The 85,421-nt window shown below is 53.9% G+C and carries 87 protein-coding genes and 2 riboswitches (1 of these 89 only partly in view); of the genes, 33 read left to right on the top strand and 54 right to left on the bottom strand.

The features are described from left to right. The 8 genes from EJE49_RS06510 to EJE49_RS06545 all read right to left on the bottom strand — a co-directional run. Positions 1-1,443, bottom strand: the 5' portion of a protein-coding gene (locus EJE49_RS06510) for an efflux transporter outer membrane subunit (protein WP_124949592.1). It extends 36 nt beyond the left edge of the window; the window shows 1,443 of its 1,479 coding nt (coding positions 1-1,443); it begins with the start codon at positions 1,441-1,443; the stop codon falls past the left edge of the window. Then, positions 1,440-1,916, bottom strand: a complete 477-nt coding sequence (locus EJE49_RS06515; protein ID WP_124949593.1) for a MarR family winged helix-turn-helix transcriptional regulator — start codon at positions 1,914-1,916, stop codon at positions 1,440-1,442. The genes EJE49_RS06510 and EJE49_RS06515 overlap by 4 nt, the downstream gene beginning before the upstream one ends. A 221-nt stretch (positions 1,917-2,137) precedes the next feature. Beyond that, positions 2,138-2,359 (bottom strand): DUF1289 domain-containing protein, encoded by a 222-nt coding sequence (locus EJE49_RS06520; protein WP_124949594.1) that lies wholly within the window; start codon positions 2,357-2,359, stop codon positions 2,138-2,140. Positions 2,360-2,373: 14 nt separating this feature from the next. After that, positions 2,374-3,837, bottom strand: a complete 1,464-nt coding sequence (gene ubiD, locus EJE49_RS06525) for a 4-hydroxy-3-polyprenylbenzoate decarboxylase (protein ID WP_124949595.1) — start codon at positions 3,835-3,837, stop codon at positions 2,374-2,376. Then, complete coding sequence (gene rfaE2, locus EJE49_RS06530; protein WP_124949596.1) at positions 3,834-4,328, bottom strand: D-glycero-beta-D-manno-heptose 1-phosphate adenylyltransferase; 495 nt, start codon at positions 4,326-4,328, stop codon at positions 3,834-3,836. The genes ubiD and rfaE2 overlap by 4 nt, the downstream gene beginning before the upstream one ends. A gap of 12 nt (positions 4,329-4,340) precedes the next feature. Next, on the bottom strand, positions 4,341-4,934 hold the full coding sequence (locus tag EJE49_RS06535; RefSeq protein ID WP_189941739.1) for a BON domain-containing protein: 594 nt from the start codon (positions 4,932-4,934) through the stop codon (positions 4,341-4,343). Further along, on the bottom strand, positions 4,934-5,524 hold the full coding sequence (locus EJE49_RS06540) for a phosphoheptose isomerase (protein ID WP_124949598.1): 591 nt from the start codon (positions 5,522-5,524) through the stop codon (positions 4,934-4,936). The genes EJE49_RS06535 and EJE49_RS06540 overlap by 1 nt, the downstream gene beginning before the upstream one ends. A gap of 51 nt (positions 5,525-5,575) precedes the next feature. Continuing rightward, positions 5,576-5,914 carry a YraN family protein gene (locus EJE49_RS06545; RefSeq protein WP_370685817.1) on the bottom strand — a complete coding sequence of 113 codons (339 nt, stop codon included), beginning with the start codon at positions 5,912-5,914 and terminating at the stop codon, positions 5,576-5,578. Positions 5,915-5,938: 24 nt separating this feature from the next. Here EJE49_RS06545 and rsmI point away from each other — a divergent pair, with 24 nt between their 5' ends. From rsmI to EJE49_RS06560, 3 genes are read left to right on the top strand one after another with little or no spacing between them, the layout of a single operon-like run. Further along, positions 5,939-6,808, top strand: a complete 870-nt coding sequence (gene rsmI, locus EJE49_RS06550; protein WP_124949599.1) for a 16S rRNA (cytidine(1402)-2'-O)-methyltransferase — start codon at positions 5,939-5,941, stop codon at positions 6,806-6,808. After that, entirely contained in the window at positions 6,805-7,836 is a 1,032-nt protein-coding gene (pyrC, locus tag EJE49_RS06555) for a dihydroorotase (protein WP_124949600.1), read from the top strand. The genes rsmI and pyrC overlap by 4 nt, the downstream gene beginning before the upstream one ends. Before the next feature lie 28 nt (positions 7,837-7,864). Continuing rightward, positions 7,865-8,728 carry an NAD(P)H-hydrate dehydratase gene (locus tag EJE49_RS06560; protein WP_124949601.1) on the top strand — a complete coding sequence of 288 codons (864 nt, stop codon included), beginning with the start codon at positions 7,865-7,867 and terminating at the stop codon, positions 8,726-8,728. On the opposite strand, the gene EJE49_RS06565 is transcribed toward EJE49_RS06560, so the two are convergent. Further along, positions 8,710-9,330 carry a hypothetical protein gene (locus EJE49_RS06565; RefSeq protein ID WP_124949602.1) on the bottom strand — a complete coding sequence of 207 codons (621 nt, stop codon included), beginning with the start codon at positions 9,328-9,330 and terminating at the stop codon, positions 8,710-8,712. The genes EJE49_RS06560 and EJE49_RS06565 overlap by 19 nt on opposite strands. A 337-nt stretch (positions 9,331-9,667) precedes the next feature. Between EJE49_RS06565 and EJE49_RS06570 the strand changes: the two genes are divergently transcribed. Beyond that, the gene (locus tag EJE49_RS06570) at positions 9,668-10,423 is read left to right on the top strand and encodes a GNAT family N-acetyltransferase (protein WP_124949603.1); all 756 of its coding nucleotides are present in this window, start codon (positions 9,668-9,670) and stop codon (positions 10,421-10,423) included. A 144-nt stretch (positions 10,424-10,567) separates the two neighbouring features. Further along, a complete protein-coding gene (locus EJE49_RS06575; protein WP_124949604.1) occupies positions 10,568-11,404 on the top strand; it encodes a lysophospholipid acyltransferase family protein in 837 nt (278 codons plus the stop codon). On the opposite strand, the gene EJE49_RS06580 is transcribed toward EJE49_RS06575, so the two are convergent. Continuing rightward, complete coding sequence (locus EJE49_RS06580) at positions 11,325-12,146, bottom strand: symmetrical bis(5'-nucleosyl)-tetraphosphatase (RefSeq protein ID WP_124949605.1); 822 nt, start codon at positions 12,144-12,146, stop codon at positions 11,325-11,327. The two genes, EJE49_RS06575 and EJE49_RS06580, sit on opposite strands and share 80 nt — an antisense overlap. A gap of 36 nt (positions 12,147-12,182) precedes the next feature. On the opposite strand from EJE49_RS06580, the gene EJE49_RS06585 reads away from it, so the two are divergent. After that, complete coding sequence (locus tag EJE49_RS06585) at positions 12,183-14,171, top strand: UvrD-helicase domain-containing protein (protein WP_124949606.1); 1,989 nt, start codon at positions 12,183-12,185, stop codon at positions 14,169-14,171. Positions 14,172-14,230: 59 nt separating this feature from the next. Here EJE49_RS06585 and EJE49_RS06590 read toward each other — a convergent pair whose 3' ends face one another. The 4 genes from EJE49_RS06590 to hemC are packed head-to-tail and all read right to left on the bottom strand — an operon-like array spanning position 14,231 to position 17,319. After that, the gene (locus EJE49_RS06590) at positions 14,231-14,656 is read right to left on the bottom strand and encodes a heme biosynthesis HemY N-terminal domain-containing protein (RefSeq protein WP_124949607.1); all 426 of its coding nucleotides are present in this window, start codon (positions 14,654-14,656) and stop codon (positions 14,231-14,233) included. After that, positions 14,656-15,675 carry a uroporphyrinogen-III C-methyltransferase gene (locus EJE49_RS06595; protein WP_124949608.1) on the bottom strand — a complete coding sequence of 340 codons (1,020 nt, stop codon included), beginning with the start codon at positions 15,673-15,675 and terminating at the stop codon, positions 14,656-14,658. The genes EJE49_RS06590 and EJE49_RS06595 overlap by 1 nt, the downstream gene beginning before the upstream one ends. Further along, complete coding sequence (locus EJE49_RS06600; protein ID WP_124949609.1) at positions 15,668-16,444, bottom strand: uroporphyrinogen-III synthase; 777 nt, start codon at positions 16,442-16,444, stop codon at positions 15,668-15,670. Before EJE49_RS06600 ends, EJE49_RS06595 begins: the two co-directional genes overlap by 8 nt. After that, positions 16,441-17,319, bottom strand: a complete 879-nt coding sequence (gene hemC, locus EJE49_RS06605) for a hydroxymethylbilane synthase (RefSeq protein ID WP_370685818.1) — start codon at positions 17,317-17,319, stop codon at positions 16,441-16,443. The genes EJE49_RS06600 and hemC overlap by 4 nt, the downstream gene beginning before the upstream one ends. A gap of 157 nt (positions 17,320-17,476) precedes the next feature. On the opposite strand from hemC, the gene EJE49_RS06610 reads away from it, so the two are divergent. From EJE49_RS06610 to EJE49_RS06620, 3 genes are all read left to right on the top strand, one after another. Continuing rightward, the gene (locus EJE49_RS06610; RefSeq protein WP_124949611.1) at positions 17,477-17,965 is read left to right on the top strand and encodes a thioredoxin family protein; all 489 of its coding nucleotides are present in this window, start codon (positions 17,477-17,479) and stop codon (positions 17,963-17,965) included. 499 nt (positions 17,966-18,464) lie between these two features. Then, positions 18,465-18,902, top strand: a complete 438-nt coding sequence (locus tag EJE49_RS06615; protein WP_124949612.1) for a hypothetical protein — start codon at positions 18,465-18,467, stop codon at positions 18,900-18,902. A 154-nt stretch (positions 18,903-19,056) separates the two neighbouring features. After that, positions 19,057-19,839: a transporter gene (locus tag EJE49_RS06620; protein ID WP_124949613.1), complete on the top strand. Its 783-nt coding sequence runs from the start codon at positions 19,057-19,059 to the stop codon at positions 19,837-19,839. Between the two features lie 113 nt (positions 19,840-19,952). On the opposite strand, the gene EJE49_RS06625 is transcribed toward EJE49_RS06620, so the two are convergent. From EJE49_RS06625 to EJE49_RS06645, 5 genes are all read right to left on the bottom strand, one after another. Beyond that, complete coding sequence (locus EJE49_RS06625) at positions 19,953-20,141, bottom strand: rubredoxin (protein WP_306308186.1); 189 nt, start codon at positions 20,139-20,141, stop codon at positions 19,953-19,955. After that, a complete protein-coding gene (locus EJE49_RS06630) occupies positions 20,138-20,530 on the bottom strand; it encodes a DUF302 domain-containing protein (protein ID WP_124949614.1) in 393 nt (130 codons plus the stop codon). Before EJE49_RS06630 ends, EJE49_RS06625 begins: the two co-directional genes overlap by 4 nt. Positions 20,531-20,546: 16 nt before the next feature. Beyond that, positions 20,547-21,698, bottom strand: a complete 1,152-nt coding sequence (locus EJE49_RS06635) for an acyl-CoA dehydrogenase family protein (protein ID WP_124949615.1) — start codon at positions 21,696-21,698, stop codon at positions 20,547-20,549. 51 nt (positions 21,699-21,749) lie between these two features. Further along, on the bottom strand, positions 21,750-22,292 hold the full coding sequence (locus EJE49_RS06640; RefSeq protein WP_124949616.1) for an OsmC family protein: 543 nt from the start codon (positions 22,290-22,292) through the stop codon (positions 21,750-21,752). A 197-nt stretch (positions 22,293-22,489) separates the two neighbouring features. After that, positions 22,490-24,076 (bottom strand): sigma-54-dependent Fis family transcriptional regulator, encoded by a 1,587-nt coding sequence (locus tag EJE49_RS06645; protein ID WP_124949617.1) that lies wholly within the window; start codon positions 24,074-24,076, stop codon positions 22,490-22,492. A gap of 163 nt (positions 24,077-24,239) precedes the next feature. Here EJE49_RS06645 and EJE49_RS06650 point away from each other — a divergent pair, with 163 nt between their 5' ends. Genes EJE49_RS06650 through cynS form a run of 5 tightly spaced genes read left to right on the top strand, consistent with a single transcriptional unit; the run spans position 24,240 to position 28,739 of the window. Beyond that, positions 24,240-25,097: a sulfurtransferase gene (locus tag EJE49_RS06650; protein ID WP_124949618.1), complete on the top strand. Its 858-nt coding sequence runs from the start codon at positions 24,240-24,242 to the stop codon at positions 25,095-25,097. Positions 25,098-25,154: 57 nt separating this feature from the next. Next, positions 25,155-26,504 carry a CmpA/NrtA family ABC transporter substrate-binding protein gene (locus tag EJE49_RS06655; RefSeq protein WP_124949619.1) on the top strand — a complete coding sequence of 450 codons (1,350 nt, stop codon included), beginning with the start codon at positions 25,155-25,157 and terminating at the stop codon, positions 26,502-26,504. A gap of 2 nt (positions 26,505-26,506) precedes the next feature. After that, positions 26,507-27,349, top strand: coding sequence for a nitrate ABC transporter permease (gene ntrB, locus EJE49_RS06660; protein WP_223246777.1), 843 nt, complete (start codon positions 26,507-26,509; stop codon positions 27,347-27,349). 10 nt (positions 27,350-27,359) lie between these two features. Beyond that, positions 27,360-28,262: an ABC transporter ATP-binding protein gene (locus tag EJE49_RS06665; RefSeq protein WP_124949621.1), complete on the top strand. Its 903-nt coding sequence runs from the start codon at positions 27,360-27,362 to the stop codon at positions 28,260-28,262. 33 nt (positions 28,263-28,295) lie between these two features. Further along, positions 28,296-28,739 (top strand): cyanase, encoded by a 444-nt coding sequence (cynS, locus tag EJE49_RS06670; RefSeq protein ID WP_124949622.1) that lies wholly within the window; start codon positions 28,296-28,298, stop codon positions 28,737-28,739. Positions 28,740-28,744: 5 nt separating this feature from the next. Here cynS and EJE49_RS06675 read toward each other — a convergent pair whose 3' ends face one another. Both EJE49_RS06675 and EJE49_RS06680 read right to left on the bottom strand, forming a co-directional pair. Beyond that, positions 28,745-29,494, bottom strand: a complete 750-nt coding sequence (locus EJE49_RS06675; protein ID WP_124949623.1) for a LytR/AlgR family response regulator transcription factor — start codon at positions 29,492-29,494, stop codon at positions 28,745-28,747. Beyond that, entirely contained in the window at positions 29,491-30,507 is a 1,017-nt protein-coding gene (locus tag EJE49_RS06680) for a sensor histidine kinase (protein WP_124949624.1), read from the bottom strand. The genes EJE49_RS06675 and EJE49_RS06680 overlap by 4 nt, the downstream gene beginning before the upstream one ends. A gap of 49 nt (positions 30,508-30,556) precedes the next feature. On the opposite strand from EJE49_RS06680, the gene argH reads away from it, so the two are divergent. The 5 genes from argH (at position 30,557) to EJE49_RS06705 (ending at position 34,280) form a co-directional block, all read left to right on the top strand. Continuing rightward, positions 30,557-31,948, top strand: a complete 1,392-nt coding sequence (gene argH / locus EJE49_RS06685; protein ID WP_124949625.1) for an argininosuccinate lyase — start codon at positions 30,557-30,559, stop codon at positions 31,946-31,948. A 6-nt stretch (positions 31,949-31,954) separates the two neighbouring features. After that, positions 31,955-32,452 (top strand): M48 family metallopeptidase, encoded by a 498-nt coding sequence (locus EJE49_RS06690; protein ID WP_124949626.1) that lies wholly within the window; start codon positions 31,955-31,957, stop codon positions 32,450-32,452. A 126-nt stretch (positions 32,453-32,578) separates the two neighbouring features. Then, the gene (locus EJE49_RS06695) at positions 32,579-32,992 is read left to right on the top strand and encodes a putative toxin-antitoxin system toxin component, PIN family (RefSeq protein WP_262981952.1); all 414 of its coding nucleotides are present in this window, start codon (positions 32,579-32,581) and stop codon (positions 32,990-32,992) included. Then, positions 32,989-33,210: a toxin-antitoxin system HicB family antitoxin gene (locus EJE49_RS06700; RefSeq protein WP_124949628.1), complete on the top strand. Its 222-nt coding sequence runs from the start codon at positions 32,989-32,991 to the stop codon at positions 33,208-33,210. The genes EJE49_RS06695 and EJE49_RS06700 overlap by 4 nt, the downstream gene beginning before the upstream one ends. Before the next feature lie 146 nt (positions 33,211-33,356). Continuing rightward, positions 33,357-34,280, top strand: a complete 924-nt coding sequence (locus EJE49_RS06705) for a cupin domain-containing protein (protein WP_124949629.1) — start codon at positions 33,357-33,359, stop codon at positions 34,278-34,280. A gap of 2 nt (positions 34,281-34,282) precedes the next feature. Here the strand turns inward: EJE49_RS06705 and EJE49_RS06710 are convergent, their stop codons facing one another. From EJE49_RS06710 to EJE49_RS06745, 8 genes are all read right to left on the bottom strand, one after another. Further along, complete coding sequence (locus EJE49_RS06710) at positions 34,283-35,881, bottom strand: NAD(P)/FAD-dependent oxidoreductase (protein ID WP_124949630.1); 1,599 nt, start codon at positions 35,879-35,881, stop codon at positions 34,283-34,285. A gap of 74 nt (positions 35,882-35,955) precedes the next feature. Beyond that, positions 35,956-39,168 (bottom strand): type I restriction endonuclease subunit R, encoded by a 3,213-nt coding sequence (locus EJE49_RS06715; RefSeq protein ID WP_124949631.1) that lies wholly within the window; start codon positions 39,166-39,168, stop codon positions 35,956-35,958. Positions 39,169-39,383: 215 nt separating this feature from the next. Next, positions 39,384-39,929 (bottom strand): type II toxin-antitoxin system VapC family toxin, encoded by a 546-nt coding sequence (locus EJE49_RS06720; protein WP_124949632.1) that lies wholly within the window; start codon positions 39,927-39,929, stop codon positions 39,384-39,386. Continuing rightward, entirely contained in the window at positions 39,926-40,279 is a 354-nt protein-coding gene (locus tag EJE49_RS06725; RefSeq protein WP_124949633.1) for an STAS-like domain-containing protein, read from the bottom strand. Before EJE49_RS06725 ends, EJE49_RS06720 begins: the two co-directional genes overlap by 4 nt. A 12-nt stretch (positions 40,280-40,291) precedes the next feature. Beyond that, on the bottom strand, positions 40,292-41,149 hold the full coding sequence (locus EJE49_RS06730) for a histidine kinase (protein WP_124949634.1): 858 nt from the start codon (positions 41,147-41,149) through the stop codon (positions 40,292-40,294). A 76-nt stretch (positions 41,150-41,225) separates the two neighbouring features. Further along, a complete protein-coding gene (locus EJE49_RS06735; RefSeq protein WP_124949635.1) occupies positions 41,226-42,047 on the bottom strand; it encodes a hypothetical protein in 822 nt (273 codons plus the stop codon). A gap of 3 nt (positions 42,048-42,050) precedes the next feature. Next, positions 42,051-43,166, bottom strand: coding sequence for a restriction endonuclease subunit S (locus tag EJE49_RS06740; protein WP_124949636.1), 1,116 nt, complete (start codon positions 43,164-43,166; stop codon positions 42,051-42,053). Then, positions 43,163-44,692, bottom strand: coding sequence for a type I restriction-modification system subunit M (locus tag EJE49_RS06745; protein ID WP_124949637.1), 1,530 nt, complete (start codon positions 44,690-44,692; stop codon positions 43,163-43,165). The genes EJE49_RS06740 and EJE49_RS06745 overlap by 4 nt, the downstream gene beginning before the upstream one ends. Before the next feature lie 137 nt (positions 44,693-44,829). On the opposite strand from EJE49_RS06745, the gene ylqF reads away from it, so the two are divergent. Beyond that, positions 44,830-45,756, top strand: a complete 927-nt coding sequence (gene ylqF, locus EJE49_RS06750) for a ribosome biogenesis GTPase YlqF (protein ID WP_124949638.1) — start codon at positions 44,830-44,832, stop codon at positions 45,754-45,756. A gap of 2 nt (positions 45,757-45,758) precedes the next feature. On the opposite strand, the gene metF is transcribed toward ylqF, so the two are convergent. The 16 genes from metF to metK form a co-directional block, all read right to left on the bottom strand. Beyond that, positions 45,759-46,589 carry a methylenetetrahydrofolate reductase [NAD(P)H] gene (metF, locus tag EJE49_RS06755; RefSeq protein ID WP_124949639.1) on the bottom strand — a complete coding sequence of 277 codons (831 nt, stop codon included), beginning with the start codon at positions 46,587-46,589 and terminating at the stop codon, positions 45,759-45,761. 26 nt (positions 46,590-46,615) lie between these two features. After that, on the bottom strand, positions 46,616-48,031 hold the full coding sequence (gene ahcY, locus EJE49_RS06760; RefSeq protein WP_124949640.1) for an adenosylhomocysteinase: 1,416 nt from the start codon (positions 48,029-48,031) through the stop codon (positions 46,616-46,618). A 35-nt stretch (positions 48,032-48,066) separates the two neighbouring features. Then, a riboswitch (S-adenosyl-L-homocysteine riboswitch) is annotated at positions 48,067-48,140 on the bottom strand. A gap of 84 nt (positions 48,141-48,224) precedes the next feature. Beyond that, positions 48,225-49,874: a GGDEF domain-containing response regulator gene (locus tag EJE49_RS06765; RefSeq protein ID WP_124949641.1), complete on the bottom strand. Its 1,650-nt coding sequence runs from the start codon at positions 49,872-49,874 to the stop codon at positions 48,225-48,227. Next, positions 49,871-50,257, bottom strand: a complete 387-nt coding sequence (locus tag EJE49_RS06770) for a response regulator (RefSeq protein ID WP_124949642.1) — start codon at positions 50,255-50,257, stop codon at positions 49,871-49,873. The genes EJE49_RS06765 and EJE49_RS06770 overlap by 4 nt, the downstream gene beginning before the upstream one ends. 81 nt (positions 50,258-50,338) lie before the next feature. Continuing rightward, positions 50,339-51,544: a response regulator gene (locus tag EJE49_RS06775; RefSeq protein WP_124949643.1), complete on the bottom strand. Its 1,206-nt coding sequence runs from the start codon at positions 51,542-51,544 to the stop codon at positions 50,339-50,341. Next, positions 51,522-51,917, bottom strand: coding sequence for a response regulator (locus tag EJE49_RS06780; protein WP_223246778.1), 396 nt, complete (start codon positions 51,915-51,917; stop codon positions 51,522-51,524). Before EJE49_RS06780 ends, EJE49_RS06775 begins: the two co-directional genes overlap by 23 nt. A 152-nt stretch (positions 51,918-52,069) precedes the next feature. Further along, positions 52,070-53,116, bottom strand: a complete 1,047-nt coding sequence (cheB, locus tag EJE49_RS06785) for a chemotaxis-specific protein-glutamate methyltransferase CheB (protein ID WP_124949645.1) — start codon at positions 53,114-53,116, stop codon at positions 52,070-52,072. Positions 53,117-53,163: 47 nt separating this feature from the next. Beyond that, positions 53,164-55,464, bottom strand: coding sequence for a hybrid sensor histidine kinase/response regulator (locus tag EJE49_RS06790; protein WP_124949646.1), 2,301 nt, complete (start codon positions 55,462-55,464; stop codon positions 53,164-53,166). A gap of 55 nt (positions 55,465-55,519) precedes the next feature. After that, complete coding sequence (locus EJE49_RS06795; RefSeq protein ID WP_189941743.1) at positions 55,520-57,727, bottom strand: methyl-accepting chemotaxis protein; 2,208 nt, start codon at positions 57,725-57,727, stop codon at positions 55,520-55,522. 61 nt (positions 57,728-57,788) lie between these two features. Next, the gene (locus EJE49_RS06800; RefSeq protein WP_124949648.1) at positions 57,789-59,333 is read right to left on the bottom strand and encodes a methyl-accepting chemotaxis protein; all 1,545 of its coding nucleotides are present in this window, start codon (positions 59,331-59,333) and stop codon (positions 57,789-57,791) included. A gap of 44 nt (positions 59,334-59,377) precedes the next feature. Continuing rightward, positions 59,378-60,094, bottom strand: a complete 717-nt coding sequence (locus EJE49_RS06805) for a chemotaxis protein CheW (protein WP_124949649.1) — start codon at positions 60,092-60,094, stop codon at positions 59,378-59,380. Positions 60,095-60,097: 3 nt separating this feature from the next. Continuing rightward, complete coding sequence (locus EJE49_RS06810) at positions 60,098-60,754, bottom strand: nucleotide-binding protein (RefSeq protein WP_189941744.1); 657 nt, start codon at positions 60,752-60,754, stop codon at positions 60,098-60,100. Between the two features lie 56 nt (positions 60,755-60,810). Further along, on the bottom strand, positions 60,811-62,376 hold the full coding sequence (locus EJE49_RS06815; RefSeq protein ID WP_124949651.1) for a CheR family methyltransferase: 1,566 nt from the start codon (positions 62,374-62,376) through the stop codon (positions 60,811-60,813). Further along, positions 62,373-62,894 carry a chemotaxis protein CheW gene (locus tag EJE49_RS06820; protein WP_223246779.1) on the bottom strand — a complete coding sequence of 174 codons (522 nt, stop codon included), beginning with the start codon at positions 62,892-62,894 and terminating at the stop codon, positions 62,373-62,375. Before EJE49_RS06820 ends, EJE49_RS06815 begins: the two co-directional genes overlap by 4 nt. Positions 62,895-63,027: 133 nt before the next feature. Then, on the bottom strand, positions 63,028-63,798 hold the full coding sequence (locus EJE49_RS06825) for a response regulator (RefSeq protein WP_189941746.1): 771 nt from the start codon (positions 63,796-63,798) through the stop codon (positions 63,028-63,030). 209 nt (positions 63,799-64,007) lie between these two features. Then, the gene (gene metK / locus EJE49_RS06830; RefSeq protein WP_124949654.1) at positions 64,008-65,171 is read right to left on the bottom strand and encodes a methionine adenosyltransferase; all 1,164 of its coding nucleotides are present in this window, start codon (positions 65,169-65,171) and stop codon (positions 64,008-64,010) included. Positions 65,172-65,205: 34 nt separating this feature from the next. Then, a riboswitch (S-adenosyl-L-homocysteine riboswitch) is annotated at positions 65,206-65,279 on the bottom strand. 228 nt (positions 65,280-65,507) lie between these two features. Between metK and EJE49_RS06835 the strand changes: the two genes are divergently transcribed. The 5 genes from EJE49_RS06835 to xerC are packed head-to-tail and all read left to right on the top strand — an operon-like array spanning position 65,508 to position 69,614. Beyond that, a complete protein-coding gene (locus EJE49_RS06835; RefSeq protein ID WP_124949655.1) occupies positions 65,508-66,377 on the top strand; it encodes a lysophospholipid acyltransferase family protein in 870 nt (289 codons plus the stop codon). Beyond that, positions 66,374-67,252 (top strand): LpxL/LpxP family acyltransferase, encoded by an 879-nt coding sequence (locus EJE49_RS06840; RefSeq protein WP_124949656.1) that lies wholly within the window; start codon positions 66,374-66,376, stop codon positions 67,250-67,252. The genes EJE49_RS06835 and EJE49_RS06840 overlap by 4 nt, the downstream gene beginning before the upstream one ends. A gap of 10 nt (positions 67,253-67,262) precedes the next feature. Beyond that, positions 67,263-68,096 carry a diaminopimelate epimerase gene (gene dapF, locus EJE49_RS06845; protein WP_124949657.1) on the top strand — a complete coding sequence of 278 codons (834 nt, stop codon included), beginning with the start codon at positions 67,263-67,265 and terminating at the stop codon, positions 68,094-68,096. A 10-nt stretch (positions 68,097-68,106) separates the two neighbouring features. Continuing rightward, entirely contained in the window at positions 68,107-68,745 is a 639-nt protein-coding gene (locus EJE49_RS06850; protein ID WP_124949658.1) for a DUF484 family protein, read from the top strand. Beyond that, complete coding sequence (gene xerC / locus EJE49_RS06855) at positions 68,742-69,614, top strand: tyrosine recombinase XerC (RefSeq protein ID WP_189941748.1); 873 nt, start codon at positions 68,742-68,744, stop codon at positions 69,612-69,614. The genes EJE49_RS06850 and xerC overlap by 4 nt, the downstream gene beginning before the upstream one ends. A gap of 127 nt (positions 69,615-69,741) precedes the next feature. Here the strand turns inward: xerC and rplI are convergent, their stop codons facing one another. The 7 genes from rplI to EJE49_RS06890 all read right to left on the bottom strand — a co-directional run bounded on the left by rplI (position 69,742) and on the right by EJE49_RS06890 (position 73,955). After that, positions 69,742-70,191 (bottom strand): 50S ribosomal protein L9, encoded by a 450-nt coding sequence (gene rplI, locus EJE49_RS06860; RefSeq protein ID WP_124949660.1) that lies wholly within the window; start codon positions 70,189-70,191, stop codon positions 69,742-69,744. 10 nt (positions 70,192-70,201) lie between these two features. Next, positions 70,202-70,471 carry a 30S ribosomal protein S18 gene (gene rpsR, locus EJE49_RS06865; RefSeq protein ID WP_087445861.1) on the bottom strand — a complete coding sequence of 90 codons (270 nt, stop codon included), beginning with the start codon at positions 70,469-70,471 and terminating at the stop codon, positions 70,202-70,204. A 13-nt stretch (positions 70,472-70,484) separates the two neighbouring features. After that, positions 70,485-70,781, bottom strand: a complete 297-nt coding sequence (gene priB, locus EJE49_RS06870) for a primosomal replication protein N (protein ID WP_124949661.1) — start codon at positions 70,779-70,781, stop codon at positions 70,485-70,487. 5 nt (positions 70,782-70,786) lie between these two features. After that, the gene (gene rpsF, locus EJE49_RS06875) at positions 70,787-71,167 is read right to left on the bottom strand and encodes a 30S ribosomal protein S6 (RefSeq protein ID WP_124949662.1); all 381 of its coding nucleotides are present in this window, start codon (positions 71,165-71,167) and stop codon (positions 70,787-70,789) included. A 164-nt stretch (positions 71,168-71,331) separates the two neighbouring features. Beyond that, positions 71,332-72,138, bottom strand: coding sequence for a ferritin-like domain-containing protein (locus EJE49_RS06880; RefSeq protein ID WP_124949663.1), 807 nt, complete (start codon positions 72,136-72,138; stop codon positions 71,332-71,334). A gap of 103 nt (positions 72,139-72,241) precedes the next feature. After that, entirely contained in the window at positions 72,242-72,769 is a 528-nt protein-coding gene (locus tag EJE49_RS06885; RefSeq protein ID WP_124949664.1) for a phosphatase PAP2 family protein, read from the bottom strand. Further along, entirely contained in the window at positions 72,738-73,955 is a 1,218-nt protein-coding gene (locus EJE49_RS06890) for a glycosyltransferase family 4 protein (RefSeq protein WP_124949665.1), read from the bottom strand. Before EJE49_RS06890 ends, EJE49_RS06885 begins: the two co-directional genes overlap by 32 nt. A gap of 95 nt (positions 73,956-74,050) precedes the next feature. Here EJE49_RS06890 and EJE49_RS06895 point away from each other — a divergent pair, with 95 nt between their 5' ends. From EJE49_RS06895 to EJE49_RS06920, 6 genes are all read left to right on the top strand, one after another. Beyond that, positions 74,051-76,240 carry a primosomal protein N' gene (locus EJE49_RS06895; RefSeq protein WP_124949666.1) on the top strand — a complete coding sequence of 730 codons (2,190 nt, stop codon included), beginning with the start codon at positions 74,051-74,053 and terminating at the stop codon, positions 76,238-76,240. Positions 76,241-76,301: 61 nt separating this feature from the next. Continuing rightward, positions 76,302-78,044, top strand: a complete 1,743-nt coding sequence (gene argS / locus EJE49_RS06900) for an arginine--tRNA ligase (RefSeq protein WP_124949667.1) — start codon at positions 76,302-76,304, stop codon at positions 78,042-78,044. A 9-nt stretch (positions 78,045-78,053) separates the two neighbouring features. Then, positions 78,054-78,656, top strand: a complete 603-nt coding sequence (locus EJE49_RS06905) for an SPOR domain-containing protein (protein ID WP_124949668.1) — start codon at positions 78,054-78,056, stop codon at positions 78,654-78,656. A gap of 18 nt (positions 78,657-78,674) precedes the next feature. Next, on the top strand, positions 78,675-79,328 hold the full coding sequence (locus EJE49_RS06910; RefSeq protein WP_124949669.1) for a thiol:disulfide interchange protein DsbA/DsbL: 654 nt from the start codon (positions 78,675-78,677) through the stop codon (positions 79,326-79,328). Beyond that, a complete protein-coding gene (locus tag EJE49_RS06915) occupies positions 79,279-80,097 on the top strand; it encodes an SDR family oxidoreductase (RefSeq protein ID WP_124949670.1) in 819 nt (272 codons plus the stop codon). The genes EJE49_RS06910 and EJE49_RS06915 overlap by 50 nt, the downstream gene beginning before the upstream one ends. 245 nt (positions 80,098-80,342) lie before the next feature. Then, positions 80,343-80,960: a LuxR C-terminal-related transcriptional regulator gene (locus EJE49_RS06920; RefSeq protein WP_223246780.1), complete on the top strand. Its 618-nt coding sequence runs from the start codon at positions 80,343-80,345 to the stop codon at positions 80,958-80,960. A 25-nt stretch (positions 80,961-80,985) separates the two neighbouring features. Here the strand turns inward: EJE49_RS06920 and EJE49_RS06925 are convergent, their stop codons facing one another. Together EJE49_RS06925 and EJE49_RS06930 are read right to left on the bottom strand one after the other, a co-directional pair. Further along, the gene (locus EJE49_RS06925; RefSeq protein WP_124949671.1) at positions 80,986-81,885 is read right to left on the bottom strand and encodes a LysR family transcriptional regulator; all 900 of its coding nucleotides are present in this window, start codon (positions 81,883-81,885) and stop codon (positions 80,986-80,988) included. A 79-nt stretch (positions 81,886-81,964) separates the two neighbouring features. Further along, on the bottom strand, positions 81,965-83,266 hold the full coding sequence (locus tag EJE49_RS06930) for a chloride channel protein (RefSeq protein ID WP_223246781.1): 1,302 nt from the start codon (positions 83,264-83,266) through the stop codon (positions 81,965-81,967). Between the two features lie 157 nt (positions 83,267-83,423). On the opposite strand from EJE49_RS06930, the gene EJE49_RS06935 reads away from it, so the two are divergent. Both EJE49_RS06935 and EJE49_RS06940 read left to right on the top strand, forming a co-directional pair. Then, positions 83,424-84,605, top strand: coding sequence for a glycosyltransferase (locus EJE49_RS06935; protein WP_124949673.1), 1,182 nt, complete (start codon positions 83,424-83,426; stop codon positions 84,603-84,605). A gap of 232 nt (positions 84,606-84,837) precedes the next feature. Next, positions 84,838-85,380 (top strand): hypothetical protein, encoded by a 543-nt coding sequence (locus EJE49_RS06940; protein WP_124949674.1) that lies wholly within the window; start codon positions 84,838-84,840, stop codon positions 85,378-85,380. Positions 85,381-85,421: the final 41 nt, after the last annotated feature.

Genomic DNA, 85,421 nt, shown 5'->3' on the forward strand with positions numbered 1-85,421 from the left:
ATTGTTTGATAACTGCATACCCGGTTCCGGTGCAACATAGCCACCGCCCAGCGCTTGCATTAGCCCTACATCAACATCCCAGGCACGCGCTTGCAGATCCAGCAAGGCGCTGTGTTGCTGCATCAGCGCATTACCCGCTACCAGCACATTTAGATAATTACTCAGCCCGCCCTGATACCGTGCCTGAGTCAGTTCATAAGCGCTATTAAGTTGGGTCACGGCGTTCATTTGTTGCTGCAATTGCGCCTGTAGCATGTGCCATGAGGATAATTTATCCGCTACCTCGCGCATGGCATTCAGCACCGTCGCGTTGTAGTTTTCTATCGCCGCATCCGCCTGCGCACTGCGTCCCTGCAACTGCGCGCGCAAATGCCCTGCATCAAAAATTGGCAGGCTGATTGCAGGCCCTGCCCCCAGCGCCCGGCTATCTGCACGCAGCCATTGCGACAGGCCGATAGACTCAAAACCAATAAATGCGGTCAGGTTGATATTGGGATAAAAGGCCGCCCTGGTTTCGCGCACACTTTGCAGCTCACTCTCTACCCGCCAGCGCGCTGCCACTACATCAGCGCGATGACCGAGCAATTCGGCAGGAATCTGCGCGGGCACGTTCATCTGCATATCAGGAGGAAAATGTGCCGACACCGTATCGGTCGCACCAGGCTCCGCCCCGATCAACACCGCCAGTGCATGTCTGGCAATGGCAATCTGTTCATCCAGCATAGCCAGGTCGCGACGGATTTGCGGCGCTTCCGCCTGTGTCTGGCGCTGTGCCAGTGCTGTATCCAGCCCCGCCGCGACACGCTGATTAATTAATTGGGCGGTGTGCTCGCTATTCTGCAGCAATTGACGTTTGATACCCTGCTGAGATTGCAACCGTGCCAGACTGAAATACTGCTGTGCCACATTCGCTGCCAGCGTCACCTGAGCCGCCTGGCTCTCTGCCTGCGCCGCACGTGCCTGACCCAGTGCCGCAGCCAGTGCAGCATGCTGCTTGCCGAACCAGTCGAGCTGCCACTGCGCCGATACCAGCGCGGAATTCATCGACACCGTGCTGCCGCCCAATGGCGGCGGATAAATACTGTTTGCGCTCAAGCGTTCGCGCGTCGACTGCGCCGTCGCATTTACCTGCGGGTAACGCGTGCTGTCCGCGTTAGCAACAGCTGCCTGAGCTTCACGCAAGCGGCTTTGTGCTACTTGCAGATTTGGGTTATGCGCGATGGCCTGCGCGATCAATGCATTCAATTGCGCATCGCCAAACGCCTGCCACCATTGTTGCTGCGGAAATACCGTTTGCACTGCATCTGTCTGGCTACTATGCAAAGATTGCGGTGTCAGTAATGACGCTTGCGGTGCAATCCCGGAGAAATCTGCACAACCCGCCATCGTTAATAACGACACACTAGCAAACACCAATTTGAATTTGCTATTTAACTTACTCATGCTGCACTTTCGGACGCATTACCGTTCTCGGTAAAACGCCGCAGCATGTTTTTGAACAACTCGAATTCGGCCTCGCTGAAACCCTGTAAATGCTGGTTCAGCACCTTCACCAGACGTTCCGGAATCTGTTGAGTGACATCCTGCCCGGCTTCACTCAGCGCCACATTCACCACGCGCCGATCAGACACACTGCGCACCCTGCACACCAGCCCCTTGGCTTCGAGCCTATCCAGCATGCGCGTCATCGCCCCGCTATCACTGTAGTTTGCACGTGCGCATGTAGCCACGGTATCGCAACAACCGTTGGCGATCAGCAACAACGGACCCCACTGCATGCCAGTGAGATCCAGCGGCTGCATCGCGGCATCAATATTTTTCAGCAGCGCCTGCGCAGCACCGCGCATCAGGTAACCCACCGATTCCCCGGGGGTATAGTTTTCCACACTATAAAAATCATGCCGCTTATCAGTCATGGTATCCGTTGCATCTCGAATAAGTTGTTGTGAACATATTAATGCCTAGGCAGTAATTGTCAAGGCACTATTTATTACGCTATGTTACCAAACATAAAAACGCATAAGCTGATGGCGATATTAGCCCTCGGCCATTACCATGCCGTGACTAAAATAGCATTCGAAGAAAATTAGATGGTTATGCTAAATGATGCAACCGAGCGGTGCATCAGGTTGAATTGCTAACGAGTAAGCTTATTTTTCCAGGTTACTGCATGAAGTTCGCGACGCTGCGCTGCATTGCCTAGAAACTGCTGCCGCAACGCATCACTCGCTTCACTCCACTGCGTAATTTCACCAATAGAGCGGAAGCAGCCCAGGCAAACATCGTCTTCATTCAGACAGCAGTCACGCACACAAGGTGATGCGACGCGGGTGGAAGGTGGTTGCGGGTGTTTGTTCATATACCCGCCGCCAATTACAGCCCCAGGTCCTGCCACATTGCATCGACGCGTTGTTTCACAGCATCGCTCATGACAATAGGGGTACCCCATTCGCGTGTGGTTTCACCCGGCCATTTATTGGTTGCGTCCATACCCATCTTGCCGCCCAGACCGGATACCGGACTGGCGAAATCGAGGTAATCAATCGGGGTGTTTTCCACTAGCAAGGTGTCGCGCACCGGGTCCATGCGCGTGGTGATCGCCCAGATCACTTCTTTCCAGTCGCGAATATTAATGTCCTCATCCACCACTACGATGAATTTGGTGTACATGAACTGGCGCAAAAAGCTCCAGATGCCGAACATCACCCGTTTGGCGTGACCAGGATAGGATTTCTTGATGCTGACCACCGCCAGCCGGTACGAGCAGCCTTCCGGCGGCAGGTAGAAATCAACAATTTCGGTGAACTGTTTTTGCAGCAGCGGCACGAACACTTCGTTCAGCGCTACGCCGAGTACAGCCGGCTCATCAGGCGGCTTGCCGGTATAGGTGCTGTGATATATCGGATCGCGACGCATGGTGATGCGTTCAATAGTGAACACCGGAAAACTGTCGACTTCGTTGTAGTAACCGGTATGGTCGCCAAACGGGCCTTCCGGCGCCATTTCACCCGGGTGAATCACACCTTCCAGCACGATCTCGGCACTGGCCGGTACTTGCAGATCACTGCCCAGGCACTTTACTACCTCGGTCTTGGCACCGCGCAACAGCCCGGCAAACTGGTATTCGGACAGCGAATCCGGTACCGGTGTCACTGCGCCCAGTATCGTTGCGGGATCTGCACCCAGCGCCACCGCTACCGGATAAGGCTTACCCGGATTCTGCTGCTGGAATTCACGGAAATCCAGCGCGCCGCCGCGATGTGCCAGCCAGCGCATGATGACTTTGTTCGGAGCAATAACCTGCTGGCGGTAAATGCCCAGATTCTGACGCTTTTTATGCGGCCCGCGGGTAATTACCAGACCCCAGGTAATCAGTGGCCCGGCATCACCCGGCCAGCAAGTCTGGATAGGCAGACGTGAGAGATCGACATCTTTGCCTTCCCACACGATATCCTGACAAGCCGCATGACTGACTTCTTTCGGCGCCATATTCAGCACCTGCTTGAATATCGGCAGCTTGTCCCATGCGTCTTTCAAGCCTTTAGGCGGTTCCGGTTCTTTCAGAAAAGCCAGCAGTTTGCCCACTTCGCGCAGCGCTTCGACGTTATCCTCGCCCATGCCCAGCGCCACACGGCGCGGCGTACCGAACAGGTTCGCCAATACCGGCATGTTGTGACCGACCGGATTTTCAAACAGCAATGCAGGGCCTTCGGCTTTGAGCACCCGGTCGCAGATTTCCGTCATTTCCAGTACCGGATCAACCGGGGTTTTAATGCGTTTTAGTTCGCCGATTTTTTCCAGTTGCGCAATGAAATCGCGGAGGTCGTTATACTTCAATCTGTTTTCCTTATTTTTGTCAGCATTGCCGTGGTCGACGTGGTGTGCAGAAACGGAATGGAATACACCTGCCCACCCCAGCCCAACACCTCATCGCTACCGACCATCGCGCTTACCGCCCAATCGCCGCCTTTGACCAGCACATCAGGATGCACCAGGCGGATCAAATTGAAAGGCGTGTCTTCTTCGAATGCCACCACCATATCCACAGCAGCCAATCCCGCCAGCACCGCCATGCGATTTGCCAACGAATTAATCGGCCTGTCTTTGCCCTTGCCCTGACGTCGCACCGACGCATCGGAATTCACCCCGACCACCAGCGCTGCGCCCAACGCCCGTGCCTGCGCCAGATAAGTCACATGACCGCGATGCAATATATCGAAACAGCCATTGGTAAACACCAGCGGTCGCGCCAACACTGCCAGCTGTTGCGCCAGGCTGGCGGGCGTGGCGATCTTGGCTTCAAAATCGGGAAAAGGATATTCAGACATCCAGAAGGTCAATCAATTACCGTTCTTGGGCACGAGCACAACATACTCGAACATCTTCACGACTTTGGCCACGCCTGCGGTAGTGCTGGCGATCTGCGCTGCATCAGTACCTTCCTGATCAGTCACCAGACCCATTAAATACACCACTTTATTTTCCGTGACCACTTTCACCGCGGTAACCGGGAAACGCTTGGCATCAATAAAACGGGTTTTCACTTTGGTTGTTACATAAGCATCATTGGTACGCGCCGACAACAACGCCGGTGGCGCGATCACCAGTTCATTGGTCACATTTTTAACATTGCCCACGGCTTTGGCAATATCGTAAATCTTTTGCTTAGTCGCCTCGTCTGGCACTTCGCCAGTCAGCAGCACCGCACGGTTATAACTGGTGACATTTACATGTACATAGTCGGAAGGGAAAGCATCGCCTACCCGGTTGGAGGTGCGCAATTCGATTTCCTGGTCTTCGACATAAGCACCGGAACTGCGTCTGTCATTTGCCATCAACACACCCGCACCCGCACCTGTCGCCACTAGCGGCACACAACCCTGTAGCTGTAACAACGCCAAACCTAAAACCGCTACCATTACTAATTTACGCATTATTCCACTCCTAGAATGATTCTATCGATGCCATCACATAAACAATGAATGGCAAGTAAATGCACTTCCTGTATGCGCGCGGTACTCGTGGAGGGCACGCAAATATGCACATCATCATCACCCAGCAATTCGCTGAGCAAGCCGCCGCCATCGCCCGTTAACGCCACCACCCGCATATCACGGCCATGCGCCGCTGCGACGGCTTCGACCACATTGCGCGAATTACCGCTGGTGGAAATCGCCAGCAACACATCACCCTCATGACCCAGTGCAGTGACCTGTTTGGAAAAAATAACACTGAAATCATAGTCATTGGCAATCGAGGTCAATGCCGAGCTGTCCGTGGTCAGCGCGATTGCCGCCAGCCCCGGGCGCTCCATCTCGAAGCGGTTAATCAGTTCGGAAGCAAAATGCTGTGCATCCGCCGCCGAACCACCATTACCACAAGCGAGTATCTTGCCGTCTGCCAACAGACTCTGGCTGATTAATTCCACCGCCGCTGCGATCTGCGGTGCAAGGCTGGTGGCCGCCTCCATTTTTAGACGTGCACTGTCGTTGAATAGTTCGGTAATGTGGGAAGTTAAATCCATGACGACCAACTGTTAAGTAAAGATAGCGGCAATTATGCCATAAGGGGATGACTATGCACCGAAAGCATCACGTATCCATTCCATGCTCTGGCCTTGCAACAACAGCGCATCAAAGCGGCACGGTGGAGTTTTACCCAGCCGCGCCAGATACTGCTGCGCCGTCGCAATCAGTTTTTGCTGTTTACGGCCATCGATACTGCCCGCGGCACCACCGAATTGCTGACTGGCGCGCTGACGCACTTCTATGAACACCAGCGTTTGCCCATCCCGCATGATCAGGTCGATCTCGCCCAGACGGCAGCGGAAATTACGCTCCACCAGCACCAGGCCTTGCTGCGTCAAATAATCTGCGGCCGTCTGTTCGGCAGCTGCACCACGAGAAACCATCATATCTTCCTATGCTAAAATGAAGCCATGCATACTCCACCCGGCTCATTATATGTCGTCGCCACACCCATCGGGAATTTAGGCGATATTACCCAACGCGCGCTGGAAGTGCTCAAATCTGTCGACCTGGTTGCTGCAGAAGACACCCGTCACAGCGGGCAATTGCTGTCGCGTCTGGGCATTTCTGCCAAATTCGTGGCACTGCACGAGCACAATGAACAGCAGGCAACACCACGTCTGATTGCTGACATGCAAGCGGGCAAAAATGTTGCGATCATCACCGATGCCGGCACCCCTGCAATCAGCGATCCCGGCACGCTGCTGGTTGCCGCCGCTCACGCTGCCGACATCCGTGTAGTACCTGTCCCCGGTGCCAGTGCCGTAGTGTGCGCGTTATCGGCTGCGGGCATCGTCGCACCGCACTGGCTGTTTTACGGCTTCCTTCCCGCTAAATCCAGCCATCGCCGTGTTGCATTACAGACCTTGGTAACGCTGCCGTATGCGTTGATATTCTATGAAGCACCGCACCGCATCACCGAGTGCATCGCCGACCTCGCCACCATTTTCGAAGCCGAGCGTCGCGTCACCTTTGCCCGCGAACTGACGAAACTATTCGAGACCATCCACAGTCTGCCTTTAGGCGAAGCCAGCGCCTGGCTGGCTGCCGACCCAAACCGGCAAAAGGGTGAATTCGTCCTCATCGTCGAAGGCGCCAAACCAGTAGAGAGCGATGAAGACCAACGCCAACTACGCGACACCCTGGCTATATTGCTAGAAGAATTGCCGCTGAAACAGGCCGCACATATCGCCGCCAAACTCACTGGCGTCAAGAAAAACACCTGTTATCAACTCGCGCTGGACATGCGCGACGATACTGAAGCAAAGGATACCCCATGACCCAACTCACCCTTACCCGCCCAGATGACTGGCATTTGCATCTGCGTGACGGCGAAGTGTTAAAAACCATCCTGCCCGACACTGCCCGTCGTTTTGGACGCGCCATCGTCATGCCTAACCTACGGCCGCCTGTACGTACCACCGAAGATGCCCGCGCTTATCGTGAGCGTATTCTTGCTGTATTGCCCGCCAGCATGCAGTTCGAGCCATTGATGACGCTGTATCTCACCAACAACACTGACCCGGCGGAAATCGCCCGCGCCAAGGCCAGCGGCATCGTGCATGCGGTGAAATATTATCCGGCTGGCGCCACCACCAATTCGGACATGGGGCTGACCGAGCTTACCAATGGCTACGCCGTCATCGCCGAGATGGAAAAGCACGGTATGCCGTTGCTGGTACACGGCGAAGTCACCGACCCCAGCGTCGACATCTTTGACCGTGAAGCGGTATTCATCGAGCGCCACCTGATCCCGCTTACCAAAGCTTTTCCTGCACTGAAAATCGTGCTGGAGCACATCACCACCCAACAAGGTGCTGATTTCGTCAATGCTACGCCAGACAACATTGCCGCCACCATCACCGCGCATCACCTGCTGTACAACCGCAATGCCATGTTCCAGGGCGGCATCCGCCCACACTATTACTGCCTGCCCATCCTCAAACGCGAACAGCACAGGTTAGCGCTGGTACAGGCTGCCACCAGCGGCAGCTCGAAATTCTTCCTCGGCACCGACAGCGCACCCCATGCGCGCAGCGCCAAAGAAGCCACTTGTGGCTGCGCCGGCATGTATACCGCCCACGCCGCCATCGAATTTTATGCCGAAGCATTTGAAGCCGCCAACGCCCTCGACAAGCTGGAAGGCTTCGCCAGTCATTTTGGTGCTGATTTCTACGGTCTGCCGCGCAATACGGACACCATCACCCTGGTTAAGGAAAGCTGGAATGTACCCGCCCACATTGACATCGGCAGCGAGCAACTGATTCCACTGCGCGCCCATGACCAAGTGACCTGGCGTTTAAGCTAACCGAACTGCCAACGCAAGGAGCGTTGCCATGGAGCCCACAGAACATATACTGAACCAGGCATTCGTCACCGCGCCACTGAAACCGCGACCGGCAGACTGTCATAAAGGTATGCTCGGCAGTGTAGGTATAATCGGCGGTGCGACGAGCATGACCGGCGCCGCGCTGCTCGCAGGGCGTGCGGCACTGAAATGCGGCGCAGGCCGTGTCTATGTCGCTTTGCTGGCTGACAATGCACCAGCCGTTGACCTGCTGCAACCTGAGCTGATGTTGCGCACACCTGCACAATTATTTGAACTCGACCACCTGTCCGCGCTGGTAATCGGCCCCGGACTCAGCCAAAGCAGTGACGCCATGAACTGGCTGCAGCGTGCGCTGGCGAGTGACCTGCCGCTGATAATCGACGCCGATGCCCTCAACCTGCTCGCCGCTCATCATGATCTGCGCCTGCAATTACGCCAACGCACTGCCCCCGCCATCCTCACGCCGCATCCAGGTGAAGCCGCCCGGCTCATGGGCTACGACCTCAAAGCAATCCAGCATGACAGGATGGACACGGCGCAATTGCTGGCCAAAAATTTCCACAGCATTATTGTACTCAAAGGCGCCGGCACTATCTGTGCGCTACCGGATCGACACTGGTTCATTAACCCTACCGGTAACCCTGGCTTAAGTAGCGCCGGCATGGGTGACGTACTATCAGGCATGATCGCTGCGTTTATCGCCCAGCAACTGAGTCCACAACAGGCTACATTGCTGGCAGTTTACCTGCATGGTGCTGCTGCTGACATACTGCTAAAACAGGGAACAGGTCCGATCGGACTGACCGCCTCGGAAGTGATTGATGCGGCGCGGCAACAATTGAATATCTGGATTTATTCTAGACAGTCCTGACGCCTGATCTCTGTTTGCATATTTCCTGCACTCACCGAGGCCAGGCGGCTGACCAAGCGCGGTTTCATCAGCAAAATAGAGGTTGCAATGCCCGCCGCTAGCAGTGCCAAATACAACGCCATGAAACCTGCATAACCCAGGAGAGGCGCAACCGGTTTGGCCAGCCCGAGGAAGGTGGCATATAACCAGGTTACAACGCTGATTGCCCCCAATATAACAAGCAATTTTGTGTTTTGAGCAGGGTGATTTTGCACTGCCTGCAAACGATTAAATGCTAAATGATGTAGCGCAACACCATTGAGCGAGAGCAGGCTCACCACCGTCAGTTTAGCCATTAGCTTGGGCTGGCCGATCAGCAACGACCATTCGAACCTTGTTTCGAGCCAAATGACAATGAGGCCAGTCAACCACAGCATGCCCAAGGCAGCAATTACCACACGCCCCGCCTGGTGTAGAAGACGAGTATTGATACACCGTCCGCCAAATATAGCGTAATCCCCAAAGGCTATAGCGGCTCCTGCTGCTATCACCGCAAATATGTGTGCCAGTATCACGACCATGCGTGCTACCGCCATGATGTCCAGGAGTTGCGGTTCCATCATGACTCAACTCCCAAGGCAAACAGTAAGCGGGGCTTGCATTGGCAGAGGTGGGGCGTGGATGGCGGATTGATAGTGAGCTTATTTTCCGCTTTTGGAAGGTAAGTTTTGGGCAGCATGATATTTCCTGTTAAATGCTGGCTGGCGGTTGCTGGCTGCAAGGTTGATATGGGTGACTAAATTTATCATTATAATGATAATGATTCTTATTTACAATATTATTAAGTTCATGGCTACTTGTAAATCGTTGATTGTCGCCAATTTGTAACGCATTTTTCATCGTCGCGTCACCTTGATTGATTACTGTAACGATTCAGACATCAAATCAATGGAGCACAACATGCTTGAACAACAAGCCCTAGCCCAGCCACGAGCACGTGCAAGTCTGGCGGTCACACTGGCCCACGACAACACCGAAGTGCGTGAGGCGCAACGTTTACGTTACAAAGTTTTTGCTGAAGAAATGGGCGCGCAACTGGTGTCCGCCGCCAGCGGTCTGGATCAGGACGAATTCGACTCGGTATGCGATCACCTTATCGTACGCGACACAGGGACTGGCGAAGTAGTAGGCACTTACCGCATCCTGCCCCCAGAGCGCGCAGCGCAAATCGGTGGCTATTATTCCGAACAGGAATTCGACCTTACCCGCCTCACTTATCTACGCCAGGGCATGGTGGAAATCGGCCGCTCCTGCGTGCACCCGGATTATCGCGGCGGTGCGGTCATTACCTTGCTATGGTCCGGCCTGGCCGATTATCTGCGTCAGCGTGATTACGATTACCTGATTGGTTGCGCCAGCGTCAGCATGAGCGATGGCGGCCACATTGCTGCCAGCCTGTACCATAAATTGCATAATGAAGTATTGAGCCCAGTCGAATGGCGCGTGTTTCCGCGTACGCCGTTGCCGCTGGAACGCCTGCAGGACGATATCAAAGTAACGACCCCTTCACTGATCAAAGGCTACTTGCGAGTGGGTGCTTACATCTGCGGCGAACCAGCCTGGGATGCCGAATTCAACTGCGCCGATTTCATGATGCTGCTGTCGGTGAAACAGATGAATGAACACTATGCCCGCCATTTCATGAACAAGACGTAAACATTTTGTCCACGAAAGACACGAAAGGCACGAAAAAAGCCCTTCTCTTGCCGAAAGGAAGTAGGGAACTTGATTCTGTTTGAATTCTTTTCGTGTTTTTCGTGCTTTTAGTGGACCAAAAAACTCTCCCCGGCTCTTAACCACATGCACGATATTGCCGCATCTGCACCGCAATCCGGTAAAATCCGGCACATGCTATTTACCCGCTATTTCACTGCTTATTGTGTACGTCCATTGCGCGCGCTAGGGTTTACCACCTTGATCATCGGTGGACTCGTGACGCTGGCACTCGCGTTTCCGTGGCTGGGGCAACGGCAGCGCGGCAGCATTATCCAATCCTGGTCAGGGCTGATGTTACGTTCGGTAGGAATACGCCTGCACGTCACCGGCACCCCACCCAGCGCTGCAGCCCTGATGGTGGCCAATCACGTCTCGTGGGCCGACCCGTTTTTATTGATTGCCTGCTATCCGGTGCATTTTGTCGCTAAAGCCGAGATTCGGCGCTGGCCGGTATTTGGCTGGCTGGCGGCAATGGCCGGGACGATTTTTATCCAGCGCGAGCGCCAGCGCGATCTGAGCAATGTGGCGCAGGCCTTTGTATCGCATCTCACTGACGGCAGTGCGGTGGGTATGTTTCCGGAATCCACCACCAGCGACGGCACGCAATTATTGCCGTTCAAATCTGCGCTGTTTCAGGTGGCGGTGAGTGCGGGTGCAGATTGCTACCCGGTAGCATTAAGTTACGATCATCGCGCTGCGATCTGGATTGACGACATGGGTTTCCTGTCCTCGATCTGGCGCGTCATGGCACAGCCACGCATCACCGCCCATGTACATTTCTGCCCCGCCATTCCCTATCAGGGCCAGCATCGCCGTGATCTCGCCGTGGCCAGTGAAGCGGCTATTGCCATTGCTTTGTCCCTGCCTGCCCCGCGCATTCCACCTGAAACACCTGACGATCTTCCAGGCGCAACGCAGTAAGCTGCCCGCCCCACAGGCAGCCGGTATCCAGCGCAATGCAATCGCTTTCCACCCGCAAACCCAATGCCGACCAATGCCCAAACACGATAGGCGAACCCGCACTTTGCCGGTCTGGCACCTGAAACCAGGGCAGACAGCCTGCCGGTGGATGCGCCGGATCACCTTTGGTTTTAAATTCCATCTCCCCTTCCGGTGTGCAGAAACGCAACCGGGTCATGGCGTTGGTGATAATGCGCAAGCGCTCCACGCCTTTTAATTCATCATGCCAACTCGCCGGTTTATTGCCGTACATCTCGCGCAGGAAATCCCGGTAATCCGGCCCGCGCAACACAGCTTCCACTTCTGCCGCCAGCGCCAGCGCCTTGTCCGGCGACCATTGCGGCAACAGTCCGGCATGCACTAGCAGAAACCCCGCCGCACTGGTCGCTAACGGCAAATGCCGCAGCCAGTTCAGCAGTTCTACCCGATCCGGCGCAGTGAGTATGCCTTGCAAAGTGTCACCTACATGTGGTGTCGCATAACCCTCTGACACTGCCAGCAAATGCAGGTCATGGTTACCGAGTATCGCCTTGATGTCATGTTCACGCGCCCAGCGCAACACCGCCAGCGAATCCGCGCCGCGATTGACCAGATCACCGAGCAGATAAATCTGATCGACTGCCGGATCAAAGGCGATACGCACCAGCATCTGCTGCAATGCGTCGAAACATCCCTGTAAATCTCCGATGGCATAAGTGCTCATGTTAAAATGTATGTCCTGATTAGTTGTCGCCTATTTATGCTGTCTCATCTTAACGCCCCGCAACGCGAAGCTGTCAAATATCTCGATGGCCCTCTACTGGTTCTGGCAGGCGCAGGATCGGGCAAGACACGTGTCATCACGCAGAAAATCACCTACCTCATCGAGGAATGTGGTTATGCGCCCAATCATATTGCCGCCATCACCTTTACCAATAAAGCTGCGCGCGAGATGCAGGAACGCGTCAACAAACTGATGCAGGGCAAACCGGCCAAAGGTCTGACCGTGTGTACCTTCCACGCACTCGGCGTACAGATTATGCGCCAGGAAGCCCATCGCCTGGCTTACAAACCACAGTTTTCCATCCTCGATTCTGCCGATGCCATGCAGATTGTCAACGAGATATTGAAATCCACCGACAAACAGGAGATCCGCCGCGTGCAATGGCGCATCTCGGCGTGGAAAAACGCACTTGTCTCACCGGATGTCGCCATCAGCACCGCAGAAACCGATATCGATGCCACTTACGCCAAAATTTACCAGCGCTATCAGGACACCCTGAAAGCCTATCAGGCACTGGATTTCGACGACCTGATCCGCCTGCCTGCTGAATTATTTGCCAGTGACGCCGAGATGCTGGAAAAATGGCGCAAAAAACTGCGCTACCTGCTCATCGACGAATACCAGGACACCAATGCCTGCCAGTACCAGATCGTCAAACAGCTGTGCGGTATTTCCGGCGCGTTTACCGCGGTGGGTGACGACGATCAGGCCATTTACGGCTGGCGCGGCGCGGATGTGAAGAATCTACACCAGTTACATGACGATTACCCGCGTCTCAAAGTTATCCAGCTCACCCAGAATTATCGCTCAACTGTGCGTATTTTACGCGCGGCCAACAGCGTCATCGCCAACAACACCCGGCTTTACGACAAGCAACTGTGGAGCGAGCACGGCAATGGTGATCCATTGCAGATACTGGCGGCCAAAGACGAAAACGAGGAGGCGCAAAACGTAGTGATGCGTCTGCTGGCGCACAAATTCGAGCACCGTACCCGCTTCGGTGATTACGCCATCCTCTATCGCGGCAATCATCAGGCGCGTGTGTTCGAGCAAATGCTGCGCAACGAAAAAGCGCCGTACGTGATGTCAGGTGGGCAGTCCTTCTTCGACAAGGCCGAAATCAAGGACCTGATCTCCTACATGCGCCTGCTCACCAACAGCGACGACGATCCGGCGTTCATCCGTGCCGCCACTACACCCAAACGCGGCATCGGCCCGACCACGCTGGAAAAGCTCGGCGAATACGCCGGCCAGCGCAAGATCAGCCTGTTTGAAGCCGCCTTCGAAGCCGGTTTTAAAACCCGTGTCAGCGAACGTCAGCTCGAACCGCTGCTGACGTTCTGCCAGTATATCAATGCACTGGAGGCCAGAGTACGCAACACACCGGTCAGCGAAATCATGGCCGACCTGCTCAAGGCCATCGATTATGAAGTGTATATTTTCGATAACGATGAAACGCGCGCGGCACAGACCAAGTGGAACAACGTGCAGGAATTCGTCGGCTGGCTGGGCAAGAAGGGCGAAGCCGACGACAAGAATCTGATTGAACTGACACAGACCATCGCGCTGATCACACTGCTGGAAAATCGCAGCGAGGACGAAATCGACGCCGTGCGCCTGTCCACCATTCATGCCGCGAAAGGGCTGGAATTCGGCCATGTATTTCTGGTCGGCGCAGAAGAGGATATTCTGCCGCACCGCGAATCGGTGGAAAACGGTACGCTGGAAGAAGAACGTCGGCTGATGTACGTTGCCATCACCCGCGCACAGCGTTCACTCACTATCAGCTACTGCAAACGCCGCAAACGCGCCGGCGAACTGCAAAGCTGCGAACCATCGCGTTTCATCGCTGAAATTTCCAATGAGGATATTCGCCTGTCAGGTCAGGATGCGGACCCGGTGGAACAGCGCGAACAGGGCAATGCCCGCCTGGCCAACATCAAAGCGATGCTGGCGCAGAAATAAAACAGGGCGGGAAAATGCTAACGCACTCTGCCGGGATGCACCCCTCGGCATGACTGAGGTTATTTTTTGGTAACTGCTGGAGTATGTGCTTGCAACGCCTCTGCTGCCCGCGCTGCGATACTGGCGGCTAATTCTGGGGACACTTCCAGTGCGATAGCCCGTTGCGCTGATGTTTCCGCCTCACGGTAGCGTTGCGCCAGATAATGCTCCATCGCTGCCAGCAAGGCTGCCTGCCCCTGCTGTTGCCGCTGTTGCTGGCGATAAGTGCGCACTTTCTTCGGCAAATGTAACGTCACGTCAGCGATGCGGGCAAACATATCTCCCAGCACCACCAGCGCCAGAAACAACACGACCAGCAATGTCAGCGACATTTCGATACGATAAGGCGGGTACACCAGCACAGCGTAACCGGGGTCAAATTTCCCCGCCAGGGTGAAGCCCACCGCCAGCGCGAAAATCAGCAATATCCAGAGTAAGACACGCATTACGGCTTATGCCCCAGACGACTGCTTTGCAAAGCAGTCAGGCTGTCCGCCAAAGCGGGCAACTCGATGCTCACCGTGCTGTTAATCAGCTTATCGGTCTGCTTGATGGCGTTGGTGGTACGACTATCGCGTACGTTGAAATACCGGGTCAGCCAGACCTTCGCCGCTTCCAGATCGGATTTGTAACTGGTTTCGTCATGCGCCAGCAAAGCAATGCGTGCCGTAAGCAGGCGCAATTTCAAATTTTGCCGTAAAAAGTAACTCTGCTCCGGCGCCAGCAATGCTGCATCCGGGGTATCCAGACGGCGTACCTGCACCAGCCCTTTCAGATCCTGCCACATTTCCTGAGTAAACCGGCCCGCCATATCGACCGGCGCCTGCTTGGGCGGAGTAACAGGCTTGACCGGGATTTCATGATCGCTGGATAACGGCAACTGGTCGACCTGAGCAATCAGCCTGTCCAATTGCAGAGTGAGGCCGACCGTGTCCACTTGTGGCAAAGTCTGCAAACGCTGGATATCGTTATTGAGCGCACGGCGCAAATTGGTAAACTGCGGCTTGTTGATCGCCTGTAACCGCGCATCCGCGTTCTGTAATGCAATAATGGCCGCCTTGACGTTACCGGCAAGCTGCAACTGCTGATTGGCGGTCAGGATCACCTGCTCGATGTCGGCCAGCGTCCACTCATCACGGCTCTTGGACATATCGCGATACAGCGCCTCCAGCGCCATCTGCTGGTTCTGCGAATCGGTCAGCTTGGCCTGAATCTCGCCCAGATGCACCGCCAGATCACGATTATTGTCGGCAGTTTGCTGACTGAGCACGCGACTGGCCTGCGCCGCATCGTTGGCACTGGTCAGGCGCTGACTGAGTTCCTGACGCATGGCATTGAGCTCGGTGCGCGTCTGCCACCATTGCCAGCCCGCAAACACAAAGGCGAGCACGGCAAAAATCAGCGCCGGATTCAGGTAATCGCCGAGCTTGTCGAGCAGATCAGGTTTGTCGTCTTGTTCAGCCATTATGTTCCGCAAACCATGCTGTCATGCCGTCAATCAGCCCCTCATCACCCGATTCGGTGAGTATGCCATGTTCCAGACCGAGCTCATGCACCACGCTGAGGATGCGCTCGTGGGGCACGAACACCGGCGTGGTTTTCAGCCACTGGCGGCCAAGTTTGCCCAGCATGTCATACAGGTTACGCAACCCTTCGGAGCTGGTAATCGTTACCGCGTTGATTTCATTGCGCGACCACTGCCGCATCAGATTGCCCGCATTCACATCGGGGCGGCTGCGGCGGTAACATTCCGCATATTCGATTTTAGCACCCCGCTCGGTGAGGGTATCGCCCAGCATCTCGCGACCACCATCACCACGGAAGATCACGATATGCTTGCCCGCCACGTCTTGCAGCTCAGGCATTTCCAGCAAATTCTCGCTATCAAAGCGGGCCGTCGGCGCGATGATTTTGTCGATACCGAAATGCTTGAGTTCGCGGCTGCTGCCGCGACCAATAGCAGCAATCTGCAAATTCGCCGGCAATTCGCGGCGCGACTTGATCAGGTTCATCGCCTTGTTTACCGCGTTAGGGCTGATGAAAATCGCCATATCCACTGCATCCAGCCGGTCTATCAATTCATACAGCGGCGCCAGATCAGCCGTATCCAGTATTTCCAGCACCGGAAATAATACCGGCTTGCCGTTCGCGGCAACAATGCGCTCTGCCAGCTCAACTGCCTGCTGCGCCGGGCGCGTTACCAGTATGCCCTTGCCGTTCAATCCGTTACTCATAATGATAGTTCCGCGAGTATCTTGCCCGCACCTTGTGCAATAAGTTGTTCGGCAAGTGCCGCGCCCAAGGCTTCCGCCTGATCGCGCGTACCACTGACACTGCCGCTGATGATACGACTACCGTCGACTTCAGCGACGAAACCGCGCAAATTCAAGCCGCCTTCTACAATTTCAGCATAGCCGCCCAGCGGTACCTGACAACTGCCGCCCAGCGTGCGGCTCATGCCACGCTCGGCACGTACGCAATCGGCGGTATCCGCATCATTCAGCGGCGCCAGCAGCGCAATCAGGTCGGCACGGTCGGCCAGGCACTCGATACCCAGCGCGCCCTGCCCCACTGCAGGCAGGCTTTGCTCAGGCGGCAATTCGGCACGGATACGCGCGCCCAGACCCAGACGTTTCAGGCCGGCCGCCGCCAGAATGATCGCATCGTACTGGCCCTCATCGAGCTTGCGCAAACGGGTCTGCACATTGCCACGCAAGGCACCAATAACCAGATGCGGGAAACGGGCACGCAACTGACTTTCGCGGCGCAGACTGGAGGTGCCGACACGCGCACCATGCGGCAATGCATCCAGACTGTCATAGTGATTGGATACCAGCGCATCGCGCGGATCTTCGCGCTCACCGATGGCCGCCAAGGTGAAACCCTCTGGCAAATTCATCGGCACGTCTTTCATCGAGTGCACCGCAATATCGGCGCGCCCTTCCAGCATGGCGGTTTCCAGCTCCTTGACGAACAGCCCCTTGCCACCAATCTTGCTCAGCGACACATCCAGAATCTGGTCGCCTTGCGTGGTCATGCCCAGTATCTGCACGACCATCTGGGGATAAAGCTCACGCAAACGCGCAGCAATGAACTCCGCTTGCCACATCGCTAATGCGCTTTCACGGGACGCAATGACCAATTGGGAGGGTAGAGGGAGATTTGGACTATTTTGCAAAATATAACCTGTCGGTAGAATAAGTACTTAGATCGTATTTTAACCTAAAATACGCATTTCACCGCTAAGCATTCAACGCTCTGGAGTAATGATGAAATATATTCGATCAGGTTTATTTGCGCTGTGCGTCTGGATGCTGTCCGGCATGGCGCTGGCGAACCCGAATAACATTGTCATGGCCAGGAACCTGCATAACGACGCTCAACTCGCAGAGCGAGCCAGCATACCGGTATTAATCATTTTCACCAGCCCCGGCTGCGCCTATTGCGAACGCGTCATGCATAACTACCTCATCCCCATGCAACGCAATCGCGACTACGCCCGCAAAGTCCTGATCCGCCGTGTCGATATCAGCAGCGATAGCGCACTGACCGACTTTAACGGCAAAGTCACCACCGGCCAGCACTATGCCACAGCATTAAAAGTCAGACTAACCCCGACCATTATCGTCTTTACCCCGAATGGCGTGCCTGCAGCAGACCCGCTGGTCGGCCTTGGCCCGGAAGACTACTATGGCGGCTATCTGGATGCCGCGATTGATGCAGGCCTGGCGAAGATGCACCCTGCCGCGCATTGACGGCTTCAGCATAACGCAAATATTAGAAAGCGCCTTGATTGCAAAATCAAGGCGCTTTCTAATATCAACGGCTTTCAACATGCCGCCATTTGGTAAACAAACATCTAACGCCATACCCGACTTACAGCCCATTCCGATTCGGTAACGAATGTGTAACAAATGCTTACACATTGACACCACGCATACCCACTTACTGCATGTATATTTGAATCATGCCTTATCCAGTCAAAATCTGATCTGGCATGCATCAACCAGCAAACCTCAGGTCAGATTTAGTATTTGATATAGCACAATGTGTGCTGGCGTACGGACGAGACACGAGCGACAGACGACTATGCATCTTCTTGAGATCATAAGTATTTGCAGATTCACTTCATCGGTCAACATCCGAACTAACCACATACTGTTTGTCTGAAAAGTATCTTAAGTTGCACAAGCTGCCAAACGTCTTTGACGCATGGGTTTTGAAATAACAATTGATTAATATGATAGGGCTATTATGAACAAGATTAAAATTACTGTTGCAGTTACTACGATTTTTCTAGGTTTTTCCGGATTAAGCCATGGCGCTGACACAACCACGGAAAAAACGCCACTTAGCCAATCCACCATTAGCGTAGATAAAAACCTGATTCGCGATTCCGACAGCAAGGGATTGACTAACGCCAGTACTCGCCTTGAAACGAATCAGGATCGTATAGAAGCGCAGCAAACAGTACGCTCAGCAAAGCGTTTAGACAAAGCAAAACGCACGGACAAAACTGCTTACAAAGCTGAATTAAAAGCGGAAAAAGCTGCGCGTGCAGACAAAGTTGTTCACATTGATAAAGCTGTTCGTGTTGAGAAAGCAGAGCGTATCGAAAAAACTGAACGTCCAGACAAAGTTGAACGCCCGGAAAAAATCGAGCGTCCAGAAAGATCCGCTCCTGGTCGTTAATTAAGTCCATCTGCAAAGTGCCCATCCGAGGCACTTTGCAAGCTGCCATGAAGGCGACGATCTTGTACTTAAATGAACGTAACCTGAGCCAATTAGGCCGCTATGCAATTATTTTAGCAAATGCCGAAAAATATCTAAACGAGAGACTCTCACCATGCAAAAAAAAGTACAGAACATAGCTATTATCTCAATAGGTTTAATCAGCCTATGCGCACAGACAGTGTGGGCCGATGAACCAGGAAAATTCAGCGTAGCCACAGGGTTTGACTATAGCTCCGGAAAATACGGTACCAGCAGCAATACAGACATTTTATCTATACCGGTGATTGCCAAATATGAAGCTGATCGCTGGTCGCTCAAACTAACCGTTCCGTATGTGAGCGTCACGGGCGATGGCAGCGTGGTACCTGGTATTGGCAAAGCAAAAAACAGCACTTCCACCCAACGCACCACCGAATCCGGTCTTGGCGATATTGTGGCTGGCGCTACCTACAATCTTTATCAAAATAGTGCTGATGCGCTAGTGGTCGATTTTACCGGCAAGGTAAAATTTGGCACCGCAGATAAAAATAAAGGATTAGGCACCGGTGAGAACGATTATTCTGGCGAATTTAATGTCTACAAAGACATTGGCAAAATTACCGCCTTGGGAACAGTGGGTTACAAAGTTTACGGTGACACGAGTACGACACCACTAAACAATGTCTTTTTTGGCTCGGTCGGCGGTGTTTACAAACTGACATCGAACACGAGTGCCGGGGTAATTTACGATTTCCGACCTAAAATTTCGGATAGCGGCTCAAACCTGAGTGAAATGACTGCGTTTGTAAATCACAAAATTAGTCAGACTTTGAAAGCTCAAGGCTATCTGGTCAAAGGCTTTGCCAATGGAAGTCCCGACTACGGCATTGGCGGACTGGTAAGTTACGCATTCTAATAAACAGTGGTCAGTCTAAACGGGCATGGCTTGTTCACAAGCCCCCCGTTTAGTTAGCCTCCTTGGCAGTACATAGGCTTCACCCACTAAGAGCCGCAAGCAACCAAAAGTGATCACTCCGCTAGCAGCTCAAAGTCACTTTTGGTGACGCCGCAATCGGTACATACCCAGCTATCGGGGATGTCTTCAAAACGCGTTCCCGGCGCGATGCCTTCATCGGGGATGCCGAGCGCTTCGTCATAAACAAAATCGCAGATCATGCAGATCCATTTCTGCATTACAACTTCGGTACAGGTATTCATGATGCCTCCTGGTACGGCGTGAGCGACGCAAAAATGTTATCGAAAACGGCTGCCAGCTCGGTTGCCAGCTTATCCAGCTCGGCGTTGCCATAGGGTGCAAACACCTCGACCGGGCTGCGCATGGCGACATAAGTCTTGCCTTCGGCTTCGTACACGTGGATGCGCAGCGGGATGTCGATCCCGGCACGCTTGTCGGCCTGCCACACACGAATCGCGAAATCGGGGCGGAATACTTCCAGGATCTGGTCGGCGGGGACTGTCAGCCCGCGCCTGGCGGCATTGGCCTGACCGTTGATATGCGCGACCAGCCCCATCGGTACGGCCTGTATAGCCTCGCTGAGTTTGGCGACTGTGTTGTCCACATCCAGATTAACAGTAAACGTGAGCATTACTTTCCCTTCCTGTTCAGGCACTGCATGCGCAAGTGCCGGTGTCGATATCGTGCAATTCCTTGCGCAGGTGTTTGATCGCCGGCGTCACAATCGCAATGAAATAAGCTTCGCGTACCCGGCGCTGGGCGGCATTGCCGACCAGATACCCTTTGGCACCCAGATGCAACATCGCAGAATTAGCTGCCTTCAAAGACAGTTCGCTGCCAGCCAGGCGTATGGCGAGCGTTTCGCGTTCGTGATTGGCTGCGGGCATGGTATCGATTTTGTCTGCCAGACGGTAACACGCTGCCCGCGCTGCCAACAATGCGGATTCAACACTCTCGGCCTGATCATCAAGAAACCGGTTAACGTGGCCGTGAGTTTTATTGGAGCGCTTCATCATGCTCACGCACGCATCGACCAGACCCAGCCCCATGCCCATCTGCATCAGGATAAACGCCGCTTTGGTGCGTGAGCGGAACTGCACAAACTCACTAGGGTGCGACACCACCATTTCATTAGCAACAAACACATCCTTGAAATGACAGGCGAAAGTATTGGTGCCTTCCATCGCAATAAAGTGCGCGTTCTGGTTGAGCGTTAATCCGGGATGGTTACCCTTGACCAAAGCAATCATCAAGCCGGATTCATTGGCGACGTCAATGCCGACATGAAAATAGTGATCGATGCCGATATTGGATACCCAGGGCAGGGTGCCATTCACCAGATAGCCGCCTTCAACCCGCTTGGCCGTTAGCCGGTTGTCTTCGATGGCAACACAGGACTTCATCGCATTGGATTGCCCGGTACCGCCAAGCGCGGTGCCTTTGGCAATTAGCGGCAACACGTCGCGGCGGATGGCGAGATTGCTGCTGTTCTGCAGATACCAGGCGCAGGCTTGTTGCGCCCACACCAGAAAGCCGGTGGAGACACATTCTCGCGACACATCCTCGATCACCCGGATCGCATTCTTGAGGCCATAACCGGTACCGCCGGATTGCGGCGCAACCATCGCGCCAAAACCCCCGATCGCGCCCAGCCGGTGCAGGAATTCGCCGGGGTATTCGCCCTTGAGATCGATGTTCACCACATGCGGGCACAAATGGGTACGGATCAGCTCGCTGATACCGGGTAGCGATTCTGTGCTGTCTGTTTGCGGCTCTGACGTTAATATTTCGACTTGCATAATTACTCCTTGTGCACTGCCAGGCTGCCGCAAGCGGACAGCCGTCCTCAATCAAGCCAAAGCGACTGTGACACCGACCGGATTACGCATGGTATTGGCAACAGGCGACCAGTGGTTGGCATGCGCGACCAGATCTTCCAGCTCGCTGCGAGTGGCATCGCCTTCCAGATGAATCTTGACGCGGATATCGGTAAAGCCAAGCACTTTGCTGTCGGACAGATCGCCGACACCCCATACCGCGGTCACGTTGATGTCGCCTTCCAGTTCCAGCTCGATTTTGCTCAGAGTAATGCCGCGCGCTACGGCGTTGGCATGCAGGCCGACCGACAGACAGGAGCCGAGCGTTGCCAATACCGCTTCGGAAGGATTAGGCGCGGTGTCATCACCCAACAGATGTGGCGGCTCGTCGATAACGTGCGCTGGCAAATTGCGCACGTAGCTCAGATTACGGAATTTGCCTTCGCATACGGTTCTGGTTTTCAGGGTAACGACATTTTGCGGGTTGGCTTTGCCTTTTTCGGCGAGCGCTTCCAGCCCCACTTTATCGATCGGGGTTAATACGGTATTCATTTTCAGTACGGCGGCTTCCGGCATGATTAGCTCCTTATGCGGTGACAATAAATGTAAGTGACCAATTGGACACGTTGACACTATTGCAAGCACCATGCCAGGACCATAATAATTACATATCAATATGATTATTAATCATTTATTATAAAATTTGCAATTTTACTCATACCTGGCAAGCAAACAGATTGTTAACAATTTGTATAACAAGCCATGACTTGCACTCAAGTTATCCCTAACCGCTGGATACGATAATTCAGTTGGCGCAGAGTCATACCCAACTGCTGGGCTGCGCGTGATTTATTGCCGCTGCACATTGCCAGAGCCTGAATAATACCGGCGCGGTCGCTGCTTTGCACTGGCTGATAAGCCCGCAAACCGCCTGGCAAGGCGTCTTCCATTTCAGTAGCCGGATACCCGGCTGAATCATTCACTGTTTCACTGGCAATCACCGCTGCGGCTTCAGCTGCGCTGATTAGCCTGTTCTCCGACAGCAAAGCCAGACGCTCCAGCACATTACGCAACTGTCGCACATTGCCCGGCCAGCTGTAGGCGGCCAGCTGTTCCAGCGCATCGGGCGCAATATTGACGTTGCGCTGATAACTCTGATTGATCTGGTTCAGGTAATAGCGCACCAGATGGCGCACATCCTCGGGCCGTTCCTGTAAGGTAGGCAGCCGCACCGGTATCACGTTGATGCGGTAGAACAGATCGAGACGGAATTTGCCGCGACTGACCAGCTGCTGCAAATCCTGATTGGTGGCAGTGACGATACGCACATTGATCGCGCTCTCGCGGCGCGCACCGACGCGCTGTATGGTATTTTCCTGCAATACCCGCAACAATTTGACCTGCATCGCCAGCGGCATGTCGCCGATTTCATCCAGGAACAGGGTGCCGTTATTCGCCTGCTCGAAATAACCGGGGCGGCTGGTGGTTGCGCCGGTAAAAGCGCCTTTTTCATAACCAAACAACTCGGATTCGAACAGGTTTTCCGGAATTGCACCGCAGTTGACCTTGATAAAAGGAAAGTCGCGCCGCGCACTGGAAAGATGCAAGGCGCGTGCAAACAGCTCCTTTCCGGTGCCGGATTCGCCTAACAACAGCACCGTGGCATCGGTTTGCGCTACCTGCTCGATTTGTTTGAGCGCGCGCCGCAATGGCATCGATTCGCCAACGATACCGAAAGAACCCAGGCTCGATGGATTCTTGTTCAGAGCCCACTTCAGCTCCCTGTTTTCCGATTCCAGCCGTGCGGTACGCTCCTGTATATAACGGTTGAGCATAATCACCTGAGCAATCAGAGTGGCGGCAATTTTGAGCATCTGCAGATCCCGCGCCAAAGGCCGTGGCCGGTCGCGCAGGCGATGGACGCCAAGCACCCCCAGCACCTTGCCGCCCTGCTCGATGGGCAGCGCAATATACGATACAGTTTCATGCGGCAGCTGCTCCCGGGCTACGGTGCGGAATAGAAAAACCGGCTCGCTGTCGATGTCCTGAATGATCATCATTTGCCCGCTTTGCATCACTCTGCCAGTAATGCCTTCCCCTGGCAAAAATTGACCCCGCTTGATTTCCGTCTGCGACAAGCCGTAAGCATGAGCAATACGCAACACGCCACTTTCCGGATCCGGCAACACCACACGCCCGCGATTAAGCCCGAGCAATTCAGACAGCAAATGCAGAATCTCGCGGATGACATAGTGCTGATCCGGACTCTTGCCCATCAGCGCAGAAGCTTCACGAATTACCAGCAACTCTTCATCCACCAGCGTTTCAGGCTCGGTACGGTTAATAACGGCATCCAACATTACATTCCCCTGAACAAATTGTTTACACAATGTAAGCAAAAATCAGGCGAGCTGATAACCGCAAAACACATTCCAGCCTCGCAATTGGTATGGAATCAGCTAGTTGTAAGCTTGGCACGATTGCTGCTAATTGAACAATACCAACTTGACCAAAGGAAAAATTGTGAACAGCCATGTACTGATAGAGCCCGCACAACTGCAACACGATATGGCCACCGAACCTGTCGTGGTCATTGATACCCGCGACCCTGCCGTATATGCCCAGGGGCATATACCCGGTGCAATTAATCTGCGCGAGATATTTACCTACCTCTCCACCAGCGATCATGAAGGCCTGGAAACCATGCAGCACAAATTCGCCGAGGCGTTTGGTGCGGCAGGCTTATCCGGCAACGAGACGGCTGTTGTGTATGAAGACACCATGAATACCGGCTTCGGCCAATCCTGCCGCGGCTATTTCCTGCTCAAGTATCTGGGCTACCCTAAAGCCAAAGTGCTGCACGGCGGCTATCAGGCCTGGGTAGGCGCGGGACTGCCCACCACAACCGAACCCACCATGCCCACGTCCGCCCAATTTCCGCTTGCCGACGAACCGGGCGCAGTCATGGTCGATAAAGACCAGATGCTGGCCGCAGTCAACGACCCTGCCATCATTAAGCTGGATGTACGCGATGTGGATGAATGGATCGCAACCAGCTCTTCACCATACGGCCCGGATTTCTGCCCGCGCAAGGGGCGTATCCCCGGCGCCAAATGGCTGGAATGGTACCGGCTGATGAAACCGGCGGCAGATGGCAGCGTATTCAAGGCGCGCGATGAAGTGCTTGCGGAATGTCAGACTGTCGGCATCCAGCCGCATTCCAAAGTTTACATTTACTGCTTCAAGGGTGCGCGGGCGTCCAATACCTTCCTGGCATTAAAAGATGCAGGCATCCACGACGTGAAAATCTACTTCGGCTCATGGAACGAGTGGTCACGCGACCCAGCCCTGCCCATCGAAGAAGGTTTTCCGCTGGGTTGACGCCGCTACCGGCGTTAACCAGATATACACAACATTAATTAACTCAGGGAGTACACGATGTCCGCTTTTGATGATCCATTTGACCCAAAAACCAAGCTTGCCAGCCAGGGCTGCAGTTGCGGCCGCCACAGCAACCAGGCCGAACATCAGCTTGATGAAGATGCCCGCATCGGCCGCGTGGTCGAAACCACGGTGATGCGTGCACTGTTTCCGCATGATGAAACCCGCCGCAACTTCATCCGCGCCGTCGGCGCCAGCACCGCATTCGCCGCCATTTCCACCCTGTTCCCGATGTCGGCAGCCAAAGCGCTGGCTGCCGACCGTGCACCGCTGGAAAAACCGGACCTGAAAATCGGCTTCGTTCCCATCACCTGCGCCACGCCGATCATCATGGCAGGCCCCATGGGATTCTATTCGCGCGAAGGGCTAAATGTCTCACTGCTGAAAACCGCAGGCTGGGCCATCGTGCGCGACAAGGTGATGAACAAGGAATACGATGCTTCGCACATGCTCTCGCCGATGCCGCTCGCTATCAGCCTGGGACTGGGCTCGCAAGCGCAACCGGTAGACGTGGCCGCCATCGAGAACATCAACGGCCAGGCCATTACCATGCACATCAAGCACAAGGACAAGCTGGATCCGAAACAATGGAAAGGCCTGAAATTCGGCATCCCGTTCGACTACTCCATCCACAACTTCCTGTTGCGCTACTTCCTCGCCGAAAACGGCATCGACCCGGACAAAGACGTGGAACTGCGCATCATGGCACCACCCGATATGGTTGCCAACCTACGCGCCGGCAACATCGACGGCTTCCTCGGACCCGAGCCATTTAACCAGCGCGCTGTATATGAAGAAGTCGGTTATATCCACACGCTGTCGCGCGATATCTGGGACGGCCACCCCTGCTGCGCATTCGGCGTTTCGGAAGGCTTTGCCAAAACCTACCCGAACACGTTTGCCGCGCTGTTCCGCGCCATAGCCAGCGCTACCGAATACGCCCACAAACCCGAGAATCGCAGCGATATCATCAAGGCTATCGCACCGGCCAACTATCTCAACCAGCCGATCCCGGTGCTGGAGCAGGTGATGACCGGACACTTTGCCGACGGCCTGGGCAAAGTACGCAACGTGCCGGATCGCGTCGATTTCGATCCATTCCCGTGGCAGTCGATGGCGGTATGGATGCTGACGCAGTTAAAACGATGGGGCTACCTGAAAGGCGAAATCAATTACAAACAAATTGCGGAAGAAGTGTTCCTCGCGACCGATGCGCGTAAACGACTGAAAGAGATGGGCTTGCCGGCTCCCGCCAGCAACTACAGCAAGCACACCATCATGGGCAAAGAATTTGACCCGGCCAAGCCCGAGCAATATCTCAAATCCTTCAAGATCAGCAGGGCATGATCATGGCCAAATCGCTGACTTTTCGTGCTTACCTGCTCTCCGTGCTGATTTTCGGCATGGTGTTGCTGGGCTGGTATCTGGCGACGTTGCCACAAAAAACCGTGGCAACAACGCAGGCCGATGCCGAATATGCTGCACTGATGGGAGGTGGTGCCGTCAAAAAGTCTGGCATGCCAACACCCGCAGAAGTGGGGCATACGTTACGGGAAAAACTCTCAGACCCGTTTTACGATCACGGCCCTAACGACAAGGGTATCGGCATCCAGCTCGGTTATTCACTGGCGCGGGTACTGGCTGGATTCAGCCTGGCCGCACTGGTGGCGATACCGCTGGGGTTTCTGGTAGGGATGTCGCCCATCATGCACCGGGCGCTTGATCCATACATCCAGTTGCTCAAACCTATCTCGCCGTTAGCGTGGATGCCGCTGGCGCTATACACCATCAAGGACTCTTCGGCTTCGGCGATCTTTGTCATCTTCATTTGCTCATTGTGGCCGATGCTGATTAATACCGCTTACGGCGTAGCCGCGGTCAAGCGCGACTGGCTGAACGTTGCCAAGACGCTGGAAGTCAGCCCGCTGCGCAAGGCCTTTCTGGTGGTATTGCCTGCCGCGGCCCCCACCATCCTGACCGGCATGCGCATCTCCATGGGCATCGCCTGGCTGGTGATCGTGGCGGCTGAAATGCTGGTAGGCGGCACCGGTATCGGCTACTTCGTATGGAACGAATGGAATAACCTGAGCCTCACCAATGTCATCTTCGCGGTGCTCATGATCGGCGTGGTGGGCATGATGCTGGATATGGCATTCGGCTGGTTGTCGCGATTAGTGGCATATAACGATTAAGAGGCTGGCTATGCAAACTGATTTTCTGAAAGTTGAAGCACTCAGCCGGATTTATCCGGCCAGCCGCGGACAGACAGCAGTCCCGGTATTTGAAAACGTCCATTTCAGCATCGCCAAAGGCGAATTCGTCTGCATCATCGGCCACTCCGGCTGTGGCAAATCCACCATTCTCAATGTGCTGGCCGGGCTCGACGAACCCAGTTCCGGCGTGGTGATCATGGACGGTCGCGAAGTGTCCGGCCCCAGCCTGGATCGCGGCGTGGTATTTCAGGGTCATGCACTGATGCCGTGGCTGACGGTAATGAAAAATATCGAATTTGCTGTCAAATCGCGCTGGCCTGACTGGACTAAAGAAAAAGTTACTCAGCACTGCCAGCAATTTATCGATCTGGTGGGCCTGACCGGTGCCGAGCACAAAAAACCGTCCGAGCTGTCCGGGGGCATGAAACAGCGTGTCGGCATCGCCCGCGCGTTCTCGATCCAGCCCAAAATGCTGCTGCTCGACGAACCGTTCGGCGCACTGGACGCCCTGACCCGCGGCGTGATCCAGGACGAACTGCTGAAAATCTGCGCGGCGACCCAGCAGACCGTGTTCATGATTACCCACGATGTGGATGAGGCCATCCTGCTCTCCGACAAAATTATCCTCATGACCAACGGCCCGCGTGCGCGCATTGCAGAAATCGTCATCAACACACTGCCGCGTAACCGCACCCGTAACGACATTCACAAGGATCCGCAGTATTACCGCATCCGCAATCATCTGGTGGACTTCCTGGTCAGTCGTTCACGCGAACTGGCAGCTGTGCAAGAGGCAAGCTACGACCCGCGCTACCCGCCGCAAGTCAGGCCGGGCGAAACCGACGACATCCCGCCGCGCATGCTAAAACAGGCGGCTATTCACCTCGTATAATTAATTCACCACCCTGACTGAAAAGGAAGCACCATGAAACGTAGCAATGTAACCGACTTGATACTAGTAGCCAAACTTGCCAAAGGCCTGAAATGGAATGATCTGGCGCAAGCCATCGGCCTGAGCAAGGAGTGGACGACCGCCGCTCTGCTCGGGCAAATGACGCTGGATGCGGCGCAGGCAACTACCATAGGCAAGCTGCTGGATTTGCCGGCAGAGGCGATTGCGGCCCTGCAAGTCGTGCCTTACAAAGGGTCGTTGCCAACGGCTGTTCCGACCGATCCGCTAATTTACCGGTTCTATGAGCTGATTAATGTGTATGGCACTTCGATCAAGGAGCTAATCCATGAAGAATTCGGTGACGGCATCATGAGCGCGATTGATTTCAGCATGGATATTTCACGCGTGGCCGATCCAAAAGGCGATCGCGTCAAAATCGTACTGAACGGCAAGTTCCTGCCATATAAGACGTATTAAGCCGTTCAGGCTTCACCCTGCTTAAACTGTTTCACCACCGCATACTGGCGGCGACTCACTGGCAGAGCTTCGTCCGAGCCTTTGAGCAGCACTACCCAGCCGCTGTGTTCGCCGTCCTCGCCGCCTTGTTCCTTGAGGACAAAGCCCGCAATGGCGGTACGCGCGACCAGGGTATTGCGGTGGATACGGATAAATTGCTGCGGGAATTCCTGTTCCAGGCTGGCCAGGCTGTCTTCCAGCAGATAGGTGTGGGTGGCGGTACGCGCTGCCACGTATTTATGCTCGGCACGCAGCGTGATAATGTCATCAATGGGTACCAGCAATACCCGCCCCCGTTCGTTTGCACTCAGGTACTGGCGGGCAGCAGTTCGTGTTGGCGCGGCGCTTTGCACTTTGCGTAATGCTGCCAGCAGGCGCTCGGCCCGCACCGGTTTCAATAAATAATCGCGCGCATTCAAATCAAACGCCTGTAACGCATGCGCATCATAGGCGGTAGTAAAGATTACCGCTGCCGGATGCTGGCGCTGCGCCAGATGTTGCGCTACCGCCATGCCGTCCATGCCGGGCATGTGAATATCCAGCAGCACCACATCGGCATCCGTTTGCGCCAGCAATTGCAGCGCCTGTATGCCATTCTCGGCCTCGCCGACGATGAGCAGCGGTATCTGTTCAGCGCAGTCCTGCAACAGATCACGCAAGCGGTTGCGCGCCGGCGCTTCATCATCCACGATCAGGACGCGTAAAGGAGTCGTCATGGCGGAGTCGTCCGATAAGGCATGATGATATGCACCTGGTAATAGTTGTCGTGTATCTGCGTGCGCAAACTGGCTTCCACATCGAAATGCAGCATCAGCCGGCTGCGGATATTGCCTAGTGCCATTTTGTTACCAGTGTGGCGCTGTCCGTCATGCTGGTAGGGATTGCGAATAATCAGATGCAACTGACCATCGTTGCGATAAATATTGACGGTAATTTCACCCGGCTGGGTAGCTGGCTCGATGCCGTGATACACCGCGTTCTCCAGCAAGGGCTGCAACAACAGCGGTGGCACCAGCGCATTACCGGGAGCCTTGTCGATATGCCATACCACACGCAAGCGCTCGCCCAGACGCAGGCCTTCCAGCTCCAGATACTGGCGGCTGATCTCCACTTCACGCTTGAGCGGGCTGAGCTGGCGATTATCTGCCATCACCACGCGAAACAGGTCTGCCAGATTCTCCAGCGCGCGTTCGGCGCGGCGCGGCTCACTGCGTACCAGACTGAGCACCGCATTCAGGCTGTTAAACAGGAAATGCGGACGGATGCGCGCCTGCAGTGCCTGTAGCCGCGCCTCCGTCAATGCCGGCGACAGCGCCCGCCCACGCAGGCGAAAATAGCCCAGTAACAATGCGCTGACGGCCAGCACATTGATCGCTTCGCGCCAGGTCATCAGCAAATGGCTGTCAGCAAACAGATGACTCATGCCATCCATGACTAGCGCGGTGGTCAGGAGCGCCAGCAACATGCTGCCGACCACCCCCCAGCCATAAGGCAAGCGCTGCAACATTCGGCGTGACAGGCATAAAAACACCAGCGTCAGCAGTAGGCTGGCCTGTACCACAACAGAGTAACCCACAAACAAATGCCACATTTCCGCCAGATAAGCTGTTTGCAACCATGCAGTTGTCCACACCAAACCTTCTACACCGAGTAAAATACGCAGCATGACACCCAGATTACAGAAATCCGGTAAGCGATCAGGATAGTCGGCAACTTCAGGCTTTGGCATAATTCGGCTATTCTACCAATCTCAACTCAAATATCATCAGGTTATATTCATGTCTAATTCCACTACACCGCAACTTTGGTCGGGTCGCTTTAATGAGCCGGTCTCCGAGCGCGTCAAACGCTATACCGCATCGATCAGCTTCGATTATCGGTTAGCTGAATTCGACATACAAGGCTCACTCGCGCACGCCAAAATGCTTGCACAGCAAGCCATCATCAGCCAGCAGGATCTGGCCGATATCGAACGCGGCATGAGCGAGATACTCGCCGACATCCGCGCCGATAAATTCGAGTGGTTGCTTGATCTGGAAGACGTCCACCTCAATATCGAAAAAGCCCTCACCGCTAAAGTTGGCGATGCCGGTAAGCGCTTACACACCGGCCGCTCCCGCAACGATCAGGTAGCGACCGATATCCGTCTGTACCTGCGCCACAACATCGACGGCATTCTGCAACTGATCCGCGCTGCCCAGACCGCACTGCTCAACCTTGCCGAAGCCAACGCCGATGTAGTCATGCCCGGCTTTACCCATTTGCAAGTTGCTCAGCCGGTTTCCTTCGGTCACCACCTGCTCGCCTATTTCGAAATGCTCAAACGCGACGCCGAGCGTCTTGCTGACTGCCGTCGCCGCGTCAATCGCCTGCCGCTGGGCGCCGCCGCACTGGCCGGGACCAGCTACCCGATTGATCGCGAAATGGTTGCGCGCGAACTGGGCTTTGACGGCGTCTGCGAGAACTCGCTGGATGCCGTATCCGATCGCGATTTCGCCATCGAATTCACTGCCTGCGCCAGCCTGATCATGACCCACTTTTCGCGCATGTCCGAAGAGCTGATTTTATGGATGAACCCGCGCTTCGGTTTCATCGACCTGGCTGATCGTTTCTGCACCGGTTCGTCGATCATGCCACAAAAGAAAAACCCTGACGTACCCGAACTGATACGCGGTAAAACCGGACGGATAAACGGTCATCTGGTCGGCTTGCTCACTCTGATGAAAGGTCAGCCGCTGGCCTACAACAAAGATAATCAGGAAGACAAGGAACCGCTATTTGATACCGTCGACACCCTGATCGACACCCTCGCCATCGTTGCCGAAATGCTCCCCGGCATCCGCGTCAAGCCGGAAGCCATGCGTCGCGCCGCGCTGCAAGGCTACGCCACCGCGACCGACCTGGCTGATTATCTGGTGAAAAAAGGCCTGCCGTTCCGCGATGCGCATGAAGCTGTTGCCCTCGCCGTGCGCCATGCCGAAGGCAAAGGCTGCGACCTGGCTGATCTGCCATTAGCCGACTTGCAGCAATTCTCCAGCCTGGTTGCTGCCGACATTTACGACGTGCTGTCACTGGAAGGCTCAATGAACAGCCGCAACCATATCGGCGGCACTGCCCCGGTTCAAGTCCGTGCCGCCATTGCACGCGGCCGCGCCAGCCTGGGCAGCTAGTTTGTCGTGACGCCAACTACTGAGCTCAAATACCTGCAGCACTATCCGCCAGCGCTGCAGGATCAGGTACGTAACCTGATCACGCAGGGCAGGCTGGCCGAGTATCTGGCGCAAAAGTACCCTGCACAGCATGAGGTGCAGAATGACAAGACGCTGTACCAGTACACACAGGAGTTGAAACAGGCTTATCTGCGCAATGCGCCACTACCGGACAAGGTGCACTACTACAGCAAGCTGGATGTGGTGCATCACGCACTGGGCCTGAATACTGCAATCTCGCGGGTACAGGGCAGCAAGCTCAAAGCCAAAAAAGAAATTCGCATTGCCGCACTGTTCAAAACCGCGCCAGCCGAGTTTTTGCGCATGATCGTGGTACATGAACTGGCGCATCTGAAAGAACGTAACCACGACAAAAATTTTTACAAGCTGTGCGTCCATATGCAGCCCGACTACCATCAGGTTGAGTTCGATTTACGGGTATATTTAACTCAATTGAGCCTTTAAGCGCACCCGTGCATAATTAGCTGCATATCATTTACGCAAAACACGCGCCTAAATAGTCACCTTTTAATCCACTCTATAGTTGCGAAATGGTAGCGTGAGTGCTACCATTTTTAACATATGCTAGTCGTGCTTGATACCAATATCTTTGTGAGTGCGTGTTTAGGCACCGGTGCTGCAAATGCTGTCGTAATGGCTTGCCTGCGTGGCGAATGTACGCCGCTCATGGGTACCGCGCTATTGACTGAATATGAAGATGTGCTTGGTCGCGAGCAATTGTTCGAGAAATGCCGATTATCAGGAGCCGAACGTGAAGAATTACTCGACATTTTCCTTGCGACCTGTTGCTGGACACGCATTTACTATGGATGGCGCCCTAATTTACCGGATGAAGGCGACAATCATTTAATAGAACTCGCCGTGGCTGGAGGCGCACAGCGTATTATTACGCAAAATTTGCGCGATCTGCAAAGCAAGGAATTGCAGTTCCCTGGACTTAAAGCAGTTACACCCGAGCACCTTCTGAAGGAGATAAACTTATGAGCGCATTAACCATACGCTTGCCTGATGATAAATACCGGCGCCTGAAAGAACTTTCAATCCGCCGTCATACCAGTGTCAACCGGTTGATCGACGAAATGACCACGCTGATGTTGGCGGAATATGATGCCGAAACCCGTTTTTTGTTGCGTGTCGAACGTGGACAAAATCAGGTACAGCGCGGAATTGAATTACTGGAAAAAGCCAAGGGCAATCGATAATCGATAGCCCACTCCCGACCTTTAAAGCAACCGGGCAGACATCTCCGCACCTGCCTATTTTCCGGTTTTACATCAGGACATTATCGCGTAAAATAGCGGACTTTCTGCGCGGGTTTATTCACCGCGCCAACCAGTTCGAGGAAGTTATGTCTGCAGTTGCCAAATCCGTGTTCGATCAGCCCCAGCTATGGGAAGCCCAGGCAGAATTCAAGGAATATATGTCCGCCGTCAATCCGGCTATGCCTAAAATCGATGTGGTCGCTTTTCCCAACACCATGCATGCCGAAGGTGCCACGCGGCTGATGCCATTTGATCTGTCGGAAAGCCTGCAAACCAGCTATGCGGCAACCACCCCGAATCTGTATGCGGGCTATCTGCGCATTTCTGCGCACGAGCAGCTACAAACTGACTTTGTTGCGGCGTCACAGATGTTTTTTGTGATCAGCGGCAGCGGCAGCACCACCATGGATAACGGCACCATTGCCTGGAAAACTGGCGACCTGTTCACCCTGCCTGCGATCAAATCGGCACTGCATGAAGCCACGGCTGACTCCGTCTTGTTCTGGGTAAATGATGCGCCACTGCTGCGCTATCTGGGCGTTACGCCGAATGAACAACGTTTCCAGCCGGTGCTGTACACGCAACAACGCATTACCCAGGAGCTCAACAAGGTACGCGCCATGGGCGAAGAGCGCAATCGCGTTGGCGTATTGCTGTCCAACCCGCATTTCCCCACCACCATGACGCTGACCCACACGCTGTGGTCGCTGTACAACATTCTGCCTAAAGGCGTGATCCAGCAGGCGCACCGCCACAACTCCATTGCCATCGATCATTGCGTGTCTGCCGGGCCCGACACCTACACCCTGATCGGCAAGGAAGTTGATGCTGATGGCAATATCATCGACCCGATCAAGGCCATGTGGACACCAGGCTCAACCTTCATCACCCCGCCGGGCTGGTGGCATTCACACCACAATCATTCTGACCAGGATGCGATTGTATTACCGATCCAGGATGCCGGACTGGTGATGAACATGCAGGTGCTGGATTTCCAGCTGGTTAAGTAAACTTACTTAACCATATCCAGCGCCAGCGCTTCTGCCACCTTGATGCCGTCGATTGCGGCTGACAGGATGCCACCCGCGTAACCGGCGCCTTCGCCGGTCGGATACAGACCGCGGGTATTCAAACTCTGATACGAGTCATCACGCTTAATACGAATTGGCGACGAGGTACGCGTTTCCACCCCGGTCAGCACGGCATCATGCATCGCAAAACCCTTGATCTGCTTGTCGAATTCGGGCAATGCTTCGCGCATCGCGGTGATCACATATTCCGGCAGGGCCGTGGACAAATCGCCCAGCGTCACCCCCGGCGTGTACGACGGTTGCACTGACCCCAGTTGCGTCGACGGGCGCTGCGCCAGGAAATCGCCCACCAGTTGCCCCGGCGCATTGTAATTACTGCCGCCCAGCTCAAACGCGCGCGATTCCCAGTGACGCTGGAACGCGATACCGGCCAGCGGGCCACCGGGGAAATCTTCCGGATTCACATTAACCACCATACCGCTGTTGGCATTGCGTTCGTTGCGCGAATACTGGCTCATGCCGTTGGTAACGACACGCCCGATTTCTGAAGTTGCCGCTACCACCGTACCACCCGGACACATGCAGAAGCTGTATACCGCACGACCATTGCTGGCATGGTGCACCAGTTTGTAATCCGCCGCACCCAACTCAGGGTGCCCGGCAGTCTCGCCAAAGCGGCACTGGTCGATCAGATGCTGCGGATGCTCGATACGAAAACCGATAGAAAACGGCTTGGCTTCGATATACACACCACGTTCATACAGCATCTCGAAGGTATCGCGCGCGCTATGACCCACTGCCAGCACCACATGCTTACTGGCCAGATGTTCACCATTCGCCAAAGTGACACCGGTGATGGCATCGTGCTCGCGGGTGATATCCACCACCCGGCTCTGGAAACGGATTTCACCGCCCAGTGACTCAATCGTGGCGCGGATTTTCTCCACCATGCCCACCAGCCGGAACGTGCCAATATGTGGCTTGCTGACATAGGCTATTTCAGGAGGAGCACCCGCCGTGATGAATTCGGCAATGACTTTGCGCCCGTAATGCTTGGGATCCTTGATCTGGCTGTAGAGCTTACCGTCGGAAAACGTCCCCGCGCCGCCTTCACCAAACTGCACGTTGGATTCCGGATCGAGCTTGCGCTTGCGCCACAGCCCCCAGGTATCCTGCGTACGCTCGCGTACCGCCTTGCCGCGCTCCAGGATGATAGGACGAAAGCCCATTTGTGCGAGAATCAACCCGGCGAAAATGCCGGCAGGCCCGAGACCGATGACAACAGGCCGCTGCGCCAGATCAGTCGGCGCCTTGGCGACGAAGTGGTATTCGGTATCCGGGGCGATAACTATGTGTTTGTCATGCTTGAGTTTGGCGAGCACCGCCTGTTCGTTTTTGACCGCGACATCTATGGTATACACAAACAGGATATGCGGACGTTTGCGCGCATCCTGGCCGCGACGAAATACGCTGAAACTGATCAGCGCATCCGGGGTGATATTCAGCCGTTTATAAATGGCAGCCAGCAGGTCAGCCTGAGGGTGATCCAGCGGCAACTTGATTTCAGTAATACGCAGCATAGTAAAAACAGGAGTAACAGCAAAGCGCTATTTTACCGCCGCTTGTGGACGTAACCAAATGATTTTCTTGGCAGTCAGCCAGCAACCAGCTCTTCTGCAATCATCTCCGCCTGCTTCAGCACTGTTTCTGTAGCGAGTAATTGCATATCGGGCGGATAACCGAATTGACGCAGGGTACGCTTCACGATCACCTTCAATTTAGCCCTGACATTTTCCTTGATCGTCCAATCAATGGAGGCATTTTCGCGCACGCGCTGCGTCAGTACCACGGCCAGCTCGCGCAGTTTGTCTTGCTGCATCAACTGTTTTGCGCTGTCGTTGTTCGCCACTGCCGTGTAGAACGCATACTCGAAATCGCTCAATCCCATATGCTTAGCCTCGTCATCCGAAGAGACGATCTCTTTGCTGATCTTGATCAGCTCCTCCATCACCTCGGCGGCGGTCAGCACTTTGTTGTGATATTTCTTGATGGCGTTTTCCAGCATCTCCATCAGACTTTTGCTCTGCACCAGATTTTTTTTGGCGCGCACTCTCAACTCGTCGTTGAGCAATTTTTTCAGCACCTCCAGCGCCACGTTCTTGTGCTGGTAACCTTTCAGTTCCGCCAGAAATTCATCGGACAAGATCGAAATGTCCGGCTTCTTGATGCCAGCCGCATCGAATATGTCAATCACCTGCTCCGACACCAGCGCCTGATCAATCACTTGACGGATGGTGGTTTCGATTTCCTCACTGCTGCGCCCCTCTCCCATTCCATCGAACTTGGCCAGCCGCGCTTTCACCGCCTGAAAGAAACCGACCTCATCCTTGGCATCCATCGCTTGGTCGTGCGGAATGGCAATAGCGAATGCCTGCGACAGCAACGTCACCTCATTGATATAGCGCTTGCGCCCATCATCCAGACCGAGGATATGTTCCTCCGCCTCCAGTATCAGCGACAGCTTGCGCGAAGTCTCCGCCGCGAAATAATTCTCATAGGCAAAACCGTTGTACATCGCCGCAACCACTTCCAGCTTTTCCAGCATCAGGCTTACTGCCTGCTCCTGTGCCAGTGTAGGGTCGCCCTTGCCGCCCGCGTCAGAATAAAACGATAGCGCTTCTTTCAAGTCGGCAGCGATACCCAAATAGTCTACCACCAGACCACCAGGCTTATCCTTGTATACCCGGTTCACCCGCGCAATCGCCTGCATCAGGTTATGCCCTTTCATTGGCTTGTCGATGTAGAGCGTGTGCATGCTGGGCGCGTCAAAGCCAGTCAGCCACATGTCACGCACGATCACCAGCTTGAGCGGATCATCATCGTTCTTCATACGCTCGGCTAATGCGCGGCGCTGCTCCTTGGTCGTGTGGTGTTTGGCCAGCAAAGGGCCGTCACTGGAAGAGGCCGTCATCACCACCTTGATCGCACCCTTGTTCAGGTTATCGTCATGCCATTCCGGTTTCAGCTTCACAATCTCCGCATACAACTCGGCAGCGATACGTCGCGACATACTCACTATCATGCCCTTGCCTGCAAACACCTGCTGCCGGGCCTCGAAATGCGTCACGATATCGCGGGCGATATTCCTGATGCGCTGCTCGCTACCGATCAGCGCTTCCATGCGGGTCCATTTAGCCTTGGCTTTCTGCGTTTCAGTCAGCTCATCCTGGTCGAGGTCCTCATCCAGCTCGGCGACCAGCTTCTTGCCTTCGTCGCTCAAGCCCACCTTGGCCAGCCGGCTTTCATAATAGATACGCACCGTCGCGCCATCCTCCACCGCCTGGGCGATGTCGTAGATGTCAACATAGTTGCCGAACACCGCAGGGGTATTCACATCGGTCTTTTCAATAGGCGTACCGGTAAAGCCCAGATAGGTCGCATTCGGCAATGCATCGCGCAGGTACTTGGCAAAACCGTACACCACTTTCTTGCCGATCACCTCGCCGCTGGCGTCCTTGTCGTCCACTGTCTTGGCACTGAAGCCATACTGTGTACGGTGCGCCTCGTCGGCGATGACGACAATATTTTTGCGGTCGGACAACTGCTCGTACACATTACCTTCTTCTGGCTGGAATTTCTGAATAGTGGAAAAAATCACCCCGCCCGAAGCTACCTTGAGCAAATCCTTCAACCGCTCGCGGCTCTCAGCCTGCACCGGCTCCTGCCGCAGCAATTGCCTGGATGCCGCGAAGGTATCAAACAACTGGTCGTCCAGATCGTTGCGGTCAGTAATAACCAGTATCGTCGGATTATCCAGCGCCAACACGATCTTGCCGGTGTAGAACACCATCGACAGCGACTTGCCCGAGCCCTGCGTATGCCACACCACCCCGGCTTTCTTGTCGCCCTTGGGCTGTTGCGCCACACCGGGCAAGCCGTAACTGGCTGGGGTCTGCTCAATACGCAATCCCGCCCCCATATCCGCCGCGCGCAGCGTAGAAGCCACCGCAGCATTCACCGCGTAATACTGGTGATACGCCGCCAGCTTCTTCACCGTGCTAATCGTAATCACGCCAGTCTTCGGGTCTTCCTTTCTGGATTTCTCAAACACGATGAAATGGCGCACAAGATCCAGCAGTGTCGCCTTGTTCAGCATACCGTTAATCAACACTTCCAACTGACTCACCAGATGCGACGCTTCGGCCTTGCCGTCTGCGCTCTTCCAGCTCATAAAGCGCGAGTAACCCGCCGAGAGCGAACCCGCCTTGGCTTCCAGCCCGTCGGAAATCACAACAAATGCGTTAGAGGTGAACAGACTGGGGATGGCCTGCTTATAAGTTTCCAACTGCTGGTACGCTGCCTTGATCGTGGCATTTTCATCAGCAGCATTTTTCAGCTCTATCACCACCAGCGGGATGCCATTCACGAACAGCACCAAGTCGGGGCGCTTGTTCTGGTGGTTCTCGATCACCGTGAACTGGTTGGCGACGACGAACTCGTTGTTCTCCGGGTGGGCAAAATCGATCAGCCATACCCGCTCGCCGCGCTCGTCACCATCCTTATGGACGGATACCGGTACGCCCTCGGTCAGCGGGCGGTGGAAAGCCTCGTTGTTCGCCAGCAGCTCAGGAGAGCTGATGCGCTGGACGATTTTGACAGCTTCGTCCAAGGCCAAAGGTGGAACGGTGGGATTGATGTATTTAACGGCTTTTTTAAGCCGCTCGATTAATAACACATCAGCAAAACTGCTACGTTCTGGGTTATCCGCATCAGGTGCAATATCGGGAGCGTAGAGATAATAATAGCCCAACGCTTGCAAACAACTAATCGTTAAGGCTTCAATGACATTTTCGTTGAGATTAGACACTAACTACCCTAACTTAATCACCGTTATTTTACTTTTAAGCCTAAAAGTAAAATACTGAAAAATAAATGTTACTTTTGTATCATAACATTAGCATTCAGTATCATTTTTACGGTTTTTAACCGTTAGGCCACTTGATTTTGCCAAGTTGTTCAAATACACCTTGGCGTACCCACAAAGAATCCTAGTGAATCGCCTCGACTAAATCGTAAAGTCTTTTAACGCAACCTGGAATTTGCTGTAACGATATCGATGTTTGCCCCATTAAAATCAGCATCATGCGTCACAAGCACACAGGAATTTTCCTGACAAATCTGAATCAGTAATGCGTCATTAAAGTCCGTATTGGCAAAACTAATAGCAGCAATATCAGCAGTATCAAATTGCTTGCCAACAACTTGAAATTGTTTAAGAATCCGGTCTTTCACTACAGCCTCGATGTCATGAGCAGCTTGCATTCCTTCTGCTGAAGAACGAAACTGCTTGAAAGCTAAAGATTTTTTATCCAGCCTGGCATTAGTTAAGTGATTGTCATATTGAATACGAAGAAAACGATTAATGAATTCAGACAACACCAGCACATCAACACATAACCGACTTCCCATCTTCAGACACATGCCAAACATGGCTGAATAGGTTTGAATTATCGATTGATTCGAGTTGGTGTTAGCAGAACCAAACAAATACAACAAAATATTGGTATCAAACAACAAAGGACGATCTTTCACAGACGCGACATCAACTGCATTAAGTCTGAGCATCATGCATCCTCTCCCATAATCTGCTTAACGGATGCATCGAGGCGTGCAGGATCTTGATAATAAGACTTTGCAGTTTCGATTACCCTACGCAACAATGCTTGGTCAACTTTGTCCATATCTGCCACTTTAACCAAAGCACGAATCTTCTCTTCTGAAAAAATTCCGTACAACTGGCCAATCGCAGTATTCAAAAAAGCCGAGGTTAACATCTCAACATTTTGAAACGAAAGCTCAACCGCTTGATCTTGATGCAACGCCTTGCTGATAGCAGCAAAAACGCTGTCACCATCATTCGCTTCAACACAAAAACTGTTGCCGACCAAATTAAACACAGATATGGTTGTGGGGGTCATCTCGCTAACCTCTTAAAATAAATCTGATACATCATCTTCACCCAAAAGCGAATAATTACGCCTGTCATTCGTGCGAAACAATACACTGACAATGGAACCTGGGAAAGGCTTATTCAATGTATGAACTTTCTCACCTGTACGATCATATTGATAAAAACCATCATGGCTAACAATTTGCAGCAAACCATTATTCAAACTCACAAACTCACGCAACAGCGCCAAACCTATACCGCCAGGGATATTTAACTTTGTGGTGTGCCTGTCTTCCACTGCCCAACGGATGGCATCCACCGCTGAAATTTTCTTACTAAAACGACGTCTAAACTGCTCCGCAAATCCGATCCCTATATCAACAATACTAAATACAATCGTATGTCGCGCAGGGAAAAACTGACCACAAGTGTAAATATGTTTAGTTTCGCTATGAATTTGTGCGTTAACGAACAATTCCAACATAGCTTCAGTCATTTTCTTGCGCAAACCGTCACTCATATTGGGTAATTCATGTCTATGCAAAAACTGTGCAGCTACATATTCACGAAAATAGCGACCATCAGTAGGCTTCATTTTCTGATATTGAATAGTCGTGCCATGTACATCCACCTGTTGAGCGAAGCCAAAATGGCTTAAAAAGCCATTTTTCTGAAGTATGCTCTTAATGCTACTATCGATGTGATTGAAAACAATATCATTTAAGTTGCCTTCCAACAAATCCAGCACCGCTCCCAAGGGGGCGGCCATGTTCGCATCAAACCATTGTGACAACGACAAAGGAATATCATCAAATAGTGCGTCTTTATGCTCATCATAAAACTGGGCTATTTGTTCATAGTCAGTATATGTCGAATGAATATTACGGAGAGTAGTCATAGCACGTCCAGTACTTCATTGATTACGATCTTAATGATGACACCACCTTCGGAGAGTTCAGTAAAATTGGTCATAATTATTTTTGCCTTTGCCCACTCAAATCCGCGATGGCGGCCTGCAATACTTGCCAGCTAATCTTCGCAGTATGTTGATCCGGCTTGAAACCCTGTGACGCCTGTTGACGCGGATGAATGTAATTTCTGAAATCCTTCAAAGCATGCCCATATTTCATCACATCCAGAGATAACAGACCAACCTCATGGGCTACGTTGATCAGGCTTTCGAGCGACCATGAATGCAGCTGTAATACCTTGTCTTCTCTATCCTTCGGGGCCGATTTGGCAGAATTAAACTGCTGCGGCTGTTTGGTTGCCGCATCAAGCAGAAGCCCTTCCAAGGTGCTGCCACACAAAAAGATCGCCGCCAGTGCTGATCCAGATTTCAATGACTTGTGAATTTCATCAATTCGCTGCTCAATTACAGTCTGCAACTGCGCATCAATGCTTAGTCTCGCAAGCTTGAGGTCGGAAAACACATGCCTGAGAAAATCTTCCTGCGTTTGAGCAGGCTGTTCCGTACTCGGCATTTTGCCTGATAGGCGACTGAGAATTGAAACCGCTTTCACTCGATCAGCACTATCGACTTTCTCGACCGCACACGCATACTCAAGCATCGCCGCCAGAACTTTTGCAACAATCGCATCCGATTCAATTTCCCAAAATGCGCGCAGCCGCCTCATCTTCGACGGTCCGTTAACCCGGTACTTCTCTGCATCGATATTAATACCGTGTTCCCGAAAGAACTCGGCATAGGTGCGATCATTAAAATTCAGCACATAACCACCACGATCAAACAACTTCTCAAAGGTGACTTTTTCGTGGGCTTTTAATGTGGACATGATTTAGACCGCAACTCGTACTTCGCCACTCATCAGCTTGGGCAGCAGGGTGTCGCGAAGTTTTTCGAGGGTGCGGATTTGGGAAGTATTTGTTTTCAGCTTTCCAAAAATTGGGGCACAACGTTCATTGAAGATTTGAATTCTCTCTTTGGGCGCCAACTTTATTTCTTCAGAAAGAGCAATGTCACGATTCAGACCTGGTACTGCCGAATCCGAGTTTTCATAACTCAAAGTTTTCAACAGGCAATATTCATAGAACAATCCAACAGAGCCTATCTTTGACTTGATGTAGTAGGTGGTATCAATCGGAAAAAAATTCTGAAATAAATACGTCACCTTTCCTAGCGTTCCCTTTCGACCAATGACTATTCCAGGCCCTTCAACCAAGTATTCCGAATGGTAGCCGACAACGCCACTCGAACCCACTACAGGAAAACCTATTCCGGTTCTCGTTTCTTCTTTTAATGCTTTCCCATAAACAAGGTCCAATACATCCCCCAGAACCCCATCCTCCCAACCCTCCTGCGCCTCTTCCACGAACCACTGGCGGAACAGGGTTTCGGCCATGGCTTCGAGGGTTTTGTTCTGGCGGTGCAACAGGTCGATTTTGTCGTCGAGGCTGCTGAGGACGGCGGCGATTGCTTGTTGTTCGGGGAGAGGCGGCAATTCGATCTCGAGGTTTTCCAGCATGCCTTTAGTAAGCGCACGACGCGTAGCCCCAATCTCCGACTTCATTAGCAGCTCTTCTTTCATCTGCTGGAGCAGATAAAAGATAAAAAGGTGGTTTGCTTTTTCTGGAATAGGCCGAATGATTGCAACATGCTGATTAACCCGTGCTGGCGTTAACGCTTTTGGGACAACACAACATCTAGCCACGCTGTCGCCAGTTATATTCAAAAGAACATCATTTTCTTCGACAGTAACATTTCGCAGCTCAAAAGCCTGGTCGTCATTAATAAACGCCAAGCCGTCTTCAGAAAAGGAAAAGTCCAGAACGTTTTGACTTCTGATTAAAGGAATACCGGCCTCTTGATAGGCGCTACTTCCGCCTGTTGGCGTAGCACCACTGCCGATTTTCCTGCAAATTCCGCCGAGAGTAGCTGACGAGTGACCAGTCATGCCTTCACCTTCGCCAAGTTCTCGGCAATGGCCTTGTTCAGCTTCGCCTCCTCCTGTAACTGCGCTCCGAACTCAGCCTTCAGTGTAGCGAAACGTTCGGCAAAGTTGAAGTCATCCTCTTCGTCCGGCAGACCGACATAGCGACCCGGCGTGAGCACGTAGTCCAGTTCTGCGACGCGCGAAAGCGGCACGGATGCACAGTAGCCTTTTTCGTCTGCATATACACCTTCGCCTGTGCGCCATGCATGGTACGTGGCAGTAATCTGCTGGATGTCCTCGTGCGAAAGCTCCTTGGTGCGGCGGTTGATGAGGTGGCCGAGGTTGCGCGCATCGACGAAGAGAATTTCGCCCTTGCGCGGGTGACCGTTGGTTCTCGCTCTATTCATGAACCATAGCGCCGCCGGTATTTGCGTATTCAAAAACAGTTTGGCGGGCAGATTGACGATGCAGTCGATGAGGTTGCCGTCACGAATAAGCGCCTTGCGGATGTCGCCTTCGCCGCTGGTTTTGCTGGTGAGCGCGCCTTTGGCGAGCACCACGCCGGCGCGGCCTGCGGGGGCGAGGTGGTAGATGAAGTGCTGCAGCCAGGCGAAGTTGGCGTTGCCTGCGGGCGGTGCGCCGAATTGCCAGCGGCCATCGTTGCGCAGCAGTTCGCCGCTCCAGTCGCTGACGTTGAATGGCGGGTTGGCGATGATGTAATCGGCCTTGAGGTCTTTGTGCGCGTCGTTGAGGAAGGAGCCTTCGTTGTTCCACTTCACCTGCGAGGCGTCGATGCCGCGGATGGCGAGATTCATTTTGGCCAGCCGCCAGGTGGTCTGGTTGCTTTCCTGCCCGTAGATGGAGATGTCGTTGACGCGGCCCTGGTGTTCTTCGACGAACTTTTCCGATTGCACGAACATGCCGCCCGAGCCGCAGCAGGGGTCGAAGACGCGGCCCTTGTAGGGCTCGAGCATGGCGACCAGCAATTCGACAATGCTGCGCGGCGTATAGAACTGCCCGCCCTGCTTGCCTTCGGCCAGCGCGAATTCGCCGAGGAAATATTCGAACACATGGCCCAGCACGTCGGCACTGCGTGCCTTGGCATCACCCAGCGCGATATTACCCACCAGGTCGATCAGGCCGCCGAGGCTGGCGGGATCGAGATTTTGCCGCGCGAACACCTTGGGCAGCACGCCCTTGAGGATGGGGTTTTCTTTTTCGATGGCATCCATCGCCGCATCGACATGGCCGCCGATGTTGGGTTGCTTGGCTTTAGCCAGAAGAAACGACCAGCGCGACTCCGGTGGCACGAAGAAAATGTTCTCGGCTTTGTATTCGTCCTTGTCTTCGGGATCGGCTCCGGCCATTTCACCTTCGCCTTTCTGCAGCGTGGCGTACATCTCCTCGAACGAGTCGGAGATGTATTTCAGGAAGATGAGGCCTAACACGACGTGCTTGTATTCTGCGGCATCGATGTTCTTGCGCAGCTTGTCGGCGGCTTTCCAGAGCTGCTTTTCCAGCGGCTCTGCTTTCAATTCTTTTGCCATGCAAATTTCCAAATCAGATAAATTTCTCGTGCTGACAGTTTAACTGCTAATACCTGACATTTACCATCTCGATTCAGCATCATGCAGCTTACCGCTTTAATGTAAAATACGTCTTTGAATTAAAAGCAGATAACAACATGGCCATCCAGTGGTACCCCGGACACATGACCTCGGCGCGCAAGAAAGCCGCCGAAACCATGGCATTAACCGATATCGTCATCGAAGTGCTGGACGCGCGCCTGCCCGAAGCCAGCAGCAACCCGATGATTGAGGAATTACGCGTATTCCGTCAGCGCCCCTGCCTGAAAATCCTGAACAAGGCTGACCTGGCTGACCCAGCGGCAACCAAAGCCTGGCTGGCATATTACAACAGCCAGAAAGGCGTCAAAGCCGTCGCCTTATCGTGCAAGAAAGCCAGCGACGTTGCCAAGATTCCGGCCATGTGTCTGGCACTGGCACCGCATCGCGGCACTAATCTCAAGCCCTTGCGCATGATGATCATGGGCATCCCCAACGTCGGCAAATCCACGTTGATGAACGCATTGCTCAAGCGCCGTGTGGCGAAAGTCGGCGACGAACCGGCTGTCACCAAAAGCCAGCAACGGCTGGACCTGAATGACCAGATGACGCTGATTGATACCCCGGGGATGTTATGGCCGCGCATCGCCCATCCTAGCGATGGCCTGATGCTGGCCGCCAGCCATGCGATTGGCCGCAATGCAGTGATCGATGAAGAAGTGGCGACATTCCTTGCCGACAGCCTGCTGGCGAATTACCCGCAACTACTGGTGGAGCGTTACGGCTTCCCGGTCGAGGATAAAGATGGCGTAGCGATAATCGAGGCGATTGCCTTGCGCCGTGGCTTTCGCCTCAAAGGCGGCGCAGCGGATTTCGAAAAAGCTTGTTTGATGTTATTGCAGGATTACCGTAGCGGCGCATTAGGCCGCATCAGCCTGGAAACTCCGACCAGCCGCGAAGCGATGCTGGCCGAAGCGGCTGACGTGGTAACGACTTTAGGTACGACAGAAAACGGGATTGATCACATGGATCAATCGTCCTCCTAGGTTTACAAACCCAGCCGCTTCCATATCTCCATGGTCGCGGTCGACTGGTTCATGGTGTAGAAATGCAGGCCTGGTGCATCGTTATCGAGCAGGCGTTGGCATAAGTCAGTCACCACATCCAGTCCATAGGCTCGGATAGAATCGATGTCGTCGTTGTAGCCTTCCAGCTTCTTGCGCATCCAGCGCGGAATTTCCGCACCACAGGCATCAGAAAACCTTGCCAGCTGGGAGAAATTGCCGATAGGCATGATCCCCGGCACCACCGGCACCGTTATCCCCAGCTTGGTGCAGTCATCGACAAAAGCAAAATAGGCATCGGCGTTAAAAAAATACTGAGTAATTGCCGCATTGGCACCCGCATCGACTTTACGCTTGAAGTTCATCAGGTCGTCATGCGCGCTTTTGGCTTGCGGATGCACTTCCGGATAAGCGGCAACTTCGATGTTGAACCAGTCACCCGTCTCACTACGGATGAATTCAACCAGTTCATTGGCATAACGGAATTCGCCTGCACTCGCCATGCCCGAAGGCAGATCGCCACGTAATGCAACGATATGACGGATATTGTGGCTTTTATACTCGTCCAGAATCGCGCGAATATTGTCGCGGGTAGAACCGATACAGGACAGGTGTGGCGCCGCTTCCAGCCCGGCGTGCTGGATGTCGAGTACCGCAGCCAGCGAGTGGTCGCGGGTTGACCCGCCTGCACCGAACGTAACCGAGAAAAACTTGGGGTGCAGTTCGGCGAGCTGACTGCGCACCATGCGCAGCTTGTCCATGCCGTCAGGTGTTTTAGGCGGAAAAAACTCAAAACTGTAGGTACGTGTCGTCATCGAAATACTCCCCAGGAATTTACAGCTTAATAGCGGTAGTGGTTGGCTTTGTAAGGGCCGCTTTTATCCACGCCGATATAGGCAGCCTGCTGATCCGATAATTCGGTCAACACCGCATTCAGCGTTCTTAACTGCAAGCGCGCCACTTTTTCATCCAGATGCTTAGGCAGGGTATACACGCCAACAGGATAATCTGCTGTACGGGTAAACAACTCGATCTGCGCGATAGTCTGGTTAGCAAATGAAGAACTCATGACATACGATGGATGACCTGTACCACAACCCAGGTTTACCAAACGTCCTTTAGCCAGCATGATGATACGCTTGCCGTCCGGGAAGATGATGTGGTCAACTTGCGGCTTGATTTCTTCCCACTGGTATTTTTCCACACCGGCAACGTCGATTTCATTATCGAAGTGACCGATATTGCAAACGATGGCCTGGTTCTTCATTTTTGCCATGTGGTCATGGGTAATGACGTGGTAGTTGCCTGTCGCGGTAACGAAGATATCCGCTTTATCGCAAGCGTAATCCATAGTCACAACACGGTAGCCTTCCATCGCCGCTTGCAGTGCGCAGATAGGATCGATTTCAGTAATCCACACTTGTGCAGACAATGCACGCAATGCCTGAGCAGAACCTTTACCCACGTCACCGTAACCGGCAACCACGGCGATTTTGCCCGCTACCATCACGTCGGTGGCGCGCTTGATACCGTCCACCAGGGATTCACGGCAGCCATACAGGTTATCGAATTTGGATTTGGTTACCGAGTCATTGACGTTAATCGCAGGGAATTTCAATTCGCCGCGTTCGTGCATTTGATATAAACGATGTACGCCAGTGGTGGTTTCTTCGGTTACGCCTTTGATGTGTGCCAGACGTACTGAATACCAGGTAGGGGCAACAGCCAATTTGGCTTTAATCGCAGCGTAAAGCACGCGCTCTTCTTCGCTGGTTGGGTGTGACAGCACGCTGATATCAGTTTCGGCACGCGCGCCCAGATGCAGCAACAAGGTCGCATCGCCGCCGTCATCCAGGATCATGTTGGAATAGCCGCCATCCGCCCATTCAAAAATGCGATGAGTGTAATCCCAGTAATCAACCAGTGACTCGCCTTTGACCGCAAACACCGGGGTACCGGTAGCCGCGATGGCTGCAGCAGCATGATCCTGAGTAGAAAATATATTGCACGATGCCCAGCGCACTTCAGCGCCGAGAGCCTGTAAGGTCTCGATCAGCACGCCGGTCTGGATGGTCATGTGCAGACTGCCGGTGATGCGAGCGCCTTTAAGTGGCTTGGTAGCAGCAAATTCTTCACGAATTGCCATCAGGCCTGGCATTTCGATTTCAGCGATGTTGAGTTCTTTGCGACCCCAGTCGGCCAGCGACAGATCAGCAATGACGTAATCAGGGGTAGAGCTAGCGGTGACGGCGTTCATCACGCCCTCCTTTCTGTAAGTTATGACAAAAAAGTAAGACGTGAGCGCCGTTGCATAATGACAGGTTCGAGCCTGGCAGGTTTTACCCGTCGCAGCGCTCCTCAAACCAAGCCGACATTCTAACGGAGTCGCCAGTATGTGTACAGATTAACGCTTAAATTATTGGCGGCCCATGCGGACTCAACGGCACAGACTATTTCAGCACTACCCGATTACGCCCGGCATGCTTGGCTTCATAGAGTGCCTGATCTGCGCGCGCGCCCAATTCCGCAGCGCTGGATATGTCAGGGAACGTCGCAATCCCGCAACTGAAAGTCACATGAAAGACGGCATCACCATACTGCTGCTGTATCTCTTCAAATACCCGCCGCAGGCCTTCCATTACTTTAGAAGCGGCAACGCCATCCGTGTGCGTGAAGATAATAGCAAACTCCTCACCGCCATAACGGCCGATGATATCCGTTTCACGCAAGCGCTGTTTCAGCATGCGTGACAGGCTTTTAATAACCCTATCGCCTACCGGGTGGCCATAGTTATCATTCACTTCTTTAAAGTTATCGATATCAAGCATAACAAAACTCAACGGATGCCGATGCCGCCGGGCATTCGCCAGCTCGATCTCAAGCCGCTGCTTGACTTTGGTATGGTTCAATAACCCGGTCAGACTGTCTGACTCCAGCAATCCGCGCAGCACACGGTAACGTTGCGCACGGTGCGTCACCGCAGACACCAGATGTTCCGGGTTCATCGGCTTGGTCAGAAAATCATCCCCGCCAAAGCGCAATGCATCAAGCTGGCGTTTAATGTCCGTTTCCGAAGAAAGGTAAACGATGGGGACACTGACATAGCGATGTTGCTGGCGTATCACCTTAGCCAGCTCATCCCCGCGATAATCCGGCAGATACATGTCCATCAGGATCAGATCAGGATTAAAGTCGGACAAATTCTCCAGCATCCGTGATGGTTCATGCAGCACGAGTGTTTCCATGCCAGCTGCGTGCAATATATGCCCATAAAAATCAGCCAGCGGCGGGGAGTCCTCGATGATCAGGATACGATAAGGGTCGCTCGGCGTGACCAGCGTCAACGTGTCCAGACGGTCCACTAGCTCGTTCATATCCAGTGGCTTGGTCAGATAATCCGTGCCACCGGCACGCACCGCCTGCATCCGCGCCGCCAGATCATCGCGCGAGGAAATGAAAATAACGGGAACCGCTTTGTCCGTGCGCCGCATATATTCGGATATGGCATCAGGGCCCTCGGCCATCCCCAGCGGGAACATCACATCCATCACCACCGCAGCGACATGCTCGGTCGGCGCGCGCTGCAAAAAATCATCCGAGTCGCTGTAGTGCAACACCTGATAACCATAATAGCCTAGCTGCAATGTCAGCTCTGCGGCAAGATCATTATCATCCTCAACCAACAGAACCTTGCGCTCTACACGCGTAGCCTCTACACCACCCGGAAAAATACCTCCGCCCGCCAACTCGGCCTCGGACGCATCATTATCACGTATCGTAGCCGCCGCCTGCAGCTCCTCCCACAGCACGGACAGCTCACACTGCTGCTCAGCCGTAGGCGCATGCTGGTTATCCAGCCACAGTTTGAGAAACACCTCCAGTGTTCGCGCCGTGTCGCTCAGCGCAGTAAATCCGAAGGTGGCACCGGAGCCGGTCAGGGTGTGCACTAAGCGATGCACGACTTCAAGCTGCGCTTTTGACCAGCCCTCAGCACGCAGATTCACCAACTCCGCATCGAGCCCTGCCAGACGTTGCGGCAACTGTTCGGCGAAGTTAGCTCTGATAGCGCGCAGCTTTTCCCGCAATTGTTGATCATTCACGATGACGCTCTCATTCCATTTCCTAATAATTTGCACTGCTCGAGCAATCGCCGGATTATTTCAGTAAATTCACTTACCTGTATCGGTTTGCCCAGGCACCCATCAAAACCCGCAGCAAAAATATGCTCAAGATCGGTATGCAAACGCCCAGCACCCAGCGCAATGATACGGGCTTGCTTTAACTCAGGCTGACGCTTCAGCCGTTGACCTAGCGCCAGGCCATTTACCGTCGCATGATCGATATCCAGAATCATCAAATCCGGTTTGCTCCAGCATGCAATTTCAAACCCCAGCTCGGCGCTGTGGGCGTTAAACAAGCGCATACCTGGCATACGTCCCAGCATGGCTGATACCAGCCTGATACTCGCGGGATTACTCCACATAGAATACCGTATTCAAGTACGCAGCTCATGACTCATGCTGGCGATAAACCCGGATTTTGCACGACTGGTCCGTTCAGCCTCTTACCGCGCCAAACTTGCGTTAGCTTGCGCCTGCATAATCCTGGTGACTTCGGTACAGATAGCAAGATACTGCCAAGGCTTGCCGTGCTCATCCAATAGCGGCGTGATAGTCGTTTCCATCCAGAAGTCGCTGCCATCCTTGCGACGGCCATGCACGACACCCTGCCATGTATTGCCGTTACTGATGCTCTGCCACATGGCTTTATAAGGCTCACGCCCATGCAGCCCGAAATTCAAAGCCGTATAATGCTCACCCAACAGCTCACGCGCAGCGTAGCCACTGGCCTGGCAGAATTTCTCATTCACATAGGTAATACGCCCCTGAGCATCTGCCGCACTGACAATTGCGTGCTGATCCAGCGCATATTTCAAGCCCTGCAGTTCGCGTAATGCCGCTTCACGCTGTTTCTGCATACTCCGCAATTCGCGTGTTCGCTTGATACGGGGGCGCAGTGCCGAGACTAGCTGCCAGCGACCGACCGGCTTGGTGATGAAATCATCGCCGCCCAGATTCATTGCCGCCATTTGTTTGTCCAGATCGGACTCGCTGGACAGAAATACAATGGGGATACCATCAAACCGGTGTTGCTGTCGTAACATTGCCGCCAGCTCAAATCCGCTGCAGCCCGGCATGAAAATATCCATCAGGATCAGATCCGGTGCAAACCGCACAATGGCATCCAGCGCCTGCAGAGGAGCCGTCACCACGTCAACTGTCACACCCGAATATTCCAGATACAACCGGTAACAATCAGCCAGATCGGCTTCATCTTCAATAATCATTACCCGACCCGGTTCCTGATCCCGTGCCTGAGTAAGCGCATCCAGAGCACTGAGCAGATCAATCAACTCAATTGGCTTCACAAAATAGCAGCTACCACCTGCACGCACGGCACTCAGCCGGGCTTCCTGATCATCACGCGCCGACATGAATATCGCCGGGATGGGGATTTCCTGCGACTGATTAACTATCGCCATCGCCTGCGAACCCGCCAGATCTCCCTCCGGAAAGATCAGATCAACAATGCAAGCCGCGGGACGGCGACGCGCCACGGCTTGCGGAAGATCCATTAACTCATTAAATACCTCAACCTCATATCCGGCCTTCTCAAGATGGGCTGCCAGATATTCGGCAAACAGCGTCCCGTCCTCAACCAGATAAATCAGCCTGGTCGATTGCAGTTCAGCGGGTGGCAGGCTGGCCATGCTCTTCCCAGATAGCGCGGACTGTTTCTGAAAGGGTCATAGGGTCAAAGGGTTTCGCGATAACGCCGACAGCGCCTAGCGATTTATAGTATGCGACCTCATCAGGCTGCACTTTCGCGGTCATGAAAACAGCCGGTATAGTCAGCGCACCCGGCAGTTCTCGCAACTTCCCTAAGGTTGTCGGGCCGTCCATACCGGGCATCATGACATCCAGCAGCATCATTTCCGGTTGGGCGGTGGAAAACTGGGCCAGCGCTTCTTCCCCGGAACTGCAGATGGTGACAGTGAACCCCCCCACCATTTCCAATGCCAACCGAGCCACAGCCTGAATATCAGGCTCATCTTCAACATACAGAATATTATTCAGTTCCATGATGGCTCTCTTTTATCTGACGACAAACAAACCGGATTTGAACTTAGCATTTGCATCATATATCCCTCCCCTTTTTTTCACCAGTATAGTTGCTCCCAACGTCACCTGCTCACACTGCTATTCCCGCTTGATCGCTCTTGAAACAATACTGGCTATTTACCCACCACGCGACACAGGTAAGTGGCCATGCCATCCATAGCGACAACCTGATCGACTGCATCGAGTGCAATTGCCGCGCCAGGCATGCCGTACACCACTGCACTTTCCTGATCCTGAACCAAGGTGTGTCCACCAGCCTGCCGCAATGCCAGCAAGCCATCGGCACCATCTACGCCCATACCGGTAAGCAGCACGCCCACAGCGCGACTTGCACAAGCTGTCGCTACTGACTTGAGCATCACACTGGCCGACGGGCGGAAGCCATTTTCCGGCGCATCCGCGCTCAGTTTCACAACCAGCTTCGAACCCCGCCGGATTACCTGCAAGTGCTGATCATCCGGCGCAAAATACACCGTAGCTGCCTGCAACTGCTCACCCTGTTCCGCCTGCTTGATTTTAAGCGTGGTATTGCCGGCCAGCCAGGATACCAACCCGCCAATAAACCCTTTGGAGATATGCTGGGTCACCACCACAGGCACCGGAAAGTCTGCAGGAAGCAAGCTGAGCATTTTCTGCAACACCTGCGGCCCGCCCGTAGAGCAACCAATTGCTACCAGCTCATAATCCTTTGCTGGCTGCTGCATTGTCAGCGCATAGCTACCGGTACCCGTCGTACGCGATAAAGAGCGCCGCCGGATCACCTTAACCTCAGCCATCGCACGCACCGTTTCCACCAGCTCCCTCCGCACAACTTCGAAATCCGGATGCGCAAAACCGGGCGGCTTTTCTATCACTGACAAAGCCCCCTCCTCTATGGCACGGAAGGTAGTTTGCAACTCTTCATCATCGACACCAGAACTGATGACAACGACGGGCGCCGGATCATTAGCCATAATCATGCGAGTGGCTTCAAAACCATCCATCTCCGGCATGCGGATATCCATGGTAATCAGATCCGGCTTCAGCTCATGTGCCAACTGCACGCCTTCACGGCCATTTTTGGCATGGCCGACAACCTGCATATCGGACTCCGCTTCGAAGATTGCCTTAAGCAATAAGGCAATCACCTGCGAATCTTCAACTATCAGTATGCGTATCATGATGCTCGCGCTTTTTTCATGCTTGTCGGTTATCCGCTTCCATCATTTCAAATCAGTTGCGAGACAACATCCAGCAACGCCTTGGTTTCAAACTGACCTTTGACAATATAGGCATCAGCCCCCACTTCTATGCCGCGCCTGCGGTCAGCCTCATTCGCCAACGAAGTCACAATGATGACGGGCATGTCACGCAAACGCTCGCTCTGCTTGATATGCTCCGCCAACTGAAAACCATCCATCTCCGGCATCTCAACGTCCGAGATCACCAGATCAAACATTTGCTCTTGCAGCAGATTCCAGGCCTGCCTGCCGTCCACCGCCACGCTCACCTGATAACCGGCATGTTCCAAAATACTCTTTTCCAGCGAGCGGGTAGTAATCGAATCATCCACCACCAGCACGCGCGGCGCGACCACGGCTTCCGTCCTCATCCCCGCCATCGGCAATCTTGCCAACGAACTCTTGAGTGCTGAATCCACCAGATCCGCTGAATTCAGCACCATGATGACATCACCGCTACCGGTGAGTGTGCCACCGGTGACATTGCGCACGGCCACCAGCGGTGGTCGAAACGGCTTGACCACCATTTCCCGCTCCCCTAACACCTCATCCACCAGGAAAGCCACGCTGTCCCACCCCTTGGACACCACCACTACCGGCAAGCGCCCCTTATCCAGGCGCTCACCGCCAGTTAGCTCAAGCGCCGCTGCCAGATCACGCAACGGGATCGCCCGACCATGATGCAAGATAGCGTGACTGGCTTCCACCTCGATCACTTCTGCGGGACTGATTTCCATAATACGATCAACAGAAGTAGTCGGTATGGCAAATAAGGCGCCGCCCGCTTTCACCAGCACACCATGATCGCTCGCCAGCGTCACCGGCAGCCGCAGGATGAAACGTGTACCCTTGCCTTCCTCCGTTTCAACCTGCACAGTACCCTTCAGGCTACGCAGGTTGGCTACCACCACATCCAGACCGACACCGCGGCCAGAAATGCTGGTAATAATGTCCTTGCTGGAAAATCCGGGCCTGAAAATCAACCCCAGAATTTCATCCCGGCTCATGGCCGCCAATTCGGTATCTGTAGCGATTTTCTTTTTGCTTGCCGTCCTCGCGATCTTTTCCGCAGAGATGCCGTCGCCATCATCCTGCACAATAATGACTACTTGCCCGCCTTCGCCGCGCACCTCTACCAGCAAGCTACCTTCTGCCGGCTTACCCTTGGACTGCCTATACGCAGGCGTCTCAATACCATGATCCAGCGCGTTACGCAGCAGATGCACCAAAGGATCCCGCATGCCTTCCAGCACCACCCGATCCACTTCGATTTCGTCCCCACGCAACTCAAAATTCACTTTCTTACCGAGCTCGCGGGCGATATCCCGTACCGAACGCGTCATCGGTCGCAACAACGTCGCCACCGGCACCAGCCGCATCATCCGCACATCATCCTGCAAGGTTTCGACCAGTATCCCCAGTCGATTAGTGCTGGAGCGCATATCTCTGTGCATGGCTACTGCGTAAGCATCCAGCTCGGTGATCGCATCGGTATTACGCTGCAGAAACCCTTCCAGCTCATGCAGCGTACTGGATGCCAGATTTGTACTGCGGATACCGCTGCGCCGCCAACTCGTCACCATTTCATGCACCAGCGTTTTGAGACTCTGCATGCTGGCAAGGTGATCTTCCATCTCGATTTTGGTGACCTGCAACTCTTCTATTTGCGCGGCCAGCTTTTCCAGCTTTTCCAGGTTGACACGCACCACATCCGACACCGTCACCGTTTGCGCCTCTATGGGCTTTTCTTGCTCAATAACCACGGCAGCAGGTGTTGATGGTGTCGCCGCTGGCATGGGCACAAGTTCAACAGGTGCCGCTTCCGCCACGGGCGACACCGCAGGCGGTGCAATTGGACTAGTCGCTTCAGGCACTGCATCGCCAGCCACTTTCGCTTCCAGTCGCACTAAAAGGGACACTTTATCAAAAGCCAGCGGCGTATTTTCATTCTGCGCGACCATCGCCTGGCGCATCGCATCCAGCGATTCCAGAGCCAGATCCGTTACCGCGCCATCCGGGTTGGCATTCTGCCGTTTCAGTATGGCAAACATGCTTTCCAGATGATGCGAAATGTCCGAGATATCGGTTAGCCCGACTCCGCGAGCAGCACCTTTAATGTTATGAGCGGCACGAAACACGCCGTCCAGAATATGCTGCCGGGCATCCTCCTGCGCCCCCTTCTCCAGCATGAGCAAGCCATCGGTAATCAACTGGATCTGCTCTTCCAGTTCAATAGCGAAGGTTTCCATCAGCTGACGGAGTAATTCCTGATCCAGCCCCAGTGGCATAACTCAGCTATCCTTGTGCATTGTTGTAACCCCCATCCTGCTCACATCGCCCCTATCAAAGCTTGAATGCACTGACACTTTCGCGCAGTCGTGCAGCCACTTTGACCAGCGCCAACGAAGACGCCTTGCTCTGCTCCACGTTAACGACAAAATACGTAGTCAGTTTGTTGATTTCCGCCATGGCCTGCGCCATTTGATCGATACCAACGACCTCCTGGCGTACGGCTGCGACAATCTGCTGGCTGGCCAGCGTGGTCTCGCTGATCACATCACCCAGATGACGCATCACCTCACCATTACGCCGCACCGATAACACACCGGCATCCACGCCTTTAGTACCTTCCTCTGTCGCCATCACCGCTTTATCGGTGGCGTGCCGTATATCCTGCAGAATTTTCTGCACCTGCACGGTGGATTGCTGCGACTGTTCTGCCAGCTCACGCACCTCTGCGGCAACTACCGCAAACCCTTTACCCGCCTCACCGGCTTTAGCGGCCTCAATCGATGCATTTAGCGCCAGCATTTTGGACTGCTGTGCCAGGCTGGTAACCACTGCGGTAATCTGGCCGATCTGCTGGGTCTGTTCACTCAATGACAATATCGTCCTGGCAATGTCGTCCATGCGTTGACGTATAGCTTCCATCCCCGCTATTCCCAGGCTGATCGAGCTTAAACCCTCTTCACTCTCGCGCCGGGTCTGATCAGCCATATCCCCCAAAGCACGTGCTTTATCCAGCGTCTGCGACGAGATAGCCTTGATCTCGTTCATCGAGGCGGCGGTCTGATTGACTGCCACCGCCTGCTCCGCTGCTCCGGATGACTGCGCTTCAATTGCACCCTGCATTTCATCCAGCACAGTATTCATGGCATTCACCGCATCTTGCGTGCCGGCGGCCACTCGCGCAAGATTCTCGGTCATGGTATTCAGATTTTGCCCTAGTAATGCCAGATCATCTTCACCCGACACCTCAATACGCCGGGTCAGATCGCCTGCCGCGACCTGCTCGATGTGCGCACGCAGTTTTGCCACACGATCCTGAATATCTGCCGCCTTGCGCAACGCGACCAGTTGCTCATGCTCACGGAGGGTTTTTTCTTCCAGCGTCACAGCCAAAGCATTGAAACTTTCCGCGATGCGCATCATTTCATCTTTACCATGAATCTTGATACGAGCAGTCAGGTCTCCCGCGGCGAGCGCCTGAGTACCCTCATCCACTCGGGACAGAGTCTGGCGCATCGCCAGATAAAATCCCGCAAATAGGTAAATACTGAGCAATATCACCAAAGTAATTACTGCGGCTGTAATTAGCTCCTGCATCTTATGTCGCATCAGGCGAGTTTCGAATATCGTATGCAGGGATGGGGTAACAACGTCATTAAGCGCCCAGACTTTGTTTAGAACCTGCGTGCCCTCATCAAAAAACCCCACTGCTGTAGCATTAATATGTGCACTATTAACCAGTTGCACATCAACACGCTGCACAAAATTACGTATACTGGTCAAGGCAGTAAGGCTGGCACCCGCTAGCTGTGACTTGAGCTGGTCATTCGCCTGGTAAGCTATGCGCAGCTCGGCCTCCAATACATTCGCATTTTTTAACAGCGTTTCTTGTCTTAGCTGAAGCACACCACGATTTTCAGGCGACACTTTTTGAGCTGCCTCGACAGTAGTCGCCAGCCCCCGTAATCGTGCCACGGACTCTATCAGGGGGGGCATCCGGTATATCGCAGTAAGCGCAATCAACTGGCTATCAATATCGGGATCCAGCAGCAGGTTGGATGTAATCGCCACATGACGAATCAAGGCATTGATATCAACCAGCAGATTGACATGGGCATTATAGGTTGCAGTGGCCGGCAAATTGAAACCATCCCGTTTCAATACGGCCCATTGATGCTGCAAATCGCGGCTACGCGAACCTACTTTCAACAGACCACCACTTAGCCTGTCTTGCTCAGCGAGATCTGCAAATGCTTTATCAACAGCCACCTCATTCTGCAGCACCTTATCGCGAAAAGATGCTTCACCACGCCGAAAAGCATTCATTCTGCCCCGATGATCAGTTACTTCCCTGAGCACATTATTCAGCGCCTGTATGTACTCGATACCCACTATTTCCTGTTTGGTAGTGGCTGTCTGCACATATAAATCCTTTAACAGCATGAAGCTGAATGTCCCCAGCGGCAGCAGAAAAAGCAAAAAAATCACCAGGAATTTGGTCTTGTAGTTCAACGCCCCCATCAGTTGGATGGCTGGCTGCATGATCCGGTTGCTCATCGTTTTTCCCATTACGAATTATCCCAAGTGGTTACTGAACTTACGCTCACAACTTGTATACGCTGACAGTCTCGCGCAGACGTTCGGCCACATTACGGAATTCACCGGAAGAGGCTTTACTTTGTTGCGCACTGGTAACAAATTGCGAGGTCACTTTATTGATTTCCGACATTGCCAGCGCGACTTGATCGATACCGACTGCTTCCTGACGCACGGCAGCCACAATTTGCTGACTGGCCAACGACGTTTCACGGATCACTTCGCTCAGTTGCCGCATAGCTTCGCCGCTACGCTGTACAGACAACACTCCGCTATCGACGCCTTTACTGCCTTCTTCTGTCGCCATCACCGCCTTATCGGTCGCATGACGAATATCCTGCAGGATCTTCTGCACTTGCGCGGTCGACTGTTGCGACTGCTCTGCCAGCTCCCGCACTTCTGCCGCCACCACAGCGAAACCTTTACCGGCCTCACCTGCTTTGGCGGCCTCAATCGAGGCGTTTAGCGCCAGCATTTTCGACTGCTGTGCCAGATTGGTCACAACGGCCGTGATTTCGCCGATCTGCTGGGTCTGTTCGCTCAGGGACAAGATCGTCTGCGCAATGCCTTCCACCCGCTCGCGTATCGAAGCCATATTGACTACCGCCTGATCCACTGCCGCCATACCCTGCTCGCTTTCACGGCGGGTACGCTCAGCCACCTCACCAAGCATGCGCGCCTTTTCCAGCGTTTGCGCAGAGGTCGCCTTGATTTCTTCCAGTGTCGTTGTGGTCTGATGCACGGATGCCGCCTGTTCCGATGCGCCGGCCGACTGGGCGTTGATCGCATTCTGCATTTGCTCGAGTGAGGTGTACATGGTATTAACCGCTTCCTTGATGCCACTTGCCACACCCGCCAGACTTTCGGTCATGCCATTCAGATTGCCCCCCAGCCGCGCCAGCACGTCTTCACCCTGCACATGCAGGCGCTGTCGCAAATCACCGCCGGCCACATTACCAATGAAATCCTGATACTCATTCAGTCGCGTCTCTATGTCACCTTTGGTCATGCTGACGCCACGCAAGTCCGTCATCAGGCCATGAATGTAGGTGTCCATTGCCAGTTGCGAGTCGAGGGAAATAATCTTGTTGAAGGCCATCAGCGCAGCATCCCGCCGACGTGAACTCCACCAGTATTTGCGGATGATCATCGGAATAATCGCCTGACTGTAGACACTGTAACTGCCCAGATACCAGCGCGGCGTCAATCCGATCTTGTTGTGAATCACGCCGATCTTGAGTCGACGTTCAAAGTAGGCATCACCATAATCACCGTCGAACAATTCCAGCAGATAGCGTTTCTGCGCCATCTTTAGCCGATCCAAATTGGAGCCGGCATCTTTAATTGTGCCCATGAGTTCAGTGTAGCGCTCGATATTGGCATAGAACAGGTCAACGATGTAATCGGCCCTGGCCTCTACCGCGGGACGTAACGCTTTCAGCGCGCGCGCATCATTCTCAGTGAAATCGACAAATTTCTTGCGCGAAGCCTGCCCCGCCAAGTCGATATCCATCAATTGCGTCAGTGACTGCTGATTCATGGTTTCTTTCATCTTTCCCCCGAATATATAGTTAGTCTTTGTATAACATATCTGCTTTATGCCGTACGTCCCACCGTCAACGCGGGATCGGACAACAAACCCGGCACATTCAGCATGGTGACATTACCGCCATGAATACCCAGCACATGCTCCATATTGAACACGCCTTCCGAATTCAGGGGGGGCGCCAGATCAGCCGTGCGAAAATTCTCATTGCCATCAACGCCATCCACCAGCAAGCCGGCACGCATACTGCCATGCTGGATAACGACAATGCGCACCTCCCCGGTTCGCGGCGTCGCGGCAATGCGGAAAAAATGTTTGAGATCGAGCACCGTCAACAGCTCACCGCGATGGTTTACCACGCCGGCAATAAAAGCCGGAGTGCACGGCACGGGCGCGAGGCTGCCCACATACAGCAATTCCTGCAAATGCGCATAGGGAATTCCGTAACGCTCAATTGAGCCCAATCGAAAACACAAAAACTGATCACTGACTTCGTGTTTTTGTTCATTCGCTACGGTGGCCAGCAATTGCGCCCGTTCCTGCAATATCTTGCGAGACAACGCATCGGTGGGCATAAGGGACCACGCGGTCTGCACCCGTTGACTGACTTCTGACTCCCGGTGCAGTGGGGGCATTGCAATATCTGCAGCAACAAAGGTTGATACTCCGGACTCGGCGAAGGCTAGCGCTTCGTCAAACTGGGGTTTGCTGAGCGTCATCTCCCCCAATGAGGCGGACACATCTGTCTGTGAATTTCGCTTTGCCATGCCTTAGCCCTGCACCTTAAGTTGTTCTTTTATTTCTGCGACCAGCTCTGCGAATTCAACCTGGGCCTGTTTGTCCGGCCACTCCGCAACAGAAAGTCCGCGCGCCATCGCCTCCGAATACGCTACCCGATAACCCAGCTTGCTCTGTAACGCGGGCAAGCCCAGTTCCTGCTCCGCCGCTTCGCCCAGTTCGCGAGCCGAGCGGGTGTATCCCCGAAACCGGTTCCAGACGATGCACGCATTCACATCAAGGCGCCGATTACGCGCTTCCGCAATGGTGCGCACCAGATCCGAAGTCGCCCAGATTTCTGCTGCGCTCGCCCCCATAGGGATCAGGCACAGCCGGCTCATAATGAGAATAACACGAATAACTTCGGCCAACCGTGGCGGGCCATCGATGATCACGTAGCTATGTGTTGCCACCAGTTCGCGCGCTTTGCTAACCAATATGCGATGGTCTGCCGCCCCGGTAACGGTGAGCTGCCCCATACGCCCAGCCCGCTCGCGCAGCACCCCCCAGGAAACACTCGTGCCTTGTGGTACATCCGCATCAATCAGCGCAGTGGGCGCCTCCATTGATAACGCTGCGGCCAGATTGGTTGCCAACGTCGAACGCCCTGCTCCGCCCTTCACCTGTACGATACCAATGATACGGCCCACAACCTTCTCCTCTTGTATGCCCTTTACCAGCACATCATGGCTGGCAAATTCACCGCTTATATTTTATTCAGGGACGCCAGCTTGCTGGTTTTCGCACTGTGGCCACCTCGATAAATCTCGATCTCGCTCGCCAGCACCTGCGCAAACCGTTGATAGGTCATACCGCCGGCATTATGCAAACCACGCTGCGGATCACCTGCCAAAGCAAGTTGCAGCGCATTTTCCAGGCTTTTGATCCCGGGCGCCAGACGTCCGCTACGCATGCGCAACATGCCCAGTTCATAGTGCGCTTCCAGAAACGCCCTATCCAGATATAAGGCCTTGCGCAAAGCCTCTTCGGCATCCGCTACCTGATTCAACTCCCCCAGTATCATGGCCTGCACCAGATAGGCATGCTTGTTATCCGGATCCAGTTGCAAGCTGCGCTCACAGGCTTGCTGCGCCTGCTCGGCCCTGCCCAAATTCGCCAACGCCTGGGCTTTCATCTGCTGCAGCATGCTGTTTTCCTCGCCCAGCTCACAGGCTTGCTCGATAATCGCCAGCCCGGCCTCCCAATCGCCACGCCCCAGCATCGCTATCGCCATTTTCACGCGATCCGGCTGGATAACGGGTTGCACAGGTGCTTGCTGACGTTCCGGCAGTTCTGGCCGAGGTGTTTCAGGCACATAAGTCTGTTGCGGTGATACGGCAACAGCCGCTTCCAGCAATGCCGCCTGGGCCACCTGGCTGCGATTGTCGCTAATTGCCCGCGAGTTTTTACGGAAATAGGCCGTTTGATCAGTCTGCTGCCATACCAGCGTAGCGTAGCCATAATCCACCGGATCTGACGCTCCTAGCATCAGCACACCGGATTCCGTCAGGCATTCAGCAAACTGCGCCATAACGCGCCGGATTACCTCACGATCGAGATAAATAAACACATTGCGGCACAGCACCATATCCAGTGCATGGGTTTCACTCATGACGGACGGGAACGCATCTTCGGTCAAATTCAGGTAGGCAAATCGCACCATACTGCGCACTTCTGCATCCAGCACATACTCCGTATCGACCTTGGAAAACCAGCGCTCTATTACTGCGGGCGGCGTTGCCCGAAACGACCATTCAGAGTAGCGACCCTGCATCGCTTTGGCGACGACTTCAGTATTGATATCCGTACCCAATAAGTGAATACGCCAGGAAGCAATATCAGGAATCAGTTGCCTTAGCATCAGGGCTAACGTGTATATTTCCTGTCCCATGGAACAACCGGCACTCCAGATGCGCAGCGACAAATCGCCTGACACGCGTTTGGCGGCAATCATCTCGGGTAACAGTTGTTCGCGCAGCAGGGAAATTTGTTCGCTGTCACGAAAAAAATAACTCTCACCTACCGTCACACCCGCAATCAGAAATTCCAGCTCAGCAGTCAAGCCTTGTGAAGATTCCAGATTTTGCAAATAGTGGGGGCATCCGGGGAAATTAAAACGCTCGCATCCCAGACGAATGGTTTCACGCAGATTTGGTAATTGGTGATCCTGCAACACGATACCGGTGCGACGGGCAATGGCCCGGCAAAAAGCCTCTTCGCAGGCGGCACTGAGCTCAATTGCGTCACCAAGCTCACCGGCAAGCACTGTCACGATACTTTCGCCCTTAATTCAGATTGAGCCTCGCCACTCGCCCCATACAAATCGAATGTTGTCAGCCAGCCAGAATCCAGCAGATATGCCAGCCCCTGCTGGGTATGCAATGAAGCACTAAACGCTGCGCCATGCCCGCCCAGTTCCCGGGCAAGCTGCATATCCTCACGATTCAGCATCTGTATACCGATAATTTCGCTGACGATCACCCCAACCCGCCGGCCATCATGTGCGCATACGACTATCGGTGTGTCCAAACTGTAAGGCGCTGCCGGCAATAGCAGCCGAACAGCAATATCGATTACCGGCAGGCTGCTGCCCGCGTAATTCATAATACCAGCCACCGCAGGCGCACCGCCGGGAACAGGCTGCAAAGCGACCAGCGAAAAGGTGCGTTCCACGCACTCCAGCTCGATACACACCAGCAGCCCACCCGCTCTTGCCACAAGCACCTGATAAGCCTGGGATACAGGCTGCGGGGTAATGGCCGAGTGATTATCCGTCTCTGTTGCTGTCATATCAGCCCTTTGCATACCAGTTCAGCACGACGAGGAATGCGAATGCCAGCCATCTTGTTTGCACGGTCTTGTTCACATCATCTCCACTTATTTTTCTTATTTTATAGTTTAGCAACCAACCGCCTGTCGTGGCTTACAAGCCGCTTCCGCCTTCCTTATGCCGCAATTTGATAAATTCCTGCATTGCAGCCAATAGCACACCACCTGTGCGCGCATCTCGTGGAATAATCAAATCAGGCGCCACACCTGCAGGAATCTGCAAATCAGGCGTAGAGGTGATGAGTATGGCATGAATATGCTGATTCGGGCATTGGCACAAACGCAACGCACCGATCAGCGCAGCACCATTAAGCATGGGCATTTCATAACCCGTAATAACCATATCGAAACGATACTGCAGCAACTGCTCCAGCGCAGCATATCCATTGTCAGCCAGAGAAAACTGTATGGGCAGCTCCCTGAGCATACCCAAATACAGCGTCACATTCACTTTGGACGGTTCCAACAACAGCACGGAAAGTTTTTTACCAACACTGACTGCACGCATGCCGGCCATTGCGCTTTCGATTTCAGGGAAAACAGTTTGCCCGCGCGCAGCGGCGGTAGCGGCTTGCTGCATCAAATCCAGATAGGCGATACATCGATCGAGAAAGACATCATTCACCAGGTCAGCATTACCCGTGACAGTATTGAGCGTCTCTTCCAGTTGATGACAAATAGCGCTGACAATAGGGATGCCGTAGGTGCCGGCACTGCCTTTCAGACTATGGGTTTTACGATACAACTCTTCAAATCGCTGCACGAATTCACCCGTGCGACTCAAGTCCAGTACAAGCTGCTCCAACTCGTTGATGCGCTCTGGCAATTCAACAAGATAATTTGCCTTCAGCTGCTGCAGTAACATCTGAGCCTTGGAAAGGCCTGCACTATGTGAAGTATCGACCATAACTATTTAATAGAATTGAGATTAGTTGTGATCAGGTTAAATGATTCCTGTGAAGACTGCAATAAGCCACAAATCCGGTTACGCAGAAAGCAGAAAGCAAAAGGCAAAAGGCAAAAGGCAAAAAAAGGGTGTCGCCGTAGCGTACACCCCTTTGAGATAACTCAGCGTTAAATCCCCGCCGCCGATTTCAATGCTTCGGCTTTATCGGTAGCTTCCCAGGTAAACTCCGGCTCGTCACGGCCAAAGTGGCCATAACTGGCAGTACGCGTGTAGATCGGGCGTAACAGATTGAGCGTCTGAATAATCGCTTTCGGACGCAGATCAAAATGCGCTTCGACCAGCTGCGCAATACGTTCGTCGCTGATCTTGCCCGTGCCGAAGGTATTTACCATCAGCGACACCGGACGTGCCACACCAATTGCGTAAGCCACCTGCACCAGGCATTTGCTGGCCAGACCGGCTGCCACAATATTCTTGGCCACGTAACGACCGGCATAAGCCGCAGAACGATCCACCTTGCTAGGATCTTTACCGGAGAATGCGCCACCACCATGCGGCGCGGCACCGCCATAGGTATCGACGATGATCTTGCGGCCAGTCAAACCAGCGTCGCCCATCGGGCCGCCGATGACAAATCGACCGGTCGGATTAACCAGATAACGCACATCCTGTTTCAGCATGTCGGCTGGAATAACCGGCTTAATGATTTCTTCAATCACCGCTTCCTGAATCTGCGCATGCGACACATCGGGATGATGCTGGGTGGACAGCACCACGGTATCGACATGCTGTGGCTTGCCGTCGACGTAACGAATCGATACTTGCGATTTCGCATCCGGACGCAACCAGGGCAGACGACCATCTTTGCGCAGCTCCGCCTGGCGTTCAACTAGTCGATGCGCCAGATAAATCGGCATCGGCATTAAGGATGGCGTTTCGTCACAGGCATAACCGAACATCAAGCCCTGATCACCCGCGCCCTGATCCAGATCCAGCCCCTGACCTTCGTTCACGCCTTGTGCGATATCAGCGGACTGTTTGCCAAAGGTGGTTAATACGGAACAGGTATTGTAGTCAAAACCGATTTCCGAACTGTCGTAACCGATACGCTTCACGGTCTGCCGCGCAATCTGGTTGTAATCAATCATGGCGTGGGTCGTAATCTCGCCGGCGATTACCACCAATCCGGTCGTAACCAGCGTTTCACAGGCAACGCGGGCATGAGGGTCTTGCGTCAGGATAGCGTCGAGAACGGCATCGGAAATCTGGTCAGCGACTTTGTCGGGATGACCTTCGGAAACGGATTCGGAGGTGAAAATATAATCTTGCATGGCACACACGCCTTTCTGTTAAAGACAAAAAAGTAAGACGTGAGCGTCGTTGCTATGAGAACGGTTTGAGCCTGGCGGGATGACCCCGTCGCAACGCTCCTCAAACCAAGGCGACATTCTAGCGGAGTCTCTCGCATGTGTATAGATTCACAGCAAATTCAATCCACGCACAAACAGGTCTTGGGTTAAAATAGCACGAGCTACACTAGCTGAATGCAGTTACTCATATAACATCAGGATCGCCATATATCTTGTATACGCTACACTTACATAACCGATTTCATCTCATGCTTACATTCGCACCAGCGAATTTTGCCATTTATTGATCGTTTATAAATGCGCCTGCTTTTACTCCGTTTACTGGCCAAATTACCGTTACGCTTCTGGCATATGCTCGGCGCATTCGGTGGCAGACTGATCTATCGTTATGATAAACGCTACGCTGCAAAAATAGAGCAAAACCTGGCACAAAGCCACATCGCTGGCGATGACTCGGCCTATCACCAGCTATTGCAGCAGACTGTACGCGAAATAGGCAAAGGTGCGGCGGAAATTCTGCCGATCTGGCTGCGCCCGTATGAGGATGTGCTGAAACTGGTCAAAGCGTGTCACGGCTGGGAGCACGTCGAAGCCGCCGCCCAATCGGGCAAAGGCATATTGGCCATGACCCCGCATTTAGGCTGTTTTGAGATTGTCAGCCTGTATTACGCCGCCCGCCGCCCGATGACAGTGATGTATAAACCACCTCGCCAACGCTGGGTGGAAGGCATCATGCGTGCAGGGCGCGCGCGCGGCCAAATCAGCCTGGCCACCACCGATGTCAAGGGTGTACGTGCATTACTGACCGCCCTAAAAAAAGGCGAAGCTGTTGGCGTGCTGCCTGATCAGGTCGCCAGCCGTGGCGAAGGCGCATGGGCCAATTTTTTTGGCCGCCCGGCTTACACACCCACGCTGGTGTCACGCCTGCACCAGTCTACCGGCGCGATACCCTTGCTGATGTTTGGTGAACGCCTACCTCACGGGCAAGGCTACATTATTCACATTGAGCCGCTACCAGCCGATTTGAGTGGCGATAAACAACAGGCAGCTCAAGCGCTCAATACCGCTCTGGAACACCTTATCTGCCAATTTCCGGCCCAGTATTTATGGAGCTACAACCGTTACAAACGCCCGGGTGGCGTTGAGCCTCCGGCTGAACCGACATGATAGCGTCCCGTCTCGGCATTTTCATACTATGGCTGATTCACTGGCTGCCCTTGGCGCTGCAAGCCCGCATAGGCAACGCGTTGGGCATGCTGCTCTACCATCTCGCAGCCAAGCGCCGCAAAATTGGCGCCATTAACCTGTCCCTATGCTTTCCCGAATGGCCGCAGGCGCAGCGTGACAATGTGCTGCAACGCCATTTCCAGGCCATGACCCGCGCCGCAATAGAACACGGCGAATTATGGTGGTCTGACCGCAAACGCATTAACAAGATAGTCAGAATAGAAGGCCTGGCTCACTTTCAGGCTGAATATGGGCAACCACTCATTTTGCTGGCGCCGCATTTCATTGGCCTGGACATGGGTGGCGTACGCATCAGCACTGAATATGCTCCACTGGTATCGATGTATAGCCGGCTTAAAAACCCATTATTCGATCAGCTCATGTTGCATGCTCGCACCCGGTTCGGCCAATCCAAATTAATCTCGCGGCATGACGGTGTACGCCCGCTGATACGCGAAATGAAACTGGGCGCGCCTTTATATTATTTGCCCGATCAGGATTTCGGTGCCAAAGATGCGCTGTTCGTTCCGTTTTTCGGCGTTCCCACCGCGACAGTCAATGCCCTGCCACGCATTGCAAAACTGGCTCATGCCAAGGTCATGCCAGCCGTCACGCGACAATTACCAGATGGTCAGGGCTATGTGATACAGTTTTATCCACCGTGGGATAATTTCCCCAGCGACGACATGACAGCCGATGTCACGCGCATGAATGCGTTTATCGAGGAGCGGGTACGGGAAATGCCGGAACAATATTTCTGGCTGCACAAGCGTTTCAAAACACGCCCTCCCGGTGAAGCCAAATTCTATCCATGATGATGAACCTATGAAATTGAAATTTACTAAAATGCACGGCGCAGGTAATGACTTTGTGGTGATTGATGCTATCTCCCAGCCCGTCAACCTCAGCACTGCACAGGTGCGCTGGATAGCTGACCGCCATTTTGGTGTCGGTTGTGACCAGCTCTTGCTGGTGGAACGCCCTACACGTGACGATGCGGATTTCCGTTATCGCATCTTCAACGCAGACGGCAGCGAGGTTGAACAATGCGGTAATGGCGCGCGCTGCTTTGTGCGTTTTGTTCACGACCACGGTCTGACCCAGCAACGTGAAATTCGTGTTGAAACCGCTTCCGGACTGATCTTCCCGCGACTGGAGGATGATGGCCGCGTCACCGTCAACATGGGTGCACCACGCTTTGAGCCAGCCGACATCCCTTTTGTAGCAGATCAGCGGGCGCTCACTTACCCGCTTGAAGTCAACGGCACTACGGTAGAGATTAACGCACTCTCCATGGGTAACCCGCATGCCGTGCAAATTGTGGATAATGTCGACACCGCTCCTGTTGCAGAGACAGGCGCGGTGATAGAGCATCACCCGCGCTTCCCCAAGCGCGTGAATGCCGGTTTTATGCAAATTATCGACCGTGGGCACATTCGTTTGCGCGTGTTTGAACGCGGTGCCGGCGAAACTTTGGCATGCGGCACGGGAGCATGCGCTGCCGTGGTTGCGGGTATCAGCCGCGGCTTGTTGCAGCCCAAGGTTGATGTCACCACGCATGGCGGTATCCTGACCATAGAATGGGCGGGGGGCGACAATCCTGTCTGGTTAACCGGCCCTACTGTAAACGTATTTGAAGCAGAACTCATACTGGAATAATATTGGTATTATGAAATCCGAAGACATTTCGCGTTATCTGGCTACGCACCCAGAATTTTTTGACGAGCATCCGCATTTATTAACGGATATTCGCGTCAGCCATCCCTTTGAAGGTCGGGCGATTTCCATTGCTGAGCGCCAGATATTGAATCTGCGTGACAAAACCACTCTGCTCGAGACCAAGCTGGCAGAGCTGATCAAATTTGGCGAAGAAAACGACGCCATTTCGCAAAAAATGCAGCATATCGCGGTGGCCATGATGGCTGCACGCGATTTGCCCACGCTGATCCATGCACTGTATCTGAATTTGCGCGAAGACTTTGCCATCCCCCACGCAGCACTGAGAATATGGCAAGCAGCTGGCGACGACATTGAGTTTTCCCCCTGCTCCGATGAGGTCAAAGGCTGGGTCGACAACATGCCCCATCCACAATGTGGTGCTTACCTGCACCCCGAGGCACTCACCTGGCTTGGCGACACCAGCCATTTGCGTTCGTATGCCGCTATTCCGCTTAAAAACCATCAGGTGGTTGGCGTACTGTTGCTGGCTTCTGAAGACGCGCAGCGTTTTTACCCGCAAATGGGCACGCTCTACCTGCAACGCCTGGGTGAATTGATTGCTGCGGGGTTGCAACGACTGTTGCCGTGAATACCGGGCTGGTAGACGCCTATTTAACTCACCTTGCCGCCGAGCGTGGCTTGTCGCCTCATACCATCAGCAATTATGCACGTGACGTGCGCGTCTTGCTCAGCCACATTGGCACAACCGCACTCGCCGATATTCATGCACATGACATTCGGCGCATCATCGCCACCCTGCATGCCCGCGGCCTGTCCGGTAAAAGTCTGGCACGCACCTTATCCGCCTGGCGTGGTTTTTATCATTATCTGGATAAACGCCATGGCTATGCGCACAATCCCTGCACCGGACTGCGCGCCCCTAAATATGCCCGCACCTTACCGCATAGCCTGTCAGTAGAGCAGGTTGCCCACTTGCTGGATACTCCGGATGATTCGGCACTGGCAGTGCGTGACAACGCCATGTTTGAATTATTTTATTCTTCTGGTTTGCGTTTGTCCGAGCTGGCAACGCTAAAATTGGCACAACTTGATTTAAACCAGGCCGAGATTCAGGTTACCGGCAAAGGTAACAAAACCCGACTGATCCCGCTCGGGAGCCAGGCTATTGCAGCTATGCAACACTGGCTGACACAACGCAATGACGCAGGCGACTACATTTTTCCCGGTCGTAATGGCAAGCATTTGACCCAGCGCGCCATCGCACTGCGGCTCAAACACCGAGCGCAGCGAACCGGCCTGGATGCCAAAGTCCATCCCCACGTATTACGCCATGCCTTTGCTTCACACCTGCTGCAGTCTTCTGGTGACCTGCGTGCAGTACAAGAACTGCTGGGGCATGCCAGCATCAGCACCACACAGATTTATACTCAGCTGGACTTTCAGCACCTGGCGGCCACCTACGACCTGGCACACCCGCGTGCCAAAAAGAAACCCTGATTTTCCATAACCCCATCTTTATTACAGACGTAAAAAAACAGGATGCTCAGGACAGAATTCACATTCTGTTATTCCTGAAGCATCCTGCTTCCAGCCTAACCTGAACCACTAGTTTGGCAAAACCTGCTTAACGTTCGCCTTGTACGGTAACGTTAATATCAACTACCACATCGGTATGCAATGCGATGCTCACTGGGAACTCGCCGATTGCTTTCAATGGGCCGTTAGGCATGCGAACTTCAGCCTTGGCAACTTCAAAACCATTTTTATTCAACGCTTCAGCAATATCAGCATTGGTAACAGAGCCGAACAAACGACCATCCATACCCGCTTTTTGCGAAACAACTAAAGCGTAGTCAGCCAATTTCTCGGCACGTGCTTGCGCAGCTGCCAATGTGGCCGCCTGCGCTTTTTCTAATTCAGCACGCTTCTCTTCAAAAAACTTAAGGTTAGCTGAAGTTGCGCGTTTTGCCTTACCTTGAGGGATAAGGAAGTTACGTGCATAACCATCTTTAACTTTAACGACATCACCCAACGTACCGAGGTTGACCACTTTTTCCATCAGAATAATTTGCATAGTGATCTCCTTAATGCAAGTCGGTGTAAGGCATCAGCGCAAGGAAACGAGCGCGCTTGATAGCGGTAGACAACTGGCGTTGAAAACGGGTTTTGGTACCAGTGATACGTGCTGGAATAATTTTGCCGTTTTCAGCAACGAAATCTTTCAATAACTCAGCGTCTTTGTAATCAACCCAGGCAATACCTTCAACGGTAAAGCGGCAGAACTTGCGACGTTTGAACAACTGACGGGAACCTTCCCGGCGTTTTGTGTTTTTGCTGTTAGTTGGACGAGGCATGATGCACTCCTATCTAAATGTTTTCTAAGCTGCAAATATGCAGCACTATCTGTTGACTCTTTTGACTCTTCTGCGCGAGAAAGCCAGTAACACGAAGGGGTTGCGCCAGATTCAGCTGACTTACTTTACGCGCCATCTCGCCAATTGCAATGGCGGGAATCTCTACTTGCACCATACGTTCGCTGTTGGCCTCTATCTGTTTCGATTCGTGCCGAATCCGGCATTCAATCAGAGGCACACCAGCAGGTGTATAACGTAAGGCTTCGAGTTGGGCTAGCGTTCCGGTAAGTAAAAGCTGATTGGCTTCCAACCGCTTTAGGCTACTTCTTCTACGTCGGATTCAACCTTAGCTTCAGGGGTAGTCAATGAGCGTGACTTTTCTTCCTTCATCATTGGTGAAGGTGCAGTAACGGCTTCATCCATACGCACGGTAAGATGGCGCAACACTGCATCGTTGAATTTAAAGCCATGCTCTAATTCATCGAGAGTTTCTTGATCACATTCAATGTTCATTAACACATAGTGTGCTTTGTGAACCTTTTGAATAGGGTAAGCCATCTGACGACGGCCCCAGTCTTCCAAACGGTGAATTTGGCCACTACGCGTGGTGACTTGGTTGCGGTAACGCTCGATCATCGCAGGCACTTGCTCGCTTTGATCCGGGTGTACGATAAACACGATTTCATAATGACGCATGCAAAACTCCTTCTGGTTAAAGCCCTCCGTGCGTAAGCGGTAGGGCAAGGGGGAAACCGCGCATTATATTGGGTATTCAGATGCTTAGCAAGCATTTATCCACACCGCGCGACATTACCCGTCAAGGGACTCTCGTTCTGCCACTCGACCACACAACACGACAACTAGCCGATAAAATCTTCCAGCATTTGCATTTCCGCCGGACTAAATCCTGCCGCCAGGCGCGCCTCGGTGTGCAACGGCCCGCGCAGCTTGGGTGCATTGAATTCGCGCAGCAACGATCTGAACGTCGCAATCGGCTCCAGGCCGCGCAGCTCGCAGAAATAGGCATACCAGCGGTTCCCGATGGCCACATGCCCGATCTCGTCACGCAAAATGATGGTCAGGATATCGGCAGAAGACTGCGCACCACACGATGCCAACCGGTGCATGATCATCGGTAACGCATCCAGCCCGCGCGCTTCCAGCACCCGAGGCACCAATGCCATGCGCACCATAGGATCATGCGCGGTGCTGATTGCCATATCCCACAGGCCGTTGTGGGCGGTGAAATCTCCATAATCAAAACCCAGCGTACGCAAATGATCACGCAACAAGGAGAAATGATAAGCCTCTTCGGCCGCTACACGCAGCCAGTCAGCATAGTAATCCACGGGTAAATCACGGAAGCGGTACACCGCATCCAGCGCAAGATTAATGGCATTGAATTCGATATGCGCCAGCGAATGCATCAACGCCGCCCGCCCCTCGGGGGTTGATGGCTTGCGTTTCCCTACCAGCAACGCAGAAACCATCTCCGGCCTGGCCGGACGGCCGGGGACAGGGATCGGTATCGCAGGAATAGTCGTAGCAGAGCTGACAATTTCACCTGACTCCCATGCTTGTCGCAATGCGGCAACTTGCACCAGCTTGCGATCCACATCGGCCGTCTGTAAACAATCAAGCGCACGGGAGAAAAGATTTTCAGACATAGTCTATTACACCGGAACAATCAGAAAGTTGCCGAATTATAGAGCCTCACGGACAACAAATCTAACCAGCCGATGCAACAGTCTTCACCAACAAGAACAGGATTCAGAATATAAAAAATGACGCACTGGCAACAGCAGCGCCCAACACGATCCCAGCCAGCACATCCGTCGGGTAATGCAAACCAAGTATCAGCCGGGAAGCTGCCACCGCAAGCGTAAACGGCACCAGCAACCAGGCCAGTGACGGGTAGTAATAAATCGCTACCAGACTAAATGTCACGGCATGCAGCGTGTGCCCGGAAGGAAAGCTGAATCGATCCAGTGGCGCAGTAAGGCAATGTATATGCCCGAACTGCTGATGTGGACGCGGCCGCAATGTCTTATGCTTGAGCCATTTATAAATCAGCGTCGCCGTCAATCCGGCTGCAATCATATGCAGCACCACATAGAGCGCGGATTTTCCCATAAACAGATACATGGCGACCATCAGTGTATACCAGAACACGCCATCGCCCAGCCGGCTGATCAGCTGGAAAATTCGCACCACAGCCGGGTAACGCTCAACGCGATTAAAGCGCTGGGTTAACCCTGCTTCACACTCACCCATCCACTGCCAGCTCAATTTCTCCATGGCAATCTTCCTTATCGATAATGGCGTGCAATACCCGTTCAAAACGGTCGTGTATGCTATCCCACGAGATGGATAGCGCGGTTTGGTGGGCACGCCCACCTATCTGTTTGGCGCGGGCCGGCTCTCGTGCTAATTCCACTGCCGCCTCTATGTATTTTTTCGCATCATTGTAAGGTGCGACCATGCCGTTTTCGCCGTGACGAATTAGCGCCTCGGCAGCGGCATACTGATAGGCAACGACTGCCAGGCCACTCGCCATCGCCTCCGTCGTCACGTTACCAAATGTCTCGGTCAGGCTGGGGAACAGAAACACATCGCCTGCCGCATAATGGCGGGCCAAGTCTTCACCGCTGCGCATGCCGCAAAAAATCGCGTCGGGATTTTGCGCCTGCAAAGCAGCACGTTCCGGGCCGTCGCCCACAATCACCAGACGGCTGTTCGGATTAATCGCGTGCATCGCGGCATAAGCCTCAAACACCAGCGGCAGATTTTTTTCTGGCGCAATCCGACCGACATAAATCACCACCTGCGTATCCGGCTTGACACCCCAGCTTGCGCGCAAGGTTTCATCGCGGCGCACCGGAGTAAACATCATCGTATCCACACCGCGCGACACCACTTCCAGATTGCGGTAACCGTGCGTTTGCAATTCCTTACGCATGCCTTCGGTCGGCACCAGCGTCACACAGGCCTTGTTATGGAATTTACGCAAATACGCCAGAATAGGCCGGCGTAACCAGCCCGCTCCGTAATGCTTGCTGTAGCTATGAAAATTAGTATGAAAGTCAGTACTCACTGGCAGCCGCAGCTTGTGTGCCGCTGCCAATGCCGACCAGCCCAGCGGGCCTTCCGTTGCGATATGCACCAGATCAGGCCGCTTTAACTGCCAGAGCCGCACCAATGCAGCTTTGGCAGGCAAACCCATTTTCAGTCCGGCGTACCGCGGAATCGGCACACCCATCTTGAGCACTTCTTCCAGTTGCGCATTATGGGTCGCCTTATCAGCGACACCCTGCTTGGGCCGAATCAACTGCACCTGATGGCCGCGGCTTTGCAGATCGATCACCTGCCTGCCCAACGTCATCGCCACACCATTGATTTCGGGCGGATACGTCTCGGTCACCAGCGCAATGCGCAACGGTTGCGGACGTGGAATAAAAGTCTGGAGTAGAAGTTCATCATTCATGACGAATAGTTTGCAGATGTCACAAGTCAATTTCGTGAAATGTTTTTGAATGTTTGGTGACGATAGCACCACTGATTTTGCGGTAAACTGCTGGCATGTTGCCGTTGATAGCCCAAGTCGCACTGGATGTGCCTGTGCCGCGATTGTTTGATTATGTTGCACCTACACTCACCTCGGCGGATGTAGGTCGGCGCGTGTGCGTGCCGTTCGGGCGCAAGGAATTCATCGGCGTGGTTTTGAGTCTGAGCCGCGAGTCTGCGCACCCGCGCGACCAGCTCAAAACCATTACCGCCGTACTCGACGACACACCGCTGTTATCCGCCGAAATCCTCAAATTACTGCGGTTCTGCAGTGACTATTATCACTATCCGCTGGGCGCTACCGTGCTCGCGGCGTTACCCACCGCATTGCGCCGCGCACAAACCGCCACACTCAAAACCATAGACAGCTGGCAGCTCACCACCTCAGGCCAGACCGGGGGCGCAGATCTGCCGCAACGTGCACACGCTCAGCGCGCGCTATTCACCCTGTTACAGGATGGTGCGGCGCATACTGCCTCTGAATTGGCAACGGCATCTGCCGGATACCGCAGCACCATCAAGCATTGGCGGGAACTGGGCTGGGTTACGCAACTCAGCCAGCCTGCGCCGCTTAACGCCATACCCGTCAACGCGGATATTGCGCCCACACTCAATGCGGAACAGTTGCAGGCCACCAATCAAATCAGCGCAGCACTGGGCAAGTATCAACCGTTCCTGTTACACGGCGTCACCGGCAGCGGCAAGACTGAGGTTTATCTGCATCTGGTGCAGGCTGTACTCGCACAGGGCGGGCAAGTCCTGATACTGGTACCGGAAATCAATCTGACCCCGCAGTTAACCGGCGTGTTTCGCGCACGCTTCCCGGCTGTCGAAATTGCCACACTGAATAGTGGCATGGCGGATGGTGAGCGCTTGCATCACTGGTTGGCAGCAGTGGACGGCCGGGCGCGTATCGTCCTCGGCACCCGACTGGCAGTATTCGCGCCCATGCCGGCCTTGGCGCTCATCATCATCGATGAAGAACACGACAGTTCGTTTTATCAGCAGGATGGCTTGCGTTATGCGGCTCGCGACGTCGCCATTATGCGCGCCCATCAACGCAGCTGCCCTATTGTGCTGGGCTCGGCCACGCCGGCGCTGGAGACCTGGCATAACGCGCAAAGTGGTCGTTATCAGCGCCTCAGCCTGACGCAGCGTGCGATTGCTGCTGCGACACTGCCGCAGGTGCGCATGATCGACCAGCGCACCCAGAAACTCACGGACGGCATCTCCCCCGCTTTGGCCACCGCCATCCAGCGCCGGCTGGATACCGGCCAGCAAAGCCTGATTTTCATCAACCGGCGCGGTTATGCGCCCACCCTGGTGTGCCGCGCCTGCGGCTGGGCCGCCGGCTGTCCGCGCTGCTCGACCCGGCTGGTGGTGCATTTGCGCGAGCGCCAATTGCGCTGCCATCATTGCGGCTATGCCGAGCGCGTACCGCATGCCTGTCCGGATTGCGGCAATCTCGACATCTCCCCCAGCGGACTGGGCACACAGCGCGTGGAAGAAGGCCTGCAAAAACAGTTCCCCACTGCGCGCGTGTTACGCATCGACCGCGACAGCACACGGCGCAAAGATAGCTGGCCAGAGATGCAGCAAAGCATACGGCGCGGCGAAGTCGATATTCTGGTCGGCACCCAGTTGCTGGCCAAAGGCCATGACTTCCCCAACCTCACCCTGGTCGGTGTTGTCGGTGCAGACAGCGCGTTATACAGCCCGGATTTTCGCGCCAGCGAGCGCATGTTCGCCCAGCTCATGCAGGTCAGCGGACGGGCCGGACGCGCGCAGCATCCTGGCGAAGTACTGATCCAGACAGAGTTCGTCGATCACCCGTTATACCTGGCCTTGCAGCAGCACGATTACATCGGCTATGCCCGCACCCTGCTCAACGAACGCCGCTCTGCCGGCTTTCCGCCATTCATCCATCAGGCGGTACTGCGCGCGGAAGCGCCGCAACTCGTTGAAGCCATCGCCTTCCTCAATCTGGCCAAAGCCCACGCACCGGTAACCTCCGCCGTTACAGTATTCGACCCTACACCGGCGACGATGGCGCGCAAAGCCAATGTCGAGCGCGCGCTGCTCTTGGTGCAATCCACCAATCGACGCACACTGCAACAGTTTTTGGGCATGTGGATGGAGGATATCTATACGCTGCGGGCCAGCAAGTTGCGCTGGCATCTGGATGTGGACCCGCTGGAAATTTAGCCGGTTTTGTTGATTAACCACTAGCCAGCTATAATGACGCATCTTTTTAATAGGTTGCGTCATGTTGACTTCGTATATAGACATCAAATCCCATCTGACAGCGCTGTTTACGCAAGCAGTGAATCAAGTAGCGGCGGAAACAACGGACATCGCGATTGAAATGGAACGACCGCGCGATGCGGCACATGGCGATTATGCCTGTAGCGTGGCCATGAAACTGGCGAAAGCATTGCGACGCAACCCGCGCGAATTAGCAGTGTTGATCCAGGCAGCGTTACCCGCATCGGATCTGGTGGAAAAAACCGAAATCGCAGGCGCCGGCTTTATTAACGTGTTCCTGCAGGCTAAAGCACACCAGCAAGTCGTACCGCATATTCTGCAACTCGGCGCGCAGTATGGTTGCAGCCAGCTGGGTGCAGGCAAAAAGGTGCAGGTCGAGTTCGTTTCTGCCAACCCTACCGGCCCGCTGCACGTAGGTCATGGTCGCGGCGCAGCCTATGGCGCGAGTCTGGCGAATGTACTGGCCGCCGCAGGCTATACCGTCGCGCGCGAGTATTATGTCAATGATGCCGGACGGCAAATGGACATCCTCGCCATCTCTACCTGGATACGCTATCTGGCGCTGTGCGGCGAAAGCGTGACTTTCCCGGCCAACGCCTATCAGGGTGATTACGTCACCGCCATGGCGCAAACCATATTTGAACTGCATGCGGACCGCTATCAACGCCCAGCGGCAAGTGTAATCGCGCAGGTACCTGATTTTGAAAAGGAACCCGACGCTCATCTGGACCGGCTGATTGCCAACGCCAAGGAGTTGCTCGGCGCAGACTATCATTACATACATGATTTCGTCCTCACCGAGCAGTTGGGCGATGGCCGCAACGACCTGCATGAATTCGGCGTTGAATTCGACGAATGGTTTTCCGAGCAGTCACTGTACGATTCCGGCGTGGTGCAGCGCACCATTGCCCAGATGGAAGAAAATGGCCACATCTACACCCAGAACGGCGCCAAATGGTTCCGTTCCACCCATTTCGGCGACGAAAAAGACCGTGTCGTGCTGCGCGAAAATGGCCAATACACTTATTTCGCCTCGGATATCGCCTACCACATCAACAAGCTGGAGCGTGGCTTTGACTGGATGATAGACGTATGGGGTGCCGATCACCACGGCTACATTCCGCGCGTCAAAGGCGCACTGCAGGCACTCAACCTCGACCCGGATAAACTCACCGTGGCACTGGTGCAATTTGCCGTACTGTACCGCGATGGCGTAAAAGCCTCCATGTCCACCCGCTCCGGCGAATACGTTACCTTGCGTGATTTGCGCCACGATGTCGGCAATGATGCAGCGCGCTTCTTTTATGTGCTGCGCAAGTCCGACCAGCATCTGGATTTCGATCTGGATCTGGCAAAATCACAAACTAGCGACAATCCGGTGTACTACATCCAATACGCCCACGCCCGCATCTGCAGCGTGCTGGCACAATGGGGTGGCGACACCGCAGCCTTGGCTGACATGGATTGCAGCGTGCTGACCAGTCGTTACGAACTGGATCTGCTGCAATGCCTGGCAGAATATCCGGGCGTGATCGAAATGGCAGCACGCGATCTGGCACCCCACGTAATTGCGTACGCACTGAAAGACACTGCGGCTGCCCTGCATACCTATTACAATGCCGAACAGTTTCTGGTAGAAGATACAACCATACGCCATGCGCGCCTGGCGTTGATTACAGCAACTCGCGAAGTTCTCCGTAGCGGCTTAACTCTGCTGGGCGTTTCCAGCCCGGCGCAAATGTAGGAGATCAGTATGGCACGCGATTATAAATCTCGTCCGTCCGAGAAGAAAAAAGGCAGTTCCGTCTGGCCAGGGATCATGATTGGCCTGCTGGTAGGATTGCTGGCCGCAGCAGCTATCGCCATCTGGGTAGGCCGTAGCAATCCGTTTGCAGAGCGGGAAGCGGGCAGCGACAAGCCGGCAGCAGAACACGGCAAAACCGACAAAACCAATAAGCAGATAGTCGATCCGCTGGCCAAGGCGACTGCCGACGCTGACAAGCCGCGTTTCGATTTCTATAAAATACTGCCGGGTAAGGAAACCGCGGCCACCGACCAGGGCGTCAAACAGGATCAACCAGCCAAACCAGAGGAGCAATATTTCCTGCAAGCGGGTGCGTTCCCCAACCCTGAAGACGCGGACAATCTCAAAGCGCGCCTGGCATTAATGGGATTTGAAGCAGCTATCCAGACGGTGGACATCCCGGGCAAAGGCACATGGCACCGTGTCCGCCTCGGCCCTTACAAGATCGACGAGGCTAACAAAACCCGCGACAGCCTGGCACAAAACAAAATTGATGCCAGCCTGGTTAAAATCAAGAACCAAAACGACGGCACGCAATCAAAATCCAATTAACACCAGGAGAGATCAACAATGATACGTATGCGTAATGTAGTCATGGCTTGCAGCATGTTGCTGGCAACCTTGTTACCGATGACAGCCGCTCATGCGGCGCTGACAGAAGGTTTTGATTATCAAATACTCAGCCCGGAGATGGGTACGGATAGCGGCAAAAAAATCGAAGTCGCCGAATTCTTCTGGTATCGCTGCCCGCATTGCTACCATCTTGAACCCGGGCTCAACGCCTGGTTGAAGAAGGCACCTAAAGACGTCGCCATACGCCGCATACCGGCTGTATTGAATGACTCGTGGGCGCAACTGGCCAAGGCTTATTACAGCATGGAAGCATTGGGCGTTGTCAATAAATATCACGACGCCTTATTCAATGCGATTCATGTAGACGGACTGGACGTCAGCAAGGACGCCGTATTATTCGACTGGGCAGCCAAAGTCGGCATGAACCGCCAGGCCTTCATCGCGGCTTATCAGTCATTTGCCGTGCAAAGCAAGGTGTTACGTGCCAACCAACTGACCCGCGACTCCAAAATCGCCGGCGTGCCGTCTTTTATCGTCGATGGCAAATATGTAACCTCTGAAACCATGACCGGCAGCGAAGAAGCCTTATTCAAAACGCTGGATGCGCTCATCATCAAAGCGCGCAAAGAACATCAACACAAAACCAGATAAACCGTTGCCATTACGCGTCTTCATTACCGGCGCATCAAGCGGGCTAGGCGCAGCGCTAGCCCGCCATTATGCCGCGCAAGGCGCTATTCTTGGCCTGGCGGCACGCCGCCAGGAGCAGCTGGTCGCACTGTGCGCCACACTGCCCGATGCGCAACCCTACCCGCTGGATGTGTGTGATAGTGCGGCCATGCAGGTGGCAGCAGCGGATTTCATTGCCCGCGCAGGCGTACCGGATGTGGTGATTGCCGCAGCCGGCATCAGCGTCGGCACCCTGACTGAATATGCCGACGATCTGGCAGTCTTCCAGGCGGTAATGAATACCAATGTGCTTGGCACGGTAACCACCTTTCAACCCTTCCTCCTGCCTATGCGTACTGCGGGATCAGGCGCACTGGTGGGGATAGGCAGTGTCGCCGGCATACGCGGCTTGCCGGGTGGCAGCGCCTACTCCGCTTCAAAATCTGCATTAATCACTTATCTGGAGTCGCTACGCGTCGAACTCAACGGCAGCGGCGTACAAGTCACCACTATCAATCCCGGCTACATCACCACCCCGATGACCGCAGTCAACCCGTACCGCATGCCGTTCATTATGAGCGCCGAGCAGGCTGCCGCCAAAATCGCCCGCATTATCGGCAAACGCCGCACGTATGCAACTATCCCCTGGCAAATGGCCATTGTCGCAAAATTACTGCGCGCACTGCCGCGCCCCTTGTATGATCGCCTGTTCGCACGCGCACCCCGTAAGCCCCGGCAATTGCCACTGTGACACGCTGCTGAACTTTGCCTCAAAGCATCTCGCCCAACCTCGATTTCTAGGTTAAACTGTTGAAATAAAATCACTATAAGAGACCTTTGCACGATGTAGCGAGCGCAGTTCAGATGAGGCGGAAATAAGCGAAAAAGCGGAGTGTACAACTAGTACATGAGCATTTTGAGCTGATTTTCAACGAAATATGAACAAGCGCAGTAATCGTGCAAAGGTCTCTATAAAAACATTTGTTAGGAATCGCCATGAACATTGCCATAGTATTGATTGATGACCACCCGCTCACCCGGCTAGGCACTGCGCGACTCATCGAGCATACAGAAGGACTGCAGGTAATCGAGCAATGTGCAGACATAGCCGCAGTTCGTGCATGGCTAAGTCGTGGCGGTCGTGCTGATATTGCACTACTGGATCGCAGCTTGCCGGATGGCGATGGCCTGAGTTTAATCGCCGAGCTGAAACATGCCGGCATCCGCACCATCATGTTTACCAGCGCCAGCTCCGATGAAGATATCAGCGAAGCGATCACTAACGGGGTTGATGGCTACCTGCTCAAAACCACTGAGCCCGACCAACTGGTGCATGCCATCCAGTCTGTCGCACAAGGTAATAGCATGTTGCCGACTCACATCATGCAAAAGCTGGCACGCGGCGAATTGAAACAGGACGTGTTCAACACCTTGTCGCCTCGCGAACGTGAAATTGTTGAACTGGTGGCGCAAGGATTACCCAACAAAACCATTAGCGTGCGTTTGAACCTGTCGGAAAATACCGTGCGTAATCACCTGTCCAACATCATGGACAAACTGGGCATGAAAAACCGCGTGCAAGTTGCGACCATGGCATTAAAGCATGCCAAGTAAGCCACTCGCTTAAACCAAATCAAACTTAAGTCGCGCTTGCACCCTGCGCCAACAAAAACTGCTTGAACGCCTGCGCTACTGCCGACAACCGCTTGTCGCGGCGATGCACGACAAACCAGTGCCGGCGTATAGGAAAATCCACCACATCCAGTACCGCGACACGCCCTGCCTGCAATTCCAATGACACGGTATGCAGCGACACCACTGCCAGCCCCATGCCCGCCTGTACCGCTTGTTTGATTGCCTCATTGGTATTCATCACCAGACCAGTACGAGTCAATACGCCATGACGCTGAAAAAAACGTTCGGACGCGCTGCGCGTACCCGAACCTTCTTCTCGCACGATCAAAGCCTCCTCAGCCAGCCGCTCTACTGGTATTTGCGCTACGCCCACCAGCACATGATTAGGCGCGGCAATAACCACTAGCGGATTTTCCATAAATGATTCGGCCACCAGATCATGCCCATCCGGAGGTTGCCCCATAACCACCAAATCCAGCGCATTTTGTTCGAGTTGATTCAACAGGTCAGCACGATTAGTCACATTCAGCTGCACCGCCACTTGCGGATGCGCCTGACAAAAGTGCGCCAGCAATTGTGTAGCGAAATAATTCGCCGTCGAGGCCACGGCAATTTTCAGCTCACCGCGATCCAGGCCTTTCATCTGCTCAAAAACCGCTTCTGCTTCACGCAATTGCTCGGCGATAGTTTTGCTGTAATGGAACATCTCCCGCCCGGCCTCGGTCATGAAAATCTTCTTACCCAATTGCTCGAACAGCGGCAGACCGATACTCTCCTCCAGCAGCTTGACCTGCATGGACACTGCCGGTTGCGATAAATGCAGTTCACGCGCGGCACGTGAATAACTCAAATGGCGCGCAACCGCTTCAAACACCTGCAACTGCCGTAAAGTAAGATGAAGCATAGCGGGCCAATGTATAAGTTAATAGTGATGATAGGCGACGATTGTATAACACCCTGCATGACAACAGGGTGCATGACGGTTAACGCTGAGGTAAAAACTTCTGGGATAAGGCGTGATATAACGGCGTAGGTGAAATCAGCTTGGAAACCCCGCTGGCCACAACCGAGGCAGCCATCAGCGGCAATAACATGTGATGACTATCCGTCATCTCCATCATAATGATAAATGCTGTTACCGGCGCTCTGGTCACCCCGGAGAGATAAGCTGCCATGGTCAACAGCACAATAGCACTGTGCGGCGCATACGATGCTGGCAACAACGCCGCCAGATTATCGCCAACGCCCGCCCCCACCGCTAATGACGGTGCAAATATTCCGCCGGGAATACCGCTCATTGAAGACAGTAATGTCGCCAGCAATTTTGCGATGCCAAAGTACCAGGGCAAATCCCCGCTATCTTCGAGCAGAGCCTTGGTAGGCTGATAGCCAGTGCCAAACACCAGATGATCTGTAGCCAAACCGAGCAGAGCCACGCCCAGACCACACAATGCCGCAAAAACAAATGGACGACGACTGATGAATCCCGCCAGACGGGAAGTCGTGTCAAATGACACCCTGATCAACATACGACTGAATGTACCGCCCGCCACACCCCCGACCAAGCCGCAAATCAGTATGGTCGACATGCCCGAGTCCCACTCCAGATTTGCAGCAGATGAGCCGAAATACGTATAGTTGCCCAACAGCGCCAGTGGAATCAATCCGGAAACAATGACAGTCACCAGCGCAGAACTATTCGCGTTAAAAATGTGATTTTTACTCAACTCTTCTATCGCGAACATAATGCCGGCCAGTGGCGTATTGAACGCGGCTGCAATCCCGGCAGCACCGCCTGCCAACAACAATATCCGACGTTGATCGGCACCCTGAAACGGGCCGCGACCATAAAACATATGCATAATGGATGCACCAATCTGCACAGTAGGGCCCTCCCTGCCAATTGATGCCCCTACTGCCAATCCACCTATGGTCAGCATTATCTTGCCTATCATGATCCGTATCGACAGCAAATGACTGGTTTTCTTATCATCAGCGTCACTGATTGCTGCAATTGTTTGCGGTATACCACTGCCCTGCGCGCCAGGGAAATAGCGACGGCTGACATACGCCAACAACACAAAACCAAGAGGCAGAATAATTACGGGAGCGAAAAAGAAAGACTGAAACAGGAGGGAATTGAGTTTATTGGCATAGTCACTGGCTGTAGCCAGGATTACCGCAACCAGGCCTATCATTAGCGGCCCCAGTATCCATGCCGAACCACGGTGCCACATGTCTACAGATTTTTCTGCAAAATCTTGCACATCAGGCTCGTTGGTCACAACTTTTGCTGCTGATGAATCGGACATGTCCACAGGGTAAATCGTGCAGTAATTAATCAAGGTCGTAAGCAACTATACCCAAGTAAGCAACGACTGTCACACGCCCGTCACCTTATTTTGTTAAAAACTCAATATAACTAACGCATTGGATCAAAGCATGAACATCTTAATGGTTTCAGACGTGTATTTCCCCCGGGTCAATGGCGTATCAACCTCGATCATGACTTTACGTCGCGAACTGAAAGCGCTGGGGCATAAGGTCACGCTGGTAGCCCCAGCCTATGACATGGGCGAGCCGGCAGAAGAGGACATTGTGCGCATCAGCGGACGTCCGGTGTTAATGGATCCGGAAGATCGCCTGATGTCGACAAGCAAATTAAAAGCGCTACCCCAGCTACTCGCGCAAGAGTCTTTTGATCTGGTGCATATCCACACCCCGTTCCTCGCGCATTACACCGGCCTGAGTCTGGGCAAGGCCTTCAATATCCCGTGCGTTGAAACCTACCACACCTTCTTCGAAGAGTACCTTTACCATTACGTCCCTTTCCTGCCTAAGCCCCTGATGCGCTACGTAGCCCGTCACTTTTCCCGCCGCCAGTGCGCGCAGGTCGATGGCCTGGTATTACCTTCCATTGCGATGGATGAAGCGCTGACCCGCTACGGCGTACAGGCTTTCAGCAAAATCATCCCGACCGGCATAGAACTATCCGACTTCAGTCACTGTGACCCAGTCGGTTTCCGCCAAAAATACGGCATCGCCCCGGACCGCCCAGTGGTGGTGTATGTCGGCCGCGTCGCATTTGAAAAGAACATCGAGTTTCTCTTGCTCATGCTTGCCCAGCTACGCCACACTCTGCCCGATGTGTTACTGATCATCGCTGGCGAAGGGCCGGCCGAAGGCAAATTAAGGAAAACCGTAGAAGGCCTGAACCTCGCTACTAACGTGCTGTTTGTCGGCTATCTGGAACGCTCGACTGAATTGCCTGCGTGCTACTGCGCTGGCAATGCCTTTGTCTTCGCCTCCCGCACCGAAACACAGGGTCTGGTACTGCTGGAAGCCATGGCCTTAGGCGTGCCCGTTGTGTCCACAGCAGTGATGGGCACCCGCGACATTCTGGCTGCCGGTCGTGGCTGCCGTGTCGCCGAAGACAACCCGGTCGCCTTCGCTGCCACCTTACGCGAAGTACTCACCGACCACGAACTGCGCGCCCGTCTGAGTGCGGAAGCACGCCAGCATGCACTGGACTGGAGCGCCCCGAAAATGGCCCAGCAAATGCTGGCATTTTACGGACTGGCACAACAAGAATTCATGCGTAGCACTCAACTAGCAGAAGCGTAGCCAGAGACACCGCGACCAACAGACATGGCTGAATTTATACGACATAAAGTTGCGACATAGCTTTTCTTTTAACCTTGCACAGTTGCAGCTGATCACCCTAGATGGGTAAATTCATCTGCATAGCCCCCCCCTCAATACCACCAAAGATTGGAGGGGGGAGGCGCAGCCTATGGCGATTGCGCCGAGTCAGCGTACAATTACACTCATTTAGTGCTAATTCACGGAATCTCGCATGGCCTTACCTGACCGCACCCAGCAAGTCATCCAGACTTATGCTGCCTTTATCCACGGCGTCGCCACGGCGTGCGCCCAACCGCAACTGCTGCCACAACTGCAACCCATGCTGGCACAAGCCGAACAGCAAGGCTGGAACAAGCTGGTCGCAGCGCTGCGCCTGATTATCGCGGGCAGGCGCGACAGCGGCATTTACGCCGAACTGGATGATGATGAGCGCATTATCGTCGAAGCTATTTTACGCGGCATCCAGAACCCGGCCACACTGCCTGATCCGAATCAGGCCGCCGATCCCAATGCGGCTGCCCCCGGTCTGGCAGCCATGATTCAGGCATCATCCGGCGGCGATGCAGCAGCGTTATCGGCACTGGCCAATATGGCCGAGCAGATGGTCAAAGCAGGCGGAGACATGGCAAAACTCGGTGGCGGTTTGCGCCGGCTGGTGAATGGCGAACGCGATGTCAATCTGCTTACCCGTGGCATGAGCAGCAAAGGCCGGGATTTGATGGAAAAACTGGTCGCAGAGCTGAGCAAAAGCTGACCACAAAAAACGGGGCTGGCGGACTCTCGTCCGCCAGCCCC

It is taken from the genome of Sulfuriferula thiophila (genome assembly GCF_003864975.1).
GTDB classification, from domain to species: domain Bacteria; phylum Pseudomonadota; class Gammaproteobacteria; order Burkholderiales; family Sulfuriferulaceae; genus Sulfuriferula; species Sulfuriferula thiophila.

Coding starts and splice junctions, on each gene's coding strand:
- EJE49_RS06790 (WP_124949646.1), bottom strand. CDS start 55,464: ATGCCACTGGGGCTGGATCAGGAATTACTCCGTCAGCTGATGGAAACC.
- EJE49_RS06895 (WP_124949666.1), top strand. CDS start 74,051: ATGTTGCCGTTGATAGCCCAAGTCGCACTGGATGTGCCTGTGCCGCGA.
- EJE49_RS06940 (WP_124949674.1), top strand. CDS start 84,838: ATGGCCTTACCTGACCGCACCCAGCAAGTCATCCAGACTTATGCTGCC.
- argS (WP_124949667.1), top strand. CDS start 76,302: ATGTTGACTTCGTATATAGACATCAAATCCCATCTGACAGCGCTGTTT.
- EJE49_RS06635 (WP_124949615.1), bottom strand. CDS start 21,698: ATGCAAGTCGAAATATTAACGTCAGAGCCGCAAACAGACAGCACAGAA.
- EJE49_RS06680 (WP_124949624.1), bottom strand. CDS start 30,507: ATGCCAAAGCCTGAAGTTGCCGACTATCCTGATCGCTTACCGGATTTC.
- EJE49_RS06565 (WP_124949602.1), bottom strand. CDS start 9,330: ATGATGGAACCGCAACTCCTGGACATCATGGCGGTAGCACGCATGGTC.
- EJE49_RS06730 (WP_124949634.1), bottom strand. CDS start 41,149: ATGACTACTCTCCGTAATATTCATTCGACATATACTGACTATGAACAA.
- EJE49_RS06515 (WP_124949593.1), bottom strand. CDS start 1,916: ATGACTGATAAGCGGCATGATTTTTATAGTGTGGAAAACTATACCCCC.
- rsmI (WP_124949599.1), top strand. CDS start 5,939: ATGCATACTCCACCCGGCTCATTATATGTCGTCGCCACACCCATCGGG.
- EJE49_RS06700 (WP_124949628.1), top strand. CDS start 32,989: ATGAGCGCATTAACCATACGCTTGCCTGATGATAAATACCGGCGCCTG.
- EJE49_RS06925 (WP_124949671.1), bottom strand. CDS start 81,885: ATGCTTCATCTTACTTTACGGCAGTTGCAGGTGTTTGAAGCGGTTGCG.
- EJE49_RS06720 (WP_124949632.1), bottom strand. CDS start 39,929: ATGATGCTCAGACTTAATGCAGTTGATGTCGCGTCTGTGAAAGATCGT.
- rfaE2 (WP_124949596.1), bottom strand. CDS start 4,328: ATGTCTGAATATCCTTTTCCCGATTTTGAAGCCAAGATCGCCACGCCC.
- EJE49_RS06805 (WP_124949649.1), bottom strand. CDS start 60,094: ATGGCAAAGCGAAATTCACAGACAGATGTGTCCGCCTCATTGGGGGAG.
- EJE49_RS06825 (WP_189941746.1), bottom strand. CDS start 63,798: ATGTTACTGCAGCAGCTGAAGGCAAATTATCTTGTTGAATTGCCAGAG.
- EJE49_RS06915 (WP_124949670.1), top strand. CDS start 79,279: ATGCGCTCATCATCAAAGCGCGCAAAGAACATCAACACAAAACCAGAT.
- hemC (WP_370685818.1), bottom strand. CDS start 17,319: ATGTGGCAAGCGGAGTTCATTGCTGCGCGTTTGCGTGAGCTTTATCCC.
- EJE49_RS06820 (WP_223246779.1), bottom strand. CDS start 62,894: ATGACAGCAACAGAGACGGATAATCACTCGGCCATTACCCCGCAGCCT.
- EJE49_RS06620 (WP_124949613.1), top strand. CDS start 19,057: ATGCAAAAAAAAGTACAGAACATAGCTATTATCTCAATAGGTTTAATC.
- EJE49_RS06600 (WP_124949609.1), bottom strand. CDS start 16,444: ATGAGTAACGGATTGAACGGCAAGGGCATACTGGTAACGCGCCCGGCG.
- metF (WP_124949639.1), bottom strand. CDS start 46,589: ATGACGACACGTACCTACAGTTTTGAGTTTTTTCCGCCTAAAACACCT.
- EJE49_RS06560 (WP_124949601.1), top strand. CDS start 7,865: ATGGAGCCCACAGAACATATACTGAACCAGGCATTCGTCACCGCGCCA.
- EJE49_RS06850 (WP_124949658.1), top strand. CDS start 68,107: ATGAAATCCGAAGACATTTCGCGTTATCTGGCTACGCACCCAGAATTT.
- EJE49_RS06675 (WP_124949623.1), bottom strand. CDS start 29,494: ATGACGACTCCTTTACGCGTCCTGATCGTGGATGATGAAGCGCCGGCG.
- EJE49_RS06735 (WP_124949635.1), bottom strand. CDS start 42,047: ATGTCCACATTAAAAGCCCACGAAAAAGTCACCTTTGAGAAGTTGTTT.
- EJE49_RS06740 (WP_124949636.1), bottom strand. CDS start 43,166: ATGACTGGTCACTCGTCAGCTACTCTCGGCGGAATTTGCAGGAAAATC.
- cynS (WP_124949622.1), top strand. CDS start 28,296: ATGAAACGTAGCAATGTAACCGACTTGATACTAGTAGCCAAACTTGCC.
- rpsR (WP_087445861.1), bottom strand. CDS start 70,471: ATGCCTCGTCCAACTAACAGCAAAAACACAAAACGCCGGGAAGGTTCC.
- EJE49_RS06615 (WP_124949612.1), top strand. CDS start 18,465: ATGAACAAGATTAAAATTACTGTTGCAGTTACTACGATTTTTCTAGGT.
- EJE49_RS06800 (WP_124949648.1), bottom strand. CDS start 59,333: ATGAAAGAAACCATGAATCAGCAGTCACTGACGCAATTGATGGATATC.
- ahcY (WP_124949640.1), bottom strand. CDS start 48,031: ATGAACGCCGTCACCGCTAGCTCTACCCCTGATTACGTCATTGCTGAT.
- EJE49_RS06585 (WP_124949606.1), top strand. CDS start 12,183: ATGCTGTCTCATCTTAACGCCCCGCAACGCGAAGCTGTCAAATATCTC.
- EJE49_RS06935 (WP_124949673.1), top strand. CDS start 83,424: ATGAACATCTTAATGGTTTCAGACGTGTATTTCCCCCGGGTCAATGGC.
- ylqF (WP_124949638.1), top strand. CDS start 44,830: ATGGCCATCCAGTGGTACCCCGGACACATGACCTCGGCGCGCAAGAAA.
- EJE49_RS06910 (WP_124949669.1), top strand. CDS start 78,675: ATGATACGTATGCGTAATGTAGTCATGGCTTGCAGCATGTTGCTGGCA.
- EJE49_RS06725 (WP_124949633.1), bottom strand. CDS start 40,279: ATGACCCCCACAACCATATCTGTGTTTAATTTGGTCGGCAACAGTTTT.
- EJE49_RS06835 (WP_124949655.1), top strand. CDS start 65,508: ATGCGCCTGCTTTTACTCCGTTTACTGGCCAAATTACCGTTACGCTTC.
- EJE49_RS06745 (WP_124949637.1), bottom strand. CDS start 44,692: ATGGCAAAAGAATTGAAAGCAGAGCCGCTGGAAAAGCAGCTCTGGAAA.
- metK (WP_124949654.1), bottom strand. CDS start 65,171: ATGCAAGATTATATTTTCACCTCCGAATCCGTTTCCGAAGGTCATCCC.
- EJE49_RS06780 (WP_223246778.1), bottom strand. CDS start 51,917: ATGGAACTGAATAATATTCTGTATGTTGAAGATGAGCCTGATATTCAG.
- EJE49_RS06885 (WP_124949664.1), bottom strand. CDS start 72,769: ATGGAGAAATTGAGCTGGCAGTGGATGGGTGAGTGTGAAGCAGGGTTA.
- EJE49_RS06590 (WP_124949607.1), bottom strand. CDS start 14,656: ATGCGTGTCTTACTCTGGATATTGCTGATTTTCGCGCTGGCGGTGGGC.
- EJE49_RS06540 (WP_124949598.1), bottom strand. CDS start 5,524: ATGGATTTAACTTCCCACATTACCGAACTATTCAACGACAGTGCACGT.
- cheB (WP_124949645.1), bottom strand. CDS start 53,116: ATGATACGCATACTGATAGTTGAAGATTCGCAGGTGATTGCCTTATTG.
- EJE49_RS06630 (WP_124949614.1), bottom strand. CDS start 20,530: ATGCTCACGTTTACTGTTAATCTGGATGTGGACAACACAGTCGCCAAA.
- EJE49_RS06655 (WP_124949619.1), top strand. CDS start 25,155: ATGTCCGCTTTTGATGATCCATTTGACCCAAAAACCAAGCTTGCCAGC.
- EJE49_RS06905 (WP_124949668.1), top strand. CDS start 78,054: ATGGCACGCGATTATAAATCTCGTCCGTCCGAGAAGAAAAAAGGCAGT.
- EJE49_RS06770 (WP_124949642.1), bottom strand. CDS start 50,257: ATGTGGAGTAATCCCGCGAGTATCAGGCTGGTATCAGCCATGCTGGGA.
- EJE49_RS06920 (WP_223246780.1), top strand. CDS start 80,343: ATGAACATTGCCATAGTATTGATTGATGACCACCCGCTCACCCGGCTA.
- EJE49_RS06610 (WP_124949611.1), top strand. CDS start 17,477: ATGATGAAATATATTCGATCAGGTTTATTTGCGCTGTGCGTCTGGATG.
- EJE49_RS06575 (WP_124949604.1), top strand. CDS start 10,568: ATGCACGATATTGCCGCATCTGCACCGCAATCCGGTAAAATCCGGCAC.
- EJE49_RS06625 (WP_306308186.1), bottom strand. CDS start 20,141: ATGAATACCTGTACCGAAGTTGTAATGCAGAAATGGATCTGCATGATC.
- argH (WP_124949625.1), top strand. CDS start 30,557: ATGTCTAATTCCACTACACCGCAACTTTGGTCGGGTCGCTTTAATGAG.
- EJE49_RS06710 (WP_124949630.1), bottom strand. CDS start 35,881: ATGCTGCGTATTACTGAAATCAAGTTGCCGCTGGATCACCCTCAGGCT.
- ntrB (WP_223246777.1), top strand. CDS start 26,507: ATGGCCAAATCGCTGACTTTTCGTGCTTACCTGCTCTCCGTGCTGATT.
- pyrC (WP_124949600.1), top strand. CDS start 6,805: ATGACCCAACTCACCCTTACCCGCCCAGATGACTGGCATTTGCATCTG.
- EJE49_RS06840 (WP_124949656.1), top strand. CDS start 66,374: ATGATAGCGTCCCGTCTCGGCATTTTCATACTATGGCTGATTCACTGG.
- EJE49_RS06645 (WP_124949617.1), bottom strand. CDS start 24,076: ATGTTGGATGCCGTTATTAACCGTACCGAGCCTGAAACGCTGGTGGAT.
- dapF (WP_124949657.1), top strand. CDS start 67,263: ATGAAATTGAAATTTACTAAAATGCACGGCGCAGGTAATGACTTTGTG.
- EJE49_RS06520 (WP_124949594.1), bottom strand. CDS start 2,359: ATGAACAAACACCCGCAACCACCTTCCACCCGCGTCGCATCACCTTGT.
- EJE49_RS06890 (WP_124949665.1), bottom strand. CDS start 73,955: ATGAATGATGAACTTCTACTCCAGACTTTTATTCCACGTCCGCAACCG.
- EJE49_RS06535 (WP_189941739.1), bottom strand. CDS start 4,934: ATGCGTAAATTAGTAATGGTAGCGGTTTTAGGTTTGGCGTTGTTACAG.
- EJE49_RS06640 (WP_124949616.1), bottom strand. CDS start 22,292: ATGCCGGAAGCCGCCGTACTGAAAATGAATACCGTATTAACCCCGATC.
- EJE49_RS06595 (WP_124949608.1), bottom strand. CDS start 15,675: ATGGCTGAACAAGACGACAAACCTGATCTGCTCGACAAGCTCGGCGAT.
- EJE49_RS06570 (WP_124949603.1), top strand. CDS start 9,668: ATGCTTGAACAACAAGCCCTAGCCCAGCCACGAGCACGTGCAAGTCTG.
- EJE49_RS06705 (WP_124949629.1), top strand. CDS start 33,357: ATGTCTGCAGTTGCCAAATCCGTGTTCGATCAGCCCCAGCTATGGGAA.
- EJE49_RS06880 (WP_124949663.1), bottom strand. CDS start 72,138: ATGTCTGAAAATCTTTTCTCCCGTGCGCTTGATTGTTTACAGACGGCC.
- rpsF (WP_124949662.1), bottom strand. CDS start 71,167: ATGCGTCATTATGAAATCGTGTTTATCGTACACCCGGATCAAAGCGAG.
- rplI (WP_124949660.1), bottom strand. CDS start 70,191: ATGCAAATTATTCTGATGGAAAAAGTGGTCAACCTCGGTACGTTGGGT.
- EJE49_RS06775 (WP_124949643.1), bottom strand. CDS start 51,544: ATGGCCAGCCTGCCACCCGCTGAACTGCAATCGACCAGGCTGATTTAT.
- EJE49_RS06580 (WP_124949605.1), bottom strand. CDS start 12,146: ATGAGCACTTATGCCATCGGAGATTTACAGGGATGTTTCGACGCATTG.
- EJE49_RS06545 (WP_370685817.1), bottom strand. CDS start 5,914: ATGATGGTTTCTCGTGGTGCAGCTGCCGAACAGACGGCCGCAGATTAT.
- EJE49_RS06795 (WP_189941743.1), bottom strand. CDS start 57,727: ATGCAGCCAGCCATCCAACTGATGGGGGCGTTGAACTACAAGACCAAA.
- EJE49_RS06665 (WP_124949621.1), top strand. CDS start 27,360: ATGCAAACTGATTTTCTGAAAGTTGAAGCACTCAGCCGGATTTATCCG.